The 113055-nt window shown below is 62.7% G+C and carries 104 protein-coding genes and 1 pseudogene (1 of these 105 running past the window's edge); 60 read left to right on the forward strand and 45 right to left on the reverse strand.

What is annotated here, in order from left to right; translation table 11 throughout:
* The first annotated feature begins 249 nt into the window (after positions 1 to 249).
* Positions 250 to 1641: a phosphomannomutase/phosphoglucomutase gene (algC, locus tag ACZ0AI_RS16620; protein ID WP_463565959.1), complete on the forward strand. Its 1392-nt coding sequence runs from the start codon at positions 250 to 252 to the stop codon at positions 1639 to 1641.
* 24 nt (positions 1642 to 1665) lie between these two features.
* On the forward strand, positions 1666 to 2571 hold the full coding sequence (gene argB / locus ACZ0AI_RS16625; protein ID WP_463562820.1) for an acetylglutamate kinase: 906 nt from the start codon (positions 1666 to 1668) through the stop codon (positions 2569 to 2571).
* Between the two features lie 228 nt (positions 2572 to 2799).
* Here the strand turns inward: argB and ACZ0AI_RS16630 are convergent, their stop codons facing one another.
* Complete coding sequence (locus ACZ0AI_RS16630; protein ID WP_463562821.1) at positions 2800 to 3897, reverse strand: TRAP transporter substrate-binding protein; 1098 nt, start codon at positions 3895 to 3897, stop codon at positions 2800 to 2802.
* Positions 3898 to 4171: 274 nt separating this feature from the next.
* On the opposite strand from ACZ0AI_RS16630, the gene ACZ0AI_RS16635 reads away from it, so the two are divergent.
* The 4 genes from ACZ0AI_RS16635 (at position 4172) to yihA (ending at position 7879) form a co-directional block, all read left to right on the forward strand.
* Positions 4172 to 4717 carry a TRAP transporter small permease subunit gene (locus ACZ0AI_RS16635; RefSeq protein ID WP_463562822.1) on the forward strand — a complete coding sequence of 182 codons (546 nt, stop codon included), beginning with the start codon at positions 4172 to 4174 and terminating at the stop codon, positions 4715 to 4717.
* Positions 4710 to 6086 (forward strand): TRAP transporter large permease, encoded by a 1377-nt coding sequence (locus ACZ0AI_RS16640; RefSeq protein ID WP_463562823.1) that lies wholly within the window; start codon positions 4710 to 4712, stop codon positions 6084 to 6086. Before ACZ0AI_RS16635 ends, ACZ0AI_RS16640 begins: the two co-directional genes overlap by 8 nt.
* A 169-nt stretch (positions 6087 to 6255) precedes the next feature.
* Positions 6256 to 7152, forward strand: coding sequence for a D-hexose-6-phosphate mutarotase (locus ACZ0AI_RS16645; protein WP_463562824.1), 897 nt, complete (start codon positions 6256 to 6258; stop codon positions 7150 to 7152).
* 85 nt (positions 7153 to 7237) lie between these two features.
* On the forward strand, positions 7238 to 7879 hold the full coding sequence (gene yihA, locus ACZ0AI_RS16650; protein ID WP_463562825.1) for a ribosome biogenesis GTP-binding protein YihA/YsxC: 642 nt from the start codon (positions 7238 to 7240) through the stop codon (positions 7877 to 7879).
* A 609-nt stretch (positions 7880 to 8488) separates the two neighbouring features.
* On the opposite strand, the gene polA is transcribed toward yihA, so the two are convergent.
* Complete coding sequence (gene polA / locus ACZ0AI_RS16655) at positions 8489 to 11317, reverse strand: DNA polymerase I (protein WP_463562826.1); 2829 nt, start codon at positions 11315 to 11317, stop codon at positions 8489 to 8491.
* Between the two features lie 75 nt (positions 11318 to 11392).
* Here polA and ACZ0AI_RS16660 point away from each other — a divergent pair, with 75 nt between their 5' ends.
* From ACZ0AI_RS16660 to ACZ0AI_RS16670, 3 genes are all read left to right on the forward strand, one after another.
* Positions 11393 to 11677 (forward strand): DUF2782 domain-containing protein, encoded by a 285-nt coding sequence (locus tag ACZ0AI_RS16660; protein WP_225837185.1) that lies wholly within the window; start codon positions 11393 to 11395, stop codon positions 11675 to 11677.
* A 12-nt stretch (positions 11678 to 11689) separates the two neighbouring features.
* Positions 11690 to 12640: a homoserine kinase gene (locus tag ACZ0AI_RS16665; protein WP_463562827.1), complete on the forward strand. Its 951-nt coding sequence runs from the start codon at positions 11690 to 11692 to the stop codon at positions 12638 to 12640.
* Between the two features lie 167 nt (positions 12641 to 12807).
* Entirely contained in the window at positions 12808 to 13506 is a 699-nt protein-coding gene (locus tag ACZ0AI_RS16670; RefSeq protein ID WP_463566162.1) for a TVP38/TMEM64 family protein, read from the forward strand.
* A 36-nt stretch (positions 13507 to 13542) separates the two neighbouring features.
* Here ACZ0AI_RS16670 and znuA read toward each other — a convergent pair whose 3' ends face one another.
* The gene (znuA, locus tag ACZ0AI_RS16675; protein ID WP_463565960.1) at positions 13543 to 14448 is read right to left on the reverse strand and encodes a zinc ABC transporter substrate-binding protein ZnuA; all 906 of its coding nucleotides are present in this window, start codon (positions 14446 to 14448) and stop codon (positions 13543 to 13545) included.
* Positions 14449 to 14687: 239 nt separating this feature from the next.
* Between znuA and ACZ0AI_RS16680 the strand changes: the two genes are divergently transcribed.
* The 7 genes from ACZ0AI_RS16680 (at position 14688) to ACZ0AI_RS16710 (ending at position 20328) form a co-directional block, all read left to right on the forward strand.
* Positions 14688 to 15188 carry a Fur family transcriptional regulator gene (locus ACZ0AI_RS16680; protein ID WP_225837178.1) on the forward strand — a complete coding sequence of 167 codons (501 nt, stop codon included), beginning with the start codon at positions 14688 to 14690 and terminating at the stop codon, positions 15186 to 15188.
* Complete coding sequence (znuC, locus tag ACZ0AI_RS16685; RefSeq protein ID WP_463562830.1) at positions 15185 to 15988, forward strand: zinc ABC transporter ATP-binding protein ZnuC; 804 nt, start codon at positions 15185 to 15187, stop codon at positions 15986 to 15988. Before ACZ0AI_RS16680 ends, znuC begins: the two co-directional genes overlap by 4 nt.
* Positions 15981 to 16769, forward strand: a complete 789-nt coding sequence (znuB, locus tag ACZ0AI_RS16690) for a zinc ABC transporter permease subunit ZnuB (protein ID WP_463562831.1) — start codon at positions 15981 to 15983, stop codon at positions 16767 to 16769. The genes znuC and znuB overlap by 8 nt, the downstream gene beginning before the upstream one ends.
* A gap of 74 nt (positions 16770 to 16843) precedes the next feature.
* Positions 16844 to 17665, forward strand: coding sequence for a PA5502 family lipoprotein (locus ACZ0AI_RS16695; RefSeq protein WP_463562832.1), 822 nt, complete (start codon positions 16844 to 16846; stop codon positions 17663 to 17665).
* 154 nt (positions 17666 to 17819) lie between these two features.
* Positions 17820 to 18824 carry a methionine ABC transporter ATP-binding protein gene (locus tag ACZ0AI_RS16700; RefSeq protein WP_463562833.1) on the forward strand — a complete coding sequence of 335 codons (1005 nt, stop codon included), beginning with the start codon at positions 17820 to 17822 and terminating at the stop codon, positions 18822 to 18824.
* Positions 18824 to 19489: a methionine ABC transporter permease gene (locus ACZ0AI_RS16705; protein ID WP_090423656.1), complete on the forward strand. Its 666-nt coding sequence runs from the start codon at positions 18824 to 18826 to the stop codon at positions 19487 to 19489. The genes ACZ0AI_RS16700 and ACZ0AI_RS16705 overlap by 1 nt, the downstream gene beginning before the upstream one ends.
* 62 nt (positions 19490 to 19551) lie before the next feature.
* Positions 19552 to 20328: a MetQ/NlpA family ABC transporter substrate-binding protein gene (locus ACZ0AI_RS16710; protein WP_463562834.1), complete on the forward strand. Its 777-nt coding sequence runs from the start codon at positions 19552 to 19554 to the stop codon at positions 20326 to 20328.
* A gap of 87 nt (positions 20329 to 20415) precedes the next feature.
* Here ACZ0AI_RS16710 and ACZ0AI_RS16715 read toward each other — a convergent pair whose 3' ends face one another.
* From ACZ0AI_RS16715 to ACZ0AI_RS16765, 11 genes are all read right to left on the reverse strand, one after another.
* Positions 20416 to 20844, reverse strand: coding sequence for a GFA family protein (locus tag ACZ0AI_RS16715; protein WP_463562835.1), 429 nt, complete (start codon positions 20842 to 20844; stop codon positions 20416 to 20418).
* A gap of 150 nt (positions 20845 to 20994) precedes the next feature.
* Complete coding sequence (locus ACZ0AI_RS16720) at positions 20995 to 21387, reverse strand: YbaN family protein (protein WP_463565961.1); 393 nt, start codon at positions 21385 to 21387, stop codon at positions 20995 to 20997.
* 13 nt (positions 21388 to 21400) lie between these two features.
* On the reverse strand, positions 21401 to 21994 hold the full coding sequence (locus ACZ0AI_RS16725; RefSeq protein WP_463562836.1) for a biliverdin-producing heme oxygenase: 594 nt from the start codon (positions 21992 to 21994) through the stop codon (positions 21401 to 21403).
* 111 nt (positions 21995 to 22105) lie between these two features.
* The gene (locus tag ACZ0AI_RS16730; RefSeq protein ID WP_463570122.1) at positions 22106 to 23359 is read right to left on the reverse strand and encodes a TolC family outer membrane protein; all 1254 of its coding nucleotides are present in this window, start codon (positions 23357 to 23359) and stop codon (positions 22106 to 22108) included.
* A 100-nt stretch (positions 23360 to 23459) separates the two neighbouring features.
* Positions 23460 to 24785, reverse strand: a complete 1326-nt coding sequence (locus ACZ0AI_RS16735; RefSeq protein WP_463562838.1) for an HlyD family type I secretion periplasmic adaptor subunit — start codon at positions 24783 to 24785, stop codon at positions 23460 to 23462.
* Positions 24785 to 26593 (reverse strand): type I secretion system permease/ATPase, encoded by a 1809-nt coding sequence (locus tag ACZ0AI_RS16740; RefSeq protein ID WP_463570043.1) that lies wholly within the window; start codon positions 26591 to 26593, stop codon positions 24785 to 24787. The genes ACZ0AI_RS16735 and ACZ0AI_RS16740 overlap by 1 nt, the downstream gene beginning before the upstream one ends.
* 140 nt (positions 26594 to 26733) lie before the next feature.
* Entirely contained in the window at positions 26734 to 27297 is a 564-nt protein-coding gene (locus ACZ0AI_RS16745) for a heme acquisition protein HasA (protein ID WP_463562840.1), read from the reverse strand.
* Between the two features lie 115 nt (positions 27298 to 27412).
* Positions 27413 to 30424: a TonB-dependent receptor gene (locus ACZ0AI_RS16750; protein ID WP_463562841.1), complete on the reverse strand. Its 3012-nt coding sequence runs from the start codon at positions 30422 to 30424 to the stop codon at positions 27413 to 27415.
* Between the two features lie 131 nt (positions 30425 to 30555).
* A complete protein-coding gene (locus ACZ0AI_RS16755; protein WP_463562842.1) occupies positions 30556 to 31536 on the reverse strand; it encodes a FecR family protein in 981 nt (326 codons plus the stop codon).
* A gap of 91 nt (positions 31537 to 31627) precedes the next feature.
* Complete coding sequence (locus ACZ0AI_RS16760; protein WP_225837153.1) at positions 31628 to 32131, reverse strand: RNA polymerase sigma factor; 504 nt, start codon at positions 32129 to 32131, stop codon at positions 31628 to 31630.
* Between the two features lie 59 nt (positions 32132 to 32190).
* Positions 32191 to 33054, reverse strand: coding sequence for a LysR family transcriptional regulator (locus ACZ0AI_RS16765; protein ID WP_463562843.1), 864 nt, complete (start codon positions 33052 to 33054; stop codon positions 32191 to 32193).
* A gap of 96 nt (positions 33055 to 33150) precedes the next feature.
* On the opposite strand from ACZ0AI_RS16765, the gene ACZ0AI_RS16770 reads away from it, so the two are divergent.
* Positions 33151 to 33576, forward strand: coding sequence for a VOC family protein (locus ACZ0AI_RS16770; protein ID WP_225837150.1), 426 nt, complete (start codon positions 33151 to 33153; stop codon positions 33574 to 33576).
* A 28-nt stretch (positions 33577 to 33604) separates the two neighbouring features.
* On the opposite strand, the gene ACZ0AI_RS16775 is transcribed toward ACZ0AI_RS16770, so the two are convergent.
* The 15 genes from ACZ0AI_RS16775 to ACZ0AI_RS16845 form a co-directional block, all read right to left on the reverse strand.
* A complete protein-coding gene (locus ACZ0AI_RS16775; RefSeq protein ID WP_463562844.1) occupies positions 33605 to 34237 on the reverse strand; it encodes an SCO family protein in 633 nt (210 codons plus the stop codon).
* A 278-nt stretch (positions 34238 to 34515) separates the two neighbouring features.
* Complete coding sequence (locus tag ACZ0AI_RS16780) at positions 34516 to 36045, reverse strand: SulP family inorganic anion transporter (RefSeq protein WP_463562845.1); 1530 nt, start codon at positions 36043 to 36045, stop codon at positions 34516 to 34518.
* A 199-nt stretch (positions 36046 to 36244) separates the two neighbouring features.
* Complete coding sequence (locus tag ACZ0AI_RS16785) at positions 36245 to 36976, reverse strand: carbonic anhydrase (RefSeq protein ID WP_225837144.1); 732 nt, start codon at positions 36974 to 36976, stop codon at positions 36245 to 36247.
* 411 nt (positions 36977 to 37387) lie between these two features.
* A complete protein-coding gene (gene pgi / locus ACZ0AI_RS16790; protein WP_463562846.1) occupies positions 37388 to 39052 on the reverse strand; it encodes a glucose-6-phosphate isomerase in 1665 nt (554 codons plus the stop codon).
* Positions 39053 to 39153: 101 nt separating this feature from the next.
* Complete coding sequence (locus tag ACZ0AI_RS16795; protein WP_463562847.1) at positions 39154 to 40116, reverse strand: carbohydrate kinase family protein; 963 nt, start codon at positions 40114 to 40116, stop codon at positions 39154 to 39156.
* Between the two features lie 70 nt (positions 40117 to 40186).
* Positions 40187 to 41671 carry a xylulokinase gene (gene xylB / locus ACZ0AI_RS16800; RefSeq protein ID WP_463562848.1) on the reverse strand — a complete coding sequence of 495 codons (1485 nt, stop codon included), beginning with the start codon at positions 41669 to 41671 and terminating at the stop codon, positions 40187 to 40189.
* A gap of 3 nt (positions 41672 to 41674) precedes the next feature.
* Positions 41675 to 43150, reverse strand: a complete 1476-nt coding sequence (locus tag ACZ0AI_RS16805) for a mannitol dehydrogenase family protein (protein ID WP_463562849.1) — start codon at positions 43148 to 43150, stop codon at positions 41675 to 41677.
* 17 nt (positions 43151 to 43167) lie between these two features.
* Positions 43168 to 44274, reverse strand: a complete 1107-nt coding sequence (locus ACZ0AI_RS16810) for an ABC transporter ATP-binding protein (RefSeq protein WP_463562850.1) — start codon at positions 44272 to 44274, stop codon at positions 43168 to 43170.
* Positions 44275 to 44303: 29 nt separating this feature from the next.
* A complete protein-coding gene (locus ACZ0AI_RS16815; RefSeq protein WP_463562851.1) occupies positions 44304 to 44492 on the reverse strand; it encodes a hypothetical protein in 189 nt (62 codons plus the stop codon).
* An 11-nt stretch (positions 44493 to 44503) separates the two neighbouring features.
* Positions 44504 to 45337, reverse strand: coding sequence for a carbohydrate ABC transporter permease (locus ACZ0AI_RS16820; protein WP_225837133.1), 834 nt, complete (start codon positions 45335 to 45337; stop codon positions 44504 to 44506).
* A 10-nt stretch (positions 45338 to 45347) separates the two neighbouring features.
* Complete coding sequence (locus ACZ0AI_RS16825; RefSeq protein ID WP_225837131.1) at positions 45348 to 46274, reverse strand: carbohydrate ABC transporter permease; 927 nt, start codon at positions 46272 to 46274, stop codon at positions 45348 to 45350.
* A 108-nt stretch (positions 46275 to 46382) separates the two neighbouring features.
* The gene (locus tag ACZ0AI_RS16830; RefSeq protein ID WP_225837129.1) at positions 46383 to 47693 is read right to left on the reverse strand and encodes an ABC transporter substrate-binding protein; all 1311 of its coding nucleotides are present in this window, start codon (positions 47691 to 47693) and stop codon (positions 46383 to 46385) included.
* A 224-nt stretch (positions 47694 to 47917) separates the two neighbouring features.
* Entirely contained in the window at positions 47918 to 48823 is a 906-nt protein-coding gene (locus ACZ0AI_RS16835) for a helix-turn-helix domain-containing protein (protein WP_463562852.1), read from the reverse strand.
* 329 nt (positions 48824 to 49152) lie between these two features.
* Positions 49153 to 49878 (reverse strand): carbonic anhydrase, encoded by a 726-nt coding sequence (locus ACZ0AI_RS16840; protein ID WP_225837125.1) that lies wholly within the window; start codon positions 49876 to 49878, stop codon positions 49153 to 49155.
* Positions 49879 to 50161: 283 nt separating this feature from the next.
* Positions 50162 to 51223, reverse strand: coding sequence for a PA0069 family radical SAM protein (locus tag ACZ0AI_RS16845; protein WP_463562853.1), 1062 nt, complete (start codon positions 51221 to 51223; stop codon positions 50162 to 50164).
* A 180-nt stretch (positions 51224 to 51403) separates the two neighbouring features.
* On the opposite strand from ACZ0AI_RS16845, the gene ACZ0AI_RS16850 reads away from it, so the two are divergent.
* The 3 genes from ACZ0AI_RS16850 to ACZ0AI_RS16860 are packed head-to-tail and all read left to right on the forward strand — an operon-like array spanning position 51404 to position 56645.
* Entirely contained in the window at positions 51404 to 52501 is a 1098-nt protein-coding gene (locus ACZ0AI_RS16850; RefSeq protein ID WP_463562854.1) for an efflux RND transporter periplasmic adaptor subunit, read from the forward strand.
* On the forward strand, positions 52498 to 53565 hold the full coding sequence (locus tag ACZ0AI_RS16855) for an efflux RND transporter periplasmic adaptor subunit (protein ID WP_463562855.1): 1068 nt from the start codon (positions 52498 to 52500) through the stop codon (positions 53563 to 53565). Before ACZ0AI_RS16850 ends, ACZ0AI_RS16855 begins: the two co-directional genes overlap by 4 nt.
* Complete coding sequence (locus tag ACZ0AI_RS16860; RefSeq protein ID WP_463562856.1) at positions 53562 to 56645, forward strand: efflux RND transporter permease subunit; 3084 nt, start codon at positions 53562 to 53564, stop codon at positions 56643 to 56645. The genes ACZ0AI_RS16855 and ACZ0AI_RS16860 overlap by 4 nt, the downstream gene beginning before the upstream one ends.
* A 46-nt stretch (positions 56646 to 56691) precedes the next feature.
* On the opposite strand, the gene ACZ0AI_RS16865 is transcribed toward ACZ0AI_RS16860, so the two are convergent.
* Positions 56692 to 57099 carry a DUF2388 domain-containing protein gene (locus tag ACZ0AI_RS16865; protein ID WP_463562857.1) on the reverse strand — a complete coding sequence of 136 codons (408 nt, stop codon included), beginning with the start codon at positions 57097 to 57099 and terminating at the stop codon, positions 56692 to 56694.
* The gene (locus ACZ0AI_RS16870; RefSeq protein ID WP_463562858.1) at positions 57096 to 58097 is read right to left on the reverse strand and encodes a bile acid:sodium symporter family protein; all 1002 of its coding nucleotides are present in this window, start codon (positions 58095 to 58097) and stop codon (positions 57096 to 57098) included. The genes ACZ0AI_RS16865 and ACZ0AI_RS16870 overlap by 4 nt, the downstream gene beginning before the upstream one ends.
* A 98-nt stretch (positions 58098 to 58195) precedes the next feature.
* Here ACZ0AI_RS16870 and ACZ0AI_RS16875 point away from each other — a divergent pair, with 98 nt between their 5' ends.
* A complete protein-coding gene (locus ACZ0AI_RS16875; protein ID WP_463562859.1) occupies positions 58196 to 58987 on the forward strand; it encodes an AraC family transcriptional regulator in 792 nt (263 codons plus the stop codon).
* Position 58988: 1 nt separating this feature from the next.
* Here the strand turns inward: ACZ0AI_RS16875 and ACZ0AI_RS16880 are convergent, their stop codons facing one another.
* From ACZ0AI_RS16880 to ACZ0AI_RS16895, 4 genes are all read right to left on the reverse strand, one after another.
* Complete coding sequence (locus ACZ0AI_RS16880) at positions 58989 to 59768, reverse strand: DUF1835 domain-containing protein (RefSeq protein WP_463562860.1); 780 nt, start codon at positions 59766 to 59768, stop codon at positions 58989 to 58991.
* Between the two features lie 22 nt (positions 59769 to 59790).
* Positions 59791 to 60864 carry a hypothetical protein gene (locus ACZ0AI_RS16885; RefSeq protein WP_463562861.1) on the reverse strand — a complete coding sequence of 358 codons (1074 nt, stop codon included), beginning with the start codon at positions 60862 to 60864 and terminating at the stop codon, positions 59791 to 59793.
* Between the two features lie 74 nt (positions 60865 to 60938).
* Positions 60939 to 62357, reverse strand: a complete 1419-nt coding sequence (locus ACZ0AI_RS16890; protein ID WP_463562862.1) for an FAD-binding oxidoreductase — start codon at positions 62355 to 62357, stop codon at positions 60939 to 60941.
* Positions 62358 to 62383: 26 nt separating this feature from the next.
* The gene (locus tag ACZ0AI_RS16895) at positions 62384 to 63691 is read right to left on the reverse strand and encodes an MFS transporter (RefSeq protein ID WP_463562863.1); all 1308 of its coding nucleotides are present in this window, start codon (positions 63689 to 63691) and stop codon (positions 62384 to 62386) included.
* Positions 63692 to 64403: 712 nt separating this feature from the next.
* On the opposite strand from ACZ0AI_RS16895, the gene ACZ0AI_RS16900 reads away from it, so the two are divergent.
* The 3 genes from ACZ0AI_RS16900 to ACZ0AI_RS16910 all read left to right on the forward strand — a co-directional run bounded on the left by ACZ0AI_RS16900 (position 64404) and on the right by ACZ0AI_RS16910 (position 67498).
* Entirely contained in the window at positions 64404 to 65381 is a 978-nt protein-coding gene (locus ACZ0AI_RS16900; RefSeq protein WP_463562864.1) for a tripartite tricarboxylate transporter substrate binding protein, read from the forward strand.
* A gap of 62 nt (positions 65382 to 65443) precedes the next feature.
* The gene (locus ACZ0AI_RS16905) at positions 65444 to 65968 is read left to right on the forward strand and encodes a tripartite tricarboxylate transporter TctB family protein (protein WP_463562865.1); all 525 of its coding nucleotides are present in this window, start codon (positions 65444 to 65446) and stop codon (positions 65966 to 65968) included.
* Between the two features lie 9 nt (positions 65969 to 65977).
* A complete protein-coding gene (locus ACZ0AI_RS16910; protein WP_463562866.1) occupies positions 65978 to 67498 on the forward strand; it encodes a tripartite tricarboxylate transporter permease in 1521 nt (506 codons plus the stop codon).
* A 64-nt stretch (positions 67499 to 67562) separates the two neighbouring features.
* Here the strand turns inward: ACZ0AI_RS16910 and ACZ0AI_RS16915 are convergent, their stop codons facing one another.
* Together ACZ0AI_RS16915 and prlC are read right to left on the reverse strand one after the other, a co-directional pair.
* A complete protein-coding gene (locus ACZ0AI_RS16915; RefSeq protein WP_463562867.1) occupies positions 67563 to 67850 on the reverse strand; it encodes a YheV family putative zinc ribbon protein in 288 nt (95 codons plus the stop codon).
* A complete protein-coding gene (gene prlC, locus ACZ0AI_RS16920) occupies positions 67847 to 69895 on the reverse strand; it encodes an oligopeptidase A (RefSeq protein WP_463562868.1) in 2049 nt (682 codons plus the stop codon). The genes ACZ0AI_RS16915 and prlC overlap by 4 nt, the downstream gene beginning before the upstream one ends.
* Positions 69896 to 69994: 99 nt before the next feature.
* On the opposite strand from prlC, the gene ACZ0AI_RS16925 reads away from it, so the two are divergent.
* The 5 genes from ACZ0AI_RS16925 to ACZ0AI_RS16945 all read left to right on the forward strand — a co-directional run bounded on the left by ACZ0AI_RS16925 (position 69995) and on the right by ACZ0AI_RS16945 (position 72525).
* On the forward strand, positions 69995 to 70537 hold the full coding sequence (locus tag ACZ0AI_RS16925; RefSeq protein WP_463562869.1) for a gamma carbonic anhydrase family protein: 543 nt from the start codon (positions 69995 to 69997) through the stop codon (positions 70535 to 70537).
* Positions 70534 to 70965, forward strand: a complete 432-nt coding sequence (locus tag ACZ0AI_RS16930) for a hypothetical protein (RefSeq protein WP_463562870.1) — start codon at positions 70534 to 70536, stop codon at positions 70963 to 70965. The genes ACZ0AI_RS16925 and ACZ0AI_RS16930 overlap by 4 nt, the downstream gene beginning before the upstream one ends.
* A gap of 105 nt (positions 70966 to 71070) precedes the next feature.
* The gene (gene parS / locus ACZ0AI_RS16935) at positions 71071 to 71541 is read left to right on the forward strand and encodes a type II RES/Xre toxin-antitoxin system antitoxin (RefSeq protein WP_463562871.1); all 471 of its coding nucleotides are present in this window, start codon (positions 71071 to 71073) and stop codon (positions 71539 to 71541) included.
* A complete protein-coding gene (locus tag ACZ0AI_RS16940; protein ID WP_463562872.1) occupies positions 71541 to 72002 on the forward strand; it encodes an RES family NAD+ phosphorylase in 462 nt (153 codons plus the stop codon). Before parS ends, ACZ0AI_RS16940 begins: the two co-directional genes overlap by 1 nt.
* Before the next feature lie 25 nt (positions 72003 to 72027).
* Positions 72028 to 72525 carry a GNAT family N-acetyltransferase gene (locus tag ACZ0AI_RS16945; protein WP_463562873.1) on the forward strand — a complete coding sequence of 166 codons (498 nt, stop codon included), beginning with the start codon at positions 72028 to 72030 and terminating at the stop codon, positions 72523 to 72525.
* Between the two features lie 220 nt (positions 72526 to 72745).
* Here the strand turns inward: ACZ0AI_RS16945 and solA are convergent, their stop codons facing one another.
* Positions 72746 to 73915, reverse strand: coding sequence for an N-methyl-L-tryptophan oxidase (solA, locus tag ACZ0AI_RS16950; RefSeq protein WP_463562874.1), 1170 nt, complete (start codon positions 73913 to 73915; stop codon positions 72746 to 72748).
* Positions 73912 to 74583: an HD domain-containing protein gene (locus ACZ0AI_RS16955; protein WP_463562875.1), complete on the reverse strand. Its 672-nt coding sequence runs from the start codon at positions 74581 to 74583 to the stop codon at positions 73912 to 73914. Before ACZ0AI_RS16955 ends, solA begins: the two co-directional genes overlap by 4 nt.
* Before the next feature lie 286 nt (positions 74584 to 74869).
* Between ACZ0AI_RS16955 and ACZ0AI_RS16960 the strand changes: the two genes are divergently transcribed.
* The 10 genes from ACZ0AI_RS16960 to ACZ0AI_RS17005 all read left to right on the forward strand — a co-directional run bounded on the left by ACZ0AI_RS16960 (position 74870) and on the right by ACZ0AI_RS17005 (position 84958).
* Positions 74870 to 77095: a type VI secretion system Vgr family protein gene (locus ACZ0AI_RS16960; protein WP_225837080.1), complete on the forward strand. Its 2226-nt coding sequence runs from the start codon at positions 74870 to 74872 to the stop codon at positions 77093 to 77095.
* 29 nt (positions 77096 to 77124) lie between these two features.
* Positions 77125 to 77577: a DUF6484 domain-containing protein gene (locus ACZ0AI_RS16965; protein ID WP_463562877.1), complete on the forward strand. Its 453-nt coding sequence runs from the start codon at positions 77125 to 77127 to the stop codon at positions 77575 to 77577.
* 10 nt (positions 77578 to 77587) lie between these two features.
* Entirely contained in the window at positions 77588 to 78700 is a 1113-nt protein-coding gene (locus ACZ0AI_RS16970; RefSeq protein WP_463562878.1) for a DUF2169 family type VI secretion system accessory protein, read from the forward strand.
* Positions 78697 to 79734, forward strand: coding sequence for a hypothetical protein (locus ACZ0AI_RS16975; protein ID WP_463562879.1), 1038 nt, complete (start codon positions 78697 to 78699; stop codon positions 79732 to 79734). Before ACZ0AI_RS16970 ends, ACZ0AI_RS16975 begins: the two co-directional genes overlap by 4 nt.
* Complete coding sequence (locus tag ACZ0AI_RS16980; RefSeq protein WP_463562880.1) at positions 79734 to 80921, forward strand: PAAR-like domain-containing protein; 1188 nt, start codon at positions 79734 to 79736, stop codon at positions 80919 to 80921. Before ACZ0AI_RS16975 ends, ACZ0AI_RS16980 begins: the two co-directional genes overlap by 1 nt.
* Before the next feature lie 18 nt (positions 80922 to 80939).
* Positions 80940 to 81839, forward strand: a complete 900-nt coding sequence (locus ACZ0AI_RS16985; RefSeq protein ID WP_463566163.1) for a beta propeller repeat protein — start codon at positions 80940 to 80942, stop codon at positions 81837 to 81839.
* Complete coding sequence (locus ACZ0AI_RS16990; protein WP_463562882.1) at positions 81839 to 83074, forward strand: TIGR02270 family protein; 1236 nt, start codon at positions 81839 to 81841, stop codon at positions 83072 to 83074. The genes ACZ0AI_RS16985 and ACZ0AI_RS16990 overlap by 1 nt, the downstream gene beginning before the upstream one ends.
* A gap of 35 nt (positions 83075 to 83109) precedes the next feature.
* A complete protein-coding gene (locus ACZ0AI_RS16995; protein ID WP_463562883.1) occupies positions 83110 to 83310 on the forward strand; it encodes a hypothetical protein in 201 nt (66 codons plus the stop codon).
* Positions 83307 to 83777: a DUF4198 domain-containing protein gene (locus ACZ0AI_RS17000; RefSeq protein ID WP_225837068.1), complete on the forward strand. Its 471-nt coding sequence runs from the start codon at positions 83307 to 83309 to the stop codon at positions 83775 to 83777. The genes ACZ0AI_RS16995 and ACZ0AI_RS17000 overlap by 4 nt, the downstream gene beginning before the upstream one ends.
* Before the next feature lie 101 nt (positions 83778 to 83878).
* On the forward strand, positions 83879 to 84958 hold the full coding sequence (locus ACZ0AI_RS17005) for a lipase family protein (protein WP_225837066.1): 1080 nt from the start codon (positions 83879 to 83881) through the stop codon (positions 84956 to 84958).
* 46 nt (positions 84959 to 85004) lie between these two features.
* Here the strand turns inward: ACZ0AI_RS17005 and ACZ0AI_RS17010 are convergent, their stop codons facing one another.
* The 4 genes from ACZ0AI_RS17010 to purE all read right to left on the reverse strand — a co-directional run bounded on the left by ACZ0AI_RS17010 (position 85005) and on the right by purE (position 87526).
* On the reverse strand, positions 85005 to 85538 hold the full coding sequence (locus tag ACZ0AI_RS17010) for a DUF3299 domain-containing protein (RefSeq protein ID WP_463562884.1): 534 nt from the start codon (positions 85536 to 85538) through the stop codon (positions 85005 to 85007).
* Positions 85539 to 85604: 66 nt separating this feature from the next.
* The gene (locus ACZ0AI_RS17015) at positions 85605 to 85853 is read right to left on the reverse strand and encodes a GlsB/YeaQ/YmgE family stress response membrane protein (protein ID WP_084303730.1); all 249 of its coding nucleotides are present in this window, start codon (positions 85851 to 85853) and stop codon (positions 85605 to 85607) included.
* Positions 85854 to 85949: 96 nt separating this feature from the next.
* Positions 85950 to 87035: a 5-(carboxyamino)imidazole ribonucleotide synthase gene (locus ACZ0AI_RS17020; RefSeq protein ID WP_463562885.1), complete on the reverse strand. Its 1086-nt coding sequence runs from the start codon at positions 87033 to 87035 to the stop codon at positions 85950 to 85952.
* On the reverse strand, positions 87035 to 87526 hold the full coding sequence (gene purE / locus ACZ0AI_RS17025) for a 5-(carboxyamino)imidazole ribonucleotide mutase (protein ID WP_075928897.1): 492 nt from the start codon (positions 87524 to 87526) through the stop codon (positions 87035 to 87037). Before purE ends, ACZ0AI_RS17020 begins: the two co-directional genes overlap by 1 nt.
* Before the next feature lie 222 nt (positions 87527 to 87748).
* On the opposite strand from purE, the gene adhP reads away from it, so the two are divergent.
* From adhP to ACZ0AI_RS17070, 9 genes and pseudogenes are all read left to right on the forward strand, one after another.
* The gene (gene adhP, locus ACZ0AI_RS17030; protein ID WP_463562886.1) at positions 87749 to 88771 is read left to right on the forward strand and encodes an alcohol dehydrogenase AdhP; all 1023 of its coding nucleotides are present in this window, start codon (positions 87749 to 87751) and stop codon (positions 88769 to 88771) included.
* A gap of 90 nt (positions 88772 to 88861) precedes the next feature.
* Positions 88862 to 89659, forward strand: a complete 798-nt coding sequence (locus ACZ0AI_RS17035; RefSeq protein ID WP_463562887.1) for a hypothetical protein — start codon at positions 88862 to 88864, stop codon at positions 89657 to 89659.
* A 282-nt stretch (positions 89660 to 89941) separates the two neighbouring features.
* Positions 89942 to 90850, forward strand: coding sequence for a glutamate/aspartate ABC transporter substrate-binding protein (locus ACZ0AI_RS17040; RefSeq protein WP_463562888.1), 909 nt, complete (start codon positions 89942 to 89944; stop codon positions 90848 to 90850).
* 236 nt (positions 90851 to 91086) lie between these two features.
* A pseudogene (locus tag ACZ0AI_RS17045) lies at positions 91087 to 91833 on the forward strand (amino acid ABC transporter permease).
* Positions 91830 to 92498, forward strand: a complete 669-nt coding sequence (locus ACZ0AI_RS17050; RefSeq protein WP_463562889.1) for an amino acid ABC transporter permease — start codon at positions 91830 to 91832, stop codon at positions 92496 to 92498. Before ACZ0AI_RS17045 ends, ACZ0AI_RS17050 begins: the two are co-directional and overlap by 4 nt.
* Positions 92495 to 93229, forward strand: a complete 735-nt coding sequence (locus ACZ0AI_RS17055) for an amino acid ABC transporter ATP-binding protein (protein ID WP_463562890.1) — start codon at positions 92495 to 92497, stop codon at positions 93227 to 93229. The genes ACZ0AI_RS17050 and ACZ0AI_RS17055 overlap by 4 nt, the downstream gene beginning before the upstream one ends.
* A gap of 106 nt (positions 93230 to 93335) precedes the next feature.
* Entirely contained in the window at positions 93336 to 95237 is a 1902-nt protein-coding gene (locus ACZ0AI_RS17060; RefSeq protein WP_463562891.1) for a sensor histidine kinase, read from the forward strand.
* Positions 95230 to 96552, forward strand: a complete 1323-nt coding sequence (gene aauR / locus ACZ0AI_RS17065) for a two-component response regulator AauR (protein ID WP_463562892.1) — start codon at positions 95230 to 95232, stop codon at positions 96550 to 96552. Before ACZ0AI_RS17060 ends, aauR begins: the two co-directional genes overlap by 8 nt.
* Before the next feature lie 78 nt (positions 96553 to 96630).
* Positions 96631 to 97164 (forward strand): REP-associated tyrosine transposase, encoded by a 534-nt coding sequence (locus ACZ0AI_RS17070; protein WP_463562893.1) that lies wholly within the window; start codon positions 96631 to 96633, stop codon positions 97162 to 97164.
* A 40-nt stretch (positions 97165 to 97204) separates the two neighbouring features.
* Here the strand turns inward: ACZ0AI_RS17070 and ACZ0AI_RS17075 are convergent, their stop codons facing one another.
* Positions 97205 to 98116 (reverse strand): LysR substrate-binding domain-containing protein, encoded by a 912-nt coding sequence (locus ACZ0AI_RS17075; RefSeq protein WP_463562894.1) that lies wholly within the window; start codon positions 98114 to 98116, stop codon positions 97205 to 97207.
* Between the two features lie 239 nt (positions 98117 to 98355).
* Here ACZ0AI_RS17075 and aspA point away from each other — a divergent pair, with 239 nt between their 5' ends.
* The 6 genes from aspA to ACZ0AI_RS17105 all read left to right on the forward strand — a co-directional run bounded on the left by aspA (position 98356) and on the right by ACZ0AI_RS17105 (position 106568).
* Positions 98356 to 99780, forward strand: a complete 1425-nt coding sequence (gene aspA, locus ACZ0AI_RS17080; RefSeq protein WP_463562895.1) for an aspartate ammonia-lyase — start codon at positions 98356 to 98358, stop codon at positions 99778 to 99780.
* Between the two features lie 138 nt (positions 99781 to 99918).
* Complete coding sequence (locus ACZ0AI_RS17085; protein ID WP_463562896.1) at positions 99919 to 101172, forward strand: dicarboxylate/amino acid:cation symporter; 1254 nt, start codon at positions 99919 to 99921, stop codon at positions 101170 to 101172.
* 227 nt (positions 101173 to 101399) lie between these two features.
* A complete protein-coding gene (locus tag ACZ0AI_RS17090) occupies positions 101400 to 102167 on the forward strand; it encodes a substrate-binding periplasmic protein (RefSeq protein ID WP_463562897.1) in 768 nt (255 codons plus the stop codon).
* 387 nt (positions 102168 to 102554) lie between these two features.
* Positions 102555 to 103562: an ABC transporter substrate-binding protein gene (locus tag ACZ0AI_RS17095; protein WP_463562898.1), complete on the forward strand. Its 1008-nt coding sequence runs from the start codon at positions 102555 to 102557 to the stop codon at positions 103560 to 103562.
* Positions 103563 to 103712: 150 nt separating this feature from the next.
* The gene (locus tag ACZ0AI_RS17100) at positions 103713 to 104756 is read left to right on the forward strand and encodes an LLM class flavin-dependent oxidoreductase (protein WP_463562899.1); all 1044 of its coding nucleotides are present in this window, start codon (positions 103713 to 103715) and stop codon (positions 104754 to 104756) included.
* A gap of 417 nt (positions 104757 to 105173) precedes the next feature.
* The gene (locus ACZ0AI_RS17105; protein WP_463562900.1) at positions 105174 to 106568 is read left to right on the forward strand and encodes a purine-cytosine permease family protein; all 1395 of its coding nucleotides are present in this window, start codon (positions 105174 to 105176) and stop codon (positions 106566 to 106568) included.
* Positions 106569 to 106674: 106 nt separating this feature from the next.
* Here ACZ0AI_RS17105 and ACZ0AI_RS17110 read toward each other — a convergent pair whose 3' ends face one another.
* Positions 106675 to 107298 carry a LuxR C-terminal-related transcriptional regulator gene (locus tag ACZ0AI_RS17110; protein ID WP_463562901.1) on the reverse strand — a complete coding sequence of 208 codons (624 nt, stop codon included), beginning with the start codon at positions 107296 to 107298 and terminating at the stop codon, positions 106675 to 106677.
* Positions 107299 to 107503: 205 nt separating this feature from the next.
* On the opposite strand from ACZ0AI_RS17110, the gene ACZ0AI_RS17115 reads away from it, so the two are divergent.
* The 6 genes from ACZ0AI_RS17115 to ACZ0AI_RS17140 all read left to right on the forward strand — a co-directional run.
* Positions 107504 to 108031 carry a dimethylamine monooxygenase subunit DmmA family protein gene (locus ACZ0AI_RS17115; RefSeq protein ID WP_463562902.1) on the forward strand — a complete coding sequence of 176 codons (528 nt, stop codon included), beginning with the start codon at positions 107504 to 107506 and terminating at the stop codon, positions 108029 to 108031.
* Positions 108028 to 108954: a PDR/VanB family oxidoreductase gene (locus tag ACZ0AI_RS17120; protein WP_463562903.1), complete on the forward strand. Its 927-nt coding sequence runs from the start codon at positions 108028 to 108030 to the stop codon at positions 108952 to 108954. The genes ACZ0AI_RS17115 and ACZ0AI_RS17120 overlap by 4 nt, the downstream gene beginning before the upstream one ends.
* A 15-nt stretch (positions 108955 to 108969) precedes the next feature.
* The gene (locus tag ACZ0AI_RS17125) at positions 108970 to 109986 is read left to right on the forward strand and encodes a heme-dependent oxidative N-demethylase family protein (RefSeq protein ID WP_463562904.1); all 1017 of its coding nucleotides are present in this window, start codon (positions 108970 to 108972) and stop codon (positions 109984 to 109986) included.
* 26 nt (positions 109987 to 110012) lie between these two features.
* Positions 110013 to 111143 (forward strand): aminomethyltransferase family protein, encoded by a 1131-nt coding sequence (locus tag ACZ0AI_RS17130; RefSeq protein WP_463570047.1) that lies wholly within the window; start codon positions 110013 to 110015, stop codon positions 111141 to 111143.
* Between the two features lie 79 nt (positions 111144 to 111222).
* Entirely contained in the window at positions 111223 to 112596 is a 1374-nt protein-coding gene (locus tag ACZ0AI_RS17135) for an NAD(P)-binding domain-containing protein (protein WP_463562905.1), read from the forward strand.
* Between the two features lie 9 nt (positions 112597 to 112605).
* Positions 112606 to 113055 carry the 5' portion of a DUF1989 domain-containing protein gene (locus tag ACZ0AI_RS17140; RefSeq protein ID WP_463562906.1) on the forward strand. 1896 nt of this gene lie beyond the right edge of the window, so 450 of the gene's 2346 nt are visible here — the first part of the coding sequence; its start codon is at positions 112606 to 112608; its stop codon lies beyond the right edge, outside the window.

The raw sequence follows: 113055 nt of genomic DNA on the forward strand, positions 1-113055 counted from the left end.
GCCGTCAAAGCCTTCAGCTTGAGCCTGCCCGCCCTGCATGACCTGGCGCAAAGCCTGAGCCGACTCCCACGTCGCGCCCAGGAGTCCGTGGCCGTACGCCCGGACGTTATCGTCAGTCAGCAACCCAGTAGTAGCGTCGCGGCCAAGCCGGCGGATCTCCTAAATCCGCTGTTTCAAGACACCGATATCCTCGATATCGACATTCTCGACGACGACCAGGATCTCCTGGGACTGGAGCAGACCCCGATCATGACCGCGCCGCAAGCCCCGAAACTTCCAGCAGATATCTTCCGTGCCTATGACATTCGCGGCGTGGTGGGCGCCGGCCTGACCCCGGAAACCGCCTATTGGATTGGCCGCGCCATCGGCTCCCAGAGTCTGGCCGAGGGCGAGCCCAACGTGTCCGTTGGCCGCGACGGTCGCCTGTCAGGCCCGACGCTCGTGCAGCAACTGATCCAAGGCCTGGTCGACAGCGGTTGCCAGGTCAGCGACGTCGGCATGGTGCCGACGCCCGTGGTGTATTACGCCGGTCACGTGCTGGCCGGCAAATCCGCGGTGATGCTCACTGGTAGCCACAACCCGCCAGACTACAACGGTTTCAAGATCGTCATCGCTGGCGACACCCTGGCCAACGAGCAGATTCAGGCACTCAAGACACGCATCGACACCAATAACCTGGTCAGCGGTGAAGGCAGCGTCGAGGCTATCGACCTGCTGCCACGCTACCTGGAACAAATCCGCAGCGATATCGCCATGGCCAAGCCCCTGCGCGTGGTGGTCGACTGTGGCAACGGCGCTGCAGGGGTGATCGCCCCGCAGTTAATCGAAGCCCTGGGTTGCAAGGTGATCCCACTGTTTTGCGATGTCGACGGCAACTTCCCCAACCATCACCCGGATCCAGGCAAGCCCGAGAACCTGGTCGACCTGATCGCCAAGGTCAAGGAAGAGAACGCAGACCTCGGCCTGGCCTTCGACGGTGATGGCGACCGCGTTGGTGTGGTCACCAACACCGGTTCTATCGTCTACGCAGATCGCCTGTTGATGCTGTTCGCCAAGGATGTGGTCTCCCGCAATCCGGGCGCCGACATTATCTTCGACGTCAAGTGCACCCGCCGCCTGACTCCGCTGATCAGCGGCTACGGTGGCCGTCCGGTGATGTGGAAGACCGGCCACTCGCTGATCAAGAAAAAGATGAAGGAAACCGGCGCCCTGCTGGCCGGCGAAATGAGCGGCCATGTGTTCTTCAAGGAGCGCTGGTACGGTTTCGACGACGGCATCTATGCAGCCGCCCGCCTGCTGGAAATTCTCAGCCAGGACAAGCGCACCGCCGAGCAGGTGTTCGCCGCGTTCCCCAATGACGTGTCCACACCAGAAATCAACATCCAGGTCACCGAACAGACCAAGTTCCCCATCGTCGAGCGCCTGCAGCGTGAAGGCCAGTGGGGCGAAGGCAGTGTGACCAACCTCGATGGTGTGCGCGTCGACTACCCGAAAGGTTGGGGCCTGGTGCGTGCGTCCAATACCACGCCGGTTCTGGTGCTGCGCTTCGAAGCGGAGAACCAGGCTGAGCTGGAGCGGATTCAGGAACTGTTCCGCACGCAGATGCACCTCGTCGCGCCCGATGTCAAATTACCGTTCTGATCCGCCCAGCACTGGAGCCCCCGCATGACCCTAGAGCGTGATGCCGCCACCAACGTCGCCAAGGTTCTGTCCGAAGCACTGCCGTACATTCGCCGCTTCGTTGGCAAGACCCTGGTGATCAAATACGGCGGCAACGCCATGGAAAGCGACGAGCTGAAGACGGGCTTCGCCCGTGACATCGTGCTGATGAAAGCAGTGGGCATCAACCCGGTGGTAGTGCACGGCGGCGGCCCGCAGATCGGTGATCTGCTCAAGCGTCTGTCCATCGAAAGCCACTTTATCGATGGCATGCGCGTGACCGATGCGCAAACCATGGACGTGGTAGAGATGGTGCTCGGCGGCCAGGTCAACAAGGACATCGTCAACCTGATCAACCGTCATGGTGGCAGCGCCATCGGCCTGACCGGTAAAGACGCCGAGCTGATCCGCGCCAAGAAGCTCACCGTCAGCCGCCAGACTCCGGAAATGACCCAACCGGAAATCATCGACATCGGCCACGTTGGCGAAGTTACCGGGGTCAACACCGAGCTGCTGAACATGCTGGTACGCGGTAACTTCATCCCGGTGATCGCGCCGATCGGCGTGGGCCCGGAGGGCGAGTCCTACAACATCAACGCCGACCTGGTAGCCGGCAAGGTCGCCGAGGCGCTGAAGGCCGAGAAGCTGATGCTGCTGACCAATATCGCCGGTCTGCTGGACAAGCAGGGCCAGTTGCTGACCGGCATGACCACCGAACAGGTCGACAGCCTGATCGCCGACGGCACCATCTACGGCGGCATGCTGCCGAAAATTCGCTGCGCGCTGGAAGCAGTACAAGGCGGCGTGACCACTGCACACATCGTCGACGGTCGCGTGCCAAACGCCGTGCTGCTGGAAATCTTCACCGACACCGGTGTCGGCACCCTGATCAGCAACCGCAAGCGTCACTGATCGCGCTCCGTAAAACAAAAACGCCGGCTTCGCAGCCGGCGTTCTTGTTTCCGTAGGGTGGGTTAGGTGCCTGTCGGAAATCGGCAGGCGCACAAGCTTCATGCGGCACCGTAACCCACCATGGGTGAAACACCGATTATCGCCTGGTGGGTTACGCGCCGCACCGAGAGATCAGGCGTTTGCAATTACCTGGTACGGCGTCGCTAGCCCACCCTACGGGTGCACCACTCAACGAATCGCGTAGATATCCTTCTCGTTGGCTTCGGCGTACTCGTACAGGCGCGCCAGATAGGCCTTCTGCTGCTCCCAGACCTTTTGCGCGGCGGGATCGGCGGCGGCGGTCGCATCGACCACTCCGGCTGACACTTCCTTGAGCTTGCTCAGCACGTCGTCCGGTAGGCGGCGCACGTCGACGCCCTCCTTCTTCAGCTGCTCCATCGCCTCCATGTTCTTGGCGTTGTAGTCGTCGAGCATGTCGGCGTTGACGTCACGGGCAGCGGCACGAACGATGGCCTGCAGGTCGGCCGGCAGGGTTTCCCAGGCCTTGATGTTGATATCCAGTTCGAAGGTGACGTTCGGCTCCTGCCAACCCGGCGTGTAGTAGTACTTGGCCGCCTTGTGCAGGCCGAGAGCCTGGTCGTTGTATGGGCCGATCCACTCGGTGGCGTCGATGGCACCGGTCTGCAGCGCGGTGAAGATCTCACCCGCGGGCATGTTGACCACCGTACCGCCGACCTTGGTCAACACTTCACCGCCGAGGCCAGGAGTACGCATTTTCAGACCTTTGAGGTCGTCGACCGTATTGATTTCCTTGTTGAACCAGCCAGCGGTCTGCACGCCAGTAGCACCGCACGCCATCGGCAGTACGCCGTAGGGCTTGTAGACCTCTTCCCACAACTGCATGCCGCCGCCGTAGTGCAGCCAGGCATTCATTTCCTGGGCATTGGGGCCGAATGGCAGTGCGCAGAAAAATTGCGCAGCGGGTACTTTGCCTTTCCAGTAGTAAGGCGCGCCGTGGCCCATTTCGGCAGTGCCGCGCGAGACTGCGTCGAACACCTCGAGGGCCGGCACCAGCTCACCGGCGGCGTAGACCTTGACCTTCAAACGGCCATTGCTCATCTGATCGACCAGCTTGGCGAAGCGTTCTGCACCGACACCCACACCCGGGAAGTTCTTTGGCCAGGAGGTGACCATTTTCCAGGCGAAGGTCTTGGCCTCGGCGGCCGGTTGCGACGAGTTGGCCGTACCCGCTTCCTCCTTGCAGCCAACCAATGCACCCGCGGCAATGCCGACACCTGCAGCAGCCAGTATTTGGCGACGTTTCATAAGTAAGCTCCTTGTTGTTGTTTTAATAGTTGTAGCGAAGCGATTGCAGAGCACAATAATACTTTTCTAGAAGGCTATCCTGCGTTTAAACGGCAGCGACACACAGGGTTCCGCTCCTGCTCCAACGCTGCCTGAACATGAGCACATTAGAGGCAAGCCGCCATCAGGTATAGCAAACATGACTAAAGTCGTATCGCCATTGCTGTTTTAACTGGTAACTGCCTAGAATCAGCCGCTTTTTGCCTTCTCTATTTCATAACTATAAGGACGCCCTATGTCCAGCACGCCTTCACTTCCCCTCGGCATTGCCCACGTCATTGATACCGTCAATCAATACCTTGGCAAAACCTGTTCATGGCTGACACTTTTTCTGGTGCTCGGTACAACCATCGTTGTGATCCTACGTTATGGCTTCGGCATCGGCGCAACCGCTCTGCAAGAGGCGGTGCTCTATGGCCATGCGCTGGTATTCATGGGCGCCGCAGCCTGGACCATGCAGCGCAATGCACACGTGCGAGTGGACATTTTCTATCAACAGTTCAGCGGTCGGCGCCAGGCTCTGGTCGAGATTATGGGCAACGTGCTGTTTCTGCTGCCGGTCTGCCTGTTCCTCGGCTGGGCAAGCTGGGACTATGTCGGCAACGCATGGGCGACTTATGAAGGCTCCAGTGAATCGGGAGGGCTGAAATTCGTTTACCTGCAGAAGAGCATCATCTTGTTGCTGGTGGCCAGCCTGACGCTGCAAGGCATCTCCAACCTAATCAAAGCGCTCTACGTCATCACCGGTCGCCTGCCTGCTGCGGAGGTGAAACATGGCTGAGTTAATGGCAATCCTGCTGTTCGCCAGCATCTGCGTAGCGCTGATGGCCGGCTACCCGGTGGCCTTCACCCTCGGTGGCGTGTCGTTGCTGTTCGCTGGTATCGGCATCCTTACCGGCAGCTTCGACCCAGGTTACCTGAGCGCTCTGCCCAATCGCCTGTTCGGCATCATGAACAACCAGACCATGCTGGCGGTGCCGCTCTTCGTGTTCATGGGCGTGATGTTGGAACGCTCACGCGTGGCCGAAGACCTGCTCGAGTCGATGTCGCGCCTATTCGGCACCCTGCGCGGTGGCTTGGCGATTTCGGTCTGCGTGGTGGGTGCTCTACTCGCGGCCAGCACCGGTATCGTGGGTGCGACCGTGGTGACCATGGGCCTGCTGGCGTTGCCGACGATGCTGCGCCGCGGCTATGACCCGGCCATCTCCACCGGTACGCTGGCCGCCACCGGTACGCTGGGACAAATCATTCCACCATCGATCGTACTGGTACTGCTCGGTGACGTGATGTCCAGCGCCTACCAGCAGGCGCAACTGAAGATGGGCATCTTCTCGCCCAAAACGGTTTCGGTTGGTGACCTGTTCGTCGGCGCCCTGCTGCCGGGCCTGCTGCTGGTCGGTCTGTACATTGTGTACATCATTGTCGTGGCGATACTGCAGCCGAAAAAACTGCCGGCGCTATCCAAGGAAGAGCTCGGTGACGTCGAATGGGGCAAGTTGCTGAAAGCGCTGGTGCCGCCACTGGTGCTGATCGGCGCGGTACTCGGCTCGATTCTAGCTGGCTACGCAACCCCGACCGAAGCCGCTGCGCTCGGCGCAGTCGGTGCCATGCTACTGGCGCTGTTCAAGGGCAAGCTGAATTTCGGACAACTGCGTGACGTGGCCTACGGCACGACCGAGATCAGCGCCATGGTGTTCATGATCCTGATCGGCGCCTCGCTGTTCTCGCTGGTGTTCCGCGGCTTTGGTGGCGAAGCGTTGATCGAGGACGTATTCGCCCAATTGCCGGGGGGCGTACTCGGCGCGTTTTTCCTGGTCATGCTGGTGATCTTCCTGCTCGGGTTCATTCTCGACTTCATCGAAATCACCTTCGTGGTGGTTCCGATCGTCGGCCCCGTGCTGCTGGCCATGGGTCTGGATCCGGTCTGGCTGGGCGTAATGATCGCACTCAACCTGCAGACATCTTTCCTGACCCCTCCCTTCGGATTCGCCTTGTTCTATCTGCGCGGCGTGACACCACCCAGCATACCGACCAGTACCATTTACAAGGGTGTGGTGCCGTTCATTCTGATCCAACTGCTGCTGCTGGTGATCGCTTATATATTCCCCGGTCTTATTACCTGGCTACCCGAGCAGGTATACGGTTCCTGAAGGGCAGCAAGCGATTCAACTTCTGCGTTGCCTAGGTAGTGCAGACAGTAACGCCCGTCTCGACGGGCGTTTTTCATGGCGGCGCGCGAACCCCGAGGCCACGCCGTGGCCCAACAGGCAACGTCTACCAGGCTGTTGAAAAGCCACCTGCTACAGGAGCAGCATTTTAATGAGCACCACCAACGAACGTATCCAGCTCGGCGAGCTGGTCTGCTGGCGCATCCACCACGCCGGCGCCGAACTGCTGGTGAGCGAGCAAGGCGCACAGATCCTGCGTTATCAGCCAGCCAGCGGGCAGCCGCTCATCTGGTTGAGCGATGAGGCCACCTATGAGCCCGGGCAGAGCGTGCGCGGCGGGGTTCCGGTGTGCTGGCCCTGGTTCGGCGACCTGCAGCGCAATCCCGACGCGATACGGGCCGGCCATACGCGTCCTGAAAACGCCCCCGCACACGGCCTGGTGCGTAGCTGCGACTGGCAGCTGATCGGCCTGAACACCGAGGAAGATGGCGTGACGCTGTCGTTCGCCTTCGACACGGCTGCACAGCCGTTCGCAGAGTGGCCGTTCGCCGCCGAGCTGCAACTCGACATCCATCTCGGCGAACGCCTCAGACTGACCCTGACCACACGTAACCTCGGCGATACCGAGCTGCCAATCAGCCAGGCGCTGCATAGCTACTTCGCGGTCAGCGACATCCGCCAGGTGAAGGTCGAAGGCCTAGATGCCTGCCGCTACGTCGACACCCTGGACGGCTGGAAGAAAGTCCGCCAAAAAGGTGCGCTGACCTTCAGCGGCGAGACCGACCGCATCTACCTCGACACACCGGCGCAACTGAGTATCGTCGACCCGCTGTGGAAGCGGCGCATTCTCATGCGCAGCGAAGGCTCAGGCTCCGCGGTGGTGTGGAATCCCTGGATCGCCAAGGCCAAACGCCTGTCGCAGTTCGCCGATGACGCCTGGCAGGGCATGCTCTGTATCGAGCACGCCAATGTGCTGGACGACGCCCTGATTCTCGCCCCGGACGCCGAGTACAAACTCGAAGTGACGCTCTGGTCGCAAGCACTCTGAGACAGCGCGGCAGTCAGCCCGTACGCGTCAGCGGGGCTCCAGCCTGATAGACTGCCGCGATGCACGCCCTCCACCGGATACCCCGATGCAAGCAAAGAACCCTGCAATCGGCTTGTGTCAGCAAGCCACCTTTCAGATCAGCGCCGCCAAGGTCGACCAATGCCCGGACGACCAAGGCTACGAAGTGGCTTTCGCCGGGCGTTCCAACGCCGGCAAATCCAGCGCGCTGAACACCCTGACCCACGCCAGCCTGGCGCGCACCTCGAAAACGCCAGGGCGCACCCAGTTGCTCAACTTCTTCCGCCTGGATGAAGAGCGCCGCCTGGTCGACCTGCCCGGCTATGGCTACGCCAAGGTGCCAATCCCGCTGAAACTGCACTGGCAGAAGCACCTCGAGGCCTACCTCAGCAGCCGTGAAAGCCTGCGTGGCCTGATGCTGATGATGGACATTCGTCATCCGCTCACCGAGTTCGACCGCATGATGCTCGACTGGTCCGGTGCTAGCGGCATGCCCATGCACATCCTCCTGACCAAGGCTGACAAACTGGCTTTCGGTGCGGCGAAAACCGCACTGCTCAAGGTTCAGCAGGATATTCGCAAGGGCTGGGGCGACCATGTGAGCATCCAGCTGTTCTCGGCGCCCAAGCGCATTGGCGTGGAAGACGCACAGACCGTTCTGGGCCACTGGCTGGGCCTGATGGGCGAAGAGCAAGAGCCGGAGGAGTAACCTCCGCCCTGCTGCCCAACGCCGGGCATGTACAGTGCTTGCAAGCGCTTCCCTGGGTTTCGCTGCGCTCAACACCAAGCTACGAACGCCCCGCCTACGCGGGGCGTTTTGCATTGTGGGGCAGGTAAGCAAAACCCCGTAGCCCGCGGTTGAGCGCAGCGATACCCGGGGGAATTATCGACAGCCGCAGAGTGCTTGCGAGCGCCCCGAGGTTTCGCTTCGCTCACCGCCAGGCTACGAATCTCGGGCCACAGTGTTTTTGTACCGGCAGGAATTTGCGCCTGGGTCATCAGGGTCTACGCTGCTGGGAGGGAATCGAGGGGTTGAAGCTGCCTGGCACTTTTCTGCAGGCAAAAAAAACCCCGAACTTCATATGGGGAGGGAGAAGATCGGGGTTTAAGGGTCTGAACCGCTAGGGCGGGGCTCAGATGTCTGCCAACACTTAACACAACAAAGGAGCATCGAAAGGCTTTATGGGCCATTCACAAACTCTGACCGGGTGGACAGAAGTAAAGTTCAGCGATGCTTAGAATGCTTTGTTTGGTCTTAATATCTGCTAAGAGCTCTGAGCTCTAACTGATAACGTAACGCATCTCCCGATGAAGGCTCTCAATGAGCCTCATCCCAGTTATTGCCTACACCGACCTCGACGAGCATCGGCACATCCAGTTCGGCGGCCTCTGCCATCAGCGGACGAATCTGTGCGCTGACCTGCTCGAGCAGATCTTCACGCACCTCCAGCACCAGTTCATCGTGTACCTGCAGGATTACCCTGGCATCCAGGCCCGACTCGGTGAGCCAGTTATCCACAGCCACCATGGCCTTCTTGATGATGTCCGCTGCAGTGCCCTGCATCGGCGCGTTGATTGCCGTTCGCTCGGCACCGGCGCGTTCCTGAGGACGACTGGACTTGATCTGCGGCAGGTACAGACGACGCCCGAACAAAGTTTCCACGAAGCCCTGCTCCGCGGCCTGCCGACGGGTGCGATCCATGTATTCGCGCACGCCGGGGTAGCGAGCAAAGTAGGTCTCGATGTAGGCCTTGGCCGTTTTGCTGTCGACGCCAATGTCCTTGGCCAGCTTCTGCGCGCCCATGCCGTAGATCAGGCCGAAGTTGATGGCCTTGGCGCTACGCCGCTGATCCACGGTCACCTGATCCAGCTCGACCTTGAACACTTCCGCGGCAGTCGCGGTGTGCACATCAAGGTTTTCGCGGAAGGCATTCATCAGCCCTTCATCGCGCGACAGGTGCGCCATGATGCGCAGCTCGATCTGCGAATAGTCAGCCGCCAGCAGCTTGTAGCCCTCAGGTGCGATGAAGGCCTGGCGAATACGCCGGCCCTCGGCACTGCGTATTGGGATGTTCTGCAAGTTCGGGTCGCTGGACGATAGGCGCCCAGTAGAGGCCACTGCCTGTTGATAACTGGTGTGGATACGCCCGGTACGCGGGTTGATCTGTTCCGGCAGGCGATCGGTGTAGGTGCTCTTGAGCTTGCTCAGGCTGCGGTACTGCATCAGCACCTTGGGCAGCTCGTAGTCCTGCTCGGCCAGCTCCGCGAGCACCGCTTCGGCAGTCGATGCCTGACCTTTAGCGGTCTTACTGATGATCGGCAAACCTAGCTTTTCATAAAGAATGGCGCCGAGCTGCTTGGGCGAACCAAGGTTGAATTCCTCGCCTGCCACCTCGAAAGCCTCGCGCTCCAAGGCGACCAGCTTCTCGCCCAGCTCCTGGCTGTGGCGGCCCAGCAGGTTGGCATCGACCAGCGCACCATTGCGCTCGATACGCGCCAGCACCGGTACCAATGGAATTTCGATATCACTCAGCACGCTGGCCAGACTCGGCACCTGCTCCAGGCGGTTCCACAGGTGCTGATGCAGGCGCAAGGTCACGTCAGCGTCTTCAGCCGCATAAGGGCCTGCCTGCTCCAGGGCGATCTGGTCGAAGGTCAGTTGCTTGGCGCCCTTGCCGGCGATGTCCTCGAAACGGATGGTGCTGTGCCCCAGGTACTTGAGCGACAGGCTGTCCATGTCGTGGCGCGTGGCGGTGGAGTCCAGCACGTAGGACTCGAGCATGGTGTCGAACGCCACGCCCTGCACGGTGATGGGCGTGGAGGCGTTGGCGAGGATATTGATGTCGTACTTGGCGTGCTGGCCGACCTTGGCTTTGGCAGGGTCTTCGAGAATCGGCTTGAGCGCGCGCAGCACGGCATCACGATCCAGTTGCTGCGGCACGCCCATATAACTGTGGGCGACCGGCACGTAGACAGCCTCACCGGCCTTGACCGCGAATGACAGGCCGACCAGCTGCGCCTGCTGGGCGTCGACGCTGGTGGTTTCGGTATCGAAGGCGATCAGCTCGGCCTGCTGCAACTGCTCGAGTAGCGCGTCGAATTCGCCCTGCTCAAGGATCGTGCGGTAGTTACCGGTAACAACCGCCGGCTCGCTTTCGGCAGCGGGCGCTTCATCTGCTGCAGGCGCAGGGCTTTCTGGGTTGCTGAACAGATCGTCGGCAGCCGGGGTGAGTTCAGTCTTGGCCTTGGCTTTGGGCGCAGCGCTTTTGTTCTGGCGCAACAACTCGTCGAGCCAGCCCTTGAACTCCAGCTCTTCGTAGAGCGGTTTGAGCGCCTCGATATCCGGCTCGCCCGGGTACAGCCTGGAGTAATCAAGATCCAGCGGCACGTCCAGCTTGATGGTCGCCAGTTGATAGGAGAGATAGGCCATGTCGCGGTGTTCTTCGAGCTTGGCCGGCAGCGTCTTGGCGCCGCGTATCGGCAGGCCTGGCACCTTGTCGAGGTTGGCGTAGAGCACGTCGAGGCCACCACCGACACCAACCAGCAGGCCGAGGGCGGTTTTCTCGCCGACGCCGGGCACGCCCGGAATGTTGTCGACCTTGTCGCCCATCAGCGCCAAGTAATCGATGATCAGCTCAGGGCCGACACCGAATTTCCCTTTCACGCCCTCGATGTCGTAAACGCTACCGGTCATGGTGTTGACCAGCGTAACGTGCTGGCACACCAGCTGCGCCATGTCCTTGTCGCCCGTAGAGATCACCACGTCACGGCCCTCGGCGGCGCTCTGCCGGGCCAGGGTACCGATCACGTCGTCCGCTTCCACACCCTCGATGCACAGCAGCGGCAGGCCGAGCGCGCGCACGCTGGCGTGCAGCGGCTCGACCTGCAGGCGCAGCTCGTCGGGCATGGGTGGGCGGTTGGCTTTGTAGTCGGCGAACAGCTCATCGCGGAAGGTACCGCCCTTGGCATCGAAGACCACGGCGAGGGGGCTGTCCGGGTACTGCCGGCGCAGGCTGCGCAGCATGTTCAACACACCCTTGACCGCGCCTGTTGGCAGGCCTTTGGAGGTGGTCAGGGGCGGCAAGGCATGGAAGGCGCGGTACAGGTAAGAGGAACCGTCGACCAGGACGAGGGGGGCTTGGCTCATGAGCGTGATCAACCTTTTCGGCGGGCGTGGCGCTAGAATACGCAGTACCGTTGATTTCAAAGGGACAAGGTTACCATGGGACTCTTCAATCGCTTGATCCTGCTTGCCGTGCTGGCCGCAGTGCCGTTCGTTGCGCAGGCCAGTGATGCGCCCTCGGCGGAACCCGATGTCACCATCCGCCAGGACGGCGACCGTACCGTGGAGGAGTACCGGGTCAACGGCTTCCTCTACGCCATCAAGGTCACCCCCAAAGGTGGCAAACCCTATTTCCTGGTTCGGGCCGACGGCAGCGACGGTAGCTTCGTGCGCTCCGATTCGCCGGATATGCTGATCCCGGCCTGGGAAATCTTCAGCTGGTAAGGCAGTCAATTCATGTCGGTGTTCACCCCGCTGCAACGTTCGCAACTGGACACGTTTCTCGCGCCTTACGGGCTCGGCCGTCTGCTCGATTTTCAGGGCATCGAGGCCGGTAGCGAAAACAGCAACTTCTTCGTCAGCATGGAACAGGGCGAGTTCGTGCTGACCCTGATCGAGCGCGGGCCAAGCGACGATCTGCCGTTCTTCATCGAGCTGCTGGACGTGCTCCACGACGCTGGCCTGCCGGTGCCCTACGCACTGCGCACCGACAGTGGCGAAGCCTTGCGCAGTCTGGCTGGCAAGCCGGCGCTGCTGCAGCCACGACTGAGCGGCAAGCACATCAGCGCGGTCAACGCCCACCATTGCCAGGAAATCGGCGGCCTGCTGGCGCGCATTCATCTGGCGACCCGCGAACATCCCCTGCCGCGCAAGAGCGATCGGGGCCTGGAGTGGATGCTGCGTGAAGGTGCAGCGCTGGCCCAGCGGCTGCCGGCCGAGCAGGCCAGCCTGCTGAACGGCGCCCTGGAAGAGATCGCCAAACTGCAGGAGCGCGTGCGCAAGCTGCCGGGTGCCAACCTGCATGCCGATCTTTTTCGCGACAACTGCCTGTTCGAAGGCACGCACCTGAGCGGAGTGATCGACTTCTACAACGCCTGCTCCGGGCCGATGCTCTATGACCTGGCCATCGCCGTGAACGACTGGTGCTCGGATGAGCAAGGGCGCCTGAATGCCGAGCGCACTCGCGCGCTGCTCGGCGCCTATGCCGCACTGCGCCCGTTCAGCGCCGCCGAAGCCGAGCTGTGGCCTGCCCTGCTGCGCATCGGTTGCGTGCGTTTCTGGCTGTCACGGCTGATCGCTGCAGAGGCCTTTGCCGGCCAGGACGTGCTGATCCACGACCCTACCGAATTCCAGCGCCGTCTGGCAGAGCGTCAACACGTCGACCTGGCACTGCCATTCGCGCTGTAGATCACCCCTGGGGCCAGGGGTCTGTAGCATCCAGTCGCGCATGCCCTGGCTCAGCGCTTGTACCGTTCGAGCGCTTGCCCCTATGCTGCGGCTCTCATCCGCTGCTACCGGTAAAACGCGGCTGGCAGCTCGATCTCCACTGACTCGCGCGAAATCGAGTCAGGTTCATGACCTTGCAGCGGGCCCTCATGCAATCACCGACGCCCAATCACAAAGGGCGCCCGGCGCCCGCAACACCCGCCACCTGGGCACTGCGTATTCTTGGCGCGATCGTCTTGCTGGTACTCGCCGTACTGATCTGGAACGCCTGGGATCATCAGGCGTTCATCGCCTGGCGCGAAGAGGCCGGGGTGCTGCCGTTTTTCTTCGCCATGGCGATACTGCCCGCGCTGGGTGTACCGATCACACCTTTTTTCATCGTCGCCGGGGCAACCTTCGGCGTGCATATCGGGCTCGCTGGCAGCGCGATCGCCCTGTCGGCCAATCTTCTGCTGTGCTACTGGATAGCGCGCAGCGGCCTGCGGCCCTGGCTAAGTCGGCTGCTCGCACGCACTCGCTATAGCATTCCCGACTTCGAGAAGGGTGAAGGTGCGCTGCGTTTTACGCTGCTGGTCAAGCTGGCCCCGGGCGTGCCCATCTTCATCAAACACTATCTGCTCGGTATGGCCGGGGTTCCCTTCTGGATCTACTTCGCGGTGTCGGGGCTGATCACCGGCGTTTATGCAGTGGCCTTCGTGGTGCTTGGCGAGTCACTGCTCGAACATGACCTGGGCAACAGCGCGGCGGCGCTCGCCGTGTTGGGCCTGGTCGCGCTGGCGATCTATCTGTGGCGTCGGCGTATTACCACCAAGCAAGACACCGAGTGAGCGATCCGAGCCTCTGTGAATTATGGACACCCGGTTTTAAAGCCTACCCAAGCAGCCACTAAAACCATCGGCTAACTCTTGCAGCAGGCTTTCATAACCGGCTGCGCTGATCGGTGCCGCCGCGCCCATTGCATCTAGCTCTGCCAGAGTAGCCGGCAAGCCAGCAGTCAGGGTCTCGGCCAGGCGCGGGCGCAGCGGCGGCTCGCTGAACACGCAGCTCGGCCCTACGCGCTGCAGTTGCTCACGCATCGCCGCCACGTGACGAGCACCCGGCTGCACTTCGCTGGCCACACTGAACACACCGACATGCTTGAGGCCGTAAGCGGCTTCGAAGTAGTCGAAGGCCTCATGGAAAACGAAGAAGGGCTTGGTCGACAGCGGCTTGAGCTGAGCCTGCAGACTCGGCTCCAGCGCATCTAGGCGTTTGTCGAACGCTTGCAGATTGGCCTGATAGCGCGGTGCGTTGGCGGGGTCGGCCTTGCTCAGGTCGGCGGCCATGCGCGCGGCAATCACCCGGGCGTTGGCCGGCAGCAGCCACAGGTGAGCATCCAGACTGCCGGGGCGGTGGTCGTGGTCATGCTCGCCGAGTGCTTCAGGGGCATGCTCGTCAGCGTGGTCGTGGTCGTGGTCGTGGTCGTGGTCAGCATCCTCGCCGAAATGCCGCAGCGTCATGTCCGGCAGGCTTTGAACGGCGACGCTGGGCTTTTCACGGGTAGCCAGAACGCGAGGCATGAAGCTCTCCATGTCCGGCCCGATCCAATACAGCAGATCCACTTCCTGCACCCGACGCATGTCCGAGGGACGCAGCGCGTAGTGGTGCGGTGACGCGCCCGGCGGCAGCAATACTTCGGGTTCGCCCACGCCTTCCTGCACCGCTGCGGCGATCAGCTGCAATGGCTTGATGCTGGTAAGCACACGGACATCGGCCTGGGCAGCGCCCATCGTGCTGAAGAACAAGGAAACGGCCAGAGTGAGCAACGACGGGAAACGCAAACGCAACATGGGAAGAGATTCTTTCGAGAGACAACAGGAGTAATACAATAACATCCTATCCTGGCCAGTTGGCACCTGTCCGCCGAATGAACCTCTCCGCGCGCCAGCCGGACGGGCAGCCGGCACATGCGTGGCGCCCGGTGGTCGATGCGTAATAGAATAACGTCCTACGCTTCGAGGCCCTCGCCATGTACAAACCCGTCAGCGTCGTGCCGCCTTTGGCATCGCGCCCCCATGACCATTCCCATTGCGTCAGCCACGCGCTGGCTGAAGCCGAGGCCATCTGTGCTCGTCAGGGCCTACGCCTGACCGCCCTGCGCAAGCGGGTGCTGGAGCTGGTATGGGCTAGCCACAAGCCGCTAGGCGCCTACGACATTCTTGGCGTGCTCAGCGAGGAAGACGGCCGCCGCGCTGCACCGCCGACCGTATACCGCGCCCTGGATTTCCTTCTGGAAAACGGTCTGGTGCACCGCATCGCCTCGCTCAACGCCTTCGTTGGCTGCAGCCATCCGGCGCACGCTCACCAGAGCCAGTTCCTGATCTGCCGCAATTGCAATGCGGCCGTGGAGTTGGAACAGACAGCGATCAGCGACGCCATCGTCACAGGCGCCAAGGGTGTTGGCTTCAACGTCGAGAGCCAGACCGTCGAAGTCGTCGGCCTGTGCGCAGGCTGCCAAGGCAGCAAATGAGCGACGCGCTGATTCGCCTCGAAGGCGTAACTGTCGGTTTCTCCGGGCAGACGGTGCTCGATAACGTCGAGCTGACCATCAAACCCGGCGAGATCGTCACCCTGATCGGCCCCAATGGCGCCGGCAAGACCACCCTGGTGCGCGCTGTACTCGGCCTGCTCAAGCAGGACAGCGGCAGCGTCTGGCGCAAGCCCAAGCTGCGCATCGGCTACATGCCGCAGAAGCTGCACGTCGACCCGACCTTGCCGCTCAGCGTGCTGCGATTTCTGCGCCTGGTACCCGGCGTAGACCGTGCCCGCGCCCAGGCAGCGCTGGCGGAGGTGGGTGCCAGCCAGGTGCTCGACAGCCCGCTGCAAGGTATCTCTGGGGGCGAACTGCAGCGCGTGCTGCTGGCTCGTGCCCTGCTGCGCGAGCCGCAGCTGCTGGTGCTCGACGAGCCTGTCCAAGGCGTCGACGTAGCCGGCCAGGCCGAGCTGTATCGGCTGATCACCCGCCTGCGCGATCGCCATGGCTGCGGCGTGCTGATGGTCTCCCACGATCTCCATCTGGTGATGAGCACCACCGACCAGGTGGTGTGCCTGAACCGTCACGTGTGTTGTTCGGGCCACCCGGAGCAGGTCAGTTTCGATCCGGCCTTCGTCGAACTGTTCGGCCGCGACGCCCAGAGTCTGGCCGTCTATCACCACCATCACGACCATGAACACGACCTGCATGGCGGCGTAGTCAGCGAAAAACCGGGCCTGACCATCAACGGCCCGGTTCGCCCCCACGTACACGGAGATGGCTGCAAGCATGGCTGATTTTCTGCTCAACGCCCTGCTCGCCGGCCTCGCCCTGGCGCTGGTCGCCGGCCCATTGGGCTCCTTCGTGGTGTGGCGGCGCATGGCCTACTTCGGCGACACCCTGTCCCACGCCGCGCTGCTCGGTGTGGCCCTGGGGCTGATGCTGGACGTCAGCCCGACCTTCGCGGTGACCGTCGGCTGCGTGCTGCTGGCGATCCTGCTGGTCACCCTGCAGACACGCCAGCCGCTGGCCAGCGACACGCTGCTCGGCATCCTCGCCCACAGCACGCTATCGCTGGGCCTGGTGGTGCTGAGTTTCATGCGCGACGTGCGCATCGACCTGATGGGCTACCTGTTCGGCGACCTGCTCGCCGTCAGCACCACCGATCTGGCCTGGATTCTCGCCGGCAGTGCTCTGGTACTGATCCTGCTGGTGCTGATGTGGCGCCCGTTGCTGGCGATTACCGTGCACGAGGAACTGGCCAGGGTCGAAGGTCTGCCCGTGGCAGCGATCCGCCTCGGCCTGATGCTGCTCATCGCCATCGTCATCGCCGTGGCGATGAAGATCGTCGGCGTGCTGCTGATCACCTCGCTGCTGATCATCCCCGCCGCCGCCGCCCAGCGGCACGCGCGCACACCGGAGCAAATGGCGTTTGGCGCCAGCCTGCTGGGAATCGTGGCGGTGTGCTGCGGTCTGAGTCTGTCCTGGTTCAAGGACACCCCGGCCGGCCCGTCCATCGTGGTTTCCGCGGCCAGCCTGTTCCTGCTCAGTTTCGTACTGCCGCGCCGCAGGGCCTGAGCTGCAGAATTTGGTCAGCGCATGAGCCAGCGTGTAGAATTGCGTGTTTTTTGCACAAATCGAGACTCGCGACCATGACATCGTTCTCCATAAGCCGTGCCGCCCTGGCCGCACTGGTGCTGCTGATGGTCGGCTGCCAGAGCCGCCAGGAAGCCGAACCAGCTGTAATTCCGGCTGCCGTCGCGGTTGCGCCCAGCGCCCAGGAACAGTTCGACGCCAACCTTGCCGGCGGCCGACTGGCCGAGGCCGAGGCGCAATTCGAAGCGCTGCAGGGCGGTGACCCCGCCGCGGTTCTGCACGCTCAGCGACGCCTGTCCGAAGCCTATTTGCAGGAAGGTCAAAAAGCCCTGGAAAGCGGCGATCTCGACAAGGCCGCAAAATCCCTTGGTCATGCGCGCAACCTGATGCCCAAGGCCCCAGCGCTGACCACCGGCCTCGATGGCGCTATCGGCAAGGCCCGTGAAGCCGAGCTGAGCGCAGTCGAGCAGGCACGCCAGGCCGGGGAACAGGCCCAGGCCGCACGGCAGGAGCAGCTGCGCCTGTTGCGCCAGGCTGCCGAGGCACAGGCCGCGGCAACCCGCGCCGCTGATGCGCAGCCGGAAGTACCGGCGAAGCTGATCGATCCTGCTGCCACACGCAGCGAAATCAGCCTGCCTATGCTGGATAGCCGTGATGAGGCCGCCTTGTTCGAACGCCTCGATGCGGTGGCTGCGGATGTGGTGACCTTCGACCGCACCGTGCATATCCAGGTGCGCAGCGCCGAAGATCTGCGCCGCGTCACCGGCTTGCTGGAAGCGCGGGTGATGAAACGCGATCCGACCTTCAAGCTGACCCTCAGCCATGCGGTGAAACCCGTTCAGGTGCCCCACCTGATACTGAGTTCGCGCAATCGGTAGCTGAATGGATGTGCCGCCTGGAGCGGCGCACCTCAACCAGCTTTTTAGCTATAAACATAGGTCTACAAAGATCTTTGAGGCCTAACAAGCGCCGGATAAACTAGCGCATCTACGTGCCTATCCGGCAAAACGACGAACCCAAAAGGTTTAACGCGTGATCGACTTCCATCAGGTTCACAAGGCGTACCGCGTCAGTGGCCGCGATATCCCCGCCCTGCAACCCTGCGATTTGCACATCGACCGTGGCGAAGTATTCGGCATCATCGGTCACTCCGGTGCAGGCAAGAGTACCCTGCTGCGCCTGATCAATCGCCTCGAAGAGCCTTCGGGCGGGCGCATCGATATCGACGGCGTGGACGTGACCGCCCTTGGTGCAGATGGCCTGCGCAAGTTCCGCCAACAGGTCGGCATGATTTTCCAGCACTTCAACCTGCTGTCATCCAAGACCGTCGCCGCCAACGTCGCCATGCCCTTGAAGCTGGCTGGCGTGGCAAACGCGGAGATCGAGCAGCGCGTTGCCGCCCTGCTCGAGCGCGTTGGTCTTCAGGATCACGCCAACAAGTACCCGGCACAGCTGTCCGGCGGACAAAAGCAGCGTGTGGGTATCGCCCGGGCGCTGGCCACCCGCCCGAAGATTCTGCTCTGCGACGAGGCCACCAGCGCCCTCGACCCGCAAACCACCGCGTCGGTGTTGCAATTGCTGGCCGAGATCAACCGCGAACTGGGCCTGACCATCGTCCTGATCACCCATGAGATGGACGTGATTCGCCGCGTTTGCGACCGCGTGGCGGTCATGGATGCGGGCGTGATCGTCGAACTGGGCGCCGTCGCCGACGTCTTCCTGCACCCACAGCACGCCACCACCAAGCGCTTCGTTCAGGAGGCCGAGCAGGTCGACGAAAACGAGCAGCGCGACGACTTCGCCCATGTTCAGGGCCGTATCCTGCGCCTGACCTTTCAGGGTGACTCGACCTATTCGCCGATCCTCGGCCAAGTCGCCCGGGAAACCGGTATCGACTACAGCATACTTGCCGGGCGTATCGACCGCATCAAGGACACGCCCTACGGCCAGCTGACCCTGGCACTGAGCGGCGGCGATATCGACGCGGCCCTGGCCCGCTTCGAAGCGGCCGACGTGCACCTGGAGGTTCTGCGCTGATGGAAACCTTACTGCCCAACGTCGACTGGCTGGAAATCTGGCAGGCCAGCCTCGACACCCTGAACATGCTCGGCGGCTCCATGCTGTTCACCGTGCTGTTCGGCCTGCCCCTCGGCGTGCTGCTGTTCCTCACCGGGCCACGGCAGATGTTCGAACAGAAGGCGCTCTATGCGGTGGTCTCACTGCTGGTGAACATCCTGCGTTCGGTGCCGTTCGTGATCCTGCTGATCCTGCTGATCCCGGTCACGGTATTGATCACCGGCACATCACTGGGCGTTGCCGGGGCCATTCCACCACTGGTGGTCGGTGCCACGCCGTTCTTCGCACGCCTGGTGGAAACCGCACTGCGCGAGGTCGATCGCGGCATCATCGAAGCGACCCAGGCGATGGGTGCCAGCACCCGGCAGATCATCTTCAACGCCCTGTTGCCCGAGGCCCTACCAGGTATTCTGGCGGCCGTTACTGTCACCGCCATCACCCTGGTGTCCTACACCGCGATGAGTGGCCTGATCGGCGGCGGCGGCCTGGGCGACCTGGCGGTGCGTTACGGCTACCAGCGTTACCAGCCGGACGTGATGTTCGTGACAGTGGCGCTGCTGGTGGTGCTCGTACAAATTCTGCAAACCATCGGTGATCGGCTGGTGGTGCACTTCTCTCGTAAATAAAACAGCTGGAACGGACGACCGGCACTTTGCCGCCACGCCGCCTCATCTCAAGGAGTCAAATGATGAAAAAACTGCTTACTGCCCTGGCTGTCGTCGCAGCCTTTTCCAGCGCTGCCCAAGCTGAAACCCTGACCGTCGCTGCTTCGGCCGTGCCGCACGCGGAGATCCTCAACTTCGTCAAACCGGCACTGGCCAAAGAAGGCGTGGAGCTGGACGTCAAAGTGTTCACCGACTACGTACAGCCCAACGTACAGGTCGCTGAGAAGCGCCTGGACGCCAACTTCTTCCAGCACCAGCCCTACCTGGACGAGTTCAACAAGAGCCGTGGTACAACCCTGGTCAGCGTAGGCGGTGTGCACGTCGAACCGTTCGGCGCCTACTCGAGCAAGATCAATGATCTGAAAGACCTGCCGCAAGGCGCCAACGTGGTGATCCCCAACGACGCCACCAATGGCGGCCGTGCCCTGCTGCTGCTGCAGAAGGCAGGCGTGATCACGCTCAAGGACGCCAACAACATCCTCTCCACACCGAAAGACATCGCCGAGAACCCGAAGAGCATCAAGGTGCGTGAACTGGAAGCCGCGACCCTGCCGCGCGTTCTGACCCAAGTCGACCTGGCGCTGATCAACACCAACTACGCGCTGGAAGCCAAGCTGAACCCGACCCAGGACGCCCTGGCCATCGAAGGCAGCGACTCGCCGTACGTCAACATCCTGGTTACTCGTGAAGACAACAAGGACAGCGCCGCCGTACAGAAGCTGGTCAAGGCCCTGCACAGCGACGAAGTGAAAGCCTTCATCCTGGAAAAATACAAAGGCGCGGTCGTTCCGGCGTTCTGATTGCCGTAATACCACCCCTGCAGTACTTGATGCCGCGTAGCCCTCGAGCTACGCGGCATTTTCATTTCTGCGCGGCGGGCAGTGCGCTCACGACGGGATAAAGCGCAGCACGCCAGCCTGTCGCGGCCCGGCGCCAGAGGGGTCGTCTTTCGGGTGGGCGATGCCATCGCTGACCGGCACCTCGGCGAAGTCGAACGGGCTGACACCTTCGAGGCACGCCACGTTGACGCCATACTGATGGGGACTGGAGCGGCGTTGATGGTGGGTGTAGATGCCGCAGCACGAGCAAAAGTAATGCTCTGCAGTCTTCGAATTGAATCGATAGACCGTCAGCAACTCTGCGCCCTGCAGCACGCGCAAATCCGCCAGCTCGGCCGATACCGCCACCGCGCCGCGCATACGGCAATAGGAGCAGTTGCAGCGCCGCGCGGTATGCAGGCCGTCGCTCAGCGTCACTTGAAAGCGCACCCCGCCACAATGGCAGGCACCGCTGATCTCGCCGATATCCTTGTTCATTGCCAGGCCCTCGTTTGATCGAGCGCACAGCATAGGCTAAATACCGAACAAGTGGCCTGGCGTTGAGCGTAGCGATACCCAGGAACAATCGACCAAAAAACCCAGGTTTACTATCGATGCATCCCGGGTATCGCTGCGCTCAACCGTGGGCTACGAGACGGAATTGTCTTTGCGTGGTCGCTCCGGCCGAGACCAGATCCACAGCGCGCCGCCGCTCATGCCCAAGCCGGCGAAAATCAGCGACGGCGTGTGCGCTACCGTCAGCAACATGACGGCGAAGGCCATCAGCATGCTCAGGCTCGCCACCCGCTTGGTACGCCGGGTGATCACACCGCCCTCCCGCCAGTTGCGCAGCAGTGGGCCGAACAGACGATGGTTCTCCAGCCAGGCGCTAAGCCGTGGTGAACTGCGCGACGCGGCCCAGGCGGCAAGCAACACGAACTCGGTGGTCGGCAAGCCAGGCACCAGCACGCCCACCGCCGCCATGCCGATGCTCAGGTAGGCGAGCGCCAGCCATAGCCAGCGTGCCCAGCCACTCGCCATCGTCTGCGGCGTATCAGGCAAAGCTGCGCTCCAGATGCACGGCGAAACGCTCGAAGGCCGCGATGGCGGCAGCCTCGGCCTCGCGCTCCTGCTGCTCATCCAGTTCGACACCGTCGAGCGCCGCGACGAAGGTTTTCCAGCCTTGCGCCCGGCCAACCTCGGGCTCGCCCAGATGCCGCGCCCCGAAGGTCTCGCTCAAACCCAGAGCGGGCATGCGCTTGAGTAGGAAGGCCGCCCCCAGCTTGGAGCCCTCGGACACGAACAGCCAGGCAAGGGCGGCGCCGAGCCCCAGGGACTGGCCACGAATAGACTCATCGCCCAGTGGCACCGGCAGGCCAAGGTCAGCCAGGTCGAGACGGGCCTGCTGCAACCGGCAGCGTGCCGGCAGATCCGGTAGCAACGCGAGCAGCGCGGGGTCGTGATAGAGCGTTTCCAGGTCGTACTGGAACAGATACTGGGCGGCGACGAAGCGTGCGAAACGCTCTGGACTGCCGAACGGATCATGGCCTTTGACCAGCGCATCGAGCTTGCCATGAGGCTCGTGCGTCAGCTGGTTGAGGCGCTGGGAACGCAGTGGATGGGACAGCTGTGCCTGTTGGGCGGTCATGGGGTCTCTCCTTGTACGGGCCTGCCGAGCGGTGCTCGGCATCATCTAGATAACTGACGAATCAGCAGGAGAAAGTCGGTAAACACCGCCACTCGCTCCGTGAGCCCACTGTCATGCGCTACCCGGGAAGTAACGGCTCAAGTGGCGCAGATCCGTCTCACCGAGCACCCCGGCCAGGTAGCGCAGCTGCAACCAGGCGCGCAGGTAGCCATAACGCGCCTCCGCCAGATCCCGCCGGGCGCTGTAGAGCTGCTGCTCGGCATCGAGGACGTCACGGTTGACCCGCTCACCACCGGTGACACTCTTCCGGGTAGCGTCGATCAGACCACTCGCCGACTCGACCGCCAGCTCATAGGCACGCACCTTGGCAGTGCTACTCGCACACAGGTTGAACTGCCGCCGTAGCTCGTTGAGTACCCCGTCGCGCTGGGCGTCCAGCTCGTAGCGGGCCTGATCGTAGGATGCCGCTGCCTGACGTCGCGAAGCCGATACACCGCCACCGGCGAACAACGGCACACTGAGCTGGATGCCGATGCTGTCGGTGTCGTACTTCTGGTTGTAGGTGCTTTCCGAGTCGGAGCTGGTCTTGCGCGAACTGGCGTACAGCCCCAGCGTTGGCAGGTGCCCGGCGCGCTGACGCTCGACTTCCTGCTCGGCCACGCTCAGCCCATGGCGCTGGCTGGCGAGCTCGGCATTGTGCGCCACGGCCATGTCGCGCCAGCCTTCGAACCGCGCCGGAGCCAGCGGTTCGGCGCTGAACGGGCCACTCAATGGCGCCAGTTGGCGAAGTTCGACCGGCTCGCCGATGATTGCCTGCAGGTCGCGCAGCGCGGCATCCAGGGCATCCTGCGCCTCGATCTCCTGCGCCCGGGACAAATCATGACGAGCGCGGGTTTCCAGCAAGTCGGTACGGGTGCCTTCGCCGGCCTCGAAGGTGCGCTGGTTGAGCTGCAACTGCTCGGCATAGGCACGCCGCTGGGCACCCGCCAGCTCGATCTGCTCACCGGCCAGCAAGGCCTGACTGTATGCCTCGAAGACACGCACCACCAGTTCCTGGCCACGCCCACGCAGACGCTCGTCGGCCAGCGCCGCCTTGGCCACACCCTGGCGGTACTCGGCCCAAGCGGCATAGTCGAACAGCGGTTGCTGCAGGGTCAGCGCCGAGGAGTAGCTGTCGTAATCACGGTCGTTGGTCACCCCGCCCGCCGTGACATCGGACTCGTTGCGGGCCTTGCGATAACTGTACGAGAGGTTCGGCAGCAAGCCGGCCCGGCCGATGGCCAGGTTCTCCACGCCAGCATCCCGCTCGCGGGTGGCGGCGCGAAAAGTCGGATCATTGCGCAGGGCCAGGGCATAAGCGTCCATCACGCCGAACGCGAGGCTCGGCCCGGCGAGCAGCGCACCGAGCAGCAGGACCCGCACCTGAGGGCTGGCGAGACCTTACGCCGGGTTCGATTCGATGCTTTCATTCTTCCACCAGCGCCATATGGGTGCGATCGGTCAGCGGCTTGAACAGATAGTTGAGCAACGAACGCTCACCGGTGCGCACGAAGGCTTCCACCGGCATGCCTGGCCGAATCTGTTGGCCCTGCAACTGCCGCAATCCGTCTTCATCCACCTGCACACGCAGCCGGTAATAGGGCTGATCGGTCTTTTCATCCAGCAGGCGGTCAGCGGAGACCAGCGTCACCTTGCCATTGACCCGCGGCGTACGGCTCTGGTTGAAGGCGACGAACAGCAGCTCCACGTCCAGGCCGGGCTGCAGCTTGTCGACCAGCTCCACGGGGACTCGTGCGTCGACCAGCAACGGAGCGTCCTGCGGGACGATCTCCATCAGCATCTGCCCCGGCGAAATCACCCCACCCTCGGTGAATACGTCGAGCCCGACCACGGTGCCCGCGGCTGGGGCCCGGACTTCACTGTGGGCCAGTTCGAAGTCGGCAGCGCTCAGTCGGCTGCCCAGTTCCTCCACCTTGAGGCGTGAATCGGCAAGCTGCTGACGGACGTCCTGCTGGTACTCCTCGCCACGCTGCGCGGCACGCAGACGCAGCTCGAGTATCTGCCGCTGAGTGCGGCCGATATTGCCGAGGTCTTCGGAGATGTCACCATTGAGCTGGGCATACAGCCGCTCGTTTTCCAACAGTCGATTGCGGGCCACGTAGCCTTCGCGGGCCAGCTCGCGCAGCCCCTGCAATTGCGCCTGCATGCTACTGCGCTGCTCGTCCTTGTGAGCCTTGGCGGCGCGCAGCCCTTCGAGCACGGCCTGGCTGCCGGCAATACTCTCCTGCAGGCCATCGAGCTCCAGACGCAACGCGGCCCGTCGACTGGCGAGCAACTGCTGCTGCAAGGCCAGGGTCGAGTCGACCCGTGGATCGTCTACTGAGGCGATGACCGGCGGAAAGTCGATGGCCGCCAGTCCGTCACGCTCGGCCTCCAGGCGAGCACTGCTGGCCACTGCTCCAAGGTGCTGAACGAACAACGATTCGCGCTGGGCACGAATCTGCGTGGCGTCCATGCGAATCAGCACCTGACCGGCTTCGACTTGGTCACCGTCACGTACCAGCAGGCTCTGAACTACCCCACCAGAGGGGTGCTGCACGGCTTGACGATTGCCGGCGACCACCACATTGCCGCTGACTGCCACGCCCTTGTCGAGGGGTGCCAGGCCGGCCCAGAGCAGAAAGCCACCGAAACCGACTGCCAACAGCCAACCACCCATGCGTGAATAACGCCGCTCGTCGAGGAGCAGCACATCGGCCAGCAGCCCTTCCTTACGCAGAGATTCGGCCATCAGGACGCCACTCCCTGGCTGCTGTAACTCATGCTCAGCGAAGGGGCACTGCGTACGGTCGCAGCCACCACTGCCGTCTTGGGTTGCAACTCTTGCAGCACCCGCTCGGCCGGGCCGAACGCCTGCATCTGCCCGTCACGCAGTACCAGCAGCTTGTCGGTGCTGGCCAGCAATGACGGCTTGTGGGCGATCAGCACCAGGGTGCGACCTTGCCGCTTCGCCTCGGCGATGGCCGCCAGCAGGGCCTGTTCACCCGCTTCGTCGAGATTGGAGTTCGGCTCATCGAGCACGATCAGCGCCGGCAGGCCATACAGCGCACGGGCCAGGCCGATACGTTGCCGCTGCCCCCCGGACAGCCCGGTGCCACCCTCGCCAAGACGGGTATCGTAGCCATCGGGTAGCTGCAGGATCAGGTCATGCACACCGGCCATCCGCGCGGCGGCCACCACCTTCTGTGCATCCACCTCGGTGAAACGGGCAATGTTCTCGGCCACGCTGCCGGCGAACAGTTGCACGTCCTGCGGCAGGTAACCGATATGAGCCCCGAGGGCAGTGCGCTCCCATTGCTGGAGATCGGCGCCATCCAGACGCACCTTGCCGGTCTGCGCCTTGGGCACGCCCACCAGCAGGCGTGCCAGGGACGACTTGCCCGAGCCGGAGGGGCCGATCACACCCAGCACCTCGCCCGCCTCCAGGGCGAAACCAAGGTTCACCAGGCACGGTGTGCGGGTGCCCGGGGCGAAAGCGCTAAGCTGCTCGACGCGTAGCGCACCGAGCGGCGCGGGCAGCGGCATGCCTGCCTGGCGCGGCGGGTGCGCCTGGAGCAGCGCCGACAGCCGCTCGTAGGCCAGCCGCGCATTGCTCCACTGCCGCCAGACGCCGAGAACCTGATCGATGGGCGCCAGCACCCGGCCCATGAGTATGGAACCGGCGATCATCATGCCCGGCGTGATCAGCCCATCCAGGGCCAGCCAGGCACCCAGGCCCAGCACCAGTGACTGCAGCGCCAGACGCACGTACTTGAACCAGGCGCTGAACACGGCGGTCTTTTCACTGGCCAGGTTCTGCTGGCCCAGGAAACCGGCATGCAGAGCGAACCAGCGCTGGCGTATCGCGTCAAGCATGCCCATCGACTCGACGGCTTCGGCCTGACGCAAATGGCCGGCGGCCTGCTGATTCGCCGCGATGGAAAGCCGTGCAGCCTCGCCAAGCGGCTCCCGGGTCAGACGCTGATTGAGCCAGGCCAGCATCACCAGCGCCAGGGCGCCTACCAGGGCAAGCAGACCAAGCCACGGGCTGAACAGGAAGATCACCCCCAGATACACCGGGAACCAGGGGGCGTCGAAGAAGGCGAACAGCGCATTGCCGGTGGCGAACTGGCGCAGGCTGGTGAGATCGCTCAGGGCCTGGGTCGAGGTCTGTCGAGCGTTGCTCAGGTTGGCTTCGAAAGTCGCCTCGAATACCCGTGCATTGAGGCGCATGTCCATCTGCGTACCGAGCCGGATCACCAGCAGGCTACGGATCCATTCCAGCGCCCCGGCGAACACGAACAGCCCGACCACGATAAGGGTCAGCATCAACAGGGTCATGGCATTGCCGGAGGCGAGCACCCGGTCATAGACCTGCAGCATGTAGAGCGCAGGTGCCAGCATCAGCAGGTTGATCACCGCAGAGAACAGGCCGACATGCAGCAGCCCTGATCGGCAGGCACGCACGAACCTGAAGTATCTCGTTGGCAGCCGCGGGAACGGGCGCGCGCATGCAGGGGCTCCTTGGCGCAATGCCAGGCGCAACACGCCCGGCGGCATCCCCCGGCACCATTGACGGGCGCCTGGGCGACACCCAGAATTCGTGACCGTCACAGCCTGGGCCTTGGAAAACACGGGCCGTGACGGCGTTACCAGAGCGAACGGGATGACATATCCGTTCGCTTTTTATTGCCCGACCATCAGGCCGCCAGTAGCAGCTCGGACTCGCTGAACGAAGAACCAGCCGTGGTGATGATGTCGTCGGTCAGGCCGGCAGCTTCCAGCACGGCCAGCAGGCCACCGTCGTTCGGGGTACCGGCGCTGTCGGTAGCACCCTCGACAGAGCCGTTCATCAGGCCCCAAATCACATCGTGCACGGCATTGTCGCGACCTTCCGCCGCCGTGGCGGTCAGCGGCGTGTTGCCGAAGTCGAAGGTGATCAGCGGGCTGGAAACGGTACCGTTGGCATTCAGGCCACCCCCCAGGGTCACCTGCTGCAGGGTGCCGTACAGCGAGTGGCTGCTGAAGTTGTAGGACAGGTTGCCGACCGCCGAGAACGAGAAGGAACCATCGCTCAGGGACATCGCATAGGTGTCGCCAGAGAGGCCAGAGGCGACACCGTTGCTGTAGAAACCGCCGGTGTTGGTGGGATGCTGACCCGATACACCTGTTTCCTGGTAGGCCAGCAGCAAATCTTCGAGCGTGCCACCCGAAGAGAAGCTGCCTGGGAAATAGTCGGCGTCATAGCTGTAGGAAATTGCCATCTTTCTTTCTCCTTGCTTGGCGATCATTTCGCCGGTTGGTTGGCACCTGACGGTACCGATTTGCACACCGTTGCCAGTGCGCCTCCTATGTGGCCATCAAAGACAGCGACCACACCTAGAACTGCAGCTCGAAACCGCCCATCACGGTGCGGCCCGGGCCATAGGATTTGGTAAAGATGTCGGAGTAGCCGCTGACGTAACTGCGGTCGCGGATGTTTTCCACAGTGGTACGCAGCAGCAGGTTGCGGCTAACCCGATAGCTGGCGAACAGATCCCAGGTGGTGTAGCTGGGCCACAGGTCGTAATCCCAGTCTTCAGGGCCGCCGGCAGCGCTGTAGTTCAGCCGCGCACCAATCTCCAGGCTTTCGTTGAGCCAACGGGTGCCGACCACCCAACTGCCACGATCCATGGGCAGGTTGCGCGCACTGTTCATTCCGAAGATGTCGCCAGCGCAGGACTCCTGAGAATCCAGATAGGCCTCATAGGAGGCATAGCCAGCAGCGATGGCGTCGTTGTGGAAGTCCGAGTAGCTGCCGTCCTCACGGGGTATGTCTTCGCGAATGTTGCCGCTGCCCAGGGGATAGACCTTCTGGCAGAGCTCGTTATCGCCGCCCAGCACATGGGTGTAGTTGATGCCGGTGTACCAGCGCCGCGCGTCGTAATCGACCTCGAACTCCATGCCACGGAAGTTCATCGGCACCTGGTTGTTGACGAACAGGGTATTGCCCAGCCCACCGGTACGGCCCGGCAGGGTATTGACCATGGAGGTCACCAGGTAATTGTCGACCCGGGTGTCGTAGTAGGCGACCTTGGCCTGAAAACGATCACCGTTGCGGATCAGATCGAAGGTGTCGACGTTGAAACCCAGCTCCCAACTGCGCGAGGTTTCCGGGTCGGCATAGGGGTTGGGATACATGCGCGCGAAGGGATCGCCGGGGTGAGAACCCTCCATCAGCGACTCGGTCAGGGCCGGCGGGCGCCATGACTCGCCCCAGTTGGCGAACAACTCCAGCCAACCCACAGGGCGGTAGGCGGCCGCAACGGTAGGCAGTAGCTTGCTCATACTCTCATCGACGTCGTAATCGTACATACCTGGGCTGGAAAGCCAGCGAGGGTCATAGAGCGGACCGTCGTAACGCGGGGCAGCCGTGGGGTCTGCTAACCAGCCCTCATAAAGCGGCACGTTGTTACACGCGCGTATCTGGGCTGCTCCCGAGCCTGTCGCACAGGTGTTGCGGACGTTGTTCAGGGTATTGGTAGTCGTACTGACGAAACGCTCCAGTCTTGTCTGGTAGCTCCACTCGGTGCCCGGCACCTGAGTCTTACCCTTGAGGTTGTAATAGTCGTAACGCAGGCCCCCCGACAGGGTGATCTTTTCAGTTTCAAAGGTCAGGTTGCCAAACACACTGGCGATGCTGCGTTTGCCATTCGGGTTGAGGGTATTCTCGCTAGAAGCAAAGGGCTCTCCCTGATAATCGCTCTCGCTCTTGGAGGTGCCCTTGTCGAGGAAGTACTCCAGACCATGGTTAAAACTAAATCCGTGCATGCCCGCCACGGCGAATCGCGCCGTGTTATCGAGCTTGAAACCGTAGGTTTCGACACGGGTTTGCGTGTCGTTGCCCAGACCCGCTTCGCACGCGTTTTGCCACGAATCGGGGATCGGATTCTGCCGACAGAAGTTCAGTCTCCAGGCAGTAGCCGTCATATCCACGCCATCGGTCACTAGAGGGCGGCCCGCAGCGCTGTAACGTTGGTTCTCTGTAGTGACGTAGTAGAGCTTGGCGTTCAGGTCGATCCAGGCCGAGTCAGGCGTGAAGGTGTAATCCAGGCCAAATGACTGCGAGCGTGCACTGGCATCACCGAACTTGGCCCAGGCCGCGTCACCGTCGATGGCCGAACCGTCTACCGCGCTGGTCACGCGGCGGTCGGAAACGTTGTTGTAGCTGAGGTCGGTGCCCACGTAGGTAAATTGCAGGGATTGCTCGGGCGTCAGGGTGAAGCGGCCCTTGAAAAGCTCCGAGTCCTGCTCCTGATTGGAGAACTTGATGCGGTCGACCACCTGGGTGACACCTTCCCTGCCGTCCTGAACGCCGGAGGTGAGAAAGTCGAAGTTCTCCCGACGCGAGCCCGGCGCGTAATCGCCGAAGCTGCGTCGGCTGCGGGCGGCGAGCAGCTCCCAGCGGTCATCGAAGCGCCCGGCCACAGCGGCACTGCCGATGAAGTTGACGCCATTGCCGTGGCCGCCCAGGCCGGTCATGCCGCGCAGGCGCACGCCCTGGTCCTGGCCCGGCAGAATGATGTCGTCGACATTCAGCGTGCCGAAGTTGGCGCTGCCGGCAATCGACGCGGCACCGGTGACGTCGGAGCGCGGGCCCTTCTCGATCACCACGCTGCTGATCAGCTCGGAATCCACGTAGAGCTGGCCATTGCGCTGCTGATGGCCGTTCTCGTTGAAGTTCTGGCGCATGCCATCGATCATCGTGTTGACCCGACCGAAGTCCTGCATGCCGCGGATGTTTACCGACAGCCCTGGATCCTGGGCGCTCACCGCGCTGTACACGCCTGGTGTTTCGACCAGCATGTCGGCCGCATGCCGTGGCGGGTTGCGGTCGAGCTGGTCACGGGTGATAACGCTGACCGAGCGCGGCGCCTGGTAGATCCATTCATTGCTGACCTCGCGGGTCGATTCGATGGTCGTCGCATCGATCTGCAGCGTGCCGGCGACTTCGGCCACCCGCTCCACGTTGACCCGCCGCTCACCCGTGAAGCTGTAGCTGACCGGCAGACCACTGAGCAGCAGACGCAAGCCCTGCTCTGGCCCGTGTGGCCCCTTTAACTCACGACTTTGCAGCCCTGCCAGCTTGCTGCTGTCGAAGAACACCTGAATCCCGGCCTGCTCGGCAAAGGCGATCACAGCGCTCCCCAGCGGCTGTGCGGGAATGTCGAACTGGATCTGAGCTGCCCGTACAACGCCGCCCGCATTCGCCACCACGGGCGCCGACTGCTGGGCCCAGGCGCTACTGCCAGCGACCAGCGCCACACCCACCAGCAAACCACCCGCCAGCCCCAGAGAGCGCTGTACGCTCTGGTTTCCGGCGATTGAATGACGCATTCCCTTGTTGCCCATCGACCCTGCTCTTTGTTGATATTGTCGTGTAATGAAAATCACTATCAACAAGCAAGACGTTGCAGCCGGGAAAACTCAGTAAGCGTTTTTGGAAATTATTTGTTCGGCTGAAAAGCGCAGACGACCGCGGCTCAGTAAATGATGCTGAGCCCGGGCAGATCGCTATGCCGGGCCTGCAGCTCGCCTGTGAGAGTAGCGACCGCAGCGTCCAGAGAATCCAGGCGGAACACACCGCTGACTCGGCGCTGCGCCAGTTGGCCACCGGCGATGAGAATGTGCCCGTCGCGGTAGCGATTTAGCTGGGTCACCACCTGCTGCAACGGTACCTGATCGAAAATCAGCAGGCCGCGCTGCCAACTGCTGGCTCGTGACAGATCCAGGCTCAGCCGCTCGATCCGCCCATCGGCGTCGAAACGCGCACTCTGCCCCTCATCGAGAATCAGGCTCTGGCCCTGCTTGCTGACGGCCACACGGTGCTGCATGACACCGACGAGCGCCTGTTCGGCGTCATCCCGGCTGACCAGAAAACGCGTGCCTAGCGCCTGGGCCTTGCCGCCACCGCTGTCGACGATGAATGGCCGTGACTCGTGCTTGCCCACCGGAGCCGTCTGAAAAATGGCCGAGCCGGCCAGCAACTCGATACGCCGCGCCTGGGTGGTGTAATCGAGACGTATGGCACTGCGCGCATCGAGAATCGCCTGGCTGCCGTCAGGCAGCTCGAAGGTGCGTACTTCCCCGCTGGCGGTCAGATGGTCGGCGATCAGCGGCAGGTACAGCGCGTCACCCTGCGTCCAGCCGATGCCGGTAACGATCACGGCCAGTGAGGCACTGCTCAGCCAGCGCAATGCACGCCGGCTACGACGCCTTGGCAGCGCTGCAATCGGCCGAGCGGGTGAACGGCGCGGAGTATCTAGAACCGGCTCCCCCAGGCCAGCCAGGTCGCCCCAGGTATGCCGGGCGAACTGCAGGGCGGCGCCGTGACGCAGATCGAGGGCGAGCCAGGACTGCAGCGCCAGCTGCTCATTCTCGTCGAGTGGCGAGTCGCTCATGCGCACCGCCCATTCGGCAGCGGCCTGGCGAATCTCGCGATCCTGCAGGTCTGGGCTATTCACGTCGTGCTCTCGGTTTCTCTTATAAGGGTAATGACGCTCGGGCGGCCCTTTTACCGTAAAAGTGCCCGCCGATAACGGTATTTTTTGCCGTTCACGAGCTGGCTCCCAGGCGCTCCATGACATGCGACAGCGCCTTGGAGAGGTGCTTTTGCACCGAGCTGTCGCTGATTTCCAGACGCCTGGCGACCTCGGCGTGGGTCAGTCCTTCGATTCGGTTGAGGTGAAAGATTTCGCGGGTACGCGGCGGTAGTTCAGCCACTGCACGCTGCAACAGCTCCATACGTTGCTGCCTCTCGGTCGTGTCTTCCAGGCTGTCGACCTCATCTTCGACAGCATTGAGCACCTCGTCGCCCACCAGGTCGGTCTTACGCCGCTCCTGCTGGCGACGGTGGTCGATCAGCAGGTTGCGTGCGGTACGGTAGAGATAGGCTGGGGTATTTTCGATGTGGTCGTGCCGCGCTTGCTCGGTCAGGCGCAGGAAACTCTCCTGAACCAGATCGGCGGCCAGGTGCGGGTCACGGCTCTTGCGCAGCAGGAAGCTTTGCAGCGCCCTGGCGTGCTGCTGGAAAAGGCCTTTGAGATCCAGATCCGACAATCGTCATACCTGACCTGAGCGAAAAGGAGCAGCATCTTACCGGCCAATGAGAATAGTTTTCAATTATCATTTTTGCCGAGGCACTGTAGCAACCAGTCCAGTGCCGGCTGGCGCTGTGCCCGGCGCAGGATCGCCACCAGCTCACGATGGAAAGTCAGCTCGCCCAGCTCCAGCACGCGTAACGTCGTAGGCCGCTGGCACCAGAGCCCGGCGCGGGGGATCAAGGAAACACCCAGGCCACATTCGACCATGCGCACGATGGCTTCCAGCTCATCCAGCTCCAGCGCCTCGCGAGGCGTCAGGCGCTGCTCGCGCAGGAAGCGTTCGACCTGGCGGCCGCCGAAGGAGCGCCGGTCGTAGCGCACGAAGGGCTGCTCACGCAGCAGTTGCAACGGGTCATCGCCGGGAAGCTCGGGGGGCGCGATCAACACGAAAGGCTCGCGTACCAGTTCTACCTGCAGCAGCTCCTTGGGCAATTCGAACGGCGGGCGGATCAGCACGGCCAGATCCAGTTCGCCGGCATCCACCTGACCCAGCAGGTCGAGAGAAACCCCGGGAACCAGCTTTAACTCCACCTGCGAGGCCTGGGTGCGAAACCGCACCAGGGCTTCGGGCAACAACCCGGTCTGCACGCTGGCGATGGCGCCGATCTTCAATTCACCCTGCCATTCCGCCAATGCGGTAGGCAGGGCCATCTGCGCGTACAGGCCAAGGATCTGCTCGGCCAGCGGCAGCGCATGGCGCCCGCCCGCACTCAGCACGGCGCTGCGCCCGCTACGATCGAACAGGCGCACGCCCAAGCTCTGCTCCAGCACGCGCATCTGCGCGCTCACGGCGGACTGGGTGAGGCCCACACGCAAACCGGCGGCGGCGAAGGTTCCATAGCGGGCGACGGCGATGAAGGTTTTCAATTCGCGGAGCATTGATCGATTTCATTTGAGCTGGGCGGCAAGAATATTCGCTTTTAATCAAAATTCTTGCATCTAAAATCAACGGGCACCGACCTAAGGAGCCTGATCATGGCACTCTCCCCATTTCACTTGGCCATTCCGGTCTACGACCTGGCAGCCGCCAGACATTTCTATGGCGACGTCTTCGGCTGCGCCGAAGGCCGCAGCAGCGACCACTGGGTGGATTTCGATTTCTTCGGTCACCAGTTGGTGATCCACGAAGCGCCGAAGATGGCGTATCAGGAGTCGGCCGTCAGCAACCCGGTAGACGGCCACGACGTGCCGGTACCGCACTTCGGCGTGATTCTCGACTGGCCGGTGTGGGAAGCCCTGGCGCAGCGCCTGCAGGAGCGCGAGACGGCGTTCGTGATCGAACCCTACGTGCGCTTCAAGGGCCAGGTGGGCGAACAGGCCACCATGTTCCTCCTCGACCCGTGCGGCAACGCCCTGGAGTTCAAGGCGTTCAAGGATATGAGTCAACTGTTCGCGAAATGAAAAATGGGGCCCTACAGGCCCCATTCTTTCAGTCTTTGCGGATCAATCCCGGCAACTGTGCGGCCAGTTTTTCAACATTGATCGGCGCACGAATGAAGCCACGCTGGGTGCCGTCCGGGCCGATGACGGCGAGGTTGCCGCTGTGGTCGACGAGGTAGTTTTCCTTGCTGGTATCAGCGGGGATATAGGGAATGCTCACCGCGTTGGCCAGCTTCTGGATGGTGTCCGGCTCGCCGGTCAGGCCCATGTAACCGGCGTCGAAATAGCCCAGGTACTTCTTCATCTGCTCCGGCGTGTCGCGATTCGGGTCGACGGTCACCAGCACGATGCGCAGATTGTTCCAGGCCTCCTCCGGGATTTCCGAACGCAGTTGGCGCAGCTGGGCCAGCGTCGCCGGGCAGATGTCCGGGCAGAAGGTGTAACCGAAGAACAGCAGGCTCCATTGATCCTTGAGCTGGCCGGTGGAGAAGGTCTGGCCATCCTGATCGACGAAGTCCAGTGCCGGTACCTGACGCTGTTGCGGCAACATCACGATGCCGGCGGCGAGCAGCGCGGCGGGATCGCTTTTCGACTTGCTGCTGAGCACCTGATTGACGGCAAGGCCGAGCACCAGAGCGGTGATGGAAATCAGGACGAATACGGTGATTTGCTTTCGGGTCATGGCGGCCACGATGGTCTGAGTGAAAGGTGATCGCCCAGTCTGGCCAGATAACCCCTGATCGACACGCACATGACACGTCGGCCAGGCGGATGGGATCAGCCGGTAGGCGATGAACAGCGGGAAAAGGTACCAGATACTGAGCGCCAAGGTCGCATTGGCGCCTGCGGCCAGCTGTCACGGTGAACAGAGTCGCGCCTGCCATTGCAGCAGGCGCGCATGAAGCGGGCAGGCTCCACGCTGCACATTTGCAGCTCAAGCCCGCCAGCGGCCGATTGCTATCAGGCCACCGCGCGCCGCATGCTCAGTGTGCGGCCTTCCAGCCGCCGGTTGAGACCGTGGCGTTCGATCAGCAGCGCACCACCTTGCTGTTCTGCCGCGCGGCCCCAGTCGTCGAGCAACTCCATGCAGGCATGATCGACGTAGCTGAGCTTGTCCAGCGGCACATGCAGGCGAGTGGTCGGCGTGATGCCTTCCAGCACGCTGGCCAGGTGCGGCACCTTGAGGAAGGTGGCGGAGCCGATAAGGCGCAGTTCCGCTTCATCTGGGCCGAGTTGGTTGAGGTTGACCTTCAGGCGCGAAGCCTTGCCGGCCAGTTTGACCAGGGTCAGCGCGAAGCCGATCAACACACCAGTGAGCAGGTCGACTGCGACGATGCCGATGGCAGTGGCCGCGTAGATAAGTACCGGCGCACGCCCATAGCGGCCAAGGCCACGGATCGCCTTGATGTCGACCAGTTTGAAGCCGGTGTACACCAGTACCCCGCCGAGCGACGCGATGGGAATGCTCTGCAGCACGCCGGGCAGCAGCATCACGAACGCCAGCAACCAGGCCCCGTGCAGGATGGCCGACATGCGGGTGCGCGCGCCGGCCTGCACATTGGCCGAACTGCGCACGATGACCCCGGTCATCGGCAAGGCGCCGAGCACACCGCAGAGCATGTTGCCGATCCCCTGAGCGGATAGCTCACGATCCATATTGGAGCGTGCGCCACTGTGCATGCGATCCACCGCCGCGGCAGACAACAGGGTTTCCGCACTGGCGATGAAAGCCACCACGACGGCGGCCAGCAGGATGTGCGGATCGGCCAGGTTGAGCAGATCCGCGGGCTTTACCCAGTCGATGGCATCGCTCAGCGTGGCCGGTACTTCGACCCGCGCCACGCCCAGGTTCATCCACAGGCTGATCAGCGTCATCGACGCCACCCCCAGCAACGCGCCCGGCAGAAAGCGCAGGCTGTTGGGGCGCAACTTGTCCCACAGGAACATGCAGGCGATGGTGCCGAAACCCAGCAGGGCTGCCGCCATGGCGCTGCCGCCACCAAGGCCGGGAATCGCCTGGCGCACCGTATCGGGGAAGGCCAGCAGGTTGTCCAGGCCGGACGCCTGGGGTTTTACATCGAACATCACGTGCAACTGTGAAAGCACGATCAGGATGCCGATACCGGCAAGCATGCCGTACACCACTGCCGGTGCCGTAACGCGAAACCAGCAGCCCAGTCGCAGGCGCCCGGCGATCAGTTGCAGCAGACCAGCGAGCAGCAGAATCGGCCCGAGCATGGCCAGGCCGTGGGTGCGTACCAATTCGAACACCAGCACGGCGAGGCCGGCAGCCGGGCCGCTGACCTGCAGCGGCGAGCCGGCCAGCCAACCGACCACCAGACCACCGATGATGCCGGTGATCAGGCCTTTGGCCGGCGGCATGCCGGAAGCAATGGCGATGCCCATGCACAGCGGCAGGGCGACGAGAAATACCACGATGGATGCCAGGGCATCACGGGGTAGCGCGGATTTGAAAGAAGCGAGGGTCATGGTGCGGTCTCCTGCGGGTACGGCGCACGTAAAGGTCACGACGACAAGCAACGCTCGCCGTCTGGCAGGTAGGCAGTCAAAACCCAAGGGTCTATCACCGTCGTACATGACGGAGCAGACCCGAACACGGCTGTCGATTGTTGGCGGGATTAACCCACGGGTCGATTCATGGCCACCGGGTGACGTCCTGTCGGGTCGGCTAGGAAGCCAGGTAACGCGCTCGGGGGCTGGCGTTGGGTGCGGTTTCGCCATCAAGCGGCAGGAACTCGCCACGCTCGGCGTCATAGGCCTTGATGGTGCAGTTCTCGATGTCGTAAACCCAACCGTGGATGAACAGCTGACCGCTGGCCAGGCGCGCCGCTACCGAGGGGTGCGTGCGCAGGTGGTCAAGCTGGGCCACTACGTTCTCTTCGGTGAGCACGCCGAGCGTGGAGTGATCGGCGCAGCCGCAGTTGTCGGCCACCACGGTCTTGGCGACTTCGGCATGGCGCAGCCAGGCCTTCACCGTCGGCATGCGCTCGATGGTGTCAGGCGCCAGCACCGCTTTCATGGCACCGCAATCGGAATGCCCGCAGATGATGATGTGCTGGACGCCCAGGCCCATTACCGCGTACTCGATGGCAGTGGATACGCCCCCGTTCATCTGGCCGTACGGCGGTACCACGTTGCCGACGTTGCGGGTCACGAACAGCGAGCCAGGATCGCTCTGGGTAATCAGTTCGGGAACGATGCGTGAGTCCGCGCAGGTGATGAACATGGCCTGCGGGCTCTGCTGGCGGGCCAGCTTGCTGAACAGTTCGCGCTGCTCGGGAAAGACTTCGGTGCGGAAACGCTGAAAGCCATCAAGCAGGGTCTGCAGGGCATCTTCCGCGGTCTGCTTGCCGGCTGCCGGGGGTGTGGCGGATCGGATGGAACGAATGCGCTCGCTCATGGTGCCTCCTGGTTTCAGTCGTGATATTGACTTGCCATCTGATGGCAGTTTGCTTCGTGACTATTCAGTCACATCGCACACGAATTTACCCATGAAGGCTTAAACCAACCTTAATCGCAAGAAAAGCGACCCAAATTGGTTGGCGATATGTAACTGCATACCACTGAGCCGGGCTTACCCTCGCTCTACCACCAACCGCTCTAGCACGGGCCTTAAACCTATCCCATGTAAAAGCGTGCAGATGTCCGCAGTGTTACACCGAGCGGCCTTTGATCAGAAAAGTCATGCATGAGCAGAGCAAGGCCGGCCACGCACGGCCAGGCAAAACACTGATCAAAGGGAGAAATGCCGGGCGGCTTTTGCGCATATGGCTGCGCAAAAGCCGCTTCAGGCAAAGGTACTGCGGAGCAATCAGCCGCGGTGACGACCGCGGAAGAAGTCGATCAGGCCCTGGGTGGAGCCGTCTTCCGCACGCGTTTCTTCGCTGCCGACCATGCGCGAATAAACGCCCTTGCCAAGATCCTTGCCCAGCTCCACGCCCCACTGGTCGAAGGCGTTGTTGCCCCAGATGACGCTCTGCACGAACACCTTGTGCTCGTACATGGCGATCAAAGCACCCAAGCGCCGTGGGCTGACGCGCTCCATGACCAGAGTGTTGCTCGGGCGGTTGCCGGGGATCACCTTGTGCGGCGCCAGGCGCTGCACTTCTTCCTCGTTCACACCCTTGGCGCGCAGCTCATCCTCGGCCTCCTCACGGGATTTGCCGAGCATCAGCGCCTGGCTCTGCGACAGGCAGTTGGCGTACAGCCACTGCTGGTGGTCGGCGACTGGGTTGTAGCTGCTCACCGGCACGATGAAATCCGCCGGAATCAGCTGAGTGCCCTGGTGCAGCAACTGGTGGTAGGCGTGCTGGCCGTTACAGCCCACACCGCCCCAGATCACCGGCCCGGTGGCGGTGGTAACGGGCTCGCCATCCTTGCGCACGCTCTTGCCGTTGGACTCCATGTCCAGCTGCTGCAGGTGCTTGGTGATGTTTCGCAGGTAGTGGTCGTACGGCAGGATGGCATGGCTCTGGGCGTTCCAGAAGTTGCCATACCAGACGCCGAGCAGCGCCAGCAGCACCGGCATGTTCTCTTCGAACGGCGCGGTCTGGAAGTGTTCGTCCATGCGGTAGGCACCGGACAGCAGCTCCTTGAAGTTGGACATGCCGATGGACAGGGCGATCGGCAGACCGATGGCCGACCACAGCGAGTAACGCCCGCCCACCCAGTCCCACATCGGGAAGATGTTCTCTTCACGGATGCCGAAGCCCACCGCCGCTTCGCGGTTGCTCGACACGGCGATGAAGTGACGATAAAGCTCGGCCTCGGAGCCCCCCTGAGCCAGGTACCAGCCGCGAGCGGCCTGGGCGTTCTTGAGCGTCTCCAGGGTGCCGAAGGACTTCGACGAGACGATGAACAACGTGGTCTCGGCGCGTAACTTGGCAGACAGTTCGTGGAACTCGCTGCCGTCGATATTGGCCAGGTAATGGCAGCGCACACCGCGCTGGGCGAAGGGCAGCAGCGCCTCGGAGACCAGTTGCGGGCCGAGGAAGGAGCCACCGATGCCGATGTTCACCACGTCGGTGATGGGCTTCTCGGTGTAACCGCGCCACAGGCCGTCGTGGATGCGCCCGACCAGCTCGGTCATCTGCTGCAGCACGCGCTGCACCTCGGGGATGATGTCGACGCCGTCGACCTGCACCTTGTCACCCAACGGACGACGCAGCGCGGTATGCAGCGCCGGGCGCTTCTCGGTGTTGTTCAGCAGCTCACCGTCGAACAGCGCGCGAATGCCCCGCTCCAGCCCCACTTCACGAGCCAGATTAACCAGCAGCTCGCGGGTCTCGGTATTGATCAGGTTCTTCGAGTAATCCAGAAACAGCCCGCAGCCGCTCAGGCTGAAGGTCTCGAAGCGCTGCGCATCGGCGGCGAACGCCTGGCGCATGCTGAAACCGGCGAGGCGCTCACGATGGGCGACCAGGGCCTGCCAGCTCGGCAATTGCGTGACATCCAGCGATGATGAAAGGTACGGCATGAAGACTCCTTGGTTCGGGTCAGCCAGGCTGACCTCGCGAATTCAATTACATGCCGCATGGGTATCCGGCGTTGGCAAAATACTGCGCTGAAAATTGCCGACTACGCCTGGTGTCCCTCAACGGCCTGATAACGCTCCAGTTCATGGCGATACGGCAACTGCGGGCCAACCCGTGAACAGGTCAACGCCGCGGCCTGCACCGCAAAATCAAGCATCGCATCGAGCCTCTCACGAGACAACGCAGCAAGGGCAGTCGGGCTGTCCAGCCCATGCTGCACCAGGTAAGCGATGATCGCCGCCTGGAAGGTATCCCCCGCTCCCACCGTGTCACGCGTGACCACCTGGCGCGCCGGCACTGACCAGTGCCCATGCTGCCGGCTGAACACGCTCGCCCCTTCGCTGCCACGGGTCAGAAACACCACCTGACAACGCCGGGCCAACCAGCGCTCGATGCTCGTCAGCGGCTCGATACCGGGATAGAGCAGCTCCAGGTCTTCCTCGCTGACCTTGATCAGATGCGCGTGGGCGGCAAAAGATTCAATTCGCTGGCGCCAGCGCTCGATATCCGGCGCAGGATTGAGACGTACGTTGGGGTCCAGGGTGATCAGCCGGCGTTCGCTTTCGCGCTCGACCAGCGCCAGCAGGGTGTCGCCAACCGGCGTTACCACCAACGAATAGGAGCCGACGTGCAGGCCGCTAACCTGCTCGTCCAGAGCGGGCAGATGCTCGGGGAGCAACTGTCGATCCGCGCAACCCTCGCCGCGAAACATGTACTGCGGCGAGCCCTTGGCATCCAGCGCGACCATGGCCATGGTGGTCGGCGCCTCGCTGGCGATCAGGTAACGATCGCTCACGCCCTCCTCCTCCAGCACCTTGCGCAGACGCTGACCGAGGTAATCGCTGGAAATACCGCCGAACAGGGCTGACTCCACGCCAAGCCGGCGCAGGCCGACCGCTACGTTGAACGGCGAACCGCCGGCCAGGGCCTGGAAATTCAGCTCGCTGCTGCGTTCGCCAGGGTTGCAGAAGAAATCGAACAGGGCTTCGCCGCATACCAGGTACATGGAGTCTCCGCATCACAGAAGGCGCGCTCGCGCTGAGAAGAACCGACGGCGAAAAGCCGCCGGAATGAATTCATTGCAGCTGTCGCACCTGCTCACGGTAGCGTTGATAGACGCCCTCGTAAGCCCGACTGCGCAGCGCGTCGGGTTGTGCGCTGCGGGTTTCATCCAGGGTCACGCAGCGCTCGCACAGGTCATCCAGGCTCAGCGCCTCGCCGTGTTCATGACTCGCGCACCAGGCCGCCTGGATCGCCGCACCGAGAGCCGCCGCTTCGGTGTGCTGCGGGCAGGCCACTGGCGCGTCCATGATGTCGGCGACGACCTGCCGCCATGTGGCGCTCTTCGCGCCGCCACCGATCAGGCGGATGGCATCGCTGCGAATGCCGCTGTCGCGCAGCAGGTCGAGACCGTAGCGCAAGCCGAAGGTGGTGCCCTCCACCACCGCTCGACAGAGATTGGCGCGAGTCAGGTTGTCGGCCGTCAGCCCATGCAGGCTGCCGCTGGCGCGCGGCAGCGCCGGCACCCGCTCACCATTGAGGAATGGCAACATCAGCACGCCCTGGGCTCCGATGGGAGCCTCGCCGACCAGCGTGCCGAAGGCCTCGATATCCAGCCCCAGCAAGTCGCGAATCGCACCGCTGGCGTTGGTCAGGTTCATGGTGCAGATCAACGGCAGCCAGCCACCGGATGACGAACAAAAAGTCGCCACCTGCGGATGCGGGCTGACCCGCGGCTGATCGGCGTAGGCGTATACCGTGCCGGATGTGCCGAGGCTCATGGTGATGGCGCCAGGGGCGATATTGCCTGTGCCGATGGCGCCCATCATGTTGTCGCCACCGCCGCTGGCCACCAGCGCCCTGGGGTTGAGGCCGAGGCGCTCAGCGATCTGCGGGCGAATCGGGCCGACGCAGCGATGCGATTCGAGCAACTCCGGCAAGGCCCGCACCAGCGCGCCGCTCGGATCGATCAACTCGAGTAGCTGGCTATCCCAGGCACGGGTGCGCACGTTGAAATAACCGCTGCCCGAGGCATCGCCGTACTCGGCACAGAAACGCCCGGTCAGCCAGTAATTCAGGTAGTCGTGGGGCAGCAGGATGTGGGCGATACGGGCGAACACTTCAGGATGGTGATCACGGGTCCACAGCAGTTTCGATACCGTGTAGCCCGGCGCGATAGCCAGGCCAAGGCGCTCGAGCGAACCGCTGTCACCACCTAGAAAGTCCAGCAGATGAGCGTTTTCGGGCGCCGATTCGGTGTCGCACCACAGCTTGGCCGGGCGCAGCACATCGCCCTTGGCATCGAGCAGCACCAAGCCATGCTGCTGCCCGGAGACACCAATACCGAGGATCTCGCGACCCGACACACCGGCCTGCTGCAACGCCCGCGCGGTGGCTAGCTCGAAGGCCTGCAGCCAATCGGCCGGTTCCTGCTCGCGACGCCCGTTGGCACCGCTGATCAGTTGGTGCGCCGCGCTGCCCTCGCCGAGCACCCGGCCACTGTGGATATCCAGCACCAGCGCCTTGGTGCCCTGGGTGCCGCAATCGATGCCGAGGTACATGATTCAATCAGCCAGCAGGGTTTGCAGGGTGCGCGTCACACCGAGCTTGCGCAGGCTGTCGTAGCAAAGCTCGAAGGCCGTGACGAACGCCGCCGACTGCGGGATGGCCGTGCCGAAGATCACCTCGACGCCGAGCACGCGCTCGCTGACCCGCTCGTCGTCCTGCACCAGTGCCTGGCAGAACTCGGCACGCGGATCGGGAATGCGATAGCGGGTGCCTTTCTCGTCGACACCCTTGAGGTACAGCGCCCACGCCGCGACCACCAGCGCCGCGCGCTCCAGCGGCCGACCATCCTCGATCAACCGGTTGATGGTCGGCACGATGAACTTGGGAAACTTCGACGAGCCGTCCGAGCAGACGCGCTCGAGCTGATCGGCGATGGCCTGGTTGGAGAAGCGCTCGATCAGCATGTCTTTGTAGGCCTCCAGATCGATACCCGGCACCGCCGCCAGTTGCGGGGTCACGTCGAGATCCATGAAGGTACGCACATAGCGCTGGAACAGCGGATCGTTCATGGCTTCGTGAACGAAGCGATAGCCCTTGAGAAAGCCCAGGTAGGTCAACGCCAGGTGGCTGCCGTTGAGCAGTTTGATCTTCATCTCCTCGTAGGGCGTGACGTCGTCGGTGAACTGCACACCGACCTTTTCCCAGGCGGGCCGGCCACTGACGAACTTGTCTTCGAGGACCCACTGCAGGAACGGCTCGCAGACCACCGGCCAGGCATCCTCGACGCCATGGCGCTCGGCCAGCTGCTGGCGGTGAGCGTCGCTGGTCATCGGTGTGATGCGGTCGACCATGGCATTGGGGAAGCTGACGTGGCTGTCGATCCAGGTCGCCAGCTCGTGGTCGGCCAGGTGGGCGAAAGCCAGCAGCGCCTTGCGGGTCACCGCGCCGTTGTGCGGCAGGTTATCGCAGGACATCAACGTGAACGCCGGCGTGCCGGCAGCACGGCGCCTGGCCAGGGCGGCGCAGAGGAACCCGAAGACGCTACGCGGTGCATCCGGGTGCGCCAGGTCATGCTGGATGTCCGGCAGATGGGCCATGAACTCGCCGCTGCTGTCGTCGATGCAGTAGCCACCTTCGGTGATGGTCAGCGAGACGATGCGGATCGCCGGGTCAGCCAGTTTGTCGATCAGCGCGGCCGGCGAATCCTCGGCCAGCAGCATGCCGTTGATGGCACCGACAACGCGCACTTCCAAACCGGGCTCATCGCCCAGCACGAACATCGTGTAGAGGTGATCCTGCTCGGCCAGCGCCTGTTGCATGGCGCGATCCTCACGCCGCAGGCCAACGCCACAGATGCCCCAGTCGAGGGCTTCGCCACGGTTGAGCAGCGCTTCGGTGTAGATCGCCTGGTGAGCGCGGTGGAAGCCGCCGACGCCGATGTGGGCGATGCCCTGGCGCACGTCCGCCGGATCGTAGGCCGGTACGTCGACCTCGGCGGCCAGTGATGCGAGATTCTTGCGGGTCAGTTTCATGGGGTAATTCCTGCGCGTCAGGCGGCCTGGCCAGCCTGGATGCGTTTGTCGATGGCCAGGCCATCGGCGTTGAAGAGGTGGCAGTGGGCCGGATCGAAATCCAGCGCCAGCGGCTCGCCATAGGCAGGGGAGAAATCACCGCGCACACGCACGGTGAGCATTTCATCGCCCACTCGGACATGGCAGAAGGTGTCGCTGCCCAGACGCTCGCTGACGTCCGCCGTCGCCTGCAATCGGCCCTGGCCGGCAGGCACCACGTTGAGATGCTCGGGGCGGATACCCAGGGTGACCTGGCTGCCACTCGCCAGGCCGGTGCCTGCCAGGGGCAGATCCAGCGTGGCAGCGCCTTCCAGGCGGATCTGGCACAGCCCGGCATCCACGCGCTCGACCTGGCCGCGCAGGAAGCCCATCTTCGGCGTGCCGAGAAAGCCGGCGACGAACAGGTTGTCCGGGTGGTTGTAGAGCTCCAGCGGTGAACCGACCTGCTCCACGCGGCCGCCGTTGAGCACGACCACCTTATCGGCCAACGTCATGGCCTCGACCTGATCGTGGGTCACGTAGATCATCGTCGCCTTCAGCTCCTTGTGCAGGCGCGCCAGTTCCAGGCGGGTCTGCACGCGCAGGGCGGCATCGAGGTTGGACAGTGGCTCGTCGAACAGGAAGATTTTCGGATTGCGCACGATGGCGCGGCCGATCGCCACGCGCTGGCGCTGGCCGCCAGAGAGCTGCTTGGGCTTGCGTTCGAGCAGGGCTTCCAGCTCGAGAATGCGCGCTGCGTTGGCGACCTTCTCCTGCACCTCCTGCTTGCCCACCCGAGCGAGATCGAGGGCGAAGGACAGGTTCTTGCGCACGGTCATATGCGGGTACAGGGCATAGGTCTGGAACACCATCGCCAGGTCGCGCTTGGCTGGCGCGGTGTCGGTGATATCGGTGCCATCGAGGGTGATCGTCCCGCTGGACACTTCCTCCAGCCCGGCGATCAGCCGCAGCAGCGTGGACTTGCCGCAGCCGGACGGGCCGACGAAGACCACGAACTCGCGGTTCTCGATATCCAGGTCGATGCCCTTGATGATCGCCGTGCCGTCGAAGCCTTTCTTCAGGTTGCGGATTTTCAAATCAGCCATAGCGGGCTCCAGTCTTATTCTTCGATTATTTACAGACGCTGCAATTCTGCTTCTGCCCATCGGGCGTAGGAGCCCGGCTTGCCGGCGATCTGCTGGGCACCAGCAGCAAAAACTCCCTCGACCGTGACAGCAAGACTGCGTCTATCAGAGCTGCTGCCGGTTCCCGGCAGATCGCGAGCAAGCGCGCTCCTACGGCCGGCGGCCAGAATCAAATACATAGGTCGGCGCCTCACTTCACCGCGCCGAACGATAGGCCACGCACCAGCTGCTTCTGGCTGATCCAGCCGAAGATCAGGATGGGCGCACAGGCAAGCGTCGAAACGGCGGAAAGCTTGGCCCAGAACAGGCCTTCGGGACTGGAATAGGACGCCACCAGCGCGGTCAGTGGCGCCGCAGCGGAGCTGGTCAGGTTGAGCGACCAGAAGGCCTCGTTCCAGCACAGGATCAACGACAGCAGCATGGTCGAGGCCAGGCCGCCGCGGGCGATGGGCAGCAGCACGCGGACGATCTCCTGCCAGGTGGTGGCCCCATCAAGGCGCGCCGCTTCGAGGATCTCCACGGGGATGTCCTTGAAGTAGGTGTACACCATCCACACCACGATCGGCAGGTTGATCAGGGTGTAGATGACGATCAGCGCGATACGCGAATCGAGCAGGCCGAATTGCTTGGCCAGCAGATAGATCGGCACCAGCACACCGACCGGCGGCAGCATCTTGGTCGACAGCATCCACAGCAGCGTGCCTTTGGTGCGCTTGGTCTCGAAGAAGGCCATCGAATACGCCGCAGGCACCGCGATCAACATGCACAGCAGGGTCGCCGAGAAGGAGATCAGCACCGAGTTCCAGGCGAAGCTGAAGTAGTTGCTGCGCTCGTTGATGTGCAGGTAGTTCTCCAGCGTCGGCGTGAAGATGAACTGCGGCGGCGTGGCGAAGGCGTCGAGTTCGGTCTTCAGGCTGGTCAGCACCATCCAGAAGATCGGAAAGAAGATCAACGCGGCGATGGCCCAGGACAGGGTGCCGATGATCAGGCTCTGCAGGCGACGGGATTGCTTGAGCGTCAACATGTCAGGGCCCTCACTGCTTATCGGTCAGGTTTTTGCCGATCATGCGAATCAGCACGATGGCGGCGATATTGGCGATCACCACGGCGATCAGCCCGCCGGCGGAGGCCATGCCCACGTCGAACTGCAGCAGCGCCTGGGTGTAGATCAGGTAAGCGAGGTTGGTGGACTCATAACCCGGCCCACCGCCGGTGGTGGTGTAGATCTCGGCGAATACGGAGAGCAGGAAGATAGTTTCGATCATTACCACCACCGCAATCGGCCGCGCCAGGTGCGGCAAGGTCAAGTGCCAGAAGATGGCGAGCGGCCCGGCACCGTCGAGGCGCGCAGCTTCCTTCTGCTCCTGATCGAGCGACTGCATGGCGGTCATCAGGATGAGGATGGCGAATGGCAGCCACTGCCAGGACACGATGAGGATGATCGAGAACAGTGGGTGGTGTGCCAGCCAGTCAACCGGCTGAGCGCCGAAGAACTGCCAGACGGCAGCGAGAATCCCCGAAACCGGATGGAAGATCAGGTTCTTCCACATCAACGCACTGACCGTCGGCATGATGAAGAACGGCGAGATCAGCAGCACCCGCACGATGCCCCGGCCAAAGAACTCACTGGCCTCCAGCAACGCGGAAATCAGCACGCCGAACACCACGCTGATCAGCAGCACGCTGCCCACCAACAACAGGGTATTGCCCGCGCCGGAGAGAAACGCGGCGTCGGTGACGAAGTACTCGAAGTTCTCCAGCCCGACGAAATCGTTCTCGCCGGGGTACAGCAGGTTGTAGCGGATCAGCGAGAAATAAACGGTCATGCCCAAGGGCACGATCATCCAGATCAGCAGCAGGATGACCGAGGGGCTGACCAGAAACCAGCCGGGCGCCAGGCGTCGCGATTTACGCGGCGCCGGCTCGCGGGCCTGCTCTGCAGGATTTTCGATGGTGTTCATCGTGTCTCCGAAAGACGGTTCTACAGCGGATTGATCGTTCCCACGTCGAGGCGTCGAAGCGTCCCGACATACGTTCCCACGCAGAGCGTGGGAACGATCGCGGTCCCGCTACTTCGGATACCCGGCGCGCTTCATTTCCCGTTCGGTGCTCTGCTGTGCTGCCTGCAGGGCCTGATCAGGTTTCATCTGCCCGGTAAGCGCGGCGGCGAACAGCTTGCCGACACTGGTGCCGATGGCCTGGAACTCGGGAATGGTAACCAGCTGGATGCCCACGTAAGGCACGGGCTTGGCACTGGGGTTGGCCGGGTCGGCCTTCTTCAGCGAGTCGAGGGTGACCTTGGCGAACGGCGCCGCCTTCATGTAGGCATCGCTGTAGGTCGAGGCGCGGGTGCCTGGCGGCACATTGGCTACGCCATCCTTCTCGGCTACCAGCTGGCCGTAGGCCTTGGAGGTGGCCCAGGCGCTGAAGGTCTTGGCAGCTTCTTTGGACTTGGAGCTGGTGGGGATCGCCAGCGCCCAGGAGTACAACCACGAAGCGCCCTTGTCGGTGACCTGGGTCGGCGCGAAGGTGAAGCCCACCGAATCGGCGACCTTGCTCTGCGACTTGTCGGTGACGAACGAGCCGGCCACGCTGGCATCGACCCACATCGCGCACTTGCCACTGTTGAACAGCGCCAGGTTCTCGTTGAAACCGTTGCTCGACGCGCCCGGCGGGCCGTACTTGTTCATGGTGTCGACGTAGAAATTCAGCGCGTTCTTCCACTCGCTGCCGGTGAATTCAGGCTTCCACTGCTCATCGAACCAGCGCGCGCCGTAGGCATTGGCCACGGTGGTGATCAGCGCCATGTTCTCGCCCCAGCCGGCCTTGCCACGCAGGCAGATACCGTACTGGCCCTTGTCGGGCTGGTGCAGCTTGCTGGCGAATTCGGCCATCTGATCCCAGGTCGGCTGCTCGGGCATCTTCAACCCGGCCTGCTCGAAAAGATCGGTGCGGTAATAGGTGATCGACGCTTCGGCGTAGAACGGCAGGGCATAGAGCTGGCCCTTGGCCGAGAGGCCTTCACGCACGGAGGGGAATACGTCATCGAGGGCGTAGTCGGCGGGCAAATCGGTCATCGGCTCCAGCCAACCCTTCTCTCCCCATAGCGCCGCTTCGTACATGCCGATGGTCAGCACGTCGAACTGGCCGCCCTGGGTGGCGATGTCGGTGGTCAGCCGCTGACGCAGCACGTTCTCTTCGAGCACCACCCACTTGAGCTTGATGTCGGGGTTCTGTTCTTCGAAGGTTTTCGCCAGGCGTTGCATGCGAATCATGTCGCTGTTGTTGACCGTGGCGATGGTCACGGTCTCGGCGGCCTGCGCGCCAACGGTGAGCGACAGGCAGGAAGCGGCTACCAATACTTTGATCGTGTGGTTCATGGTCTTGAACTCCTCTCCCTGGCCGCTTGAGCCTCGGGAGACATTATTGTTTTTGTGGGCCGACCCGGATTACACCCCTACGACCGAGCGCGGACAACGCCTCGACTGCACTGCAACCGATACTTTTTTGCACTCATCAGGTAACGGGCAGCAGTCATCAAATGAAGCAGAAAGGCTCAAGCGCGAGCCTTTCGACATCTTTCCGATGAATGAGAGAGACAGAATCAGTACAGGTTTTGCTCGGTAACCCGCTGCGTACCCAGCCTGCGATAGCCGCTGGGCGTCATACCCTTGAGTTGCTGGAAGCGCCGGTTGAAGTTGGAAATGTTGTTGAAGCCCGATTCGAAACACACCTGGGTCACCGGCTTGTCGCTTTGGGTCAGCAGCTCGCAGGACTTGCTCACCCGCATGCGATTGACGAACTCGACGAAGCCACGCCCGGTGGCCTGCTTGAAGAAACGCGAGAAATAGGTGGGCGTCATACCCAGGTACTCGGCCACTTCTTCCTGAGTCAGCTCTTGAGCGTAGTGCTGGAAGATGTAATCCACCGCGCGGTTGATGCGCTCGACGTGATGCTCGTCAGCCAGCTGCGCAGCGGTTCTGTCCGACAGCAACTGGTAGTCGTCGCAGGCGGCGAGCAGCTCCATGAGAATGAAGAAATTGCCCAGCCGGGTCATGCCCTGGGAATCGGCGATACGCTGCAGCAGCTGGCGCGCCTCGGCGATGGTGCGCTCGCAGCGGAACTCGATGCCGTAATGGGCCCGGCTGAGCAGCGGCTGCAGATCCTTGAGTTCGGCGAATACCGCGGTGCCGCTTTCCAGCACCTCGTCGGTGAAGTTGACCAGCATGTCGCGCTCGGCCACCGCCTCGCCCGCACCCATCTGGCTGATCCAGTTGTGCGGCAGGTTGGGGCCGGTAAGAAACAGGGTATCGGGGGAGAAATTGCCGATGTAGTCGCCGATGAACACCTTGCCGGAACTGGCAACGATCAGGTGCAGCTCGTATTCCTTGTGGAAATGCCAACGCACCAGCGGGCTGGGGAAGCCGTGCTGGCGATAGATCAACGAATGACCTTCGTGGTCATCCATCAACTCATAGGAGGGGTCGAGCGTTCTTTGCGTTCGGGACATGGCTCGGCAGCCTGCTCTTGTTCTTGTCGAAACAGTTATCGACTAGAGACCCTAGCACAGACCGATGGGTTCGCTGACTGACCTCGCGTCGCGAACCCGATCACAGCCTGAACCCGTGAAACCGGAGTCAGGTGTGCGGGCACGATCAAGGCGGAAGCGGACGGCCGCGATCTCGTGGGAGGGGCCGGGCGGCGATCCGCTTTAGCCGCGAGCTCTTTACGCCTAGCTAGGCAAAATCGAGGCTAAAGCCTCTCCCACAAAAGCTCTGCTCACCGTCCGCTACCGCCTTATTGCAGCCCCACTACGCAACCCTCAACGAGCAGACCGGCTCAGCCCTGTGGATAACGAGCGCGCGGTGTTGCCATCGGCAGCGGGCCGTCGCCGATCTGGCGGAACTCACCGGTCTCGGAGTCGTACGCCTTGATCTGGCAGCTTTCGATGTCGTACACCCAGCCGTGGATGAACAACTGCCCGGCGGCGAGGCGCGAGGCTACCGAGGGGTGGGTACGCAGGTGGTCGAGCTGGGCCACCACGTTCTCTTCGGTGAGCACGCCCAGGGTGGTGTGATCGGCGCAACCGCAGTTGTCGGCGACGACCGTCTTGGCGACTTCGGCGTGGCGCAGCCAGGCTTTTACCGTGGGCATGCGCTCCAGGGTAGCCGGGTCGAGCACCGCTTTCATCGCGCCGCAGTCGGAGTGACCGCAGACGATGATGTGCTGAACGCCCAACGCCGCCACGGCGTATTCGATGGCAGTGGAAACGCCACCGTTCATCTGCCCGTAGGGTGGCACCACGTTACCGACGTTGCGGGTCACGAACAGATCGCCCGGCTCGCTCTGGGTGATCAGCTCGGGAACGATGCGCGAATCGGCGCAGGTGATGAACATGGCGCGCGGCGACTGAGCGTGGGCCAGCTTCTTGAACAGCGCCTGCTGCTGCGGGAAAACATCCTGGCGAAAGCGCAAGAAGCCATCGACCAGATGATCCAGCGCTTCGGCGGCGGAAGCGGCGTTTTTCTCGGATTTGCCATCGGCAGAACGACGATTACCAGGCATAGCGTTACCTCGTTTACGGATGGGGGCGAAGCCTATGACAGTGCACAAGCTTCCCAGTCGGCAGGGTTGCCGACAAGTGGTCGAAGGCTTGGACTGTGCCAGGATGATTCAAGGCACGTCTGGGTGACAAATCTCCGCCTGGCGGGTGAGTGCAAGCATCCCTACAACCAGTTTTTGTCCGCAAACCTTGCCCTGGGTATCGCTTCGCTCAACGCCAGGCGCCAACCCAGTAGCCCGGGTCGAGCGCAGCGACACCCGGGAATTCCAGCAACGACGAAGGCCGTCAGAACAGCCCCATCTGCTGTCCGGGCGGCGCGAACAGCGAGCAGTCCAGAACGGCTCGCTTCGTACCGTCGTACCCATAACGTCGGCGGGCCAGGCGAAAGCGCTGGGCCAGCAGTTCGGCAAAGTGGCCTTCGCCTTTCATTCGCGCGCCAAAGCGACTGTCGTAATTTTGCCCACCGCGGGACTGGCGGATCAGGCTCATCACGTGCTCGGCACGCTCGGGGAAATGATTCTGCAACCACTCCTCGAACAGCCCGGCGATCTCCAGCGGTAAACGCAGCAACACGTAGCCGGCCGAGCTCGCCCCCGCCTCACGCCCGGCCTCGAGCAGGCGCTCCAGCTCCATGTCATTGATCATCGGAATCATCGGCGCCGCCATCAGCCCCACCGGCACGCCGTGCTCGTGCAGGGTACGCATGGCCCGCAGGCGTGCCTTCGGCGTCGCGGTACGCGGCTCCATGATGCGCTTGAGCTCGTCGTCCAGGGTGGTGACGCTGAAGGCCACGCTGACCAGATTGAGGCTGGCCAGCTCCTCGAACAGATCAAGGTCGCGAAGAATCAGCGCGCTCTTGGTGATGATGCTGACCGGATGGCGATAGCGCAGAAGAATCTCCAGGGCCTGGCGCGTCAACTGGTGCTCACGCTCGATCGGCTGATAGCCATCGGTGTTGATGCCCAATGCGATGGGCTTCGGCACGTAACCGGGCTTGCTCAGCTGTTCCTCGAGACGATCAGCAAGGTTGGTCTTGGCGATCAACTTGGTTTCGAAATCGATGCCTGGCGACAAGTCCCAATACGCGTGGCTGGGCCTGGCGAAACAATAGATACAGCCATGCTCGCAGCCTCGATAGGGGTTCACCGAGCGGTCGAAGCCCACATCCGGCGAGCTGTTGCGGCTGATCACCGTCTTCGCCAACTCCTGACGGACCTCAGTGACGAAGGTCAACGGCGTCTGTTCCTGATACCAACCATCGTCCTCGGCCTCACTGCTGGTGGGCGCAAAGCGGTTGTTGGGCTTGCTGGCGGTGCCGCGCCCGCGCGGGGCTGAAGTCGGGTTCATGGTGCAGGCTCGATAACTGTATATAAATACAGTATTCGTTTTGACTGCATCGGCACAAGCCACCTTCGTCGGCGCGACCGTGCTGATACGAAAACAGACCGCTGAGGTTGCCTGAACCGTTCGTCGCCTGGCGCGGTCGCATCTGCACACACCTTCGCTTCCTGCCGTGCCGGAGCCCCCATGCCGCCCGTATCGATCTTCGCCTCGCCTCGCATCGCCGCGGCCTCGCTGGCTTTCGCGTTGCTGGCTGGCTGCGCCGACGAAGCGCCGCCGGAGCCACTGCACCCCCGGGTCAAGGTGGCGACCGTGAGCCAGATCGATTACGCGGTCGACGCCACGCTAACCGGCGATATCCAGGCGCGGGTGCAGACCGACCTGTCGTTCCGCATCGGCGGCAAGATCACCGAGCGCCTGGTCGATGTCGGCGACAGCGTGCAGGCCGGCCAGGTACTGGCGCGCCTCGACCCGCAGGATCAACGCAACGCGGTGCGATCCGCCGAGGCCGCCGCCGAGGCCGCGCGGGCTCAGGTGAAACTGAGCGCCGCCAACCTCTGGCGCCAGCAGCAACTGCTGCCCAAGGGCTACACCAGCCGCAGCGAATACGACAGCGCCCTGGCCAGCGACCGCAGCGCACGCAACAGCCTGGCCGCAGCCGAAGCACAGCTGGCCGACGCCCGTGAACAAAGTGGTTACACCGAACTGCGCACCGAGAGCGATGGGGTAATCACCGCCCGCCAGGCCGAGGTCGGCCAGGTCGTGCAGGCGGCCACCCCGATCTTCGGCCTGGCCCGTGAAGGTGAACGCGACGCGGTGTTCAACGTTTTTGAAGCGCTGCTGGTCGAGCCTGGCCAGGCACTGCGCGTCAGCCTGCTGGACAACCCGGATGTCAGCACCGAAGGCAAGGTTCGCGAGGTCAACCCTCAGGTCTCGGCGCAGAGCGGCACGGTGCAGGTCAAGGTCGGCCTGGAGCAGGTGCCGGCAGCGATGACCTTGGGGGCGACGGTCAGTGCGCATGTGCGCAACCCGGCCAGTCCCAGTGTCGAGCTACCCTGGTCGGCACTCACCAAGGCCGAGCACGAGCCGGCAGTGTGGCGGCTTGGCGATGACGACACCGCGCAATTGCATCCAGTGCAGGTCGGCCGCTACCTGACCGACAAGGTGATCATCCGCGGCGGCCTGCAAGATGGCGATCGCGTGGTGGTCGCCGGCGGTCAACTACTGCATCCGGGCCAGAAAGTGGAAATCGCCGAAGCGCGCGAGCAGGAGAATAAGCAATGAGGCGTTCCGCCGGTATCGCCCTGCTCGCCGCCTTGCTCCTGGCAGGCTGCGCAGAGGAAGAGAAGCCCGAGCCGATCCGCCCGGTGCTGTACACCGAGGTGCAGCAGCAGAACCAGCAGGTTCTTGGCCGCTTCGCTGGCACCATCGAGGCTCGGGTGCAGAGCACTCTGGGCTTCCGGGTTGGCGGTCGCGTCGCCCAGCGCCTGGTGGATGCCGGTGCCGAAGTGAAGGCCGGAACAATCCTGGCCACCCTCGACCCCACCGATCAACAGAATGCCCTGCGCGCCAGCGAAGGTGACCAGGCACGTAGCGAGGCGCAGTGGATCAACGCCCAGGCCAATGCGCGGCGCCAGCAGGAACTGTTCGACCGAGGGGTCGGCGCCAAGGCCGTGCTGGAGCAGGCGCAGACCGAACTGAGCAGCGCCCGCAGCAGCCGCGACCAGGCCGCAGCCGCCACCCGACAGGCCCGCGACCGACTCGCCTACGGCAACCTGAGCAGCGAATTCGACGCGGTGGTGACCGCCTGGCACGTGGAGGCTGGCCAGGTGGTCGGTGCCGGGCAGGAGGTCGTCACCCTGGCTCGGCCCGACGTCAAGGAAGCGGTTTTCGACCTGCCCGTGGAACTGGCCGATGCCCTGGACGACCAGGTGCAGTTCAACATCGCCTCCCAGCTCGACCCGAGCATCGCCACCCGCGGCCAACTGCGCGAGCTGGGGCCCCGCGCCGACGCCGCGACCCGTACCCGGCGCGCCCGCCTGAGCCTGGAAGACACCCCACCCGGCCTACGCCTGGGCACCGCGGTGGCCGTCAGCCTGACCCGCGAACAGAAACCGCGCAGCCTGCTGCCGGCCAGCGCCCTGCAGGAAGTCGACGGCCAGAGCCGCGTGTGGGTCATCGATACGGCAGCGAAAACCGTGCACCCGCGCGCCGTGCAGGTAGTCGGCCGCGAGGGAGAACAAATCAGCGTCGAGGGCCTGGCGCCTGGCGACAAAGTAGTCAGCGCCGGCTTGAGCGAGCTCAAGGACGGCCAGGCAGTACGCATCGATGAGGGCGTGGCACCATGAACCAGCAGGCGCCGCGCAAGAACGGCTTCAACCTCTCCGACTGGGCGCTGCGGCATCAGTCGTTCGTCTGGTACCTGATGTTCGTGTCCCTGCTCATGGGGGTGATCTCCTACATGAACCTGGGCCGCGAGGAAGACCCCTCCTTCACCATCAAGACCATGGTCATCCAGACCCGCTGGCCGGGCGCCACGGTGGACGAGACCCTTAGCCAGGTCACCGACCGCATCGAGAAGAAGCTCGAGGAACTGGACTCCCTGGACTACGTGAAGAGCTACACGCGGCCCGGTGAATCGACCGTCATGGTGTTCCTGCGCGACACCACCAAGGCCGGCGATATCGACGGCATCTGGTACCAGGTGCGCAAGAAGATCGACGACATTCGCGGCGAGTTCCCCCAGGGCCTGCAGGGCCCGTCGTTCAACGACGAATTCGGCGACGTGTTCGGCTCCATCTACGCCTTCACCGGCGACGGCCTGAGCATGCGTGCCCTGCGCGACTACGTCGAACAGGTGCGCGCCGAGATCCGCAGCGTGCCCGACCTCGGCAAGGTGCAGATGGTCGGCCAGCAGAACGAAGTGTTCTACCTCAATTTCTCGACCCGCAAACTGGCTGCCCTGGGTATCGATCAGAGCCAGGTGATCCAGAGCCTCCAGGCACAGAACGCAGTAACGCCTTCCGGGGTGATCGAGGCCGGCCCGGAGCGCATTTCCGTACGCACCAGCGGCCAGTTCGCCTCGGAAGCCGACCTGCGCAACGTCAACCTGCGCCTGGATGACCGCTTCTATCGGCTGACCGATATCGCCGAGATCAGCCGCGGCTACGTCGACCCGCCGCAATCGTTGTTCCGCTTCGACGGCAAGCCGGCCATCGGCCTGGCCATCGCCATGCGCGACGGCGGCAATATCCAGACCTTCGGCAAGGCCCTGCACACGAAAATGGATGAGCTGACCGCCGACTTGCCGGTGGGCGTCGGCGTGCATGTGGTGTCCGACCAGGCCGAAGTGGTGGAGGAAGCCGTCAGCGGTTTTACCCGCGCCCTGTTCGAGGCGGTGCTGATCGTCATGCTGGTGAGCTTCGTCAGCCTCGGCATTCGCGCTGGCCTAGTGGTCGCCTGTTCGATCCCGCTGGTGCTGGCCATGGTCTTCATGTTCATGGAATACAGCGGCATCACCATGCAGCGGATTTCCCTGGGTGCGCTGATCATCGCCCTTGGGCTGATGGTCGATGACGCCATGATCACCGTGGAGGTGATGGTCACCCGCCTGGAAAAGGGCGATTCACTGCACGACGCCGGCACCTTCGCCTACACCTCCACGGCCTTCCCGATGCTCACCGGTACCCTGGTGACGGTGGCCGGCTTCGTGCCCATCGGCCTCAACGCCAGCTCGGCTGGCGAGTACACATTCACCCTGTTCGCGGTGATCGCCGTGGCGCTGTCGTTGTCCTGGCTGGTGGCGGTGGTGTTCGCGCCGGTTATCGCCGTGCACATCCTGCCCGAACGCATGAAGGCCAAGGAAAGCGGCCCGGGACGCATCGCCCGCGCCTTCGACAAGGGCCTGCTGCTGGCCATGCGGCACCGTTGGTGGACGATCGGCCTGACGATAGCGATGTTCGCCGCCTCCCTGGCAGGCATGACCCTGGTGCAGAGCCAGTTCTTCCCCGCGTCGGATCGCCCGGAGATTCTCGTCGACCTGAACCTGCCGCAGAACGCCTCGATCAACGAAACCCGCGCCCAGGTCGACCGCCTCGAAGCCAGCCTCAAGGACGACCCGGACATCGCTCGCTGGAGCACCTACATCGGCCAGGGCGCGCTGCGCTTCTACCTGCCGCTGGATCAGCAACTGCAGAATCCGTTCTACGCCCAACTGGTGATCGTCAGCCAGGACATCGACGCCCGTGATCGGCTGGTCGGCAAACTGAAGAAACGCCTGCGCGAGGACTTCGTCGGCATCGGCAGCTTCGTCCAGCCACTGGAGATGGGCCCCCCGGTGGGTCGGCCGATCCAGTACCGGATCAGCGGGGCGGATGTCGACCAGGTACGCAAGCACGCCCTGGAACTGGCGGCGCTGCTGGACAAGAACCCGGACATCGGCGAGATGGTTTACGACTGGAACGAGCCGGGTAAGGTGCTGCGCATCGATATAGCCCAGGACAAGGCGCGCCAGTTCGGGCTGTCCTCGGAAGATGTCGCCAACCTGCTGAACAGCATCGTCAGCGGCACCACGGTCACTCAGGTCAAGGACGACATCTACCTGATCGACGTGATCGGCCGGGCCGAAGACAGCGAACGCAGTTCGCCGCAGACCCTGGAGAACCTGCAGATCGTCACTCCGAGCGGCGTGGCCGTTCCGCTGCGTGCGTTCGCCACCGTCGGTTACGAGCTGGAACAGCCGTTGGTCTGGCGCCGCGACCGCAAGCCGACCATCACCCTCAAGGCGGCCGTGGTCAGCGAGATCCAGCCGACCGATCTGGTCGCCGATCTGGCGCCGGATATCCAGAAATTCTCGGACGAGTTACCCACTGGCTACAGCGTCGCCACCGGCGGCACGGTGGAAGAAAGCGGCAAGGCCCAGGGCCCCATCGCCAGCGTGCTGCCACTGATGCTGTTCCTGATGGCCACTTTCCTGATGATCCAGCTGCACAGCGTGGCGAAGACCTTCCTGGTATTCAGCGTGGCGCCCCTGGGGCTGATCGGCGTGGTGCTGGCGCTGGTGCCCACCGGCACGCCCATGGGCTTCGTGGCGATCCTCGGCATTCTCGCGCTGATCGGCATCATCATCCGTAACTCGGTGATTTTGGTGACCCAGATCGACGAGTTCGAGCGAGCCGGCGACTCGCCGTGGCAGGCCGTGATCGACGCCACCCAGCACCGCCGCCGGCCGATTCTGCTGACCGCCGCCGCCGCCAGCCTGGGCATGATCCCCATCGCCCGCGAGGTGTTCTGGGGGCCGATGGCCTACGCCATGATCGGCGGCATCTTCAGCGCTACCCTGCTGACCCTGCTGTTCCTGCCGGCACTGTATGTGGCGTGGTATCGCATCCGCGAGGATGACCCGCAGGATCAACCGGCCAAAGAGTAACGGCGACGCGCCTACCCAGCAGGGTAGGCGCAGATCGTGAAAGTACTCAGAAAGTGCCGTTTGATTGGTAGGACAGCAGTGCTTCTGCCAGCTGCAGATCGCTGTAATGGGCATACGCCGTGCGCTGCTGCAGCACCTCGAGCGCCGCCTCCAGCATCACGCCCCGAATCTGCCCGTGGCTACCGACAAAGGCCGCTGCATCGTCTCGAGCCAGCTTCAGCTTCTGGTCGATGCTGCTGCTTTCTTCGGATGCCGCCTCGGTCATTTCAGTGCCATCACCGGGTAATGTGGTGGTGATGAATGGTGCCACCGTCAACACCATACCGTAGTAACTGCTGGCGCCCACTGGCTGATCGGCGAACTCCGGCGTCACCCTGACCCAGGCATGAGCCGGCAGGGCCGGCAGCAAAGCGATCAACAGCAGTGAAGCCTTGAGCAGCCTGCAACGGCTCAATTCACGGCCACCTTGTTTTCGCTCGGCACAGCCGGGTCGAGCCGCTTGGCATAGCGCTGGGCCAGCACCGCGCAGACCATCAGCTGAATCTGATGGAACAGCATCATTGGCAGAATCATCAGGCCAATGCTGCTGCCGGCGAACAGCACCTGGGCCATGGGTACGCCGGTGGCCAGACTCTTTTTCGACCCGCAGAATAGGATGGTGATGCGGTCTTCCATATTGAAGCCGCACCACTTGCCGAGCAGCGCGGTGATACCCAACGCGAGAGCGAGCAGCAGACAGCAGGCGAACACTAGGGCCGCCAGAGTTGGCCAGGACACCTGATTCCACAGCCCTTCGACCACTGCCGCACTGAAAGCGGTGTAGACCACCAGCAGGATCGAGCTCTGATCGACATACTTGAGCCAGTTCTTGTTGCGGCCGACCCAGGCACCGATCCAGCGGCGGGCGATCTGGCCAAGGATGAAAGGCACCAGCAGTTGCAGGGTGATCTTGCCGATGGCATCGAGTAGCGAACCGCCGCTGCCGTGCACGTCCATCAGCAGTGCCACCAGCAACGGCGTGAGGAAAATGCCGAACAAGCTGGAGGCGGCCGCGCTGCAGATCGCTGCAGGAATGTTGCCGCGCGCCAGCGAAGTGAACGCGATGGCCGACTGCACAGTGGCCGGCAGGGCGCACAGGTAGAGCATGCCCAGGTACAGCTCGGTGCCGATCATCGGCGACAGCAGCGGCTTGAGTGCCAGCCCCAGCAACGGAAACAGGATGAAAGTGCAACTGAACACCAGCAGGTGCAGGCGCCAGTGGCCGGCCCCGGCGACGATGGCTTCACGCGACAGCTTGGCACCGTGCATGAAGAACAACAGGGCGATGGCCAGATTGGTGATCCAGCCGAAGGCCACGGCAGCGTTGCCGCTAACGGGCAGGAAGGTGGCGAGGGCGACCACCGCGATAAGGGTCAGCGTAAAATTATCGGGCAGCAGACGGGAGCGGGCCATGGGCAGAATTCCGAGCGGACGAAGGCAAGCAGTTGCCATAGAAAGGCGCCCACTCTACTCTGAGCTGCAATTGCCGACTAACGCCATAAAGCCAGATCATGTCGACTAACGGACAAAACTCGATTGCCGAGCGCAGCGTGCCGCAGCTTGAATGCCTGCCGCGGCCGCTCTATGCGCGCAACGAATCGCTACGCCAGCAGACCGGTACGCCTCGACATAGTCACGCCTGGGTACAACTGACCTATGCCATCCAGGGCGTGCTGCATGTGCGCACCGCAGTCGGCAGCTTCGTGGCGCCGCCGCAGCGGGCCATCTGGATTCCCGCAGGGCTGGAACATGAAGTGCTGAGTTCGCCCAACACCGAAATGCGCAGCCTCTACCTGGACGACAGCTCAATCGATCCGCTACCCGGTAGCTGCCGCGTGCTCGGTGTAGACGCCCTGACCCGCGAGCTGATCCGCAGCTTCTGTGAACTGCCGGTCGAATACGACGAGGCGGGGCCGGACGGTCGTCTTGCCCAGGTACTACTCGACCGCTTGCGCACGGCGCCCGAAGTGCACCTGTCGTTACCGCTGCCGAGCGACCCGCGCCTGCAAACGTTGTGCGAACGCCTGCAGAAAAGACCGGACGACGACCAAACGCTGGCAGCCTGGGGCGAAAGCCTCAGCGTTTCGGAAAAGACCTTGAGCCGCCTGTTCCTGCGCGACACCGGGCTGACCTTCCGCGCCTGGCGCCAACGCCTGCGCCTGCTCGGCGCCCTGACGCCGCTGGAACAAGGTCAGCGCGTCACCGACGTGGCCCTGCTCTGCGGCTACGATTCCACCTCGGCCTTCATCGCCGCATTCCGCCAGCAGTTCGGCGCCACGCCGGGGGAGTTCTTTCGCGGCTGAATTAGCAGCCGCGACGCACTTGCAACGATGAATAGCCATGCTCGCCCGGCTCGCCGCTGAGCACCAGCTGGCCTGCTGCGGCCAGTTCGCGGGCGCGCCAGAACAGGAAGTAATCGCTGGCGAAGAAGCCGTCGGTACGCGCCATCACGTCAGCCATGACGCGGGCCAGCGGCTTGGGCTCGGGGCCGGCGTGGCGCAGCAGAGCAGCGTCGATGAGCTGATAGTCCTCTGCGGCGAAAACGCCTGTCTGCCAACGATGAACGTGACCGCCATCGGCCAGCACGGCGCGCCACTGTGCGGCCAGCGCTGCACGACGCGCTGGATCGACCGGGCGAGGCTTGGCCAGGGCGAACAGCGCCTGCGGTGCGTGCATGGCGACCGCCTTGCGGCTCTGCACCCAGCTGTTGCCGGTGCCGCAGACCACCTCGAGCAACAGCACATCACTGCCCTCCAGCACATGCGCCACCCGCGCCAGCAGCAGTTGCTCGCTGGCACTGTCGCCATGCCAGACGGTGACGGGGCGAGCCTGCCGGGAGAGGTCGGTGATCCATTGCGCATCGGCGGGCAGCCCTGCCGCGAAGTCCGGAACTGGTGTTACGCCCTCGGGCCACACTGCGCTCCAGAACGCCACGCGGGCCGCACAGGGCGGCGCATCGACATCGCCCAGCGGGCCGACCGCAAGGTCGTCACGCAGTACCCGCAACCCCTCATCGGCAGCCTGTTGTCCGATCACATGACTTACGCCTTTTACGGCGTTGTCGCCACATACCAGATGCCACATAGTTGCTCCTTGTTGAGCGAGGTCACGGGGTGAGCTGGACGTCCAGCGCTGGCTTGTCGCCCTGCTGCCAGGTGCCTTTCAGGCTGCCATCGGCCTGGAACTCGAGTTCGAAACGGGCCGGCGGCTCGCTGCTTTCGTGGAGGGTGACGAAGTCCTGCTGATGCTCACCTCCGAGATTGATGTACTTCGCGTGTTTATCGTAGAAGTAGCTCGCGGACAGGCTGTAGTCGGCATACAGCTGCTCGATCACCAGGGTGACCGGATAGCGCCCGACGGTACCGTGGTAAACGCCTTGCGCCGTGCTGTTGACCGGCAGCGCACAATCGCTGCGTTTTTCCAGCAACAGGCAGCGTCCGTAGGAACTGAGATCGCCACTCAGAGCTTGGTAGCTGAAACTGTTGGAAAACTCGCCGAGATCGTCGAGGGCACGGCTGGCATGGTTGGCGCAGCCCTCGCCAATCAGAGCCAGGCTATCGGTGCCCAACTGCATACGGTCGTAGTCGAGGCTGATGTCACGGCGCGTATCCAGGCAGTAGGAATACATGTTGCGCTGCCCTTCCAGCCACTGCTCGTCGTCACTCAAGTTATCGGGATCAGCGGGTTTGCTCGGCGGCAGCGCCTTGAGGAAGTCCTCCAGACGCTTGACCCTCAAACTCTGTACCTCGTGCTGCAGGCGCAACAGCCCCTCCGGCGTCAGCAGTTGCGGCAAACCGATAGGGCGGCCGCTGGCCAGATCGAAGTTGTAGCTGCGCGAACTCTGACTGGTATAGGCGCCCGTGGACTCACCCTCGATGTTCAGTGACAGATAACCCGATCCCTCACCAAGAACCTGATAATCGAGGCTGTTCACGCCCCAGATCTCACCGTTCTTGGGCTGCACGTTCTCGAACGGCGACTTGGCGAAACGCCCGGGAAGCGCCTGCAGCTCGAGGGTATGCAGAAAGGTGTTGATACGGCCAATGGCAGGGCTATCGCCAACCAGCAGCGGGAAGCGATAGGTTTCCCAGTCACTGCGCTTGGCCGTGAGGTCATCGATACGCACATCGGCCAACGCAGGTACGGCGATGGCAAGCAGAGGCAGCAGCAGGTAGCGCACGAGAAACGGCCTTATTCATGTCACAGGAGGCTGGCGAGTATCCGCCAGCACATTCCCGAATTCCACATGAAGATTCAGAGCAGCTTGCCCGGGTTCATCAGCCCTGCGGGATCCAGCGCCTGCTTGATGCTGCGCATCAGCTCCAGCTCCAGCGGATGCTTGTAATGGCGCGCAGCCTCGCGCTTGGCCTGGCCCAGACCATGCTCGGCACTGATGCTGCCGGCGAAGTCGCGGGTCACTCCGTAGATGACATGCATGATCGCCTCGGCCTGGGCCTTGAAAGGCGCATCTTCGCTGCCCGGCGGCTTGCTGATGTTGTAGTGCAGGTTGCCGTCACCCACGTGACCGTAAGCAACGATGCGCACACCCGCAAACGCCTCCTGCAGCTGTCGGTCAGCGGCTTCGATAAAGGCGGGGATGCTGCTGACCGGCACGCTGATGTCGTGCTTGAGGCTCGGCCCTTCATGGTTCTGCGCCTCTGAAATTCCCTCGCGGATCGCCCACAGGGCCGCGACTTGCGCCTCGCTGCTGGCGACCACCGCATCGAGCGCTTCCCCGTGCTCGAAGGCATCGCCCAGGCCGTTCTCCAGCATCTCGGCCAGCGGTGCATCGACCAGCGTGTCGCTGAGCTCGATCAGCACGTACCAGGGATGAACCTCGGCGAACAGGTCGTTGCACCCCGCCACATGCCGCAGAACGAACTCCACGCTCTGCCGCGACATCAGCTCGAAACCGGTCAGGCGATCACCGCACAGGGCGCGCATGCGCCCGATCAGATCGACCGCCGCCTGCGGGCTCGGCAGTGCCACCCAGGCGGTGGTACAGCTGCGCACCGCGGGATACAGCTTGAGCACGGCGGCGGTAATGATCCCCAGCGTGCCCTCGGAACCGATGAACAGGTGCTTGAGGTCGTAGCCGGTGTTGTCCTTGCGTAGGCCGCGCAGGCCATCCCAGATGCGCCCGTCGGGCAGCACCACTTCGAGACCCAGGGTCAGGTCGCGCATGTTGCCGTAGCGCAGTACAGCGGTACCGCCGGCATTGGTGGCCAGGTTGCCGCCCACCGTGCAACTACCCTCAGCGCCCAGCGAGAGCGGGAATAGGCGCCCCTCTTCGGCAGCGGCCTCCTGCAAACGCTGGAGAATCACCCCGGCTTCGACAGTGATGGTCTCGTTGGCTGGGTCGACGTTACGGATGCGCGTCATACGGGTCAGCGACAGCACCACCTGGTTACCCGAGTCGTCAGGAATGGAGCCGCCACAGAGGCCGGTGTTGCCGCCCTGGGGCACCAGTGCCACACCCTCTTCGCTGCACAGCCGCACCACAGCGGCGACTTCCTCGGTACACGCCGGGCGTACCACCAGCGCGGCCTGGCCCTGATAGGCATTGCGCCAGTCGCTCAGGTAGCTGTGCATGCGCTCGCTGTCGCGGATCAGGCCGGCTTCGCCGACCACCTGCTCCAGTGCTAGCAGAAAGTGCTGATCAAGACCGCTCATGGGTATCTCCTCTTCAATCGGCTGCTTTAATCTTTCAATTCGATACGCTGGATACGGCCGACCACGAACAGATAGCAGAGCGCCGCCAGCAGCGAGTTGGCGGCAACGTAAGCCAGGCCGAGATCGAACGAACCGGTGCGATTGACCAGGTACCCGACCACGATCGGTGTGGTGATCGCTGCCAGGTTGCCAAAGGTGTTGAACAGCCCGCCCGACAGGCCGACGATCTGCCGCGGCGACGTATCGGCCACCAGCGTCCAGCCCAACGTGCCGAACCCCTTGCCGAAGAAGGCCAGTGCCATCAGCGCCAGAACCGCAACGTCGCTGTCGGCGAAAACGCATAGACCGATGCAAGACGACAACGCCATGCCTGTGACGATCGGCAGCTTGCGTGCCAGGGTGAGGGAGTGCCCGCGACGCACCAGTCTGTCCGAGAGCATACCGCCGCTCAGGCTGCCGACGAAGCCGCTGATGGCCGGCAACGCCGCGGCGAAGCCAGCGCCGATCAGTGTCATGCCACGCTCTTGCACCAGATAAACCGGAAACCAGGTGAGCAGGAAGTAGGTGGTAGCGTTGCTCAGATATTGACCAGCGTAGACCCCAAGCAGTGTGCGCTGGCCGAGCAATTGCCACAGGTAGCCACGCTGCTGGCGCTTGCCAGCTCCCGCTGGCGGTGCCAGGTCGATCAACCCTCCACCACTCTCGATATGGGCGAACTCTGCCGCGCCGATGCGCGGATGCAGGCGTGGGCTGTGGATCGCCCGCCCCCACAGGAACGTGAGCAGAAAACCGAAGCAGCCGAGGACGATGAATACCTGTTGCCAGCCAAGGGTCTGCACCACCCACCCCATCAGCGGGGCGAACAGCGCCGTAGAGCAATACTGCGCCGAACCTGAAACGGCGGTAGCAGTCGCTCGTTCGGTGGTCGGGAACCAGGCCGCGATGATTCGCGCATTGCCGGGGAAACAGGGCGCCGCAGCGAGGCCGACCGCCACGCGAAGGAGAAACAGCGACGCCACCGTCCACGCAACCGGGAGAAAGCCCACGAAACCTTGCACGAAGGTCAGCACCGACCAGCTGAACAAGGCGATGGCGTATACACGCTTGACGTCAAAGCGGTCAAACAGCCAGCCACCGGGAATCTGCGCCACCACATAGGCCCAGCCGAACGCCGAGAAAATGTAGCCGAGGGTCACCGCATCGATGCCCAGATCGGCCTGCAACGCCGCGCCGGCAATCGACATGCTTGAGCGGTCAGCGAAGGTTACCGCAGTGACAAGAAACAGCATCGCCACGATGCTGAAGCGCACCCGTCCGGGTTTACTGGCAGTCATGGCAAATCCTTGCAGGGAACCGTGACACTGGAAACCAGCGTTGAGGTCAGCTTCAAAGCAGGTAGCAACAGCAGATGGAGGAGATAATGCTCATGAGAAAGCCTTGGTCTTATTGTGCTTATTCTTGTGCTGAACCTGCCTGCGCACAGGCCAAGCCAGCCTCGAGCATAACGGTTATGGGAAAACTTTTGTCATACGTTATCGTACAACGACATGGAAATCCGTTCGAACATCCTTGAAAGTATTGAGCTAAAGCGCCTGCGCCTGCCTTTATCGGCCGATGTCATCGGGCCACCCCCGCTCAGGGTTTCGTTGACAGCGCTCTGCCGTCTTGGTACTAATTTGCCAAGTCATACGACAACATATGACATTCCAATAACAATACCGAGGTTCAGGTCATGCCCAAGACCTTACCCATGCAACGCGTTCAGCACGCTCTGCCCCGCTTTTCGGGCTTCGGCACCGCTAGCCTGGCGCGCTCCGCCACCTGTTCGCTCGCTTTATGCCTCTGAGCCTCCTGACGCCCAGCATCACCTGCTGGCCAGAGGGTCATGCGCCTGCCTGCGCGTCTATTCTTGATTATCCACTCGGCAACCTTGCTGGCCATGCGCCGCGCACGCAGGGTTGCCGAGCTGCAGCACCCTTCATAAAACTTACAAGACTCGGTTGCCTCGGTTAAGCCGAGCGACTTCTACACCCCACGGAGCCTCCAATGAAAAAAATATTCCGCGCCTCCCTCCTCTCTGCCATGGTCGGCATGGGTGCCATCAGCGCCCACTCCGTCGCTCTCGCTGATGACGTCAAATGGCCGACTCGGCCGGTTCAGGTCGTCGTGATTGCCAACCCCGGCGGCGACACTGACTTCAACGCCCGCATGATGGCCAAGTACTTCAACGAGATCACCGGCAAGACCATGGTCGTGACCAACGTCGCCGGTGGTGGTGGCACCCTGGCCGCCGAACAGGTGAAGGGCGCTGCGGCGGATGGCAACACCATCCTCTTCACCCACCCGGGCCAGATGATCGTCAACGAAGTCGGTGGTCTGACTGAAGACAGCTATGAAACCTTCGATATTTCCTGCATCGCTGGCGTCGACAAGAGCGCGGTATTCGTCGCCTCCAAGCAGTCCGGCGTAACCAGCATGAAAGACCTGATCGAGAAGTCCAAAGCCAACCCGGGCAGCCTCACCTATGGCACCGAGATGGGTAACTTCTCCCACGTTCAAGGCCTGCAGCTGGAAAAACTCAGCGGCGCGAAACTGAAAATGGTTGATGGCGGCACCGTATCCGACCGCGTGGTCGGCATGCTCGGTGGTCGTCTGGATCTCGGCGCGATGAGCTACGGCGCCGTACAGGACTACGTCAGCGGAGGCCAGATGGTCGCCCTGGGCCAGCCCAACGCCGAGCGTAACCCGCTGATCCCGGACGTGCCGACCCTCAAGGAACAGGGCCTGGACATCACCCTGGACAAGCCGTACATCGTCGCCTTCCCGAAAGGCACCGACCCGGCCATCGTCAAGAAAATGGCCGATATCATGAAGCAGATCACCGAGAAGCCCGCCTACGCCGAGGATCTGAAGAAATTCAAGCAACCGGTTGCCTACTTCAATACTGAAGACTCGAAAGCAATCCTGGCCAAGACCCGCGAAGATTTCATGCAGTTCAAGGATGCTCTGCGCCAAGGCAAGTGAGTCCTGACACAGCGCCGGCCGGATGAGAGCCGGCGCTGTGCTTTCGTTCTTCGAGGTTTCAAATGCGTACCACCCCGAATAAAAAAGAGCTGATCATCGGCCTCGCCATGATCGGCTCCAGCCTCGCCTACCTGGTGATGGCCTACCAACTCCCTGGCCACGACGGCGTAGACGCGGGCACTGTTCCGGCGTTGCTGTCGGGCTTGCTGATACTGCTGGGTGCGATGCAGATACTCAGTGCCTTCGCCCGCAAGCCGGCTGCCGCCGAAGCGGCAGCGCCGAGCACCGGAGACCTGCCCGACATGCCCGCTGAAGAAGCGGCACCGGACGTCATCGAACCCCGCACCGTGATCCTGACCCTCGCCCTGATCCTCGGCTACATGGCGTTGTTGGGCCCGGTGGGCTTCCCGATCATGACCGTGGTGTATCTGTACCTGCAGTTCCTCGTCCTGACACCGGTCACCCAGAAAGCCAAGCACCTGAGCTATCTCCTGATCTCGGTGATCAGCTCAGCCGTCATCTTCCTGCTGTTCCGCGAGGCCTTCGACCTGATGTTGCCCGCTGGCCTGCTGAACAATTTCATCTGAGGATCGACCATGCTCGACTTACTGCAGCAAGGCTTCGGTGCCGTTTTCTCGATCAACATATTGCTGCTGATGGCCATCGGCGTGGCCGTCGGTATCGTCTTCGGCGCGGTGCCGGGCCTATCCGCCACCATGGCCGTAGCGCTTTGCCTTCCACTGACCTTTACCATGGGCCCGCAAGCTGGCCTGTCTCTGCTGGTCGCACTGTTCATCGGTGCCACCTCGGGGGGGTTGATCTCAGCGATTTTGCTGAAAATTCCCGGAACACCCTCATCGATCGCCACGGTGTTCGACGGTGGCCCGTTGATGGAGCAGGGCCATGGCGCCAAGGCGCTGGGCATCGGCATCGTGTTCTCCTTTCTGGGTACGCTGTTCAGCATCGCCGCGCTGATGTTCATCGCCCCGCAATTGGCCAAGGTCGCCCTGAGCTTCGGCCCGCATGAATATTTCGCCATCGCCATCTTCTCCCTGACCCTGATCGCCACGCTGTCCGCTGGCTCCATGGTCAAAGGGCTGTTCGCCGGTGCACTGGGTTTTGCCGTGTCGACAGTGGGCATCGCGCCGGTAGAAGCGATTCGTCGTTTCACCTTCGGCGTCAGCGAGCTGAATGGCGGTTTCTCCATGCTCACGGTGATGATCGGCATGTTCGCGGTAGCCGAAATCATCAAGCTCGCCGAAACCGGCCGCCATGCGGTGCAAGGCAAGGCCAAGTCGGTCAGCATGAAAAACATCAAGGGCTTCGGCTTCTCGTTCAAGGAGTTCCGCGAACAGCTGCCGAACGCTGGCCGCTCTGGCCTGATCGGCCTGGGTATCGGCATTCTGCCGGGTATCGGCGCAGGCACCTCGAACCTGGTGGCCTACATCATCGCCAAGAAACGCGCCAAAGACGGCCACACCTACGGCAAGGGCAACATCGGCGGCGTGGTCGCCAGTGAAACGGCCAACAACGCCGGTATCGGTGGCGCAATGATGCCGCTGATGACCCTGGGCATTCCGGGCGACACCGTCACCGCGATCATGCTCGGCGGCTTCCTGATCCACGGCATCCAGCCCGGCCCGCTGCTGTTCATCAGCCAGGGCCCGCTGGTGTACACCATCTTCGCCGCGCTGATCGTCGCCACCTTCATGATGCTGTTCATGGAGTTCTACGGCCTGCGTCTGTTCATCAAGCTGCTTGACGTGCCCAAGCACATTCTCCTGCCGATCATCCTGGTGCTCTGCGTAGTGGGTGCCTTCGGTCTGTCCAGCCGCCTGTTCGACGTCTGGTCGATTCTGCTGTTCGGTGTGCTCGGCTATGGCTTCGTCAAAGCCGGTATGCCGGCGGCGCCATTCATCATCGGCTTCATCCTCGGGCCGATGGCCGAGACCAACCTGCGACGTGGCCTGATGTTGTCGGACGGCAACTTCATGGACTTCTTCACCAACCCCATCTCCGGCTCTTTCCTGGCCATCGCCTTGGTGTTCATCCTCTGGCAGGTGTACAGCGCAATGCGCCCGAAACAGAGCGCGATCAACGAGATCCTGCGTACCTGATCACGCGCACAGCAAACAAAAACGCCGCTCCAATTGGAGCGGCGTTTTGCATTGCGCGGCGGTATCAGTCGTCGTGTTTCTTCAACTTCGGATTGGGAAAGAACTGCACGGCCTTGACCTTGGGGTCGGCCGGTTTCTTAGGTGTCAGGGCGCTGACGTTGACGCGGGTCGGCAGCTCCTTGGCCACCGAGTTGCCGCGCTCGTCCAGGGTGTCGGCATATCCACACTGCACGCACTCGCGGTGCGGTACGCCATCGACGTTCCACATCTTGATGCTGTCCATTTCGCTGCACGCCGGGCACACGGCACCGGCGATGAAGCGCTTGGGCGTTATCACCGGCTCGTCGCTCATGCCGCCTCCGCACTCAGACCCAGGTGACGCAGCAGCGCGTCGATGCTTGGCTCGCGGCCACGGAAATCGACGAACAGCACCATTGGCGCCTGGGAGCCGCCGCGGGCCAGGATTGCTTCGCGGAAGGCGCGCCCGGTCTGCGGGTTGAGCACGCCCTCTTCTTCGAACTTCGAGAAGGCATCGGCGGACAGCACTTCGGCCCACTTGTAGCTGTAGTAACCGGCGGCATAACCCCCTGCGAAGATGTGCGCGAAGCTATTGGGGAAACGGTTGTAGGCCGGCGGACGCATCACCGAAACCTCGTCACGAATGCCTTCGAGCACTTCCAACACGCTGCGGCCGTCGCCATGGATGGCATGCAGTTCGAAGTCGAACAGCGAGAACTCCAGCTGGCGCACCATCATCAGGCCGGACTGGAAGTTCTTGGCAGCGAGCATCTTGTCGAGCAGATCCTGCGGCAGCGGCTCACCGGTTTCGTAGTGCCCGGAGATCAGCGCCAGGCCTTCGGGCTCCCAGCACCAGTTCTCCATGAACTGGCTCGGCAGCTCGACGGCGTCCCAGGCCACGCCGTTGATGCCGGAAACCCCGACATGCTCGACGCGGGTCAGCAGGTGATGCAGACCATGGCCGAATTCGTGGAACAGGGTGGTGACTTCATCGTGGGTCAGCAGGGCCGGCTTGCCGGTCGACGCAGGGGTGAAGTTGCACACCAGGTTGGCCACCGGGCTGACAAGCTCGCCGCCGGCAGCACGACGCTTGTCGCGGGCACCGTCCATCCAGGCACCACCGCGCTTGTTGGCACGGGCGTACAGGTCGAAAAAGAAGCGACCGACGTGCTGACCGTTTTCGGAAATCTCGAACAAACGTACGTCCGGGTGCCAGGTATCGAAGCCGGAAAGCTCCTTGATCTGGATGCCGTAGAGCTTCTCGACGATGGCGAACAGACCGCCGAGCACTTTGTCGATGGGGAAATAGGCGCGCAGGATTTCCTGGGAAATGCTGTAGCGCTGCTCACGCAGTTTTTCGCTGTAGTAGCCCACGTCCCAGCTCTGCAGATCGTTGCAGCCATGCTCGGCGGCATAGGCCTTGAGTTCGGCCAGATCCTGCTCGGCGAACGGTTTGCTGCGTACCGCTAGGTCACGCAAAAAGCTCAGCACCTGCTCGGTGGACTCGGCCATCTTGCTGGCCAGGCTCAGCTCGGAGTAGTTGGCGAAGCCGAGCAAGCGTGCCAGTTCCTGGCGCAGGTCGAGAATCTCGGCCATCACCGGGCCGTTGTCGTTCTGCCCGGCATTCGGCCCCTGATCCGAGGCACGGGTGCAGTAGGCGGCGTACAGCTCTTCGCGCAGGGCGCGGTTGTCGGCGTAGGTCATCACCGCGTAATAGCTGGGGAACTCCAGGGTGATCAGCCAGCCTTCCAGCCCTTTGGCCTCGGCAGCCTGTTTCATTTGCGCCTTGGCGGAATCGGTGATGCCTGCCAGCAGGCTTTCGTCCTCGACATGCTTGGTCCAGGCCTGGGTAGCATCCAGCAACTGGTTCGAGAAACGGCTGCCCAGCTCCGAAAGCTTCATCTGGATCTCGCCGTAACGCTTCTGCTGCTCGGCTGGCAGGTCGATACCGGACAGGCGGAAATCACGCAGAGCGTGTTCAAGAATGGTCTTCTGCGCCACGTCGAAACCGGCCGCTTCAGGGCTGGCAGCGAGAGCCTCGTAAGCCTGGAACAGGGCGCGGTTCTGGCCCATTTCCGTCCAGTACTCGGAGAGTTTGGGCAGGCAGGCCTCGTAGGCGGCGCGCAGCTCGGGGTTGTTACGCACGGCATTGAGGTGGCTGACCGGGCTCCAAGCGCGGCCCAGCTTCGAACCCTGCTCGTCGAGCGGATCGATCAGCGATTCCCAGCGCGGCGCATTGCCCTGGCTGGCCAGCAGTTCGGCCACCGCCGTACGGCTTTCGGCGAGGATGGCATCGACTGCCGGCTCTACGTGCTCGGGCAGGATGGTCGAATACGGCGGCAGGTCGAAATCTTGCAGCAGGGGATTGTTCACACTCACGTCGGGTACCTGTGGTGGAATGAATTTAGAAGACTGACAACTGATATGGCGTCCATCTTAATTACAATCAACCCCTGACGCAGCTTAAGAGGTTCTATCGTGGCGATTCGTACTTACCAATCCATCACCCCGCAGCTTGGCGAGCGCGCATTCGTCGACGCCTCGGCGGTGGTCATCGGCGATGTGGAAATCGGTGAAGACAGCTCCGTGTGGCCGCTGACCGTGATCCGCGGCGACATGCACCGCATCCGTATCGGCAAGCGCACCAGCGTGCAGGACGGCAGCGTGCTGCATATCACCCACGCCGGCCCGTTCAACCCGGAGGGTTTCCCGCTGATCATCGGCGACGAGGTGACCATCGGCCATAAGGTGATGCTGCACGGCTGCACCCTGGGCAGTCGCATCCTGGTCGGCATGGGCAGCACGGTGATGGACGGCGCGGTGGTCGAGGACGACGTGATCATCGGCGCCGGTAGCCTGGTGCCGCCGGGCAAGGTGCTGGAAAGCGGTTACCTGTACGTCGGCAGCCCGGTGAAACAGGCGCGGCCACTGACCGACAAGGAGCGCAATTTCTTCAGCTACACCGCCGGCAACTACGTGAAGCTCAAGGATCAGCATATCGCTGAAGATTACGACAGGTGAGGCGCCTGCTGGCATTTGCGCTGCTGGCTACCGCCTGCGCGCCAGCCTGGGCAGACGATGTGCGCTGCCTGCAATCGACGGGCGGTGGCAAACCGATCCGCCTCAACCTGACACTTTTCACCACGGAACAGGGCGACTGGAGCCGTGCAGGCTCGGTGCTGTATGCCGGCCAAGCCGACAGCTTGCCGATCGTGTTCAAAAGCAGCGAAGTCGTCGATGAGGTGGAGGGTCGCCCGTGGGAATACCTCAGCACCTGGCTGGAAGTGCTGACCGACGAGGAGCGCATCGGCGGGCGCTACACCTTTCACCATCAGGGCGCCGTGGTGTTCGACTTTCAGTACAAGAACCTGCGCACCGGCAAGACCTTTAATTTCGAGGAAAACCCGGCGGTACTGGACGCTTACAACAGCTGTAACTGGCCCGCGTAAGCCAAAATCGTAGCTCTTTGCCGTCCAGCAGCCAGGCGTGCAAGCGAGAGCAGAAAGGAGTAACCTTCATTTGACGTTTATTTTTAATCAAATGAAGGAGGCAGCATGACCGTTACCGCAATGCGTCAGGCCAAGCACGGCAAGGACGACCACTCGCCCGTGGTCGCCGCCTTCTGGGCGTTCAGCGCCGGCCGTGAAAAGCTCAGTGAAGCCGAGCGCCTGCAACAGATCCGGGATGGCTTCGCCGCCGACCTGGTGCAGGCCGTCAAGGCCACCTTCACCCTGCCCGAGCGCAGCCTGGAAATCCTCCTCAACGCCTCGATCTCGACCCTCGAACGCCGCCGCCGCGAGCGCAAGCTGCTCGACCCGGTCGCCTCGGAGCGCCTGGATCGGATCGCCATGGTCTGCCAGTTGGCCGAAGACGTATTCGAGAGCCGCCAGGCGGCTGCAGACTGGATGTCGCGTGTCAATCAGTCGCTTGGCGGGCAGGCGCCAATCATGCTCTGCGAAACGGAAATCGGTGCCAAGCAGGTTCGCCGGGTGCTCAACGCCCTCGATTGGGGTGGCGCCGCCTGATGCGTGCCTGGCGTGTCGCCAAGGCCAAGCGGGCGACGGATCTTTCCGGGCGCGGCGCCGCCATCGAAGGCGGGCGCTGGAACGAGCAGGATGTCGCAGCGGTGTACATGGGACTCTCTCCTGCCATCTGCTGCCTGGAAACCTTCGTGCATGCGGAGGGGCCACCGGCGATGCCGATGAAAATTACCTGCTTCGAGCTGCCTGACGACCCTGCGCTTTACTGGGAGCCCGCTGCCAGCGAACTGCCAAAAGGCTGGAACGCCCTGCCGGTCGACCGCCCGAGCATGGTCTTCGGCACGGTCTGGCTGCGCGCGGTCAGTCACCTGGGGCTTATCGTGCCGTCTGCGGTGCTGCCGCTGGAACGCAATCTGCTGATCAACCCGCTGCATCCGGCCATCAGCCAGATCAGCATCGTCGACATCTACGACTTCACTTACGATGCGCGCATGTTCAAAGCGTGAGTCGCTGAATATCCCAGGAGAGCGCGTGAATATTCGCCCTATTACCAGCGCCGACTTCGATCAGGTCTGGCCCGTCATCCGCGACGTCACCCAGGCCCAGGAAACCTACGCCTATGACCCGGCCATGGATCGTGAAACGGCCTGGAAGCTCTGGGTCGAGCTGCCCCGCGCCACCTTCGTGGCCGAAGAAGACGGGCAGATCCTTGGCAGTTACTACATCAAAGCCAACGCTGCCGGCCCCGGTGACCACGTGTGCAACTGCGGCTACATGACCGCCCCTGCCGCCCGCGGCAAGGGCGTGGCCAGCGCGCTGTGCCAGCATTCGTTGCAGATCGGTCGCGAACTAGGCTTTCAGGCGATGCAGTTCAACTCCGTGGTGGCAACTAACACAGTCGCTGTGGTGCTCTGGCAGAAGCACGGTTTCAGCATCGTCGGCACCCTGCCGAAAGCCTACCGTCACCGCACCTTGGGCCTGGTGGATTGCCACGTGATGTATCGCTGGCTGAATGACGATGATTTTTAGCCGACAGATTGCCTGCGATGGCCACAAAGTGGCGGAAGCGGCCGGTCGCGATCTCGTGGGAGGGGCCGGGCGGCGATCCGCTTTAGCCGCGAGTTCTTCACGCCTAGACAGGCACAATCGCGGCTAAAGCCCCTCCCACAAAAGCAGCAGCGCCCGATGTCCGCTTCTGCCTTGCTGCCGTCTATTCGTCAGTAGCTCCTGAGAGCTTACTTGCAGGTAACTACCTGAAGCGCGTCAGCGAGAAGGGTGACAGGTCGACAGCGCCTGGCTCGTTGCAGTGATGCATGGCCAGCGCCTCGCCGATGCCGGCGGAATGCTTGAAGCCATGCCCGGAGCAGGCTGACACCAGGGTCACGTTGGCCAGCTGCGGATGGGCGTCGATGATGAAGTTGAAGTCCGGGGTAATGGTGTAGGTACAGACCTTGGACTTGAGCACCCGCTTCGACACACCGAGCAGGCGACCAGCCACATGAGCGTCATACATGGCGTCGATATCAGTCTGGCTGACGCTGCGATCCAGCGCATCGGGATCACAGCCATCGAGGTACTGCTCGGTGGCGATCTTGATGGCGTTCTCGCCCGGCAGCGGCGGAAAGCCGTAGCAACTGTCGGTGTCCGCCGCGCCGTGCAGCAAGATATAAACCGGTGAGCCGGTAGCGAAACGTTCAGGCTCATCGAGCTCGAACCAGAACAACTGCTGACGGCACACCTTGAGCAGGCCCTCGACCGGCGCACCGAGCAGGCTGCCCGTCCACATGCCGGCGCAGACGATGGCCTTGTCTGCGGTCAGCGTGCCGTTGCTGGTTTGCACGCGAACACCCTGGCCGACGGACTCGATGGCAGTGACTGGCGTGTTCTTGTGCAAGATCGCGCCCAGTTGCTCGGCCAACTTCAGTTGCACGTCGATAGCCAGTTCGGGGCGCACGAAACCGGCTCCCGGCTCGTAATAGCCGGTAGCCTCTTCGCTGAAACCGCCGAATTGCGGAAAGCGTGCGCGTATCCCAGCGGCATCCAGCAGGCTGTGTTCGATATCGAAGCGCTTGGCCAGCGCTGCTGTCTCACCGCCGAAATCAGGTGTGCCATGGCCGCGAGTCGGCGCCTGGCTGCTGCTGAGCATCAGCATGCCGCAGGCGTCGAACAGGGATTCGCCGCTCTGCGCTTCCAGCTCACGCCAGATGCGTTGGGAATTCAGCGCCAGCGGCACATAGGACGCCCCCTCGCCCACGGCCTGGCGGGTGATGCGTGTATCGCCATGGCTGGAACCCTGATCGTGGGGCGGCGCATGACGATCCACGCCGGCCACGCGCACACCGCGCTTGGCCAGTTGATAAAGGGTGGCAGCGCCCATGGCGCCCAGTCCGATGACGATGACGTCGTAGTGCATGCTCACTCCTCTATTAAGGTCAAAGACGGTTGGATTTCCTCGCGAAATGCGTCGAGGAAGGTGACCATCCGCGCGTGCCGCTGCTCGGCCAGACGCGCACCTGCGGCGGTCTGAAAACCGGAGGCCAGGCCCAGCAGCTTGGTGCGGAAATGGTCGAGGGCGAAGCGCTGGTCATCCAGCGGGCGATGCTGCGCGTCGATATCGTCGGCGTCGTACAAGGCGCTGCCCATTCGCCCGGACACATGAAAACAGCGCGCCACGCCGATCAAGCCAATGGCGTCGAGGCGATCAGCATCCTGCAGAATACGCGCCTCCAGGCTGGTCGGCGTGATTGCCGCAGAGAAACTGTGCGCTTCGATGGCATGGCAGGCCGCCGCGATACGCTCATCGCGCCAACCCAGACTGATAAGCACTCCAGCGGCGCGCTCGGCAGAAAGGCGCGATGCGCTGGCACGCAACGGCGAATCCTTTTCTACCGCCACACAGTCGTGCAACAGCACGGCCGCCAGCAGCAGCTCCAGGTCGCCGCCTTCCTCCTGCTGCAACAGGCGAACATTGGCCCAGACCCGCTGCAGGTGCGACAGATCATGGGCACCGTCGTCGGTCGAGGGCGCGCAGAGCGCCAGCAACCGGGTTGCCTGCTGCACAAAGGGGGCAAAACGATCCATGGTCATCGGCTACTGGCTGTGGGCGAAAGCCGCACCTTAGAGCCAGGCGCTGTGGCTAGCAAGCCAAGCGGCCAGGCATTGCTCATCGCTATTACTGGACAATGCCGCATCGCTTGCGACACCTTTGCGCTTCGCTGGCCTGATCAAGCGCTGTCACAGGCAGCGCCACACCAACCCGCGTGGAAAAAACAGACAGACCGGCCAGCTCGATCGTGCATTCCCAACGGCGTCTCAGCACGTAACGGCATTCCCGGTTATCTTCGACACAGGACGGCATCCCAGGGTCACGGAAATGGCAATCACACAACAGTCGCGCATGGCCAAGGTCAACAGCCCGCTCGGCGAGAACGCGCTGGTCATGGAACGTCTGAGCGGCACCGAGTCTCTCGGCCGCCTGTTCCAGTACGAGTTGAGCCTGGCGTCGGAAAACTCATCGCTCAAGCTCAACAACCTGCTCGGCAAACCGATGGGTATTGCCGTGCAACTGGCCGATGGCAGCGATCGCTACTTCCACGGCATCGTCGCGCGTTGCAGCCAGACCGCCCATCGTGGCCAGTTCGCCAGTTACCAAGTCACGCTCAAGCCTTGGCTATGGTTGCTGTCGCGCACGTCCGACTGCCGGATCTTCCAGAGCAAGACAGTGCCCGAGATCATCAAGCAGGTATTGCGCGACCTCGGTTTCTCCGATTTCGAAGACGCCCTCACCCGCTCCTATCGCGAGTGGGATTACTGCGTGCAGTACCGCGAGACCAGCTTCGACTTCGTCAGCCGGCTGATGGAGCAGGAAGGGATCTATTACTACTTCCGTCACGAGCAGGAACGCCACGTGCTGGTGCTCTGCGATGCCTACGGTGCACACAGCACGGCACCCGGCTACGCCAGCGTGCCGTTCTACCCGCTCGACGATCAGATGCGCGAGCGCGATCACATTCATGACTGGCACCTGGCGCACGAAGTGCAACCTGGCTCCCTGGCGCTCAACGACTACGACTTCCAGCGCCCCAGCGCGCGCCTGGAAGTGCGCTCCAGCATCGCACGCGAGCACAGCAACGCCGACTATCCGCTCTACGATTACCCGGGCGAGTACGTGCAGAGCAAGGATGGCGAGCAATACGCGCGCAATCGCATCGAGGCGATTCAGGCTCAGCACGAGCAGATTCGCCTGAAGGGCAACGCCCGCGGGCTCGGCAGCGGCCACCTGTTCAGCCTCACCGACTACCCGCGCGATGACCAGAACCGCGAATACCTGATCGTCGACAGCGAATACACCGTGACCCAGGATCTGTATGAAAGCGGCCGGGGCAGTGAAGCCTTCCAGTTCGACAGCAGCCTCACCTGCATCGACGCCAGCCAGGTATTTCGGCCGCTGCCGCTGACCGTTCAGCCGATCGTGCAGGGCCCGCAGACGGCCATGGTGGTCGGCCCCAAGGGCGAGGAAATCTGGACCGATCAGTACGGCCGGGTAAAGGTACATTTCTACTGGGATCGCCACGACCAGTCCAACGAGAACAGCTCCTGCTGGATCCGCGTATCGCAGAACTGGGCCGGCAAGAACTGGGGCTCGATCCAGATCCCGCGCATCGGCCAGGAAGTCATCGTCGGCTTCCTCGAGGGCGATCCCGACCGGCCAATCATCACCGGCCGCGTCTACAACGCCGAACAGACGGTGCCCTACGATCTGCCTGCCAACGCCACCCAGAGCGGCACCAAGAGCCGCTCGAGCAAGGGCGGCACGCCGGCCAACTTCAATGAAATCCGCATGGAGGACAAGAAGGGCGAAGAGCAGCTGTTCATCCATGCCGAGAAGAATCAGGATATCGAGGTCGAGAACGACGAAACCCACTGGGTGGGCCACGACCGCAGCAAGACCATCGATCACGATGAGACCGTGCACGTCAAACACGACCGTACCGAAACGGTGGACAACAACGAGACCATCACCATCGGCGTCGACCGCACCGAAAAGGTCGGCAACAACGAGTCCATCACCATCGGCGTGAACCGCACCGAGCAGGTTGGCAGCAACGAGACCATCAGCATTGGCGCCAACCGCACCGAGAGCGTCGGCAGCAACGAGACCATCAGCATCGGCGCCAACCGCACTGAAAGCGTCGGCAGCAATGAAACCATCAGCATCGGCGCCAACCGTACCGAAAGCGTTGGCAACAGCGAGCGCACCACCATCGGTGCCGACCGCACCGCGCTGATCACCGCCAACGAGTACGTGCTGATCGGCGCGGACCTGGCGACCATGGCCGGCGGTAACGAGTCGCACTATGTGCGCGGCGAGCGCAATAGCCGAGTCCTCAAGGATGACAATCTGCATGTCGGCAAGAACTTCGTACTCAAGGCCGGTGACTCGATCACCCTGCAGACTGGCGCCGCCAGCATCGTCATGAAGAAGGACGGCACCATCGTCATTCGTGGCAAGAACATCAGCATCGACGGCTCTGGGGCGATCAACGTCAAGGCCGCCAAGAACATCGTGATGAAAGGCCAGAAGATCCTGCAGAACTGAGCCGCGACCACGGCCATGGAGCAACCTATATGACAGTCCAGTTCCACACCCCAGCGGTCACTCGCCTCGACGGCGTGGTCATCGGCGTGCTGCTCGATGTGCCCCAGGCGTCCAGCCCGGTAGTGGCGTTCCCCGGCTGCCCATCGGAAACCGGTATCGCCGCGACCACCACCACGACGCTCAGCCGTGAAGACATCGGCGCTCAGGTGGCGCTGATGTTCGTCGCCGGTGACCCGTCTCAGCCACTGGTGATCGGCCGCATCCAGCGCCTACCGCAGGCGCCGGTCGCCACGCCAGCGGCCGTGGCGCACATGGACGGCGAGCGCCTGGAATTCAGCGCCGAACGCGAGATCGTGCTGCGCTGCGGCAAGGCCAGCATCACCCTGACCCGCGAGGGCAAGGTGCTGATCAAGGGCGCCTACCTGTCCAGCCGCTCCAGCGGCGTGAACCGCATCAAGGGCGGTTCGGTGCAGATCAACTAAGAAGCCGCCCATGGAACTGCTCAACGCCACGCGAATGGTCGCCGCCTACAACCAGGGCCTGGACGCCGATGGCCGCGAATACTTGGTGGTCATCGTCAAGGGCACCTTCGATCTGCCGGTGGACGGCAGCGTGGCGCGCCTGCTCGATGAGCAGCAACCGCTGCTGATGAGCGATACCTTTACCGGTGACCCGGCGCTGTCCGCACCCCTGCGCGAGTTCGACTTCGCCCCTTTCAAGCCGTACTGCGACGTGCTGGTCAGCGGCAGCGCCCACGCGCCAGGCGGCCGCCCGGTCAGCCAGCTGACCGTGGGCATCCGTGTCGGCCGGGTCAGCAAGGCATTCAGCGTGTACGGCCCGCGGCAATGGCAACCCGGCGCGCTGGGCACCAGCGCCGGCGTGCCACAGCTCTTCGTACGTCAGGATATTTCCTACGCCAGTGCCTTCGGCGGCCACCACACGGCGCCGACTAACCCCGAGCACCTGCTGTGCAACCTGCGCAACCCGGCCGGCCAGGGCTGGTACCCGCGCAGCCTGAGCGGCGGCACCGTGGTCGGCATGCCGATGCCCAGCACCGAAAAACTCGGCCAGCCCGTGGATGCGCCCCATGGCGATTTCGAACCCATGGCCCTGGGCCCGCTGGGCAAGCACTGGCAGGCGCGCGTCGGCTTCGCCGGCACCTACGATCAGGCCTGGCAGGACGAACAGTTTCCCTTCTTGCCCAAGGATTTCGACGAACGCTATTTCCAGGCCGCCCCGGCCGACCAGCAGACCGACTACCTCAAGGGCGGCGAAGAGGTTTTCCTGCTCGGCCTGCTGCCCAGCGAGCGCGCCGGCTTCCGGGTGCCCAGCGTGCGCATGCCGGTGACCTATTTCCTCAGCGCCGGCGGCCATGAAACCGCGGAGGCGGTCATCGACACCCTGCTGATCGACACCGACGCCGGGCATGTGGAAATCACTTGGCGCACCCGCCGGCCGCTAAAGCGCAGCCTGTTCGAGATCGCCCAGGTGTTGGTGGGCGAGAAGTCCCGGGCCTGGTGGCGCGCCCGCGAGCTGGGCAAGGATTACTACCCGTCGCTGGCAGCGCTGAGCCACAGCCGCTCGACCGAGGATGACCTGTCATGAGCGCCCTCAGCATCCTCTCCAGCGGTATGCTCAGCGCCGTGGGCCTGAGCGCGCCGGCCAGTTGCGCGGCGATCCGCTGCGCCCTCGACAATTTTCAGGAAACCCGCTTCATCGACGGCGGCGGTGAATGGCAGGTCGCCGCCAGCGTGCCACTGGAGGAGCCCTGGCGCGGCCGAGCCAAGCTGGTGAAGATGGCCGCCCGCGCCATCGCCGAAAGCCTCGCCGCTTTGCCTGGCCTGGATTGCGCCGCTACGCCGCTGCTGCTCGGCGTCGCTGAACTGGATCGCCCAGGGCGTTGCGACGGTTTGGACAACAGCCTGCTGCGCGATATCGAGCGTGAGCTGGGTGTGCAGTTTCATGGTGCGTCCACGCTGATCCCGCGCGGCCGGGTCAGCGCCGGCGTGGCGCTGCTCAATGCGCGCCGGCTGATCCACGAAGGCGGCCATCGGCACGTGCTGATCGCCGGAGTCGACTCGTTTCTCAACGCCGCCACGCTGTCCGCCTTCGAGCAGCGCCAGCGGCTGCTGACCAGCCGCCACTCCAACGGTTTCATTCCTGGCGAAGGCGCGGCGGCGGTGGTCGTCGGCGCGCCAGTGCGCCAGGACGCCGAACAGCTGATCTGCTTCGGACTGGGCTTTGGCGTCGAGAAAGCTACCGTGGAGGCCGACGATATCCCGCTGCGCGCCGACGGGCTGGTGCAGGCCACCCAGGCGGCGCTCAAGGATGGCAACTGTCGCATGGAACAGATGGACTACCGCCTGACCGACAACGCCGGCGAGCAGTACTACTTCAAGGAAGCGGCCCTGGCACTGAGCCGCACGCTGCGGGTGGTCAAGGAGGAGTTCGATATCTGGCACCCCGCCGACTGCATCGGCGAATGCGGTGCCGCCATCGGCCCGGCCATGCTGGCGGTGGCCCTGGCCGCCTCACGCAAGGGCTACAGCCTTGGTTCGAACATCGTTTATCAACTGGGCAACGACGCCGGCGAGCGCACCGTGGCGCTGCTGCGTTATCAACGGGTAGGAGCAGCCTGATGGCCAACGAGGTCTATGCCAACAACCGGGAGATTTCCTGCAAGGCAGCCAGCGGCAAGTCCATCGCCGCCTTTCCCGACGTCTGCTTCACCCCACCGCAGACGCCGCCGATGCCCCTGGGCATTCCGATCCCGTACCCCAACACCGGGCTGTCCAAGGACACCACCAAGGGCACGCGCACCATCCGCATCACCCGCAAGGAAGTGATGCTCAAGAACAAGAGCTACTACAAGACCAGCTACGGCGACGAACCCGGCCGCGCCCCGAAGAAAGGCATCATCACCAGCAAGATCAAGGGCAAGGTGTACTTCACGTCCTGGTCGATGGACGTCAAGTTCGAAGGCAAGAACGTGGTGCGGCATATGGATCTGACGACCCATAACCATGGGTCGATGCCGGGCAATACGCCGACCTGGCCGTATCTGGATCAGATGGCGGTAAGCAAGGGAGAAGGGCCGTGCAAGGAAGACATCAAGAAAGAGAAGGATGCCTGCAAGGATTTTTCACCCCACAAACCAGATGCTCCTAGCCCCTGCCCCCCCGAGGGCAAACCAGATACCAATACTGCGGCAGACGCTTACGCCGACAAAGTAGGTGCAGATAAATGCCTGAGCGCCAGGCGATGCCAGCTCACACCTTACAAACCTACTGTAGGGCAAGCAGGCTGCTGCCCAGGGCAAACTGGCCACCACCTGGTTGAAGCAGGTTCTTTCTTCAACAAGGGCCGCGGCGGCAAGGACTCGAAGGCAATTAAAGGAACGAGCCCCTACAACGGCGATAAGGCTCCTTGCATCTGTGTGGAAGGCTGCAATCAGTACCACGGCACCCACGGGCTGATGCATACCTATCAGAGCAACGCCGCACTCAATAGCGGCGCCCAGTCGAAACGAATTACCTTTGAAGACGACAGTTCGGCTCGCTTGGTCAGCGTTACCTATGGCCAGGCCAAAGGCTTCGGCGTGGACGCGGTAGGCAAGGCATTTCCTGAATCAGGCTGCGATCCGGCATGCACTGAAGCGCAACTGGACGCCTATCACAACCAGTGCGGCATCGATGATCAGACGGATTGTCGAATGATTGCGACCGGATACAAAGGCGACGCGGCGCAGAAGGCCGCTGACGCCGCAGTTGTAAATCGTAGCAAGCACATACAGGCAGCACGTGCCAAAGGCTCTCGTGGTCGCTAAATTGCGTAGAGAAATCCCATGACGTTAAATCTCAAACAAATCAATACGGTCATATCTGGCGCAGTCAGATATCACGATCTTGTTTACATTGCGGATCAGGACGATTCCCTTGGGGCGAATGTGCCTCACACACACTTTCATGAGGTCGATGAAGGTCAGCTTGCCTTTATCGACACCGTGCATTGGCACACAGCCAGCATCGCTGTGAGCCAACATCCTGTTGCCCAGATGATCGCTATTTCTGCAGATGGTGAAGCCTTTTTGTTCGGCAGCCAACAACAAAGTCAGGAGCGCATCAGCACTGCGCATGGCGACCCCATCGACCGCGGTCACCTGCGCCAAGTTCGCACGATTGGCCAGCGAACCTTCGCGGTAGGCATGGGCCGTCAGGTCTATCGTCGCGACGGTGCAGATCATTGGACTTGTCTCGATCAAACCATCCGCCCCGCAATCGGCGAAACGAAAGGCTTCGAGTCCATCGACGGCTTTGAAGAAAACGACCTGTATGCCGTTGGATGGGATGGTGAGATCTGGCACTACAACGGCCAGCACTGGGGGCAGAAGGAAAGCCCTACCAACCTCGTACTGACCCGTGTGCTCTGCGCCGGAGACGGCCAAGTCTACGCTGCGGGTCGCCGCGGCCTGTTGATCGTGGGACGAGGTGACAGTTGGCAGGCAATCGAGCAGGAGGATGTGACCAGTGATATCTGGGATCTGGCCTGGTATAGCGACACGCTCTACCTCTCCACGCTGCGTGGTTTATATACGCTTCAGGGAGGCAGCCTGGTTGCAGTGAATTTCGGAGAGGACACACCGGCCACCTATTACCATCTCAGTATGGCCGATGGCGTACTGTGGTCATTCGGCGCCAAAGACATCATGGCCTACGACGGCACAACCTGGACCCGCATCGAGTAATGATCGCCACCATCCTCGACCAACACGCCGAAGAAGCCGCCTTCCTCGCAGGCCTGCGCAGCTACGCGGTAGGCGCGCCCCATTATGACCTGGAGCATCTCGGCGATCTGGACGAGCGGATCGAGGCGCATCTCGATGGTCTGCAGGTCGCCGGACTCAAGGGGCTTCACCTGTTGCTGGAGCAACTGACCCCACACGCCCAGGGCGAGGTATTCGCTACGGCTGCGCTGGCACTGCGCCTGAGTAACGACAGCGCCATGGAAACGCTGTATCAACATCTGCACGCCAACCCTGAGGGCGAGCCGTTTCTTGTCGCCGCAATGGGCTGGCTGGAGTGGCACGAAGTCTCCGCGCTGATCGAAGGCGATCTGCATGCCACTGACGTACAGCGCCGACGGATCGCTCTGGCTGCCCACACACTGCACAGCAAGGATCCAGGCCCGGCGCTGCTCTCGGCCCTCGGCCACGGTGATGCCAGCGTACTGGCCGCCGCGGCTCGGCTGGCTGGTACCCTGCGGCGCCGCGACCTGCTGCAGCCGCTGCGTCAGCACCGCCTGCACGGTGATGATGACGTGCGTTTCTGGAGCAACTGGGCCAGCGCCCAGATGGGAGACCAGGAGGCGCTCGGCAATCTGCGCCTGTTCGCCGAGCAGCCGGGTGAACGGCGCCGGCCCGCACTCGAGGTACTGCTCGCCTGGCAACCGCGGGAGGCTAGCATCGCCTGGTTGCGCGGCCTGATGCAGAGCGAGGCGCACCGCCATATGGCGATCCAGGCCATCGGTCTGCTGGGCGACCCACAGACTATTGCCTGGCTGATTCGGCAGATGCACGAACTGCCCACGGCCCGTGCGGCGGGTGAAGCGTTCAGCCTGATTACCGGTGCGGACCTCGCGGAACTCGACCTGGAATTGAGCGTCTATCCCGACTACGACGAAGGCCCTACCGATGATCCGTCCGACACCAACGTCAGCATGGATCCGGACATCGACCTGCCCTGGCCAGATCCGTATCAGGTCGAACAATGGTGGCAAGGCCAGCAGCAGAGCTTGCAGCCAGGCACCGGGTATTTGCTGGGCCAGCCGTTCAGCGAGAGACAGTGCATGGCCGTGCTGCGCAGCGGTACACAGCGGCAGAGACGTGCAGCGGCCAGCTTACTAGCGCGCTACCAGCCGACCAGCATGCTGTTTGCAACGGATGCGCCGGCACGCCGGCAAAAGCGATTGCTGGGCTGCTGAGCCCAATCGATCAATGACACAAGGAGAGTGCGAACATGTTCAAGAAATCCCAGCTGCCCCCGTCGCTATACTCCGACGCCAGCCATGGGCAGAAATCCCGCTCGAAGAAATCGCCTGCTCACAGGCATGACTACCGCATCAGTCTGCGCATAGCGCCGCTGATTTCTCCTCGCCGCAGCAATCAACCTGCGGCACGTCCCGAAACGCTCAGCCATTCGGCGAGGGAACGACCTTGAACCGCAAAACACTTTCCTGCTGCGCATTGCTGCTTATCGGACTACTCACACAGGGTTACGCCATGGCTTTTTCCAAGACGCTTTATCTGTTCTCCGAGGTAGAGGGCACCGTGTTGCTCGACGGGAAACCTGTTCAGGGTGTGGAGATAGAACAGGAATATCACTGGCATTGGAAAAACGAGCACCGTACCAACACCACACAATCCGATGCTCAAGGCCGCTTTCAACTGCCGGCCGTGACTGCGAAATCACTGACAGCAGGCTTCATGCCCCACGAACCGGTGACCGGCCAGCGAATCACCCTGCGCTATCAGGGTAAGGAACATAAAGGCTGGGTATTCACCAAACACAATTATGACAACCTAGGTGAGGTGAAGGGCCGCCCACTGAAGTTCATCTGTGAGCTCAACAGCGAACCCGTCGCTCACCCGGAAACTGAAACATTCGGCATCTGCGTTCTTCAGTAACGCCCCCATCATCAGACCAGAAGGATTCGGCTGTGAACCCCTTGAGCCCCAAACAATCCGCGCAGATCGCAACGCATGTCTACACCGTCAAGGATGCCGTCATGTCATCCAAAGGTGGTGTGGAGGATGAAGCCGCCCGTCTCGGGCTGAGCAACTCATTCGACTTCTCCAATCTGCAAATGGCCAGTGGAACCAGCGGTGCCGTTTTCCGTACACGGACAGGCTTCGCCTATGCCGTACACGGCGTAGGGGGGCGGCAGGGAGAGATGCTGTTGGCATTTCGCGGCACCGACACCTTTGCAGATGCTATGACCGATGCGAACGCTGGCCTGCAACGCGGCCCGAGCACCTGGCCTGTGCACGCAGGTTTCAATGAAACGTTCAAGTCGTTACGCAATGATCTCGATTCATTCATGCGCGGACGCAACCCCAGCACCGTGCACTGCGTGGGCCACAGCCTGGGCGGTGCGCTGGCTACCCTGGCGGCAGATCACCTCAGTGAACTCGGCGTGGCCGGAATCAAGCTCTACACCTTCGGCTCACCACGCACAGGTGTCGGCGGCTTTGCCCGGCACCTGAGCGGCAAGCTTGGTGCCACCAACATCCATCGCGTTTACCACAGCGCCGATCCGGTGAGCATGGTGCCGATATTCCCGTTCAGCCATGTGCCAGTCAGCGGCAATGTCTGCATGATCCCCTGGAAGGGCGCGCAGATCAGCCCCAATGCACACCGTATGACCCAGTACCTGCCTGCCATTGGCGATGCCACCTGGACAGGGCTGTACCGCAACCCTGAGCCGCCACTCGATCGGGAAATCGACATCTGGCTGGAGAGCGCCAGCTACGGCCCCACCATGCATTCCGCAGCGACATTGTGGATGATTTCCAAGGCCATGCAGTACCTGCTCAAGAAGGCTGCCAATATGGTAATCGGCAGCGCGATCACCGTGAGCATGACCGTGCTGGATCAGATTGCCAGTGTTCTGGTGCAGGGCGCACAGCTTTGCAAGGACATCAGCGATTCGATACGCGCCCTGATCGTGAAAATCTTCAAGTTCCTGGGTCGCGCAGTGCCTGCCACCATCGAAGTGACCACGTTTTTTCTGCGCTGGGTGCTTGATCTGCTGGCCAGGGCGGTCGTCGACATGGCGCGCCAAGCCATGCAGCTCGTGATTCGCTAGTGAATAGCTAAATGACGTTGGCGCCCGACCGGGGCGCCAACGTTCATCACAGATCGCTTTCCTCGACCATCCGCGCGCTACTGGCGTCCAGCGCATAGGCAGCATCGGCCAGGTCGTTGCTGACAGGCTCTATCTTCAGAGTGCCATTGACCCAGAGAGGCTCGTAGATATCTTCGAGGGCGATGCCCTTGGGATAGCGCACCAGCACCAGTTGGTTAGGCGGCGGTGGTGGGACGTGGATGCAGGCGCCTGGGTAAGGCACCAGAAAGAACAGGGTGCTGCGTCCGGCATTGTCGGTTTCAAGCGGTACCGGATAGCCACCAAGGCGGATTTTTTTGCCGTTCATGGCGGGCACGGTGTTGGCCGAATACATCACGGCGGGCAAATCCTTTTCCTGCTGTTTGAGGCCACCCTTGCTGTCGAAGCTACCCGCCGCCTCCGGGCTGTTGTGGGTGATCTCCGGCATCTGTTCAAGCGCGCGCTGATCCGCTTCGGGCATCAGTTCCAGCCAGTCGGTTTCGGGCAGTTCGGCGTGGGCGATGCCGCAGATCAACAGCAGAACAAGGGGCAGGTAACGCATCGACGGGACTCATGGTGGTAATAGCCAACAGGGAGTAGCCAGTCGTCGATGCGTCAGGCTACCGGTTCAACGCTTCTTGGTGATCAAACCGTAGATCACCAGCAGGATGATCGCACCAACCACCGCACCGATGAAACCAGCGCCTTCACCCGCCCGGTAGATGCCCAGTGCCTGACCACCGTAGGTCGCAGCGATGGAGCCACCGATACCCAGCAGGATGGTCATGATCCAGCCCATGCTGTCATCGCCTGGCTTGAGGAAACGGGCGATCAACCCGACGATCAGGCCGATTAAAATAGTGCCGATAATACCCATGACGCCCTCCAGAATAGAAAAAGGCGCCGCACGAATGCGGCGCCTTTCATCTGACGAGCGCAGCGCTGGAGAGGTTCAACCTCCCGCGCCAGAGGCCTAGCCTGCTGCGATAAGCGCCTGTACCTCGGCGATACGGCTGTCGAGGGTCGCCCGATCCGCACAACGCAAGGTGGCATGACCAACCTTGCGCCCGACCTTGAAGGCCTTGCCGTAGTGATGCAGGTGGCAATCGTCGATGACGGCGACCTTATCCACAGCCGGTACGCTGCCGATGAAGTTGAGCATAGCGCTCTCGCCGACCTTAGCAGTCGAGCCCAGCGGCAGGCCGGCGACGGCGCGCAGGTGGTTCTCGAACTGGCTGCACTCGGCACCTTCGATGGTCCAGTGCCCGGAGTTGTGTACCCGCGGCGCGATCTCGTTGGCTTTGAGGCCACCGTCGACTTCGAAGAATTCGAAAGCCATGACCCCAACGTAATCGAGCTGCTCCAGCACACGGCCGACGTAATCTTCGGCCAGTGCCTGCAGCGGGTGATCGGTGCTGGCCACTGACAGGCTGAGAATGCCGCTGTCGTGGGTGTTGTGCACCAGCGGGTAGAAGCGTGTTTCGCCATCACGGCCGCGCACGGCGACCAGCGACACTTCACCGCTGAACGGCACGAAACCTTCAAGGAGGCACGGCACGCTGCCTAGCTCGGCGAAGGCGCCGGTGACGTCTTCGGGTTTGCGCAGAACCTTCTGGCCCTTGCCGTCATAACCCAGGGTGCGGGTCTTCATCACGGCAGGCAGGCCAATGCTGGCGACGGCCGCGTCGAGATCGGCCTGAGACTGGATATCGGCGAATTCCGGGGTGGGGATGCCCAGATCCTTGAACATCGACTTCTCGAACCAGCGATCACGGGCGATGCGCAGCGACTCGGCGCTCGGATAGACCGGCACGAACTGGGACAGGAACGCCACGGTTTCGGCTGGCACGCTTTCGAACTCGAAGGTCACCAGATCGACTTCATCGGCCAGTTGGCGCAAATGATCCTGATCGCCGTAATCGGCACGAATGTGTTCGCCCAGCGCTTGTGCGCAAGCATCTGGCGCCGGGTCGAGAAACGCGAAATTCATACCCAGCGGAGTACCCGCCAGGGCCAACATGCGACCGAGCTGGCCGCCCCCGATTACGCCGATCTTCATCACTGCGCCCTCGGATCCGGGTTGTCCAGCACGGTATTGGTCTGCTCATCGCGGAACTGCTTGAGCGCCGCGTGGAACTGCGGGTGCTGGTGACCGAGGATACTCGCCGCCAGCAGCGCGGCGTTGATGGCGCCCGCCTTGCCGATGGCCAGGGTCGCAACCGGAATGCCAGCTGGCATCTGCACAATGGACAGCAGTGAGTCGACGCCCGAGAGCATGGACGACTGCACCGGCACGCCGAGCACTGGCAGATGGGTTTTAGCAGCGCACATGCCAGGCAGGTGAGCGGCACCACCAGCACCCGCGATGATCACCTGAATACCGCGGCCTTCGGCTTCTTCAGCGTACTGGAACAGCAAATCCGGGGTGCGGTGGGCAGAGACCACCTTCACTTCGTTGGGAATGCCTAATTTATCCAGCATCTCGACGGTATGGCTCAGGGTGCTCCAGTCGGATTTGGAACCCATGATCACGCCAACCAGTGCGCTCATCGTCGTGCCTCTCTCGTCTCGGGCGCTTGGCGCCGCGGCAGAAACAACAAACCACGCGGTAGGCGTGGTTTGCGGAAACCGGCAATTATACTGCAGTCGTGCGCAAATCGATAATCGGCCGCCCGTCGGAGAAACAGGCGATAACAGCGACTATTGTCCTGGGACAGTGCGTGACCTGGCAGGCCTTCCATACTGGGCTTCTCTATCGAGGAGGATCGCGCCATGCAACAGACCATGAAAGCCGCCGTCGTGCATGCCTTCGGTGAGCCCTTACGGCTCGAAGAAGTGAAGGTTCCCCTGCCCGGCCCCGGGCAGATACTAGTGAAGATCGAGGCAGCGGGTGTCTGCCACACCGATCTGCACGCCGCCGATGGCGACTGGCCGGTGAAACCCAGCCTGCCGTTCATTCCCGGTCATGAGGGCGTGGGCTATGTCGCCGCCGTAGGCCGTGGCGTGACGCGGATCAAGGAAGGCGACCGCGTCGGCGTACCCTGGTTATACACAGCCTGTGGCTGCTGCGAGCACTGCCTTACTGGCTGGGAAACCCTTTGCGCTGATCAACAGAACACCGGCTATTCGGTTAACGGCAGCTACGCCGAATACGTGCTGGCCGATCCGAACTATGTGGGCATTCTGCCCAAGAACGTCGGATTCGCCGAGATCGCGCCGATCCTCTGCGCAGGTGTCACCGTCTACAAGGGCCTGAAGGTCACCGGGGCGCGCCCCGGCCAGTGGGTGGCCATTTCTGGCATCGGCGGCCTGGGCCACGTCGCCGTGCAATACGCCCGTGCCATGGGCTTGCATGTGGTTGCCATCGATGTAGACGACGTCAAACTGGCATTGGCGAAAAAACTCGGCGCCAGCCTGACCATCAACGCCCGCCAGGAGGATCCAGCCGCCGTCGTACAGCGTGATATAGGCGGCGCACACGGCGTGCTCGTCACGGCGGTATCGAACAGCGCATTCAGCCAAGCGATCGGCATGGCGCGTCGTGGTGGCACGGTGGCGCTGGTGGGGCTGCCACCAGGCGACTTCCCAACGCCGATCTTCGATGTGGTGCTCAAGGCCATCAGCATCACCGGCTCCATCGTCGGTACACGCGCCGACCTGCAGGAAGCCATGGACTTCGCTGGCGAGGGGCTGGTCAAGGCGACCATCCACCGCGACAGCCTGGATAACGTCAACGGCATCCTCGGGCAGTTGCGCGCTGGGAAGATCGAGGGCCGGGTGGTGATGGAGTTCTGAGCGCGGGCATCGCCGGTGGGGAACGGAGTCACAGCGTCAGCGGTCAGACGCCTCTAGAATTACCCCCAACTCCATGAAAAGGACTACGCCATGACACGGCTGTCGCTGCTTATCGCCACCACCTTCCTGACCTTCAATGCCAATGCCCTGGAGCTGGCCAAATACCCCAAGGTATTTAGCGCCGACCAAGGCATTAGCGTCGTCATCGCCCCCAGCAGCGACGAGCGCCAGGCGCTGGTGCAAGTGCGCGGCATCAACCACCCCATGGATGAAGTGGTGTTACTGACCGACGTGAAGCAACGCGGTCAACAGGAAAACGATTACTCCACGACCCTGGATGGCCGTGACTATGTGCTGCTTGGCCAACGTCAGGGCTGGGGTGGTGAGTCGTACCAGTTGTACCTGCCCAACAACCGCGAACCGCTTTATGTAGGTTTCGATGAAAAGGCCAGCAAAGCCGTCAAGCCCACCGAACTGCTGGCACTCTATGAGAAACAGAAGAAGGATGGCGTCCAGGAAAAGCTCGCCCGCTTCGACCGCGAGAAACGCCAGCAGTATCACGTTGAGCAACTTGGAGAGATGGATGCACGCGCCTCCGCCAGTTGCGGCAGCCCGGTGAAAACCGAGGTGGACATGAACGGCATCGACGAGAAATTGTTGAAGGAGCTGAGCATCTCCAGCTACTGCGGCGAGGTGGTCAACCAGATGAACAACCTGTGCAGCAGCTCGCCAGCCTTCAAGGAGCAGGCGGCCAAATTCAACACCGTGCAGTGCAGTTTCGGCTCAGAAATGAAGATTCGCGAACAGGGCGACCGCATCCTTTTCACCACCGAGCGCGAAGCGGCCAATCAGGGCGACTTCATCAAGGCGTTCCTGCGCAATCTCTGAGTTGGCAAACCGGGCGGCCAGCGCGGCCGCCCTCCATTCGCATTCGGAATCCCGAACGCAAAGCCGTCGAAAAACCGAACAACCGAACTTCAAGCATCGTTAGATAGCTTGCTATAAATATAAAAAAACATATAAATCAAACGCTTATTAACTGCGCAAGGGTGAGGATCGGCCTGGCATACATCCTGCTCCTATCTGACCAGGAATGCGATAGCTCTTCCACACAGAGGCACGTACCCCGCTGTACAGCCTCAATAACAACAACACCGAGGAAATCGACCCATGCGTATTGTCCCCCGCGTACTGGCTGTAGCCGTTGCCGCCACCCTGATGTCCAGCCCGGTTTTCGCCGCAGAACTGACCGGCACCCTGAAGAAAATCAAGGATTCGGGCACCATCACCCTGGGCCACCGCGACTCGTCCATCCCCTTCTCGTATTTCGGCGACACCTCCAAGCAGCCAGTTGGCTACTCCCATGATCTGCAGCTCAAAGTCGTTGAAGAGCTCAAGAAGGAGCTGGAGCTGCCGGATCTGAAGGTGCGCTACAACCTGGTGACCTCCCAAACCCGTATCCCGCTGGTGCAGAACGGCACTGTGGATCTGGAGTGTGGCTCCACCACCAACAACGTCGAGCGTCAGCGTCAGGTCGATTTCTCCGTCGGCATCTTCGAAGTGGGCACCCGTCTGCTGGCCAAGAAGAGCAGTGGCGTGAACGATTTCGAAGACCTCAAAGGCAAGAACGTGGTGACCACCGCTGGTACCACTTCCGAGCGCCTGCTCAAATCCATGAACGCCGAGAAGAAGATGGGCATGAACGTGATTTCCGCCAAGGATCACGGCGAGTCTTTCCTGATGCTCGAGTCCAACCGCGCCGTGGCCTTCATGATGGATGACGCCCTGCTCGCTGGCGAAATGGCCAAGGCCAAGAAGCCGGATGACTGGCACGTGGTCGGCACCCCGCAGTCCTTCGAAATCTATGGCTGCATGGTTCGCAAGGGCGACGAAGGCTTCAAGAAGGTGGTCGACAAGGCCATCAGCGCGACCTTCGCATCGGGCGAAATCAACGACATCTACAACAAGTGGTTCCAGCAGCCAGTACCGCCAAAAGGCCTGAACCTCAATTTCCCCATGAGCGAAGAGCTGAAGAAGCTGATCGCCGAACCAACCGACAAGTCTGCTGAGCAGATCTGACGGTGTGATGCCACGCCCCTTTCACGAGAAGGGGCGTGGCGGGCACAGGGGAGGCCTGCGGCTTCCCCAACCTAACTCCTGACGAAGCCGACGCTCATCCGCTCACGCGGATACGGGTGACTGTTGCCTGCGAACCGGCTTCGCCACCGTAGAACGTATTTACGATCTCCAGCTAAAGACTCTTTTTGACGCCGTAGATCGTAAACACGTTCGCAAACCTGCGAGGGGAAACCCGCATGAACTACAACTGGGACTGGGGCATTTTCTTCAAGTCCACCGGCATTGGCAGCGAAATCTACCTGGACTGGTTCATCACCGGCCTGGGCTGAACCATCGCCATTGCGCTGGTCGGCTGGCTAATCGCCCTGTCACTTGGCTCGCTGCTCGGCGTGATGCGTACCGTGCCGAACCGCCTGATCTCCGGAATCGCCACCGCCTACGTGGAAGTCTTCCGTAACGTGCCGCTGCTGGTGCAGCTGTTCCTCTGGTACTTCCTGGTACCGGATCTGCTGCCTGAACCTCTGGAGCTGTGGTTCAAGCAGGATCTCAATCCTGCCACCTCGGCCTATCTGTCGGTTGTGGTGTGCCTCGGCCTGTTCACCGCTGCCCGTGTCTGCGAGCAGGTGCGTACCGGCATTGAAGCGTTGCCCGCGGGCCAGACCGCCGCCGCCTATGCCATGGGCTTTCGTCTGCCGCAGATCTACAGCAACGTGCTGCTGCCCCAGGCCTATCGAATCATCATTCCGCCGTTAACCAGCGAATTCCTGAACATCTTCAAGAACTCTTCGGTGGCCTCGCTGATCGGCCTCATGGAACTGCTCGCCCAGACCAAACAGACCGCCGAGTTCAGCGCCAACCTGTTCGAAGCCTTCACCCTGGCGACGCTGATCTATTTCACCCTGAACATGAGCCTGATGATGATCATGCGCATGGTCGAGCGCAAAGTTGCAGTGCCTGGCCTGATTTCCGTGGGAGGTAAATGATGGACTTCAGTCAGATCATCCCCGCTCTGCCAGGCCTCTGGGAAGGCATGGCCATGACCCTGCAACTGATGGTCATGGGCGTTATCGGTGGCGTGATTCTCGGCACCCTGCTGGCGCTGATGCGCCTGTCGAGCAACGTGCTGCTGTCCAAGATCGCGGCCACCTATGTCAACTACTTCCGCTCGATCCCGCTGCTGCTGGTGATCACCTGGTTCTACTTCGCAGTGCCGTTCATCCTGCGCTGGATCACCGGCGAAGACACCCCAATAGGCGCCTTCGCCTCCTGCCTGGTGGCCTTCATCATGTTCGAGGCGGCGTATTTCTGCGAAATCGTCCGCGCCGGCATCCAGGCCATCCCCAAGGGTCAGATGGGCGCCGCCCAGGCACTGGGCATGACTTACGGCCAGACCATGCGCCTGATCATCCTGCCCCAGGCATTCCGCAAGATGACCCCGCTGCTGCTGCAGCAGAGCATCATCCTGTTCCAGGACACCTCGCTGGTTTACACCGTCGGCCTGATGGACTTCCTCAATGCCGCCCGTTCGCGCGGTGACATTCTGGGTCAGCCCCACGAGTTCCTGATCTTCGCCGGTCTGGTTTACTTCACCATCAGCTTCGCGGCTTCGCAGCTGGTCAAGTTCCTGCAAAAAAGGTTAGCCGTATGATTTCCATCAAGAACGTCAACAAGTGGTATGGGGACTTCCAGGTGCTGACCGACTGCACCACGGACGTCAAAAAGGGCGAAGTGGTGGTGGTCTGCGGGCCATCCGGCTCGGGCAAGTCGACCCTGATCAAGTGCGTCAATGCTCTGGAGCCGTTCCAGAAGGGCGACATCACGGTCGACGGCACCTCTATCGCCGATAAAAAGACCAACCTGCCCAAGCTGCGCTCGCGGGTCGGCATGGTGTTCCAGCACTTCGAGCTGTTTCCACACCTGACCATCACCGAAAACCTGACCATCGCGCAAATCAAGGTGCTGGGTCGCAGCAAGGAAGAAGCCAAGCAAAAAGGCATGGCGCTGCTCGATCGCGTTGGCCTCAAGGAACACGCGCACAAGCACCCGGGGCAGTTGTCCGGTGGTCAGCAACAGCGCGTGGCGATTGCCCGTGCCCTGGCGATGGATCCGGTGGTGATGCTGTTCGACGAACCGACCTCGGCCCTCGACCCGGAAATGGTCAACGAAGTGCTCGACGTGATGGTACAACTGGCCCACGAAGGCATGACCATGATGTGCGTGACCCACGAGATGGGCTTCGCTCGCAAGGTCGCTGACCGGGTGATTTTCATGGACGCCGGCCAGATCGTCGAAGACTGCCCCAAGGAAGAGTTCTTCGGCGACGTCAGCGCGCGCTCCGAACGTGCTCAGCAGTTCCTCGCCAAGATCCTGCAGCACTGATCCACCCTGTCGGCGCTGCGGGAAGCCGCAGCGCCGACACATTTAGGCGCCCCACCGCTCCTAAACCGCCAAACGCCCCGCAACTGGCCAGCTCAGGAGGACTGTGATGCAATGCGCCTCCGCCAGGCTTCGTGTGGTACCGCCCGCCTTGTCCACCAAACCGCGCTACGTCCGACACCTGCTGCTAACCCTGCTGATGCTGATACTGGTCGCCGCGTGCGGCTACGCCGGTTATTACCTCAGCGAAAAGGCCGGCATCCGTAACCTGATCGAAAGCGGTGAACGCCAACTCGAGCTCAACGCCCGTGCGGTGGAAAGCGAGATCAACAAGTACACCTATCTGCCCAGCCTGCTGGAGCTGGAGTCCAACGTCAGCCGCCTGCTGCTGACGCCCGACGCCTACCGCCGCCAGCGCGTCAACGACTACCTCGAAGGCCTCAACCGGCGTAGCGGCAGCATGGCCATCTACGTGATGGACACCGACGGCCGCGTGCTCGCCACCAGCAACTGGCGCCAGCACGACAGCTACCTGGGTGAGGATTTGTCCTTCCGTGCCTACTTCCAGGACGCGTTACAGGGCGAGCAAGGCCGCTTCTACGGGATCGGCAGCACCACCGGCGAGCCTGGTTACTACCTGTCCCACGCCCTCAAGGCCAACGGCCGGATCATCGGCGTAGCCGTGGTCAAGGTACGCCTCGACCCGCTGGAGCAGCGCTGGCAACGGGCACGCCTGGAGGCCTACGTCAGCGACGAGAACGGCATCATCATTCTTTCCAGCGACCCGGCCCGCCGCCTCAAGGCGGTGCGCCCACTGAACGCCGAGATCAAGGAGCGTCTGGCGCGCAGCCTGCAGTATCACTGGTCGTCACTCGACGAGCTTATCCCGCTGACACGCACACCCGTAGCCACCGATGTCGAGCAGGTCAGCTTCGCCGCCACCGGCGAGCAGGAGGTCAGCGAGGCGATCAACTACCTGTCGCAAAGCCGCCAACTAGAGGACACACCCTGGCACCTGACGCTGCTCAGCCCACTGCAGGATCTGCGCCGCGAAGCGGTCAGCCACGGCATGCTGGCAGCCGCTGCCTTCGCGTTGCTGGCCTTCCTGCTGATCGCCTGGAACGAGCGGCGCAAGGTGATCGCCACCCGCCTCGCAGCCCGGGAAGCGCTGCAATTGGCCAACAGCGAACTGGAACGCAAGATCACCGAACGCACCGCCGATCTGCGCGCCAGCAATGACCGCCTCAAGGCGCAAATTCGCGAACGACGGCAGGCCGAAGAGACCCTGCGCCTTGCCCAGGATGAACTGGTGCAAGCCGGCAAGCTGGCGGTGATCGGGCAGATGTCCACCAGCATTGCCCATGAGCTCAACCAACCGCTGGCCGCGCTGCGCACCCTGTCCGGCAATACCGTGCGCTTTCTCTCCCGAGGCTCGTACGACGTGGCCACCACCAACCTGCAGACCATCAACGAACTGGTCGACCGCATGGGCAAGATCACCGGCAGCCTGCGCGCCTTCGCGCGCCGCTCCAACGATGGCGGCGAAGCCAGCCTGAGCAAAGCCGTGGACGCGGCGTTACAGGTGGTGCAGCCGCGCCTGGAACGCACTCCGCTGAACATTCACCACCAGTTCGACGACGCGCGCCTGGCGATCAACCAGACCCGCCTGGAGCAGATCCTGGTCAACCTGATCGCCAACGCCGCCGATGCCATGAGCACCCAAACGGATCGCCAACTGTGGTTGCAGGGCAGTGCAGATGGCGACCGCTATCGCCTGCGCGTGCTCGACAACGGCCCCGGCATCGCCCCCGCCGATCGCACGCACCTGTTCGAACCCTTCTTCACTACCAAGCCCGGCGAGCAGGGCCTGGGTCTCGGCCTGACGCTATCGGCCAGCCTCGCGGCAGCCGCAGGCGGTAGCTTAAGCGCCGATCATCCGCCTCAGGGCGGTACCGCTTTCGAACTCAACCTGCCTCAGGTTGCCGCTGTCATGGAGACACCCGATGAATGACGACCTCACCGTGCTGATCGTCGAAGACGATCCTCACGTGCTGCTCGGCTGCCAGCAGGCCCTGGCCCTGGAAGATATCGCCAGCGAAGGCGTCGGTAGCGCCGAACAGGCTCTGCAACGCATCAATGCGGACTTCGCAGGAATCGTCATCAGTGACATCCGCCTGCCGGGTATGGATGGCCTGAAACTGCTGGACGAACTCAAGCGCCGCGACCCGGCGCTGCCGGTGGTACTGATCACCGGCCACGGTGATATCGGCATGGCCGTTGGCGCGATGCGCGACGGCGCCTACGACTTCATGGAAAAACCCTTCTCCCCCGAACGCCTGGTCGATGTCACCCGCCGCGCCCTGGAACAACGCAGCCTGGCCCGCGAGGTGTCGTCACTGCGCCGCCAACTGGCCGGCAAGCAGGCACTGGAGCATCGGCTGATCGGTCGCTCGCCGGCCATGCAGCAGTTGCGCGAGCTGATCGCCAACGTCGCCGACACCTCGGCAAACGTGCTGATCGAAGGCGAAACCGGCACCGGCAAGGAGCTGGTCGCGCGCTGCCTGCACGACTTCAGCCGTCGACAGAACAAAGCCTTCGTGGCACTGAACTGCGGCGGCCTGCCGGAAAACCTGTTCGAGAGCGAAATCTTCGGCCACGAAGCCCACGCCTTCACCGGTGCCAGCAAACGGCGCATCGGCAAAATCGAACACGCCAACGGCGGTAGCCTGTTTCTCGACGAGATCGAGAGCATGCCGCTGAGCCTGCAGATCAAGCTGCTACGCGTACTGCAGGAACACAGCCTGGAACGCCTGGGATCCAACCAGTCGGTCGCTATCGACTGCCGGGTAATCGCCGCGACCAAGGCCGATCTCGACGAAGCCGGCAAGAGTGGCCACTTCCGCAGCGACCTGTATTACCGCCTCAACGTGGTTAGCCTGGAGCTGCCTCCGCTGCGCGAACGACGCGAAGATATCGCCCTGCTGTTCGAGCACTTCCTGCAGCTCTCCGCCCTGCGCTTCGACCGCGCCGCCCCCGAGCTGGATCGCCATACCCTGGCAGCGCTGATGGCTCATGACTGGCCTGGCAACGTACGGGAACTGCGCAACGTCGCCGAACGCTTCGCCCTTGGCCTGCCAGCCTTCAAGAAAAGCGGCAGCAACGACGGTATCGCACCAAGCTTCGCTGAGGCCGTGGAAGCCTTCGAGCGCAACCTGCTGGTCGACGCCCTCGAACAGCACGCCGGCAACCTCAGCCAGGCTGCTCAGGCTTTGGGCATGGCCAAGACCACGCTGTTCGACAAGGTGAAGAAGTACGGACTGGGCTAAACACAGGCCGTGGCCCTTAGGTGGGGACGGGGCGCGTAGCGATACCCATCGTTAAACGCATCAGCAAGGAAGCTGACGATGACCGAATACCGCCGCGACCATACGCCTGGCGCCACGTGGTTCTTTACCCTGAATCTTGCCAATCGCGATAGCAGTCTATTGGTCGAGCAGATCGACCCATTGCGCGCCGCCTTTCGTTACACCATGGGCCGTCACCCATGGTTTATCGATGCCATCGTTATCTTACCCGACCATCTTCACGCGCTCTGCACACTGCCGGCCAACGAGGCTGATTACGCGCTGCGCTGGCGCCTGATCAAGACTCACTTTTCACGGGCAATCCCTCGCAATGAAGATATTTCTCCGAGCCGCGCCAGGCGCGGAGAACGAAGCACCTGGCAACGCCGCTATTGGGAGCACCGTATTCGCGACGAGAGTGATTTCGCAGACCACGCCGATTACATCCACAACAACCCACGTAAACATGGCTCTGTGGAGCGGGTGGCCGACTGGCCGTGGTCATCGTTTCATCGCTATGTGAGAGCTGGGCTGTTACCAGAAAACTGGGCGAGCGGGATGGAGCTGGACATAGACCTAGGAGAACGTGAATAAACCGTTGCATAGCCATCATCGTGATGGGTATCGCTTCGCTCTAACCCTCGCCACGCCCCACGCCACCCTCGAGCTTGCGCCACAGCAGGCGCACGCCGGCCTTGCGCGACATGCTCCAGCGGTACAGGCGAATCTCCAGCGGGATGACCCAGTGTTCCTTACCGCACACCACCAGCTCGCCACGCGCCAGCTCGGCGTTCATCGATAAACGCGGCACCCAGGCCACGCCCAGGCCTTGCAGCGCCATGGCCTTGAGGCTGTCGGCCATGGCCGTTTCGTGCACGGTGGTGGAGCGCAACGCGCGCTGGCGTAACAGCAGGTTCACCGAACGACCGAGAAAGGTGCCGGCGCTGTAGGCCAGCAGCGGCACGCTCTGCCCGGAGTCCAGGTCATACAGCGGCGCACCGTGCTCGTCCACCGCGCACACCGGGAGCATCTCGCTGCGCCCCAGGTACAGCGACGGAAACAGATCCGGAATCAGTTGCACGGCGGCGTCCTGATCGTAGTAGGCAAGGATCAGGTCGCAAGCGCCTTCACGCAACGAGTGCACGGCTTCGCCTACGTTGGTGGCCACCAGCCGGGTGGTCAGTGGCAGGCCGTCACGGCGCAAGCGGGCAATCCACTCGGGAAAGAAGCTGAAGACCAGGGAGTGGGCCGCGGCAATTTGCAACGCCTCACCCTGCTGCCCTTCTAGATGATGCAGATGGCGAACCACCTCGCCAAGTTGATCGACCAGGCTACGGGCGGTAAGCAGAAACAACTGGCCGGATTCGGTCAATTCCACCGGCGTACGCGAGCGGTTGACCAAGGTCAGGCCAAGCGCCGCCTCGAGGCTGCGGATACGCCGGCTGAATGCCGGCTGGGTGACGAAACGCTTCTTTGCCGCCTGGGAAAAGCTGCGCGTGGAGGCCAGGGTGACGAAGTCTTCCAGCCATTTGGTTTCCAGGTTCATGCATCACCCACTCGTGTATTCAGTTCTTTGTCCGGCGGATGAAAAGGGCATCCGCTATGCGCGCCCTTCCACCCTGCGACAAGCGGCTGGATAACGCCAGGTGATATCCAGCAGTCACATCGACATTATGCCGATTATGCATAGGGCAGCAAGTAACAGCATTGGCCGCCAAATGGTCTGAGCCCTTACTCTAAAGGCCATCGCGGTATATCCCGCGTCTTTATGAGAGTCGAGGCATCATGTCAGCTGCTGCATTGTTCCGCGTCGAAAAAGACCTGCTCGGTACCCTCGAAGTCCCTGGCGAGGCTTACTACGGTATCCAGACCCTGCGTGCGCTGAACAACTTTCGCCTGTCCGGCGTGCCGTTGGCTCACTACCCGAAACTGGTCGTGGCCCTGGCCATGGTCAAACAGGCAGCAGCTGACGCCAACCGTGAGCTGGGCCATCTGCCTGCCGACAAGCACGCGGCAATCAGCGAAGCCTGTGCACGCATCATCCGCGGCGATTTCCACGACCAGTTCGTCGTGGACATGATCCAGGGCGGCGCCGGCACCTCGACCAACATGAATGCCAACGAGGTGATCGCCAACATCGCCCTGGAAGCCATGGGCCATGCCAAAGGTGAATACAAGCACCTGCACCCGAACAACGACGTGAACATGGCGCAGTCGACCAACGACGCGTACCCCACCGCCATCCGCCTGGGCCTGCTGCTCGGTCACGATACCCTGCTGGCCAGCCTGGATAGCCTGATCCAGTCGTTCGCCGCCAAGGGCGTCGAGTTCAGCCACGTGCTGAAGATGGGCCGCACCCAGTTGCAGGATGCCGTACCGATGACCCTCGGCCAGGAATTCCGCGCGTTCGCCACCACCCTGGGTGAAGACCTGGCGCGTCTGCGCAGCCTGGCGCCGGAGCTGCTCACCGAAGTGAACCTGGGCGGCACCGCCATCGGCACCGGCATCAACGCCGACCCGGGCTACCAGCACCTGGCCGTACAGCGCCTGGCGCTGATCAGCGGCCAACCACTGGTGCCAGCCGCCGACCTGATCGAAGCCACCTCCGACATGGGCGCCTTCGTGCTGTTCTCCGGCATGCTCAAGCGTACCGCGGTCAAGCTGTCGAAGATCTGCAACGACCTGCGTCTGCTCTCCAGCGGCCCGCGCACCGGCATCAACGAGATCAACCTGCCGGCACGCCAGCCAGGCAGTTCGATCATGCCCGGCAAGGTCAACCCGGTGATCCCGGAAGCGGTCAATCAGGTGGCCTTCGAAATCATCGGCAACGACCTGGCGCTGACCATGGCAGCCGAAGGCGGTCAGTTGCAGCTGAACGTGATGGAGCCGCTGATCGCTTACAAGATCTTCGACTCGATCCGCCTGCTGCAGCGCGCCATGGATATGCTGCGCGAGCATTGCATCAACGGCATCACCGCCAACGAAGCCCACTGCCGCGCCCAGGTGGAAAACTCCATCGGCCTGATCACCGCACTCAACCCCTACATCGGCTACGAGAACGCCACGCGCATCGCCAAGGTCGCGCTGGACAGTGGTCGCGGTGTGCTGGAACTGGTGCGTGAGGAAGGGCTGCTTGACGAGGCTACGCTGGCCGACATCCTGCGCCCCGAGAATATGATCGCACCGCGCCTGGTGCCGCTGCAGGGCTGATCCACTGCGCCCTATCAGCCAGTTATTCGCGCCGCCTACATTGAGGGCGGCGCCTTCATTTGTGCCCTCGGCTTCCGGGCAACACTCGTAAAGACCGTCACGATGGTCATCACAACAACGACAATTTAGGTGATATCCATGAGTCAGAGCCCTACCCCTGCCCGCCGCTTCCTAAGGGGCATGCCCCTCTGGCAGCAGATTCTCATCGGCCTGGTGCTCGGCGTGCTGGTCGGCCTGCTGTTCAAGGACGGCGCCAAGCTCCTCGCCCCGCTGGGCGCGCTGTTTCTCAATGCGATCAAGATGCTCATCGTGCCGCTGGTGTTCGTTTCCCTGGTGGCCGGTATCACCTGCATGCAGGACACCGCCAAACTGGGCCGGATCAGCGTCAAGACTATCGCCATCTACCTGGTGACCACCGCCTTCGCGGTGAGCATCGGCCTGCTGTTCGGCGCTCTGTTCACTCCCGGCGCCGGCATGAATATGGTCGCCAGCGCCGCCACCGAGGCCAAGCAGGCGCCATCCCTGGTGGAAATTCTGGTCGGCCTGGTGCCTGCCAACCCGGTGACCGCGTTCGCCGAAGGCAACATCCTGCAGATCATCGTCTTTGCCATCGCCCTGGGCATCAGCATGAACCTAGTGGGTGAAAAAGCCGCGCCCGTGGTCAAGCTGTTCAACAGCCTGGCCGAGGTGTTCTACAAGCTCACCGACCTGGTGATGCGCTTCGCGCCGATCGGCGTGTTCGCCTTGATCGCAGGCGTCGTGGCGTCCCACGGCATCGAAGTGCTGCTGCCGCTGGGCGGGGTGATCGGCGTCATCTACCTGGCCAGCCTGGCACACATGCTGTTGGTGTATGGCGGCCTGCTCGGCTTGCTCGCCCGGCTCAGCCCGCTGCGCTTCCTGCAGGGCATCGCCCCGGCACTGGCGGTGGCCTTCAGCACCTCGAGCAGCTCGGGCACCCTACCGGTGTCGATCGAGTGCGCGCGCAAGAACCTCGGCGTGTCGGAAGGGGTGGCCGGCTTCGTGTTGCCCGTGGGCGCGACCATCAATATGGATGGCACCGCCATTTATCAGGGCGTGCTGGCGCTGTTCATCGCTCAGGCCTTCGGCATCGATCTGAATGCCGGTCAGTACCTGATGATCATCCTTACCGCGACCCTGGCCTCGATCGGCACCGCCGGCGTGCCCGGTGCCGGCCTGATCATGCTCGGCCTGGTGCTGACCTCGGTGGGCCTGCCCCTCGAAGGCGTGGCGTTGATTGCCGGCATCGACCGCATCCTCGACATGGCACGCACCACGGTAAACGTGGCCGGCGACCTGATGACCACCACCCTGGTCGGCAGCAGCGAGAACGAACTGGATCGCGAGATCTACAACAGCCGCAACAAGGAATAAGCCTGCTTGCACGGTGCCAAGGGATGGCCACGACCATCCCTTTTCTGTTTCGGCGCCAATGCCTGTTGATGCTTTATTGGCAAATCTTCTCGCACAGCACCAGGCCCCTGTAGTGGCCCGACGTGCGATACAGCGTCATCCCCCTGGGCTTCGCTCTTTCAGGACTGATTGCCGTTTGCGCGCCAGCGCGATACAACGGCAGCAGCCCAACAAAGAGAAGCCCCCTCATGACCGTCAAAGCCGCATGGTTCGTCTGTTTGCTGTCCGTTTCCAGCGTCTTCGCCCTGCCCGCTCAGGCCGAACTGCCGCCTGGCTACAAGGTGGTGTTACAAACGGAAAACTTTCCGCCATTCAACATGGCCGATAACGAAAAGAATTTCGCCCGTGACGCCAATATCCAGGGGGTCAGCACCACCATCGTGCGCGAGATGTTCAAGCGTGCCGGTATCGACTACACCCTGACCCTGCGTTTCCCCTGGAGTCGCGTCTACGACGCCACCCTCGCCAACGCCAACCACGGCCTGTTCTCCACCTCGATGAACGAGGCGCGCCGCCCGCTGTTCAAGTGGGTCGGGCCGGTTGCCAAGGTCGAGCGCGTGCTGCTCGCCGCGCCGGGCTCAAACATCCCCAACCTGACGAGCCTCGAGCAGGCCCGCCAGTACCGCATCGGCAGCTACAAAGACAGCGCCGCCAGCCAGACCCTGGAGAAGGCCGGTCTAGAACCGATCAACACCCTGCGTGACCCGGAAAACATCGCCAAACTGACCCAGGGTCGCATCGACCTGTGGGGCACCACCGACCCGGTATGGCGCCACCAGGCACGCCAGGCGGACGTCACCGGCTTGCGCAACGTGCTGACCTTCGACCGCTCCGATCTTTACCTGGCCCTCAACCTCGACACCCCGGACGAAGTGGTCGCAAGACTGCAAAAGGCGCTGGATGAGATGAAGAGCGAGGGCTACGGCACCTGCAACAAACACCCGGAGCTGTGCTGATAGCGACTGCACGTTCACGTCTTTACCGATACAAAGCGCAAGCGGCCGTTCGTTGTGGGGCGCCAATTGGCGGGCTGAAGCCCACCAAATCGAACGTCCGCTATCGCCTTACACCGGCCTGCAGAAAGCTTTGGCTGGCGCTCTGCCAAGATGATCAGCGCGAAGCGTAACGCTCCCTCCCGCAAATAGTGGTACTGCACTTCCCAGTCGCCTTGATTCTCCCCCTCGCGAGCTTGACGCGACGCTCTAGCACGAGGCCGGCGCGCTGGAGCGCATCTTGCTAGACGATATTACGGCATACCGTCTGCCGTTGTAGCGCGTGCTTCTCTGCTCAGCAGAAGACAGCGCGCTTCGTGGCGCTATCGAACACTTCCGGGAGGCAATTCAATGCGTAGCGTAATGGCCAGTCTGTTCTGCCTGTTCACCCTGGCGGCTCACGCCGAGCAGAGCATCACCTTCGTCAGTTGGGGTGGCACCACCCAGGCAGCACAGACCCGCGCCTGGAGCGAACCCTTCACCCAGCAGACCGGCATCCGTGTCGAGCAGGCCGGGCCCACCGACTATGCCGCCTTCAAGTCCATGGTGGAGAGTGGCCAGGTCACCTGGGACGTGGTCGATGTGGAGGCGGATTTCGCCCTGCGTGCCGGCCGGGAAGGGCTGCTCGAGCCTCTGGATTTCAAGCAAATCGCCAAGCGCACCATCGACCCGCGCTTCGTCACCATCTACGGCGCCGGCTCGTTCTACTTTTCCTTCATCCTCGGCTACAACACTCAGGCCCTGCGCGAGGCGCCGCAGAATTGGGCGGCGCTGTTCGACACCGGCACTTTTCCGGGCAAACGCGCGCTCTACAAGTGGCCGAGCCCAGGTGTGCTGGAGATCGCCCTGCTCGCCGATGGGGTGAATCCCGCGCAGTTGTATCCGCTGGATCTGGATCGCGCCTTCAGGAAGCTCGACAGCATCAAGGGCGCTATCGCCTGGTGGGGCAGCGGTGACGAATCACAGCAGTTGCTCGCCTCCGGCACCGCCAGCCTGGGCATGTTCTGGAACGGCCGGGTCAATGCGCTGCACGATCAGGGAGCACCGGTGGGCATGAGCTGGCAGCAGAACCTAGTGGCCGGCGACTTTCTGGTGATACCCCGTGGCTCGCGCAATGTCGCGGCAGCGCGCACCTTCATCGCCCATGCCACCAGCCCGAAACCCCAGGCCGACTTTTCCTCGCTGACCGGTTATGCGCCGGTCAACCTCGGCGCCTCGGCACTGGTGGATCCCAAGCTGGCGGAGAACCAGCCCGGCGCCCACAAAACCGGGCAGATCACGCTGGATTTCAAATACTGGAGCCTCAACGGCGAGCGGATCGCGCAACGCTGGAGCGCCTGGCAGGCAGCCGGTCACTGACGCTTTTCGATAACACTGGTCGGCGGGTACTCGCCAAAGTATTTTATATTATGGTATACCATGAACCATAAGCCTCGTGATCCTGCACGGCGGCCAGTCCCGACAGCGCTTCAAGCGCACCGGGCTTTATAAAAAATCGAGGAAAGCGACATGAAATTTTCTTTGTTCGTCCACATGGAACGCTACGACCAGGAAGTCGGCCACCGTGAGCTCTTCGATCAGTTGACCGAGCTGACCCTGCTGGCCGAGGCCGGTGGTTTCAGCACCGTGTGGGTTGGCGAGCACCACGCCATGGAGTACACCATTTCGCCGAGCCCAATGCCGATCCTGGCCTATCTGGCGGCCCGCACCAGCACTATCCGCCTGGGTGCCGGCACCATCATCGCGCCGTTCTGGAACCCGATCCGCGTGGCAGGTGAATGCGCCCTGCTCGACGTGATCAGCAACGGCCGCATGGAAGTCGGTCTGGCCCGCGGTGCCTATCAGTACGAATTCGATCGCATGGCCGGCGGCATGCCCGCCAGTGATGGCGGCAAGTACCTGCGCGAGATGGTGCCGGTGGTCAAGGCGCTGTGGAAAGGCGATTACGCCCACGACGGCGAGATCTGGAAATTCCCCACCAGCACGTCGTCGCCCAAGCCGCTGCAGCAACCGCTGCCGCCGATATGGATCGCCGCCCGCGACCCGGACTCGCACAACTTCGCGGTGGCCAACGGCTGCAACGTGATGGTCACGCCATTGATGAAGGGCGACGAGGAAGTGGTCGACCTGAACAACAAGTTCAACACCGCCCTGGCCAACAACCCGGACGTGCCGCGCCCGCAATTGATGGTGCTGCGTCACACCCACGTGCACCTGGCAGACGACCCCGAGGGCTGGAAGGTCGGCGCCGCGGCGATCTCGCGTTTCTACCGTACCTTCGATGCCTGGTTCGGCAACAAGATCACCCCGGTCGACGGCCTGCTGGAGCCGAGCCCCGAGGAGAAATTCAAAGAGCGCCCGGAGTTCGAGCTGGAGAACATCCGCAAGAACACCATGATCGGCACGCCCGAAGAAATCATCGCGCGCATTCGTCACTACCAGGAGCAGGGCGTCGACGAATTCAGCTTCTGGGCCGACAACAGCCTGCCCCACGCCGAGAAGAAAAAGTCCCTGGAGCTGTTCATCCAGCACGTGGTGCCAGCCTTCCGCTGAGCCCCGTAACCGCTGCCCCGGCCATGCCGGGCAGCGGCCTTCGCCCTTGCGGCGAGACGCAAAACCCTATCCGAATAAAGACAAGAAGTAGGTTTTCCCATGGTGTCCCGCACAGCCCTGCTGCTCTACCCCTGCCCGTTCTCCACTGTCTGCGGGCTCTCCCGCGACAGGCGCAGCTGACTCGCTCAGCCGCCACCCCTCACGCATCCAACAGGCCGTTGAAAAACGTAGGCGAGGCAGCCGACGCGAGGCGAAAACAGCCGAAAAAGCGGAGTGTACGAGTTGTACATGAGCATTTTTAGGCTGTTTTCAACGACGCAGCGGCAACGTAGCTAGTTTTTCAACAGCCTGCTAAACCGGCCAGCCCCGCTCACGCGGTGCTGCATGCCGTCGCAACTTTGCGCAGGAGAACCGTCCATGTCTCAGCAAGAGCTCGTTGAAAGCAACAGCGTTGGCCAAGTCGCCGATGCCGACCGTCACGGCCGTGTTCGTGATCTGTTCACCCTCTGGTTCAGCACCAATATCGCGCCGCTGCCCATCGTCACCGGCGCCATGGCCGTGCAGGTATTCCACCTCAGCCTCGGCTGGGCGATCTGCGCCATTCTGGTCGGCCACCTGCTCGGCGGTATCGTGCTCGGCCTGGCCTCGGCCCAGGGCCCACAAATGGGCCTGCCGCAGATGCTGCAGAGCCGCGGTCAGTTCGGCCGTTACGGCGCCCTGCTGGTAGTGGTGATCGCCGCAGTCCTGTACATCGGCTTCTTCATTTCCAACTGCGTGCTGGCCGGCAAGTCGATCCACACCGTGGTACCGGAACTGCCGCTGCCTGCCGCCGTGCTGATCGGTGCCTGCGCGGCGACGCTGATCGGCATACTCGGCTACAACTTCATCCACACCCTCAACCGCATCGGCACCTGGGTAATGGGCATCGGCCTGCTCGCCGGGTTCATCGCACTGTTCGCCAATGGCCTGCCGGCGGACTTCGCCAGCCGCGGCGGCTTCAATCTCGCCGGCTGGCTGGCGATGGCATCGCTGGGTGCCATCTGGCAGATCTCCTTCGCGCCCTACACCTCGGACTACTCGCGCTACCTGCCGAAAAGCGTGGGTATCTGGAAACCCTTCATCGCCACCTATACCGGTGCCGTTCTCGGTACCTCGCTGTGCTTCGTGTTCGGCACCCTGGTGGCGCTGTCGGTGAGCGCGGACACCGACACCATGGACGCGGTCAAGCAGAGCACCGGCGCATTCGGCCCATTGCTCATGGTGCTGTTCATCCTCAGCATCATCAGCCACAACGCCCTGAATCTGTACGGTGCGGTGTTGGCGCTGATCACCTCGGTACAGACCTTCGCCGCCGACTGGGCGCCCAGCCGTCAAGCCAGGGTGGCGCTCTCGGCGATTTTGCTGGTGGCCTGCTGCGTGGTTGCGGTCAGTGCGCCTGCGGACTTCATCTCGCGCTTCATGCAGCTGATCCTGGCGATGATGATCGTGCTGGTGCCCTGGGCGGTGATCAATCTCGCCGACTTCTACCTGGTGCAGAAACAGCGCTACCACATCCCTTCACTGTTCGACGCCAATGGAGGCATCTACGGGCGCTTCAATCCCAATGCGGTGAGCGCCTATGCAGTGGGCATCCTGGTGCAACTGCCGTTCGCGGTCACGCCGATCTACACCGGCCCGATGGCCAGCAAGCTGGATGGCGCCGACCTGTCCTGGCTGGTGGCGATCATCGTCACCCTGCCGCTGTACCTGCTGCTGTCGCGCCGTGACACGGTGTACCGGCGCAAGCAGATATCCACCTTGTCGCGGGCCTGACGCTTGCGGCTAAGCCAGGCTACTGGGCTGATCCGGGAAAACAGATAGCTGATGAGAAAGCCCCCGCCCTTGTGCGGGGCAGCTTTCGTTGAGGGTCAACGGTAATTCAGCCCGCCACCTCGAAGATCGCACCCTCCACGCCGAGCACCTCGCCACTGGCGGAATACACGCCAACGCCCGTTTCGCAGACCTCCTTGATTCGCCCATCGGCGCAGCAGATGCGGTAACGCAGCTGAAACGGCTCGTGCTTGAGCAACGCGCATTGCACGCAGTACCAGACGTAATCGGCGTACTCGGCGAGGATCAGTGAGCCGAAGCTGTGAGCGGGATCGCGGGTCAGGTATTCGGCCGAGTAGCCGGTCAGTTGCAGGCAGCCTTCGCTGACGTAATCCATGTACCAGGTGCGGGCGTTGTCGCCGCGATAGATCAGCACCGGCAGATCGTTTATCAGCCCTGCGACACCCCCTGGCCCAACAGCGGCCTGGGTACCGGCCAAGGCTTTGCCGGTATGCCGGTGCACCCAGCTGGCCAGTTCCAGACGCGAATGCAGGTGAAATTTGCGCAGCAGGCTGCGCACGTAGATTTTCACCGTGCCGTCGCTGATGCCCAGCTCGCGGGCGATCTGCTTGTTGCTGTTGCCTGCAGCGATCAACTGCAGGGTCTGCTCCTCACGTTCGGTCAGCGCATTCGACGCTGCCACGGGAGCCGGGGCGAAACCGGCTGCACGCATGCTCTCCTCCCCGTCTTCTGCGGTGATTGGACGAATCACCACAGCAACTTCCATGCCTCGCCGGGGCGCACTACCTCTTTTGGCATATCTCCTCTGGTGGATTGAGCGAATAAGCGTGGCAGGAAATTATCTTGCCTATAGAGAAACACCAACCCTGCACCAACTTATGACCTGATCGCTTCAATCCAGAGCAACAAGGATCGCCATGACCCGCACAGCCGAGCTGCATCCCTTCAGCGTGCCGCGATACCCCAGCGGCGATCCTGCCCAACGGGTGACCTTTCAGCTACTGGTCACCCAGGACGCCGGCCAGCAGCGTAGGGCGCAATTGCTGGCCCGCGTCGACGCCAGAGAACTTCGCCACCTGGCGCTGCCGCACTACGCCGATGAAGCCGCGCTGGGCGAGGCACTGGGCACGCTGTTGAGCGAAGCCCGCATCGGGGTGCACCTCGAGCTGCACGGCGACGAAGCCTTCATCTGGTCGCTGCGCGGTGTGGCACGAGCAGCCGGCCTGCTGGCCGAAGAGATCACCCTGCACTGCAGCGAAAGCGGCCGACGCATGCTGTTCTGCGTGCATTGCGCCAGCCTGCAGGTGGGCACATCCGCCGATCTGCAAGCCTGCAGCCACTGCGCAGTGCTGCTGGAAGTGCGCCGGCATTTCTCCGAGCGCCTGGGTGCCTACCTCGGCGTCTGCGCGGATGCCGACCAGCCCTATGCGCAGGCCCGACCATGACCGCCTTCGAGGTGCGGGTCGGTGAGACCCGGATGATCACCCCGGTGATCCGCGAGCTGTCGCTCCAGCCCTTGAGTGGCACGCTGCCGGCGTTCTCCGCTGGCAGCCACGTGCAGGTGCACCTGCCGAACGGCAAGCGCAACGCCTACTCGCTGCTCAGCGACCCGAGCGACACCAGCCACTACCGGATCGCCGTGCGCCAGCAGGCGCAATCACGCGGTGGCTCGCGCTACGTGCACGAACAGTTGCAGACAGGCGATCGGTTGCGGATCTCGCCGCCGGCCAACCTCTTTGCGTTACACAGCACGGCGCGCCTGCACGTGCTGATCGCCGCCGGTATCGGCATCACTCCGTTCCTTGCCTACAGCACCGAACTGCTGCGCCGAGGCGACGCTTTCGAGCTGCATTACGCCTACCGCGCAGGGGTCAACGATGCCTACGTCGAGACCCTGCGCGAGCGGCTGGGCGAGCGCCTGCATGTCTACGAAAGCAGCAACCGACGTCTCGACCTGGGCCAGTTGCTGAGCCATCGCCCACTCGGCACTCACGTCTATGCCTGTGGTCCGCAATCACTGCTCGATGCCCTTCGCGAACAAAGCCTGGCCCTCGGCTGGCCAGCGACGCGGGTGCACTGGGAGGCCTTCGCCACCCCGGAACCGGGCGTGCCCTTCCTTGTAGAGCTGGCACGCAGTGGCCGTCAGGTGGCGGTCGGCGCCGAGCAAAGCCTGCTCGAAGCCCTGGAGTGCGCGGGTGTGGAGCTGCCCAACCTGTGTCGCGGCGGCGTCTGCGGCCAGTGCCAGACGCCCTATCTGAAAGGCGACGTGGAACACCGCGACCTGTTTCTCGCCGCCGCCGAGCGCGCAACCAGCCTGATGCCCTGCGTCTCGCGTGGCTGCGGCAGCCCGATCCTGCTGGATATCTGATACCGGAGACGTGCCATGCCCCTGATCTTCAAACCGGCAGAAACCTACCGGGACGACTTCAGCTTCCGCAACAGCCCGGCCGCCATCGCCCGGTTCCCGTTTCCGTTCCCGGAAGACGCCTACATGTACTCGGTGAACATCGAGCCAGCGGTGTCGCGCGATCCGGGCTCGGTGTTCGAGAACTGCTTCGATGTGGACGAACATTACCTGTCGGAGATGGCCGAGCGCGCCCGCGTTCTGGAGCGTGACCCCGAGCGCTGCCTGGTGATGCCGCACATGGCCCAGGCCGCCTGGGATCTGCTGGAAATGCTCATGCAGCAGCTGGCCGCTGACTACCCGCAGCACTTCCAGCTTGAACGCAACGGCACCGCCTGGCGCTGGCGCAACCTGGCCATGGGCATCGATCAGCACTTCACCTTTGGCGATGCCGACAGCCTGCCGTGCGAGCCGCTGGAGTACATCACCCGGCAGATGCAGGGCGATTTCGCCGTGCTCGACCAGCGTGACGGCGACCTGTTCATGGATGCCGGCATGGTCACCTGCCCGGCCGACTGGTCGCTGCGTTTCGACGCCGGCATGAGCTTCAGGCAGTGGCATGCACCCGTGCCAATGGCCAACCAGATGGGCATCTTCGAGCGCGCCCTGAAGTTTCTGCTGAACATTCAGGTCGGCCACCCGGTGCGCCGACTGAACTGGACGCTGACCATCAACCCGCGCCTGGACACCTCGCCGGAGACCTTTCACGAATGGGGCAGCGACCGCGGCTCGGTCACCCCGGACAACGTGGGCCGCCTGGTGCACCTGCGCGTGGAGCTGCAGCTGATGGCCCGCCTGCCGCGCTCCAACGCCGTGCTGTTCAGCATTCGCACCTACCTGATCAGCATGGAAGAACTGGTCAGCAACCCGGCCTGGGCGCGCCGCCTGCACCGCGTGCTGCGCGACCTGCCGGATGCCATCGCCGACTACAAGGGCATGACCCGCTACCGCCAGACCCTGGTGGACTGGCTGCGCCAGTTCGACTCCGAAGCCTGACCCGATCACTACACGAGGATTTTCCCATGGCCAACTCATGGCGCATCAGCGCCCTGCGCGAACGCCACCTGGCGCTTGGTTCGAACCTGGAAGACTGGAACGGCATGGGCACCGCCTGGACCTATGCCAGCGATCTGGCCGACCATCATGAAGCGATCCGCACCCGCGCCGGGCTGATGGACGTCTCGGGTCTGAAGAAGGTGCACTACGTCGGCCCCCACGCCGAAAGCCTGCTCGACTACGCCACCACCCGCGACATGGCCAAGCTCTATCCTGGCAAGTCAGTGTACGCCTGCCTGCTCGACGAGGACGGCACCTTCATCGACGACTGCATCGTCTATCGCACCGGCCCCAACGCCTTCATGGTGGTGCACGGCGCCGGCACCGGCTACGAGATGCTGATCCGCTCGGCACAGGGTCGCCAGGTCGCGGTACTGTTCGACGACGACCTCCACGACCTTTCCCTGCAAGGCCCGGCAGCCGTGAATTTTCTCGCCGAGCACGTACCCGGCATTCGCGAGCTGCCCTACTTCCATCACTTGCAGACCCGGCTGTTCGACCGCCCGGTGATGATCTCGCGCACCGGCTACACCGGCGAGCGCGGTTACGAGATCTTCTGCAAGGCCGCCGATGCGCCGCTGATCTGGGACGGCATCCTGGAACAGGGCCGGGACCACGGCATCATCCCCTGCGCCTTCACCGCCCTGGACTGGCTGCGCGTGGAGAGCTACCTGCTGTTCTTCCCCTATGACAACTCGCAGATGTACCCCTTCGCCGACCAGAAGGCTGGCGACACGCTGTGGGAGCTGGGCCTGGACTTCACCGTGTCGCCCGGCAAGCGCGACTTCCGGGGTGCCGCCGAGCACTACCGGCGCCAGGGCCAGGAACGCTTCAGGATCTTCGGTGTGCTGCTCAATGGCGAGCAAGCCGCCGAGGGTGGCGACAGCCTCTGGCACGAAGGGCGTCAGGTCGGCCTGATCACCTGCGCCATGTACTCACGCCTGAGCGGACGCTCCATGGCCATCGCCCGGGTCGAACCCGATATCGCCGAACAAGGCGTACCGCTGCAGGTGCGCGGCAGCCTGGAGGTCAGCGCCATCGCCCATACGCTGCCCTTCGACGACCCCGAGAAGAAGAAACGTACCGCCAAGGGCTGATAAACCCGCGCCGGCTCGCTCCCAGGCGTTGCAGGGGAGCGCCGAGCATCGCGACGCCTCGCCAACCGGAGAACCGAACATGAACCAACGAGTCGCCATCATCGGCGCCGGCCCGTGCGGCCTGGCCCAGTTGCGAGCCTTCCAGTCCGCCCAGGCCGATGGTGCGGAGATTCCCGAACTGGTCTGCTTCGAGAAGCAGACCGACTGGGGCGGCATGTGGAACTACACCTGGCGCACGGGCCTGGACGAACACGGTGAGCCGGTGCACGGCAGCATGTACCGCTATCTCTGGTCGAACGGGCCGAAGGAATGTCTGGAGTTCGCCGACTACAGCTTCGACGAGCATTTCGGCCGACCCATGGGCTCCTACCCACCCCGTGAGGTGCTCTGGGATTACATCAAGGGCCGCGTCGAGAAAGCCGGCGTGCGGCCTTACATCCGCTTCGATACTGCGGTGCGCGACGTCACCTTCGACGCGGCCAGCGAGCTGTTCACGGTCACCGCCCACGATCACCTGCATGACCGCACCTACAGCGAAACTTTCAACTACGTGGTGGTCGCCAGCGGCCACTTTTCCACACCCAACGTGCCTGATTTTCCCGGTTTCGAGCGCTTCGCCGGGCGCGTGTTGCACGCCCACGACTTTCGCGACGCCCTGGAATTCAAGGGCAAGGACGTGCTCATCGTCGGCGCCAGCTATTCGGCCGAAGACATCGGCTCGCAGTGCTACAAGTACGGTGCCCGCTCCATCACCAGCAGCTACCGCAGCGCGCCGATGGGCTACAAATGGCCGACCAACTGGGAGGAGCGCCCACTGCTCAGCCACGTGCAGGGCAGCACCGCGTTCTTCGTCGACGGCAGTTGCAAGCACATCGACGCCATCATCCTGTGCACCGGCTATAAGCACCACTTCCCCTTTCTGCCGGAAGCGCTGCGCCTGAAAACAGGCAATCGCCTGTGGCCGCTGAACCTCTACAAGGGTGTGTGCTGGGAGCAGAACCCGCGGCTGATCTACCTCGGTATGCAGGATCAGTGGTACAGCTTCAACATGTTCGACGCCCAGGCCTGGTACGCCCGTGACGTGATTCTCGGGCGCATCGCGCTGCCCGAACTCGAGCGCATGCACGCTGAAAACCTGGCCTGGCGCCAGGAGGAGGACACGCTGGAAACCGCCCAGCAGATGTTCGAATTCCAGGGCGAATACATCCGCCAGTTGATCGCCGCAACCGACTACCCGAGCTTCGACATCGCCGAGGTCAACGCCACCTTCCTGCAGTGGAAGAAAGACAAGTACGACAACATCATGGGCTACCGCGACAAGTGCTATCGCTCGCTGATCACCGGCACCCTGGCCACACCGCATCACACGCCCTGGCTGGAGGCACTGGACGACTCGCTGGATACCTATCTGAGCGACACGCCGCCGGCCGACCGCCTGAAGTCCGCCAGCTGAGGCGCCGCCATGAACCTGCCTGTGACAAGCCGCCCACTGGAGCCGGCGCTGTTCGCCCGCGCCGCCGATCTGGAACGCCACCGCGTAGCCCCTGGCGGGCTGACCGTGTTCGCGCTGGAGGCGGGTGATCGCCTGGAGGTGATCGACCTGGAGGGCGACCAGCCTGCCGAACTGCTGGCCTTCACCGAGGATGGCCGCGAAGCGCTGGCGGCACTGGGCCTGCAAGCCAGCGCTGGTGCCGATGCCATCGCCCACCTGCTGCACGATGGCAGCCGCGAGTCGATTCACGTCAGCAACGGGCTCACTCGTCGTGGTGTGGACTGTCGCCGCCTGCCGGCCGCAGCCCGGCTGTGGCCCGCCGCCACACCCGCAGGCTTCAGCCGCGAATTGCTGGCCAACGCTGCGCTGTGCGTGATCGTCGCCGCCCCTGGTGGGCGTAGCGCAGTGGACAGCCAGCAG

Source organism: Pseudomonas sp. AC355 (genome assembly GCF_979258205.1).

Excerpts from the sequence above, each read along its gene's own strand:
- yihA (WP_463562825.1), top strand. The coding sequence starts at position 7,238 with ATGCAAGCAAAGAACCCTGCAATCGGCTTGTGTCAGCAAGCCACCTTT.
- ACZ0AI_RS16750 (WP_463562841.1), bottom strand. The coding sequence starts at position 30,424 with ATGGGCAACAAGGGAATGCGTCATTCAATCGCCGGAAACCAGAGCGTA.
- ACZ0AI_RS16780 (WP_463562845.1), bottom strand. The coding sequence starts at position 36,045 with ATGACCCTCGCTTCTTTCAAATCCGCGCTACCCCGTGATGCCCTGGCA.
- ACZ0AI_RS17005 (WP_225837066.1), top strand. The coding sequence starts at position 83,879 with ATGTCATCCAAAGGTGGTGTGGAGGATGAAGCCGCCCGTCTCGGGCTG.
- ACZ0AI_RS17020 (WP_463562885.1), bottom strand. The coding sequence starts at position 87,035 with ATGAAGATCGGCGTAATCGGGGGCGGCCAGCTCGGTCGCATGTTGGCC.
- ACZ0AI_RS16640 (WP_463562823.1), top strand. The coding sequence starts at position 4,710 with ATGGCTGAGTTAATGGCAATCCTGCTGTTCGCCAGCATCTGCGTAGCG.
- znuA (WP_463565960.1), bottom strand. The coding sequence starts at position 14,448 with ATGGGCGCTGCCCAGGCCGATGTCCGTGTGCTTACCAGCATCAAGCCA.
- ACZ0AI_RS16775 (WP_463562844.1), bottom strand. The coding sequence starts at position 34,237 with ATGACCCGAAAGCAAATCACCGTATTCGTCCTGATTTCCATCACCGCT.
- ACZ0AI_RS17075 (WP_463562894.1), bottom strand. The coding sequence starts at position 98,116 with ATGAACCTGGAAACCAAATGGCTGGAAGACTTCGTCACCCTGGCCTCC.
- ACZ0AI_RS16970 (WP_463562878.1), top strand. The coding sequence starts at position 77,588 with ATGGAACTGCTCAACGCCACGCGAATGGTCGCCGCCTACAACCAGGGC.
- ACZ0AI_RS16660 (WP_225837185.1), top strand. The coding sequence starts at position 11,393 with ATGGGACTCTTCAATCGCTTGATCCTGCTTGCCGTGCTGGCCGCAGTG.
- ACZ0AI_RS16965 (WP_463562877.1), top strand. The coding sequence starts at position 77,125 with ATGACAGTCCAGTTCCACACCCCAGCGGTCACTCGCCTCGACGGCGTG.
- ACZ0AI_RS16980 (WP_463562880.1), top strand. The coding sequence starts at position 79,734 with ATGGCCAACGAGGTCTATGCCAACAACCGGGAGATTTCCTGCAAGGCA.
- ACZ0AI_RS16670 (WP_463566162.1), top strand. The coding sequence starts at position 12,808 with ATGACCTTGCAGCGGGCCCTCATGCAATCACCGACGCCCAATCACAAA.
- ACZ0AI_RS16940 (WP_463562872.1), top strand. The coding sequence starts at position 71,541 with ATGCGTGCCTGGCGTGTCGCCAAGGCCAAGCGGGCGACGGATCTTTCC.
- ACZ0AI_RS16900 (WP_463562864.1), top strand. The coding sequence starts at position 64,404 with ATGAAAAAAATATTCCGCGCCTCCCTCCTCTCTGCCATGGTCGGCATG.
- ACZ0AI_RS16815 (WP_463562851.1), bottom strand. The coding sequence starts at position 44,492 with ATGTATTTGATTCTGGCCGCCGGCCGTAGGAGCGCGCTTGCTCGCGAT.
- ACZ0AI_RS17135 (WP_463562905.1), top strand. The coding sequence starts at position 111,223 with ATGAACCAACGAGTCGCCATCATCGGCGCCGGCCCGTGCGGCCTGGCC.
- ACZ0AI_RS17120 (WP_463562903.1), top strand. The coding sequence starts at position 108,028 with ATGACCGCCTTCGAGGTGCGGGTCGGTGAGACCCGGATGATCACCCCG.
- znuB (WP_463562831.1), top strand. The coding sequence starts at position 15,981 with ATGGCTGATTTTCTGCTCAACGCCCTGCTCGCCGGCCTCGCCCTGGCG.
- parS (WP_463562871.1), top strand. The coding sequence starts at position 71,071 with ATGACCGTTACCGCAATGCGTCAGGCCAAGCACGGCAAGGACGACCAC.
- ACZ0AI_RS17060 (WP_463562891.1), top strand. The coding sequence starts at position 93,336 with ATGCAATGCGCCTCCGCCAGGCTTCGTGTGGTACCGCCCGCCTTGTCC.
- ACZ0AI_RS16720 (WP_463565961.1), bottom strand. The coding sequence starts at position 21,387 with ATGGCGAGTGGCTGGGCACGCTGGCTATGGCTGGCGCTCGCCTACCTG.
- ACZ0AI_RS16680 (WP_225837178.1), top strand. The coding sequence starts at position 14,688 with ATGTACAAACCCGTCAGCGTCGTGCCGCCTTTGGCATCGCGCCCCCAT.
- ACZ0AI_RS16820 (WP_225837133.1), bottom strand. The coding sequence starts at position 45,337 with ATGTTGACGCTCAAGCAATCCCGTCGCCTGCAGAGCCTGATCATCGGC.
- algC (WP_463565959.1), top strand. The coding sequence starts at position 250 with ATGACCGCGCCGCAAGCCCCGAAACTTCCAGCAGATATCTTCCGTGCC.
- ACZ0AI_RS16960 (WP_225837080.1), top strand. The coding sequence starts at position 74,870 with ATGGCAATCACACAACAGTCGCGCATGGCCAAGGTCAACAGCCCGCTC.
- ACZ0AI_RS16715 (WP_463562835.1), bottom strand. The coding sequence starts at position 20,844 with ATGAACAAGGATATCGGCGAGATCAGCGGTGCCTGCCATTGTGGCGGG.
- ACZ0AI_RS17110 (WP_463562901.1), bottom strand. The coding sequence starts at position 107,298 with ATGCGTGCAGCCGGTTTCGCCCCGGCTCCCGTGGCAGCGTCGAATGCG.
- ACZ0AI_RS16870 (WP_463562858.1), bottom strand. The coding sequence starts at position 58,097 with ATGGCCCGCTCCCGTCTGCTGCCCGATAATTTTACGCTGACCCTTATC.
- ACZ0AI_RS16805 (WP_463562849.1), bottom strand. The coding sequence starts at position 43,150 with ATGAAACTGACCCGCAAGAATCTCGCATCACTGGCCGCCGAGGTCGAC.
- ACZ0AI_RS16665 (WP_463562827.1), top strand. The coding sequence starts at position 11,690 with ATGTCGGTGTTCACCCCGCTGCAACGTTCGCAACTGGACACGTTTCTC.
- purE (WP_075928897.1), bottom strand. The coding sequence starts at position 87,526 with ATGAGCGCACTGGTTGGCGTGATCATGGGTTCCAAATCCGACTGGAGC.
- ACZ0AI_RS17085 (WP_463562896.1), top strand. The coding sequence starts at position 99,919 with ATGAGTCAGAGCCCTACCCCTGCCCGCCGCTTCCTAAGGGGCATGCCC.
- ACZ0AI_RS16785 (WP_225837144.1), bottom strand. The coding sequence starts at position 36,976 with ATGAGCGAGCGCATTCGTTCCATCCGATCCGCCACACCCCCGGCAGCC.
- ACZ0AI_RS16830 (WP_225837129.1), bottom strand. The coding sequence starts at position 47,693 with ATGAACCACACGATCAAAGTATTGGTAGCCGCTTCCTGCCTGTCGCTC.
- ACZ0AI_RS17050 (WP_463562889.1), top strand. The coding sequence starts at position 91,830 with ATGATGGACTTCAGTCAGATCATCCCCGCTCTGCCAGGCCTCTGGGAA.
- ACZ0AI_RS16795 (WP_463562847.1), bottom strand. The coding sequence starts at position 40,116 with ATGTACCTGGTATGCGGCGAAGCCCTGTTCGATTTCTTCTGCAACCCT.
- znuC (WP_463562830.1), top strand. The coding sequence starts at position 15,185 with ATGAGCGACGCGCTGATTCGCCTCGAAGGCGTAACTGTCGGTTTCTCC.
- ACZ0AI_RS16875 (WP_463562859.1), top strand. The coding sequence starts at position 58,196 with ATGTCGACTAACGGACAAAACTCGATTGCCGAGCGCAGCGTGCCGCAG.
- ACZ0AI_RS16890 (WP_463562862.1), bottom strand. The coding sequence starts at position 62,357 with ATGAGCGGTCTTGATCAGCACTTTCTGCTAGCACTGGAGCAGGTGGTC.
- ACZ0AI_RS16955 (WP_463562875.1), bottom strand. The coding sequence starts at position 74,583 with ATGACCATGGATCGTTTTGCCCCCTTTGTGCAGCAGGCAACCCGGTTG.
- ACZ0AI_RS16725 (WP_463562836.1), bottom strand. The coding sequence starts at position 21,994 with ATGACCGCCCAACAGGCACAGCTGTCCCATCCACTGCGTTCCCAGCGC.
- ACZ0AI_RS16635 (WP_463562822.1), top strand. The coding sequence starts at position 4,172 with ATGTCCAGCACGCCTTCACTTCCCCTCGGCATTGCCCACGTCATTGAT.
- ACZ0AI_RS16895 (WP_463562863.1), bottom strand. The coding sequence starts at position 63,691 with ATGACTGCCAGTAAACCCGGACGGGTGCGCTTCAGCATCGTGGCGATG.
- ACZ0AI_RS16855 (WP_463562855.1), top strand. The coding sequence starts at position 52,498 with ATGAGGCGTTCCGCCGGTATCGCCCTGCTCGCCGCCTTGCTCCTGGCA.
- ACZ0AI_RS16705 (WP_090423656.1), top strand. The coding sequence starts at position 18,824 with ATGGAAACCTTACTGCCCAACGTCGACTGGCTGGAAATCTGGCAGGCC.
- ACZ0AI_RS16975 (WP_463562879.1), top strand. The coding sequence starts at position 78,697 with ATGAGCGCCCTCAGCATCCTCTCCAGCGGTATGCTCAGCGCCGTGGGC.
- ACZ0AI_RS17010 (WP_463562884.1), bottom strand. The coding sequence starts at position 85,538 with ATGCGTTACCTGCCCCTTGTTCTGCTGTTGATCTGCGGCATCGCCCAC.
- ACZ0AI_RS16825 (WP_225837131.1), bottom strand. The coding sequence starts at position 46,274 with ATGAACACCATCGAAAATCCTGCAGAGCAGGCCCGCGAGCCGGCGCCG.
- ACZ0AI_RS16985 (WP_463566163.1), top strand. The coding sequence starts at position 80,940 with ATGACGTTAAATCTCAAACAAATCAATACGGTCATATCTGGCGCAGTC.
- ACZ0AI_RS16730 (WP_463570122.1), bottom strand. The coding sequence starts at position 23,359 with ATGGACGCTTATGCCCTGGCCCTGCGCAATGATCCGACTTTTCGCGCC.
- ACZ0AI_RS16850 (WP_463562854.1), top strand. The coding sequence starts at position 51,404 with ATGCCGCCCGTATCGATCTTCGCCTCGCCTCGCATCGCCGCGGCCTCG.
- ACZ0AI_RS16990 (WP_463562882.1), top strand. The coding sequence starts at position 81,839 with ATGATCGCCACCATCCTCGACCAACACGCCGAAGAAGCCGCCTTCCTC.
- ACZ0AI_RS17040 (WP_463562888.1), top strand. The coding sequence starts at position 89,942 with ATGCGTATTGTCCCCCGCGTACTGGCTGTAGCCGTTGCCGCCACCCTG.
- aspA (WP_463562895.1), top strand. The coding sequence starts at position 98,356 with ATGTCAGCTGCTGCATTGTTCCGCGTCGAAAAAGACCTGCTCGGTACC.
- ACZ0AI_RS17100 (WP_463562899.1), top strand. The coding sequence starts at position 103,713 with ATGAAATTTTCTTTGTTCGTCCACATGGAACGCTACGACCAGGAAGTC.
- ACZ0AI_RS17035 (WP_463562887.1), top strand. The coding sequence starts at position 88,862 with ATGACACGGCTGTCGCTGCTTATCGCCACCACCTTCCTGACCTTCAAT.
- ACZ0AI_RS17070 (WP_463562893.1), top strand. The coding sequence starts at position 96,631 with ATGACCGAATACCGCCGCGACCATACGCCTGGCGCCACGTGGTTCTTT.
- ACZ0AI_RS16735 (WP_463562838.1), bottom strand. The coding sequence starts at position 24,785 with ATGGCCGAATCTCTGCGTAAGGAAGGGCTGCTGGCCGATGTGCTGCTC.
- ACZ0AI_RS16880 (WP_463562860.1), bottom strand. The coding sequence starts at position 59,768 with ATGTGGCATCTGGTATGTGGCGACAACGCCGTAAAAGGCGTAAGTCAT.
- ACZ0AI_RS16905 (WP_463562865.1), top strand. The coding sequence starts at position 65,444 with ATGCGTACCACCCCGAATAAAAAAGAGCTGATCATCGGCCTCGCCATG.
- ACZ0AI_RS16630 (WP_463562821.1), bottom strand. The coding sequence starts at position 3,897 with ATGAAACGTCGCCAAATACTGGCTGCTGCAGGTGTCGGCATTGCCGCG.
- argB (WP_463562820.1), top strand. The coding sequence starts at position 1,666 with ATGACCCTAGAGCGTGATGCCGCCACCAACGTCGCCAAGGTTCTGTCC.
- ACZ0AI_RS16860 (WP_463562856.1), top strand. The coding sequence starts at position 53,562 with ATGAACCAGCAGGCGCCGCGCAAGAACGGCTTCAACCTCTCCGACTGG.
- ACZ0AI_RS16770 (WP_225837150.1), top strand. The coding sequence starts at position 33,151 with ATGGCACTCTCCCCATTTCACTTGGCCATTCCGGTCTACGACCTGGCA.
- ACZ0AI_RS17130 (WP_463570047.1), top strand. The coding sequence starts at position 110,013 with ATGGCCAACTCATGGCGCATCAGCGCCCTGCGCGAACGCCACCTGGCG.
- ACZ0AI_RS16645 (WP_463562824.1), top strand. The coding sequence starts at position 6,256 with ATGAGCACCACCAACGAACGTATCCAGCTCGGCGAGCTGGTCTGCTGG.
- ACZ0AI_RS16840 (WP_225837125.1), bottom strand. The coding sequence starts at position 49,878 with ATGCCTGGTAATCGTCGTTCTGCCGATGGCAAATCCGAGAAAAACGCC.
- adhP (WP_463562886.1), top strand. The coding sequence starts at position 87,749 with ATGCAACAGACCATGAAAGCCGCCGTCGTGCATGCCTTCGGTGAGCCC.
- ACZ0AI_RS16810 (WP_463562850.1), bottom strand. The coding sequence starts at position 44,274 with ATGGCTGATTTGAAAATCCGCAACCTGAAGAAAGGCTTCGACGGCACG.
- ACZ0AI_RS17055 (WP_463562890.1), top strand. The coding sequence starts at position 92,495 with ATGATTTCCATCAAGAACGTCAACAAGTGGTATGGGGACTTCCAGGTG.
- ACZ0AI_RS16910 (WP_463562866.1), top strand. The coding sequence starts at position 65,978 with ATGCTCGACTTACTGCAGCAAGGCTTCGGTGCCGTTTTCTCGATCAAC.
- ACZ0AI_RS16740 (WP_463570043.1), bottom strand. The coding sequence starts at position 26,593 with ATGCCGCCGGGCGTGTTGCGCCTGGCATTGCGCCAAGGAGCCCCTGCA.
- ACZ0AI_RS17115 (WP_463562902.1), top strand. The coding sequence starts at position 107,504 with ATGACCCGCACAGCCGAGCTGCATCCCTTCAGCGTGCCGCGATACCCC.
- xylB (WP_463562848.1), bottom strand. The coding sequence starts at position 41,671 with ATGTACCTCGGCATCGATTGCGGCACCCAGGGCACCAAGGCGCTGGTG.
- ACZ0AI_RS16915 (WP_463562867.1), bottom strand. The coding sequence starts at position 67,850 with ATGAGCGACGAGCCGGTGATAACGCCCAAGCGCTTCATCGCCGGTGCC.
- ACZ0AI_RS16845 (WP_463562853.1), bottom strand. The coding sequence starts at position 51,223 with ATGAACCCGACTTCAGCCCCGCGCGGGCGCGGCACCGCCAGCAAGCCC.
- ACZ0AI_RS16835 (WP_463562852.1), bottom strand. The coding sequence starts at position 48,823 with ATGTCCCGAACGCAAAGAACGCTCGACCCCTCCTATGAGTTGATGGAT.
- ACZ0AI_RS16765 (WP_463562843.1), bottom strand. The coding sequence starts at position 33,054 with ATGCTCCGCGAATTGAAAACCTTCATCGCCGTCGCCCGCTATGGAACC.
- polA (WP_463562826.1), bottom strand. The coding sequence starts at position 11,317 with ATGAGCCAAGCCCCCCTCGTCCTGGTCGACGGTTCCTCTTACCTGTAC.
- ACZ0AI_RS16695 (WP_463562832.1), top strand. The coding sequence starts at position 16,844 with ATGACATCGTTCTCCATAAGCCGTGCCGCCCTGGCCGCACTGGTGCTG.
- ACZ0AI_RS16745 (WP_463562840.1), bottom strand. The coding sequence starts at position 27,297 with ATGGCAATTTCCTACAGCTATGACGCCGACTATTTCCCAGGCAGCTTC.
- pgi (WP_463562846.1), bottom strand. The coding sequence starts at position 39,052 with ATGCCGTACCTTTCATCATCGCTGGATGTCACGCAATTGCCGAGCTGG.
- ACZ0AI_RS16995 (WP_463562883.1), top strand. The coding sequence starts at position 83,110 with ATGTTCAAGAAATCCCAGCTGCCCCCGTCGCTATACTCCGACGCCAGC.
- aauR (WP_463562892.1), top strand. The coding sequence starts at position 95,230 with ATGAATGACGACCTCACCGTGCTGATCGTCGAAGACGATCCTCACGTG.
- ACZ0AI_RS17105 (WP_463562900.1), top strand. The coding sequence starts at position 105,174 with ATGTCTCAGCAAGAGCTCGTTGAAAGCAACAGCGTTGGCCAAGTCGCC.
- ACZ0AI_RS17125 (WP_463562904.1), top strand. The coding sequence starts at position 108,970 with ATGCCCCTGATCTTCAAACCGGCAGAAACCTACCGGGACGACTTCAGC.
- ACZ0AI_RS16710 (WP_463562834.1), top strand. The coding sequence starts at position 19,552 with ATGAAAAAACTGCTTACTGCCCTGGCTGTCGTCGCAGCCTTTTCCAGC.
- ACZ0AI_RS17090 (WP_463562897.1), top strand. The coding sequence starts at position 101,400 with ATGACCGTCAAAGCCGCATGGTTCGTCTGTTTGCTGTCCGTTTCCAGC.
- ACZ0AI_RS17015 (WP_084303730.1), bottom strand. The coding sequence starts at position 85,853 with ATGGGTATTATCGGCACTATTTTAATCGGCCTGATCGTCGGGTTGATC.
- ACZ0AI_RS17095 (WP_463562898.1), top strand. The coding sequence starts at position 102,555 with ATGCGTAGCGTAATGGCCAGTCTGTTCTGCCTGTTCACCCTGGCGGCT.